Source organism: Polaromonas sp. P1_F9 (assembly GCF_056405615.1).
Genome location: NZ_JBFUBT010000001.1, coordinates 456,538 through 570,867 on the forward strand (window position 1 = coordinate 456,538; position 114,330 = coordinate 570,867).

Sequence of the window (114,330 nt, forward strand, 5' to 3'; positions counted from 1 at the left end):
TACAGAAAAATCCATGCAACGGTACTCCTGGCGACTTTTATTGTGAGCGGTATTCGTGAAAGGTCAGGCCCGCAAGCGGGCACCCAGCTGACCTTGCAGATTGTCGAGCACCGACTGAACGGCCGCCTCAATCTCCTCGTCTGTCAGTGTAGCGGCGCCGCTCGAAAGCACCAAGCGCACCGCCAGGCTTTTTTCGCCGAGCTGCATGTTCGCGCTTGCCTGCTGCGGCCGATAGACGTCAAACAGCGTCGCCCCCTTGAGCAAGCCTTTCGTATTGGCGCCATGGATGGCCGACATCAGCGCGGCATGGCTGACGCCCTCCGCCACGATGACGGCGATATCGCGCTCTACCGGCTGTAGCTTGCTGACCGGCTTGAACTCAGGCACCGGCCGTTGCAGCACGGCATCCAGTTCCAGCTCAAACAGGAGCGGCGCCTGGGCCAGGTCGTAGCCCTGGCGCCACTGCGGGTGCAGCTCGCCCACAAAGCCGATCGACTTGCCGCCTACAGACACGCTCGCGCAGCGGCCGGGGTGCATGGCGGGGTGCGCCGCAGGCGCAAAGACAGCCTGAAGCGGCGCGAGCAAAGCCTCCACGTCGCCCTTGATGTCGAAAAAATCCACACCCTTGTCAGGCTGGCTCCAGTTCAGTGCCGCCCGCGGGCCATAGGCCAAGCCAGCCACACGCATGGGCTGGTTGAAGCCGGCCACAGTGGTATCGGTGTTCTGGACATCTGCGTCACGCAGGAAAATGCGGCCCAGTTCAAACACGTTCACGCGGGGCGCCTTGCGGTCCAGGTTGAACTTGAGCACCTGCAGGAGCGACCCCACCAGCGAAGAGCGCATCACGCTCATCTGGCTGGCGATCGGGTTGAGCAGCTTGATGGGACTGGCGTTGCCAGCAAGCTCGTGCTCCCAACGCTCCTCCACAAAGCTGAAGTTGATGGTTTCCTGGTAGCCCAGCGAGGCCAGCGCGCGGCGCACGGCGAAGGGGCTGCGCTCTGCCTCGGCGCGCAACCTGGCCGTGATGGGAGCCAGCGGCGGTGTTTCAGGGAGCTGGTTGTAACCCACCATGCGCACCACTTCTTCAATCAGGTCTTCTTCGATCTGCAGATCAAAGCGATAGCTGGGCGGTGTCACGGTCAGCGTGCCCTCGCCTTGCATCACCGGCAGGCCCAGACGCTGGAGGGCGTCCAGGCATTGCGCCTGCGTGAGGGGCATGCCGATCACCTTGGCTGCACGCGCCACCCTCAAAGTGACTGGCACCGCTTTGGGCACGTTAACCTGCTGGTCGTCCATGGGGCCGCACACCGTTTCCGGTGTGCCGCAGATGTCGATGATCAGCTGGGTGATGCGCTCGATGTGCTCGACGGTCTGCCCGGGATCAACGCCTCGCTCAAAACGGTGGCCTGCGTCAGTCGAAAAGTTATAACGGCGCGAGCGGCCGGCGATGGCCTTGGGCCACCAGAAGGCGGCTTCGACATAGACATGTTTCGTGTCGTCCGAAACGGCGGTCGCGTCGCCGCCCATGATGCCGGCCAGCGACTCCACCTGTGCGTTGTCGGCAATCACGCCAACTTTTTCGTCAACCGTCACGGTATTGCCGTTAAGCAACTTGAGCGTCTCGCCGGGCTTGCCCCAGCGGACATCGAGCCCGCCATGGATTTTTTCGAGGTCAAAGATGTGCGAGGGACGGCCCAGCTCGAACATCACGTAGTTGGAGATGTCCACCAGCGCCGTCACGCTGCGCTGGCCGCAGCGCGCCAGGCGGTCGACCATCCATTGGGGTGTGATCGCTTTTGTATTGACGTTGCGCACCACGCGGCCGGAAAAGCGGCCGCACAAATCGGGCGCGCTGATATTGACCGGCAGCTTCGTGGTGTCGGTGGCGGCCACGGCAGGAATAACTGGCGTCTTCAGCGGTGCGCCCGTGAGCGCAGCAACTTCGCGCGCAACACCGTAGACGCTCAGGCAATGCGCCAGGTTGGGCGTGAGCTTGAGGGTGAACAGGGTGTCGTCGAGCTTCAAATGCTCACGGATGTCCTGGCCCAGCGGCGCATCGGCCGCCAGTTCGAGCAGGCCGCCGTGGTCTTCAGAGAGCTTGAGTTCGCGCGCCGAGCACAGCATGCCCTGGCTTTCCACGCCGCGCAGTTTGCCGACCTTGATCAGGAAGGGCTTGCCGTCTTCACCGGGAGGCAACTCGGCGCCGACCAGGGCACATGGCACCTTGATGCCGACGCGGGCGTTGGGCGCACCGCAAACGATGTTGAGCAGGCTGCCCTGCCCGACGTCGACCTGGCAGACGCGCAGGCGGTCGGCGTCCGGGTGCTGGACGGCTTCCTTGATTTCACCAACAACAATCCTGGTGAACGGGGGTGCCACCGGCTTGAGTTCTTCGACCTCCAGGCCGGCCATGGTGAGCGTGTCGGCGAGCTGCTGGGTCGTCAAAGGCGGGTTGCAGAATTCGCGCAACCAGGATTCTGGGAATTGCATGGTCTAACCTTGTTTTTTTTGTTCTTGTTATTTCAGAACTGAAACTGGGAGAGGAAGCGAATGTCGCCGTCGAAGAAGAGACGCAGGTCGTTGACGCCGTAGCGCAGCATGGTCAGGCGGTCAGGTCCCATGCCGAAGGCAAAGCCGATGTATTTCTCGGGGTCCAGCCCCATGTTGCTCACCACGTTCGGGTGCACCTGGCCGGAGCCGGCTACTTCAAGCCAACGGCCGGCGAGCGGGCCGGTCTGGAACTGGATGTCGATCTCGGCGCTGGGTTCCGTGAACGGGAAAAAGCTGGGCCTGAAACGCAGTACCAGGTCGTCGCTTTCAAAGAAAGTGCGACAGAAATCGGTGAAGACGAATTTGAGATCCTTGAAGCTCACGTTCTCGCCTATCCACAGGCCTTCGCATTGGTGGAACATGGGCGAGTGGGTCGCGTCGCTATCCACGCGGTAGGTACGGCCCGGTGCGATGACGCGAATTTCGGGCATGCGACCGCCGGCATCGATCAGCGCGCGATGCTTCTTGACATGCTGGACCGCATAGCGGATCTGCATGGGGCTGGTGTGGGTGCGCAGGAGATTGGGTGCGGCCTCGGTGCCGCCCTCGACATAAAACGTGTCATGCATCGAACGCGCTGGATGGTCTTCGGGCGTATTGAGCGCAGTGAAATTGAACCAGTCGGTCTCGATCTCGGGGCCTTGGGCCACGTCGAAACCCATGGAGCCAAAAATGCCTTCAATGCGTTCCAGCGTCAGCGAAACGGGATGCAGGCCGCCCTGCGTGCGCTGACGGCCAGACAGGCTCACGTCGAGCGCCTCGGCCTTGAGCTGCTTTTGCAATTCGGCGTCGGCCAGAGCCTGACGGCGCTCGGTCAACGCGGCTTCGATGGCCTGCTTGGCCAGGTTGATGGCGGCGCCACGGGACTTCTTCTCTTCGACGCTGAGCGCTGCCATGCCTTTCATCAACTCCGTGACGCGGCCGGTTTTTCCCAGGAACTGCGCCTTGGCGTTTTCCAGGTCTGCGGGCGTGTTCGCATGCGCAAAACTGGCCTGGGCGCTGCTGACCAGTTCTTGGAGGGCGTCGGGTTGAGTCATGTGTTCTCTTGTTCGAAATACAAAATAGCGAAGGCGCTCTTAGCAGCACTCTTGTTTTGGGCGTACTGCAAGAGGGGCCATGAAAAAGGGCCAGAGCCTTTTCAAGCTCCAGCCCTTTATTTTCGTGCGCAAGCAGCTATTGATTTAATAGCACCAACACTGCCCGGCTTGAAAATCAGGCAGCCAGCTTGGCTTTCACCTGTTCAACGATGGCGCCGAAAGCAGCGCTGTCATGAATGGCCATATCGGACAGAACCTTGCGGTCGATCTCAATGCCGGCTTTCTTCAGGCCGTTGGCAAACTGGCTGTAAGTCAGGCCGAAGGAACGGCTTGCAGCATTGATACGGGCGATCCACAACTGGCGGAACACGCGTTTCTTGGTACGGCGGTCACGGTAGGCATATTGCCCAGCCTTCATTACCGCTTCTTTGGCGATACGGAAGACATTGCCGCGGCGGCCGCGGAAACCTTTTGCAAGGGCTAAAACTTTTTTGTGGCGGGCGCGAGCCGTTACACCACGTTTGACGCGAGGCATGTGTGTACTCCTTGTTCGTCGTTAATTAAATGCCCTGGCCTGGGAGCATCTGTGCCATGTGACCCATATTGGTCTCATGGACAGTCACCGCACCACGCAGATGGCGTTTGTTTTTGGTGGTCTTCTTGGTCAGGATGTGACGTTTGAAGGCTTGGCCGCGCTTGACGGTACCACCCGGACGAACGCGGAAACGCTTTTTAGCGCCGCTCTTGGTCTTCATTTTGGGCATGTAAATGCTCCTTTTCATTTGTGCTCGTGAGGCGCTGCGAACCTTCCGCAGACTTGATGGCCCCGAGACACTTGTTAAGCGGGAAATCTTGCGACTTCTCACTGCTCGCAAAAGGTTTGACCCTTCTGCTTTTGGAAAGCCGGCTTGCACCTGCTTTCACCGGAACGCCGCAAAGCGCCCCTTATCTTTACCCTCTGCTCGCCAGCCTCAGGCTGCGGACGGTGCCGGAGCCGTCTCGGCTGCCGGTTTGGCAGCACCCGGCTTTTTACGGCCCGGCGCGATCATCATGACCATCTGCCTGCCTTCAAGCTTGGGGAACTGCTCCACCACAATCAAATCGGCCAACTCATCACGAATACGCGCCAGCAGGGCCAAGCCCAGTTCCTGGTGCGTGATTTCGCGACCACGAAAACGCAAAGTAATCTTGCATTTGTCGCCTTCTTCCAAGAAGCGCTTGATGTTGCGCAACTTGATGTTGTAGTCCCCATCGTCAGTGCCGGGCCGGAATTTGATTTCCTTGATCTCGATCACTTTTTGCTTGGACTTCGCTTCCGCCGCCTTCTTCTGCTCGGCGTACTTGAACTTGCCGTAATCCATCAACCGGCACACCGGTGGAACCGCTGTGGGGGAGATTTCGACGAGGTCCACATCCGCCTCACCCGCAAGGCGCAAAGCCTCGGCGATGCTGACAATGCCCAGCGGCTCATTGTCTGGCCCACTCAGACGTACTTCAGGGGCCATGATTTCACGGTTCAAGCGGTGCTTGCGTTCTTCACGGTGACGGCGGTCACGAAATTCAGTAGCGATGGTTCTATCCTTTAACTCTTGCTATAAAAGCTATAGCTGCTTGCGCCCGTCCTGTAAGGACGACAGGCCAAATTCATCAACAATTTTGTTAAAAATCAGGCTTTTTTCGCGATGTCGGAAGCGATCGTTTCAGCGAAGGCTTCGAGAGGCATCACTCCAAGGTCTTTGTTACCCCGGGCGCGCACTGCAACGGCACCTGCCGCTTTCTCCTTGTCGCCTACGACAAGGATATACGGCAGCTTTTTCATCGAGTGCTCCCGTATTTTATACGTAATTTTCTCGTTGCGCAGGTCCAGATTGACCCTAAGCCCTTGATTTTGCAGTGTTTTGGCAACTTCCCGGGCATATTCAGCCTGGGAATCGGTAATATTGAGCACCGAAACCTGCTCGGGAGCCAGCCAGGTCGGCAGCGCGCCGGCATGCTCTTCGATCAAAATCCCGATAAAACGCTCCAGGCTGCCCACAATCGCGCGATGCAGCATCACGGGGCGGTGACGGGCGCCGTCTTCACCCACATATTCGGCATCCAGACGCTCCGGCATCGAAAAATCGACCTGCATGGTGCCGCACTGCCATTGGCGGCCAATCGCGTCTTTCAGCGTGTATTCGATCTTGGGGCCGTAAAAAGCGCCGTCGCCGGGGGCAATCTCAAACTCGCAACCGGACGCGCGCAGGCTTTCCATCAGCGCGTTCTCAGCCTTGTCCCAGCTTTCGTCCGAGCCGATGCGGGCCTCGGGTCGCGTGGCGACCTTGTAGATGATGTTCTTGAAGCCGAAATCTGTGTACACCTTCTGCAGCAAGGTCGTGTAGTCCACGCATTCCTTCAGGATCTGATCTTCGGTGCAGAAAATGTGGCCGTCGTCCTGCGTGAAACCGCGCACACGCATGATGCCGTGCAGCCCACCCGAAGGCTCGTTGCGGTGGCATTGGCCGAACTCGCCGTAGCGCAACGGCAGGTCGCGGTAGCTTTTAATGCCCTGCTTGAAGATCAGGATATGGCCGGGGCAGTTCATGGGCTTGAGGGCGTATTCGCGCTTTTCGCTCTCGGTCGTGAACATGTTGTCACGGTACTTGTCCCAATGGCCGGTTTTTTCCCACAGCGTCTTGTCGATGATCTGGGGGCCCTTGACCTCCTGGTAGCCGTTGTCCTGGTAGACCTTGCGCATGTACTGCTCAACGCCCTGCCAGACCGTCCAGCCCTTGGGGTGCCAGAACACCAGGCCAGGTGCATGGTCGTCGATGTGAAAGAGGTCCAGTTCCTTGCCGAGCTTGCGGTGGTCGCGCTTTTCAGCCTCCTCGAGCATCGTCAGATACTGCTGCAGTTCATCCTTGGTGGCCCAGGCCGTGCCGTAAACGCGCTGAAGCATTTCATTGCGGTGATCGCCGCGCCAGTAGGCGCCGGCCACCTTCATGAGCTTGAAGAACTTCAGCTTGCCCGTGCTGGGAACGTGGGGGCCGCGGCACAGGTCTTCAAAAGCGCCTTCACGGTAGAGCGACACATCCTCATTGGCGGGAATGCTCGCAATGATTTCAGCCTTGTAATGCTCGCCTATGCTCTTGAAATGCGCCACGGCTTCATCGCGCGGCAGCACCCGGCGCGTCACTGGCTCATCCCTGGCCGCAAGTTCCGTCATGCGCTTTTCGATCGCCACCAGGTCTTCCGGCGTGAACGGACGCTTGTAGGAGAAATCGTAGAAAAACCCGTTTTCAATCACCGGGCCTATGGTGACCTGCGCATCCGGGAACAGTTCCTTGACGGCGTAGGCCAGCAAGTGGGCCGTGGAATGGCGGATCATGTCCAGCCCGTCGGCATCCTTGGCTGTGATGATGGAAACCGAGCTGTCCTTATCAATCAGATAGCTGGTATCGACCACCTTGCCGTCAACTTTCCCGCCCAAGGCCGCTTTGGCCAGGCCGGTACCGATTGAGGCGGCGACTTCGGCCACCGTGACGGCTTGGGGGTATTCGCGCTTGGAATCATCGGGGAGCGTGATTTGAATCATGGGAATAACTTTTATAAGCAGGCTGAAATCAGAAAAACAAAAAAGCGCGGAACCTGCCGCGCTTTGATGGGGGATATGGATTTAAGCTATGAAATCAGTAGCTAACAATCACCAAGGGGTGCGGACTAGCGCCCTGGATGACTCCAGAAAACGGACGAGGGCGTAGTTCGCGGTGTCATAACCCGAACGATCCTTCCTGTTTCCAGCTTGATTGATTGCATGCGGCTATTTTACGGCAGCTTGCAGATGGCTCGCCGGCCACCTGTTTGCCTCGCGCCGCAAAGCCCTATTGCGGCGAGGCCGGCGGCAAAAATCCCAGGCCAAGGCAACGCGGACATTCGGTGATCACCGTTTGTTTTTCGACTTCAAAATGCTCATTGATGTTTTCGCTTTCAATGCGCAGTTCGCCGGTGCCATTGCAATCGGGACAGGGAACACGCTTGAAACCCACGGTTAATTCCGACACGGCAACCTCCTCCGGTTAATGAAGCACATCTTGTGTTTTGTGTAACAAACTGCACTCTACGCTAAAAAACGCCCGTAAAAAAGCCCGGACAGGCCCTAGGTCCTGTCCGGGCTGAAAAGCTGCGCCTTAAGGGCGCGAGCGTCTGGGTAATCGTCGGTCAGGTGAGATCAGTGGAACTGCTCTTCTTCGGTAGAGCCGGTCAGCGCGGTCACGCTGGATTTGCCGCCCTGGATCGCGGTGGTCACTTCATCAAAGTAACCAGTGCCAACTTCCTGCTGGTGCGACACAAAGGTGTAGCCGCGGTCGCGTGCTGCGAATTCGGGCTCCTGCACCTTTTCGATGTAAGCCGTCATGCCGCGCTTGACGTAGTCTTGCGACAGGTCGTACATGTTGTACCACATGGAGTGAATACCGGCGAGCGTGATGAACTGGTACTTGTATCCCATGGCGCCGAGTTCGCGCTGGAACTTCGCGATGGTGGCATCGTCGAGGTTTTTCTTCCAGTTGAAAGACGGCGAGCAGTTGTAGGCCAGCATCTTGCCAGGGTGAACCTTGTGCACGGCGTCGGCAAATTTCTTCGCGAAGTCGAGGTCAGGCGTGCCGGTTTCACACCACACAAGGTCCGCGTAGTGGGCATAGGCGTTGGCACGGGCTACAGCCTGCTCCAGACCCTTGCGCGTCTTGTAGAAGCCTTCGGCCGTACGCTCGCCGGTCAGGAAAGGCTTGTCGATCTCGTCGTAGTCGGAAGTCAGCAAATCAGCGGCTTCGGCATCGGTGCGGGCAATCACCAGCGTGGGCACGCCGCAGACGTCGGCCGCCATACGCGCGGCGATCAGCTTCTGGCAGGACTCACGGGTGGGCAGCAATACCTTGCCGCCCATATGGCCGCACTTCTTGACGGAAGCCAATTGGTCTTCCCAGTGCACGCCACCTGCGCCAGACTTGATCATGGCCTTCATCAATTCGAAGGCATTCAAAACACCGCCGAAACCGGCTTCAGCATCCGCCACGATGGGTGCGAAGTAATCGATGTAGTCCTTGTCACCGGCATCAATGCCTTTGGAGTGCTGGATCTCGTCGGCACGGCGGAAGGTGTTGTTGATGGTTTCAACGACCTTTGGCACCGAGTCCACCGGGTACAGGGACTGGTCCGGGTACATGGCGGAGTAGCTGTTGTTGTCGGCAGCAACTTGCCAGCCCGACAGATAGATGGCTTTGACGCCGGCCTTGACCTGTTGCATGGCCTGGCCGCCGGTCAGGGCGCCGAGACAATTCACATAAGGCTCGTTGTGCAGGAGGTCCCACAATTTTTCAGCACCGCGGCGGGCCAGCGTGTGTTCGATCGGGAAGGATCCGCGCAGGCGCACCACGTCGGCGGCGCTATAGCCGCGCTTGATGCCTTTCCAGCGGGGGTTGGTGGCCCAGTCTTTTTCCAGAGCGGAAATTTGCTGGTCGCGGCTCAATTGTTCGGTCAGGGTTTGCGGCATGGTGGGCTCCGTAGGTTGAAATAAAGAAGTGGCGAATTCGATGGATCAACTTTAAGTCTTCTACAAGACCTTGTGAAGCTCTTATGTCTTATATAAGACAAAAATAAAATACAATAAAATCAACGATATTTATTAAATTTATCGTAATGCAAAAATCCGTCTCTCATATTGAGAAATAATTTTGCACCGCAGCATTTATTGATTCCACATTACGGAATCAATTTATTGAATGATGAAACGTGAAGGGCGACTTCCATCGGTGGTCGGACGCGCACATCAGCCCTGGCCTCCCTCCCAAGGGCCACAAGCCCTTTGCGAACGACTCAGCTGGCGCCGCCAGTTCGATGCAACACCCAATCGCCCAGCGTAATCACCGGTTTGCCGTGAATCCGTTCGGGAGCGATCTCATAGAGGAAACACACCAGTTCCCGCGCGCGCTCCGGTTGGCCAGGCCCGGATACCGGCTCAAGCTGCACCGCCACCTCGCGCTTGGTGTATTCACCGGTCTGCTGCGGCCAGACCTCCTCAATTTCATCCAGCACACGCTCCAGCTCGGGCGCCACGGCATACACCTCTCCCTGCACGGTGCCCGGGCCGGTTAGCGTCAGGCCAGGATAGCTGCCCAGGTGGTGCATCACGCCAGCCACGCTGGCACGCCCTATCCATCGAGGTGGCGGCTGCAAATGGTTGATGTCACGCTGCTCACCCTTGCGCAGGGTGCCGTAAACAAAAACATAACGGACAGGAGATTGAGGCATTGTTTGAGTGTCGTCGCCAGAGTCGTCACCGGATTGTGGGCTGTCCAGGCTGCGTGTAACCGGCAATGCCCCTCTGAAATTAAGGCATGATTTCAACCTCTGCCAGGCCGTTCCCGGCCGGTACAAACGCAGGCCCCCGCACTGGCCCGCACCACAGGAGCCTCCAGTTTAATGAACCGAATCGTGGCCTACGCCTGCCTGGCGCTCAGCATGTCGCTCGTTGGCAGCTACGTGGCGCTTTCCAAACCCCTCGTCATCGCCTTCCCCGTCTTTCTGCTGGCCTGGCTGCGCTTTGGCATCGGTGGCACCGCCATGCTGCATTGGCTGAAAAAACCGGCAGGCGAAGTCCCCATGAGCCGGCAAACCGGCCGACTGCTGTTCCTCGAATCCTTTCTGGGCAATTTCCTCTTTTCCATCTGCATGCTGTTCGGCGTGAGCATGACCAGCGCGGTTGCGGCCGGTGTGATCATGGCTTCCATTCCGGCAGCCGTTGCGCTGATGAGCTGGCTCTTCCTGCGGGAGCGCATCGGTGCGCGCGTATGGGGCGCTGTAGCCTGCGCGGTCATCGGCATTGGCCTTGTTTCGCTATCAAAAAATGAGCTGGTTGCGCCCGTCAGCATTGGCCCGGAGGCCGATTTGGCACACAGAAACGCCTGGTTGGGCAATTTGCTGCTGGTGGGTGCGGTTTTATGCGAGGCGGCCTACGCCGTGATCGGCAAGAAGCTGACCGGCGTACTCAGCCCCAAACGCATCACCGCACTGATCAACCTCTGGGGCTTTGCCCTCGTCACCCCTTTCGGCCTCTGGACGGCCTGGGGATTTGACTTTGGCAAGGTGGCGCCCTCCGCCTGGCTGCTGCTGCTGTTTTATTCGCTGGCAGCCAGCGTTTGGACGGTCTGGCTCTGGATGACCGGGCTCAGGAAAATTCCGGCGAATCAGGCTGGCGTTTTCACCGTATTGCTGCCGGTCAGCGCCGCAGCGGTCGGCGTCATTGTTTTGGGAGAAAAGCTCAATGGCACCCAGATCGGCGCTTTTGCCATCGCGCTGACCGGCGTCGTGCTGGCTACTTTGCCCGGGCGGGGTCCGGGAAAGCCTGTTCCGGTCGAGCCGCCGCACTGATTTCGCGGTCCAGCCGCTTTTGCCGGCGCATCACGGAGATGCTGTAGGCAATGATGCCCAACGACACCACCGTGATCAAAATCGTGGCCGCTGCGTAAATCGACGGGTTCACACCGCGGCGGGCATAACTGAAGATCACCTGCGGCAAGGTCGTCACGCCGGGCCCTGACAAAAATTCGGAGATCACCACGTCATCAAACGACAGCGTGAAGGTGAGCAGCCAGGCCGACACCAGCGCCGGTGCAATGCTGGGCAAGGTCACCAGAAAAAACACCTGCACGGGCCGGCAGCCCAGGTCCATGGCGGCCTCTTCAAGGGTACGGTCCATTTCACTGAGGCGTGACTGGATGACCACTGTGGCGTAGGCCATGCCCAGCAGCGTGTGCCCCGTCACGATGGTGATGAAGCCCCGGTCCGGCCAGCCGATGGTGCGTTGCACCGCCACCATCAGCAGCAGCAAGGCCAGGCCAATGATGACCTCGGGCATGACCAGGGGCGCGTTGACCAACCCATAGAACAGCGTACGCCCGGTAAAGCGCAAATAGCGCACCAGTACAAAGGCAGCAAAGCTGCCGAGCACCACCGACAGCGTGCCAGTGATCAGCGCCACCTTGAGCGACAGAAAAAAGCCTTCCACCAACCGCGAGTCCGACAACAGCGCCTCATACCAGCGCGTTGAAAAGCCGGTGAAAACACCGTCTTGCCGGGTGCTGTTGAATGAAAAGACGATGAGGAAAATCAGCGGGATATAGAGGAAAAGATACACCAGCCCCATCCAGATCCGGCCTACGTTGCCTTCTGCCAGGCGCAGGAAGGTTCTCATGGCTTCTTTCATCTCAGTGGCGTCCTTGCGCGTCACGGTCGCTGCTGGAGCGGTAATAAAAAGCCAGCGGTACCAGGATCAGAAGGATCATCACCACGGCCAGCGCGGATGCGCGCGGCCAGTTGTTGCTGCTGAACATCTCGTCCCACACGACGCGGCCGATCATGATATTTTCAGCGCCCCCCAGCAGCGACGGAATCACGAACTCGCCGACGCTGGGGATGAAAACCAGCATCGAACCGGCGATGATCCCGGACTTGCTGAGCGGAACAGTGATCAGCCAGAAAGCCTTCCAGGCGCTGGCGCCCAGATCGTGGGCAGCCTCCAGCAGACGAAAGTCCATCTTCACCAGGTTGGCGTAAAGCGGCAGGATCATGAAGGGGCAGTACACATAGGTCATACCCACCAGCATGGAAACGTCGGTGTAAAGCATCACCATCGGCTCCTGGATGATGCCCAGGGATAGCAGCAAGTTGTTAAGTACGCCCTGGTCGGCCAGGATGCCCTTCCACGCGTACACGCGCAGCAGGAAGGACGTCCAGAACGGCAGCATGACCAGCATCAGCAAGGCCGGCCGGATCGCCGGCCGCGACCGGGCAATGAAGTACGCAAACGGATAGCCAATCAACAGGCACGACAGCGTCGTCAGCACCGCGTACTTCAGCGAAGTCTTGTAGGCCTCCATGTAGATGGTGTTGCCGAAGCCGCCTGCGGAATCAGCCGCTTTGTCGATGAAGATGGACGCATAGTTGTTGTAGCGCAGCATGACGTGCCAGGAGCCCTGCACCGTCTCGATCAGCGGCGCAAAAGGATCCACGCCGTTGCCCATGTCCGTGACGCTGATCCGCAGCAGGATCATGAAAGGCAACACAAAGAACAGCAGCAGCCAGACATAAGGCACGCCGATCACGAAGCGCCGCCCCAGGTTGAGTTGAAGCCAGGAAGGGATTTTCATCGCGGTAGTGAGATAGGAGATAGCTTGGCGTCGCAGCAGCAGCTTATTGGGTCAGCACCACGGGCGCCGAATCGTCCCACCAGAAGAACACCGCGTCTTCCCAGGTGATCAGGGAGCTCTCGTGGCGCGTGGTGTTGGTCTCGGTGATCTTCACCCTGCGGCCGCCCGGCATTTCCACAATGAACGTGTTGTAGCTGCCGAAATAAGCAATCTCCCGCACCTTGCCAGTGAACAGGTTGACGTTCACTTCAGGGCGGGTCTTGGCAATGTGAATCTTCTCCGGCCGCACCGCGATGGCCACCGACATGCCTAGCGTTCCGCTAATGCCGTGGCCCACATTCACCACGCCCTGCTCCGTCGTGACTTCACAGCGGTCCGCCTCGTCCAGCGTGAGCTCACCTTCGAACATGTTGACGTTGCCGATGAAGTCGGCCACAAACCGGCAGTTGGGGTGCTCGTAAATTTCCTTCGGTGTGCCCACCTGCAGCACGCGCCCATGACTCATCACCGCGATGCGGGAGGCCATGGCCATGGCTTCCTCCTGGTCGTGCGTCACCATGACGCAGGTCACGCCCACGGATTCAAGAATGTTGACCAGCTCGAACTGCGTGCGTTCGCGCAGCTTTTTGTCGAGCGCGCCCAGCGGTTCATCCAGCAACAGCAGCTGCGGCCGCTTGGCCAGGCTGCGCGCCAGAGCCACGCGTTGCTGCTGTCCGCCCGAGAGCTGGTGTGGTTTGCGTTTGGCAAAGGTCTCCAGCTGGACCAGCTTGAGCATTTCCTGCACGCGAGCTTCGATTTCGCCCTTGGGCATGCCTTCGCGCTTGAGTCCGAAGGCAATGTTGTCCCACACCGTCAGATGGGGAAAGAGCGCGTACGACTGGAACATCATGTTGATGGGCCGTTCGTAGGGCGGAAATGACGCGATGTCCACACCGTCCAGGATCACCGAGCCTTCGGTCGGTTTTTCAAAACCCGCCAGCATGCGCAGCAAGGTCGACTTGCCGCAACCCGAGCTCCCGAGCAGCGCGAAGATTTCGCCCTTGTGAATCGACAGGGACACATCGTCCACCGCCGCCACGCCATCAAAGCGCTTGACCAGCTGCTCAGTCCGCAAAAATCCGTCACCGGCCGGGAGGGGTAGATTCATGAACAGGGGTTCTCACCAAGAAAAAAGCTGCGCACACAAAGCATTGCATGCGCAGCCGGGTTCACACTGAAATCAGCGCTTGCCAGAGATCAGTAAAACGTCACTTGCCTTTTTTGAAGGCAGTGAACACGTTGCTCATGGATTCACGCGCTTCGTTGCTGAAGCTGGCCGGAGACACCATTTTTTTCAGGTTGTCCGCATCGGGGAATACCGCCTTGTCCTTGGCGATCTCGGGCTTGACGTTGGCCAGGCTGGCCTTGTTGGCGGTGGCGTAACCCAGCTCGTTGGTCAAAGATGCAGATACCTCGGGACGCAGCGAATAGTTGATGAAAGCCAGCGCGTTGTTCGGGTGCTTGGCATCCTTCGGAATGGCCAGCGTGTCAAAGAAGATCAGGCCGCCGGTGCTCGGCAACAGGGCCTCGACGTCATTGCCGCTCTTGTTTTCAAGGGCGCGGGCACGGGCGATGTTGATGTCGCCGGCCCAGGCCAGTGCCACGCAGGCCTTGCCGCCGGCCAGGTCGTCAATCATGGTGCTGGAGAACATGCGGATGTGCGGACGCACCTTGGCAAGCATTGCGGCCGCAGCCTTGTGGTCGGCCGGGTCGTTCGAATAGGCGTTTTTGCCCAGGTAATGCATGGCTGGCGGCAGCACTTCGGTTGGCGAGTCGAGGTAGGCAATACCGCAGGACTTGAGCTTGGCGGTGTAGACCGGGTTGAACACCAGGTCCCAGGCGTTCTCAGGCATGGGGGTGGAGCCCAGAGCCTTGGTCACTTTGGCTTTGTTGATGCCGACCGTGGTGAAGCTCCAGGCCCAGGGGACGAGGTAGGCGTTGCCCGGGTCGATGGTGCCCAGCTTTTCCATGATGGCGGGGTCAAGGTTTCCGTAGTTGGCGACCTTGGACTTGTCGAGCTTGGCAAGCAGGCCGCCGTCGATTTGCGGCTTGGCGAATACGGCGCCGGGCACCACGATGTCGTAGCCGGTGTTGCCCGCGACCAGCTTGGCGTGCAGGGCTTCGTTGTTCTCAAAGGTCTGGTAATTGACCTTGATACCGGTTTCTTTCTCGAAGTTGGCGATCATGTCCTTGGCGACATAGTCGGGCCAGTTGTAGACATTGAGCACTTTTTCTTCGGCGGAGGCAGCGGCCGGTGCGCTTGCAGCGGGAGCCGGAGTGGCCGCGACGGGCGCCTCCTCTTTTTTGCCGCAACCGGCAAGCACTGCCAGCAGGATGGTTGAAAACGCCAGATACCCAAGATGCTTTTTCATAATGTCCGCAACTCCTCTTAAAACTTGGAAGTGAAACCAGGAAACTCAAGCAAAAATCAGACCGGAGCAATTGTATAAGAGGGCTAGAGCCGCGGGAACTTTTTCTCCCCGCGGGCTTGCCTCCACAGTAGCCCGGCATCTGGGCCAATTCGCCTACAGCCAGACACGCCCAGGGACGGCTGCCCAAATGGCCTGCGCTGCATACGCTAGGGGCAATTCCCTTACGTTCAGCTCAGGAGAAACCCATGGGACTTACCCAGTGGTTAGGCCAGACCGCCATGAAGCCCTTCGCCCGTGCACTGCCCGTCATGGGCGACACCGAGCGGGCAGCACTGGAGGCGGGCACGGTCGGGTTCGAAGGCCGGCTGTTTTCGGGAACGCCCCATTTTGATGCCCTGCTGGCTACCGGACCCAATGTACTGAGCGCCAAAGAGCAGGCCTTCCTGGACAACGAGGTCACGGCATTGTGCGCACTGCTGGACGATTTCGCCATCGACCAGGCCGGCGACCTGCCAGCCGAGGTGTGGGCTTTCATGCGCGGCAGGCGCTTCTTCGGAATGATCATCCCCGAGGAATGGGGTGGCCTCGGCTTCAGCCACTACGCCCATGCCACGGTAGTGGCGCGCATCGCCACGCTCAACATTTCAGCCGCGGTCACCGTCATGGTGCCCAACTCCCTGGGCCCGGCCGAGTTGCTGCTGCGCTACGGCACCACCGAGCAAAAGCAGCACTACCTGCCGCGCCTGGCCGACGGCCGCGACCTGCCCTGCTTCGGGCTGACCTCGCCCTATGCGGGCTCCGACGCCGCGTCCATCCCAGACCGCGGCGTTGTCACCGCGCGCAAGATCGACGGCGTGATGGTGCGCGGCTTCAGTGTGAATTTCTCCAAGCGTTACATCACGCTGGCGCCCGTCGCCACCGTGGTGGGCCTGGCCTTCAACGCGGTGGACGAAACCCTGCCCGAAGGCCAGCGCAACCTGGGTATCACCTGCGCGCTGATTCCGGTGCCGCAGCCCGGCATGCAAATCGGCAGGCGCCATCGGCCGATGGACGCCGCCTTCATGAATGGCCCCATCGAAGGCCGGGAAGTCTTCATCCCCATGGACTGGATCATCGGCGGCGAGCAGCAGGTCGGCCAGGGGTGGCGCATGCTGATGGAATGCCTGGCGGCGGGGCGAGCCATTTCCTTGCCGGCGCTTGGCTCGGCCATGCAGCAAACTGCGCTCTTCGTGGCCAACGGTTACGGCCAGGTGCGGGAGCAATTCGGGCTGCCTATTGGCCGCTTCGACGCGATCGCCGGCGTGATTGCGGAGATGGCCTGCGAGCTGTATGCAACCGACGCGGCACGCCGCTACACCGCTGCCGTGCTCGACAAAGGAGAGCAGCCCAGCGTGGCCAGCGCCATCCTGAAAGTGCACCTGACCGAGGCCGGCCGGCGCGCCGTCAACCGCGGCATGGACATCCTGGGCGGCAAGGGGATCATCCAGGGGCCATCCAACCTGCTGTCGGTGGCTTACCGCGGCGCACCTATTGCCATCACCGTGGAAGGCGCCAACATCCTGACCCGCTCGCTGATCATTTTTGGGCAAGGCGCGGTGCGCTGCCACCCCTACGTGATGAAGGAAATGCAGGCCGTGCAGGGCAACGATGCGCAGGCGCTGGGGAAAGCGCTGATCGGCCATGGCGGACACATGCTGCGTAACTTCTGGCACAGCATCGCCGGTGCACCCCTGCGAGGCTCGCCTCCCGCGGGTCTGGAAAAAGAAGCCCGACTGATCGCCCGCCTGAGCAGCCAGTACGCACTGACCTGCGATCTGGCCATGGGCCTCCTGGGCGGCAAACTCAAGCGCATGGAGCTGCTGTCGGCCCGGCTGGGCGATGTGCTGGCCCACCTCTACATGGCCAGCGCCTGCCTTTGGCGTTATGCCTTCGAAAAGGATGCGGACATGCTGCCGGTGGCGCGCGCCGCCATCCGCGTGCAGCTCGACGAAGCTGGCGATGCGCTGGAAGCGCTCTACGCCAACTTTCCTTCGCCCCTCAGGCGTGTAGTAGGTGCGATGGTGCTGAACCGCAGCACGCGCCTGGCACCGCTACGCGATGTTCAGTTGCTGGAGCTGGCCAAACTCCTGCGCACCAGCCCCGCTGTCGTCAAGCGCCTGTGCCCTGACCTGGCCACACCGACCAGCGGCGGGCTGCGCGACCTGATGGATGCGCTGGATCTGGCAACGCAGCTCGGCGAAGAAACCGTGGCGCTGAACAAGGCCGTGCGCAGCAATCAGTCCATGGAACGCGCCGCGAAAGCCTCAAGCCGCCCGGACCTGGCGTTGGCTTATTTGCGCGCCGCCGACAAGGTGATCCAGGTCGACGACTTTGCGCCTTAGAACCTGTTCTTAAGCCGCGGCCCGGGTAAACAACCCCTTGTACTGCTCACGCAGCAAATTCTTCTGTACCTTGCCCATGGTGTTGCGCGGCAATTCGCTGACCACAAAGCAGTGCTTGGGAATCTTGAAGTTGGCCAGCTTCGATTTCAGTTCGCCCACAATCCTGCTGCCCTCGAGCACGACGCCCGGCTTGGCGATCACGACGGCCACGCCGACCTCGCCAAAATCCGGGTGCGGCACACCGACCAGCGCGCTTTCAGCCACGCCAGGCATGTCGTTGATATAGCCTTCGATTTCGGCGGGATAGACGTTGTAGCCGCCGCTGATGATGAGGTCCTTGCTGCGGCCCACAATGACGATGTAGCCGCTCTCGTCGATCTTGCCCACGTCGCCGGTCTTGAAGTAGCCGTCTGCGGTGAACTCTTCTTTTGTCTTCTCCGGCATGCGCCAATAGCCCTTGAAAATATTCGGGCCCTTGACCTGGATGCCGCCGATCTCACCGGCCGGCAATGACTCGCCGCCCTCGTCCTGCACACGCAGGCTGACACCCGGCAGCGCAAAGCCCACCGTACCACCGCGCCGCTCGGCACCCTCGTAAGGGTTGGACGTGAGCATCACGGTTTCCGACATGCCGTAGCGCTCCAGAATGGTGTGGCCGGTGCGCTCTTTCCACTCGTTGAAGGTCTCGATCAGCAAAGGCGCCGACCCCGCCACAAAGAGCCGCATGTTCCGGCAGGCCTCGCGCGTCAGCCCGACCTCGGCCAGAAGGCGCACATACAGTGTGGGAACGCCCATGAACACCGTGGCTTCGGGCAGTTTTTTCACCACCAGCTTGGGGTCGAATTTGGCCAGCCAGATCATCTTGCTGCCGTTGATCAGTGCCCCATGAATGGCTACAAAAAGGCCGTGCACATGAAAAATCGGCAGGGCATGGATCAGCACATCGCCACGGCCTTCGGGCCCTCCGGTAGCCGTCCAGCCCCAGGCATCTTTGAGCACGAGCGCATTGCTCAGCATGTTTCCGTGGGAAAGCATGGCGCCCTTGCTGCGGCCCGTGGTACCGCTGGTGTAGAGGATGGCGGCCAGGTCGTCCGCCTGCCGCGCCACCACTTCATGCTGGTCGCTGCAATGCGCCGCGCGATCCAGCAGCGAGCCTGTGCGGTCATCGTCCAGTGTGAACACGTTCTGCGTGCCGGCCTTGAAGGCGATCTTGCTGACCCAGCCAAAATTCTTGCTGCTGCAAACCATGACGGAAGGTTCGGCGTTACCGACGAAGTATTCAATCTCAGCGCTTTGGTAGGCAGTATTGAGCGGCAAAAACACATAACCGGCGCGCAGCGTCGCCAGGTAAAGCATCATGGCTTCCACCGACTTCTCGACCTGCACCGCCACCCTGGCCCCTTCAGGTAACCCCAGCGAAGCCAGCAGGTTGGCCATCATCGCAGTGCTGCGTTCGAGGTCGCGCCACGAATAGCAAAGGCCGTTGTCGGTTTCGACGGCGACTTCATTGAGCGAAGAAGGAAACGCGGCTCGAAGCGCTGCAAACAGGTTATGGTTTTTCATGGGTCAGGCTGGCTATGGTTGGAATGTCGGCCGCCCGGCGATCAAACCGGGGCAGGCGTTTTTCAGTGAAAGCGGCAATACCTTCCCGGTGCTCGGCAGAAGGTGCATAACGGTAGGCTTTTGCTATCAAATCAGTAGCTGGTTGCGCTGATCCAGTGGGCGCCAGAGCCCTGAATGCCTGTTTATTCAGGCGCGCGGCGCCGGGGGCAAGGGCGCAGGTGCGATCCACACAAGCCACGACCAGGGCCTCGACGTCATGGCCTGGCGCAACCTGGTTGAGAAAGCCGCGCTGCTTCATCTCGGCGGCCCCCACAACGGCGGCCGAAAGCAGCATCTCCCTAGCGGTCAGCTCTCCGGCGGCGCGCATCACCAGCGCAGCCTCGCGCGGTGCCATCGGGAAGCCGAGCTTCGCGATGGGTGCACCAAACTTTGCCGTATCGCCGGCAATGCGGATATCGCAGCAGCTGGCGATCTCAACGCCGGCGCCCATACAGTTGCCTTCGATCTGCGCGACGATGGGGACGTCGCAGTCCAGCATCGCCTGCAAGCCGCCCCATACATCGTCTTCATGAAACTCGCGCAGACTGCTCTCGTCAAACCGGAAGCCCGCATACTCGGAAATATCGCCGCCCGCGCAGAAGTGACCGCCCTCACCCCGCACCCGCACGCAGCGCAAGGCCGCGGTCTGCTGGATGCTCTCAAACACCGCGCGCAGCTCGCGCCACATGGCGCGAGACATCGCATTGAGTTTGCCGGGATGGGACAGGGTCACGAAGGCAAGCGGGCCCTTCACCTCCAGTAAAACGGCACCGGTCATCAACGGATCATTCGAGTTTGGCGCCGGAGGCTTTCACCACGGCTGACCAGCGTTTGACCTCGCTACTCACGAACGCGCCGAATTGCTGCGGCGTGAGATTGCCGAAGTCCGCGCCGTTGTTGGCCCAGATGGCTTTGAGCTCGTCGGTGGTGGCGGCTTTGCGCAGATCTTCAACGATGCGCGCCTGCACGTCTGCCGGCGTGCCCTTGGGCGCCCACATGCCGTACCAGGTGGTCACGGTGTAGTTGGGCAGGCCGAGTTCGCCGGCACAAGGCACATCCGGGAAAGCCGGGTTGCGTTTCGCGCCCGACACCATGAGCGCCTTGATCCGGCCGCCCTTGATATGGTTGGCGGAAGAACCCAGGCCGTCAAACATCATGTCGACATTGCCGGAAATCAAATCCTGCAGGGCCGGGCCCGCGCCGCGGTAGGGAATGTGGGTGATGAAGGTCTTGGTCTGCTGCTTGAACAACTCCCCGGCCAGGTGGTGCGAAGTGCCCGCGCCGGCCGAGCCGTAGTTGTACTTGCCCGGCGCCTTGCGCACAGCTTCAAGGTAGGCCTTGAAGTCGGCGAACGGCAAGTTGCGGGGGTTGACCACCAGCACCTGCGGCACGTTGGCCATCAGGGCCAGTGGCACAAAATCTTTCTCGATGTCGTAGTCCAGCTTGGGATACATCGAGGGCGCGATGGTGTGGTGCACTGCGCCCATGAAGAGCGTATAGCCGTCGGGCTGGGCCCTGGCAGCGATACTGGCCCCCAGCGTGCCGCCGGCGCCGCCGCGGTTGTCGATGATGAGCTGCTTGCCGGTCAGCTTCGCGAACTGGGCGGACAGGGGGCGGGCGAACGCGTCGGTGCCGCCACCGGCTGGAAACGGCACGATCATCGTCACCGGCTTGGTAGGCCAGGCTGACTGGGCATAGCTGCCGAGGGAAATTGTTGCGGCGCCAGCCGCAGCAGCACGCAGGATACCGCGCCGGGAATAAGCGTGAAAGTTGAATGTCATGTGTGTCTCCTGTCGTTGTTGAAGTCTGAAAGTAAAGGCAAAGGAAGCCAGGGAAAGACGGATAGATTCAGGCTTTTCGGTCGGCACCACCGCCGGATGCAATGCTAAGTACGCGTTCAAATGTACAAATCTTCAATGCTGCCTGATACGGGGATTTTCCCCTGTGCAAGCAATGCACGGTGCCGGTCCAGGCGCTTGAGGTCATAGAGGTAATTCACCATCAGGCCGTAGGATTGCCTGAGCCCTTTGGGCGTCGGGTCGCCCGCCCAGTTGATGCGTTCCACGCGCGCCCCGTTGCCCAGATGAAAGCGTGCCACCGGGTCCAGCGGCTTGCCCTCTTCCAGGGCTCGGCCCAGGTAATGGGCGGCGCAGTACAGCAGCATCTTTCGCACCGGCGACTTTTCACCGAGGGCCAGTGGGTTTTCTGCGGCGGTCAGCAGGTGCCCCGCAGTGGGCGGCTCAAACCCCACCGCCCGGCCCAAGGCGGCAAGCTCCTTGTCTCCCAGCGTTTCCAGCATGGCAGCCGCGTTCCCGCCCAGCCAGCTGCGAAACCCCGGAATCGGCGAAAGAGTGGCAAAGGTCTTTAGCTTGGGAAACTCCTCTTTCAGGGTCTCCACCACGCGCTTGATCAGTGAATCGCCAAAGCTCACGCCGCGCAGGCCAGCCTGCGTATTGCTGATGGAATAAAAAATCGCAGTGGTCGCACGGCTCAGATCCGAGGGCGCAGCCAGCTCATCGAGCAAAGGCATGATGTCGCCTGCAATCGTCTCGACCATCGCGACCTCGACAAAAATCAACGGCACCTCTGGAAGACGCGGGTGGAAGAAGCCATAGCAGCGACGGTCACTGTCAAGCCGGTTTTTGACGTCGGCCCATCCCTTGATGTCATGGACCGCTTCGTACTTGATCAGCTTTTCGATCAGTGATGCCGGTGAATCCCACGTGATGCGGCGCAGGTCGAGGAAACCGACATCGAACCATGTCGAGAACATGTATTCCATTTCGACATCCAGGGCCAGCAAGCGCTTGTCGGCCTTGAGGCTGGGCTGCATGTCGGCACGCATCTCGACCAGGAACTGGATGCCGCCCGGATAGACGCTGAAGCGTTGCAGCAGACGCCGGCGCGGCGAGACTGTGGCACGGCGGTAACGCACCTCGGCCACGGCCTCTTCGGGTGTGCCCACGGCAGCCGCAAACTGCGCCTGCGCAGCCTTGACCTTCTGCGGATTGGCGACGAACTGCTCACTCATCAGCATCCACAGGTCGCGGCGGCGAGCCGGGGTGGCGCCCTGGTACCAGGCCGCAATGGCCATGGCACGCCGGCCGCCTTCCACCTCACTCACACGTGGGTCGATGATGGCCTGCAGCTCCTGTAAGGTGCGGCGAAGTACGCGCGGCGACAGCGCTTCATCTTTGTGGCTCAAAGTTGCCTGAAGCCTCTCGTGCGTGCTTCGCGCAGGCAGCTCGACGCTCGTTGCTATCTTTTTTGTAGCTGCTTGCGCACGGTCTGCTTGCCCTGCGGCCGTTTTTTCTGTAAGCCCTTTCTCGCCTGCCGTGAGCCGCGAAACATTGCGGCTGAGCCAGTCTGCGGCGCTCATGAGGCCACCCTGGAGCGCTGGCTGCGGGAAAGGTCACGCAGCGCTTCGCGCTGGCGCGTCAGGTGGGTGCGCATGGCGGCTTCGGCACCTTCGCTGTCACGGCTTTTGAGGGCCGCAAACACCGTCATGTGCTCGGACAGGCTTTGCGCCAGCCGGCCCGGCGCGTGCAACTGCTGGAGCCGGGCAAGCTTCAATATTTTTCGCAGGTCCGCAATCGCCTGCGCGAGCCAGCGGTTATTGGCCAGCAGGATGATGGCCTCGTGAATGGCGAAATTGGTCGCGTAATAGTCATTGATCCGGCCGGCTTTGGCGTGGCTGTTAAGCCGCTCATGCAGGGTAGTGAGCGCAGCCAGATCGGCGTCAGTGGCATTGCGTGCCGCTTCGTAGGCGCAGCGCCCCTCCAGCAAGGCGATGACCGGGAAGATGTCGTCCAGGTCTTGCTCTGTCACCTCGTTGACAAAGCAACCCCGTCGGGGTTCGTGGCGCAGCAGCCCTTCCGAGGTCAGTACCTTGAGCGCCTCGCGCAGCGGCGTGCGGGAGATTTCCAGCCGTTCGCACAGCGCCACCTCGTCCAGGAAACTCCCGGGCGCCAGCTGGCCCGCAAAAATCTGCTCGCGCAGGGTATTGGCGACCTCCTGATGCAATGAACTCTGGACCAGACGCATGACAGACCCCTTTTGACCGGCTGAAGCAACGAACCCAATACCCGAGACATCCACCGAACCCGGCAACTGCGATGGCCCGGTACGTCCCGAAAAATCCACCTGTTTCCATACAACTACCCCAGCAGTGCCTGGAGTTTTCGGAATTTCGGCGGTAATTTCAAGTAATTACACATAATTATGAAAGCTAAAAAGCAGTCAGGCAAGTGACCTGTGCCCGAAAACGACAGGGAAAAACCCCTAGCGTCCCGAAGCGAGAGGATCAGGACGTCAAGTAGTCTTGACACCCCGAGCCATCGCCACTCAATAGCTGCCTGCGATGGATTTTCGGGGTTGCCCCTGCCGGGAAGCCCACACCCAGAGCCCTACACCCGCTGCGATCATGGGCACGCAAAGCCATTGGCCCATGCTCATGCCCAGGGCGAGGATGCCCAGGAAGTCGTCGGGCTCACGGAAAAACTCGGCGATGAAACGAAATACGCCGTAGCCGAGCAGGAAGGCCCCTGAGACCTGCCCCACCTTACGCGGCTTGCGCGCGTACAGCCAGAGCAGCACGAACAGCAACAAGCCCTCCATCAGGAATTGATAGATTTGTGAGGGGTGACGCGGCTGCATGGCGCCGCTGCCCGGAAATACCATGCCCCAGGGCAAAGCAGGATCGCTGAAGCGCCCCCAGAGTTCGCCGTTAATGAAGTTGCCGACACGCCCCGCCGCCAACCCTGTTGGAACACAAGGCGCCACAAAATCCATCACCTGCAGCCACGGCCGCTGGCGCGAGCGCGCAAACCACCACTGCGAGGCCAAGACACCCAGCATCCCGCCGTGAAAGCTCATGCCGCCCTGCCACACAAAAAAGATCTCAAGCGGATGCGACAGGTAGTAACCGGGTTTGTAAAAAAGGCAGTAGCCGAGCCGCCCCCCGATCACCACCCCCATGACGCCCAGGAACAGGATGTCTTCAATGTCCCTGCGCGACCAGGCGCCGGGGCCAGTGATGGACGCATAGGGCTCGTGGCGAAGGCGCCGCGTGGCCAGGAAGAAGAAGAGGCCAAAAGCCGCCAGATATGTCAGGCCATACCAATGGATGGCCAAGGGGCCCAACTGCAGGGCAACCGGGTTGATTTGCGGATGAATAAGCATGGGCCGTATTTTTGCATGCGGGGCTCGTAGGAGGGGGCTTACAGCGAGTCCGCCCGATTAAACTGGGAGCACCGCCGTACGTGGATCACACCATGCGTCATTTATCCCGTTTTACCGTTGCTTCAGGCTTGGGTTTGTTGTGCATACAACCCGCTGCGGCACACGTCTACCAATGCCTTGATTCAGCCGGCAAAAAGGTGTTTTCACCAACGCCCTGTGCGACCAGCGGCGGTGGCAATGAAAAGCTCATTGTCCGCGCACCGCCCCTGCCGCGGCACCAGCATCAATTGACGGCACGCCTATAACAGGCGTGCCCGGCGTGCTTTATGGCAATGGAAGAGCCGCCGCGGCACCCAAGGATTGGGCGGCGGAAAACGCTGCGGCGAATGCGCGGACAGCTGCTGCTGACCGATCCAGCGGCGGATCGCGCGAGGCCACGCCCTCGGCACTGGGCGGCCTGCGCAAAGGCGGTACCCAAACCCAGGCGCAGGCCTCCGACAAACAGATCATTGCCAATTGCGAAGCCAACCACGGCGCCCGCTGCAGCAGTGCCGGCGAAATAGCCCGACGAAGAATGGAGCAGCGCGAACTCACCGCAGCGGAAAAGCAGCAGCAGCAAAACGCGGTGGCGGCGCGCCGGCAACGCGAACGGGAAGAAGCCCTTGAGCGGTCTATGCGCCGATAAAGGCGATAAAGCGGGCAAGCGCCGGGTTGGCGCTGGCCCGCGGCCAGACCAGACTGGTCTCACAACCAGGCACCACGGCCGAAGCGCCCCGCACACCGCTACGCCTGGACGGTCTGCCAGCAGGCAGGCTGCGATACACCACGCCAGGGCGCTGAAACTGCCGCACGCTCTCGGGAACCCAGGCCACGCCGAGCCCGGCGGATACCAGGTTCACGATGGTCTGCATCTGGATGGCTTCCTGGGCAACCTGCGGCAATTGCCCTGCGGCGTGATACATCGCAAAAATCGCGTCATAGAGTGACGGAACGATTCGCCGCGGAAAGATCACTAAAGGCTCGCCCAGCAGATCAGCGAGCGCAAGCGTAGCCTTGCTTGCCAGCAAGTGCTGCCCGGGTAGCGCCACCACCAACGGGTCCTGGCTGATGCGCCGGCAGGCCAGGCCTGGCGGCGCGAAACCGGGGGAGTGCAGCATGAAGCCCGCGTCGATCTCTCCGCGCTCAAAAGCCTGCAGCTGCACGTCGCCGGTCGCCTCTATCAATTCCAGCTGCACCTTGGGGTATTGTTCGCGAAAGGCCAGCACCCAACGCGGCAACAACTCAAAACCGACCGTAGACACAAAAGCCAGCCGCAAGCGCCCGGCCTCGCCGTCCGCGCTGGCGCGCGCATATGCTGGAAGAGCCAGCGCACGTGTCAACAGGTCACGCGCTTCGGGCACCAGGGCAGCACCTGCCGTGGTGAGCTGCACGCTGCGCTTGGTGCGGTCGAACAATCTGAGGCCCAAATGCGCCTCCAGCTGCGCAATGGCCTGCGTGAGCGGCGGCTGGGTCATGTTGAGGCTTTTGGCAGCGTGGCCGAAGTGAAGCTCCTCGGCCACTGCCAGAAACTGACGCCACAGGCGAAGCTCGATCAAGGGCGGTTTATGGGAAGCGATGCGCGCGGTGCCGAGAATATCTTTCATATGCCATACATATTAATAGATGATTAATAATGGATTGGAAAGAATCAGTCAAAGCACGCATACTCTGTTTCTCCCGATGCATGCCCAAGGTCAAACGCGGGCAAGCCACAGTAGCCAACACCACGAGACACCCCATGGAAACCAAAACCGTCAACATCGTTGCCAACCCACGCAGCAGGAACATCACCGAGGGTAAATCGCGCGCGCCCAACCGCTCCATGTACTACGCCATGGGCTACGAGGCCGACGATTTCAAGAAACCCATGATCGGCGTGGCCAATGGGCACAGCACGATCACGCCCTGCAACAGCGGCCTGCAAAAACTGGCCGACGCGGCAATTGCCGGCATCGAGGAAGCTGGCGGCAATGCGCAGGTATTCGGCACACCCACGATTTCCGACGGCATGGCCATGGGCACCGAGGGCATGAAGTACTCCCTCGTGAGCCGCGAAGTGATCTCCGACTGCATCGAGACCTGCGTGCAGGGCCAGTGGATGGACGGCGTGCTGGTGGTTGGTGGCTGCGACAAGAACATGCCCGGTGGTCTGATGGGCATGCTCCGCGCCAACGTGCCGGCGATCTACGTCTATGGCGGCACCATCCTGCCGGGCACCTACAAGGGCAAAGACCTCAACATCGTCAGCGTCTTTGAAGCCGTGGGCGAAAACGCCGCCGGGCGCATGAGCGACGAAGACCTGCTGCAAATCGAGCGCCGCGCCATTCCGGGCACCGGCAGCTGCGGCGGCATGTACACGGCCAACACCATGTCCAGCGCTTTCGAGGCCCTGGGCATCTCACTGCCCTACTCCAGCACCATGGCCAATCCGCACGACGAGAAAATGAACTCGGCCAAAGAGTCGGCCAAGGTTCTGGTTGAAGCGATCAAGAAAGACATCAAGCCGCGCGACATCGTCACCAAGAAGGCGATTGAAAACGCGGTCGCCGTGATCATGGCAACCGGCGGCTCCACCAACGCTGTGCTGCACTTCCTGGCCATCGCCCACACGGCCGGCGTCGAGTGGTCGATTGATGATTTCGAGCGCGTGCGCCAGCGTACGCCAGTACTGTGCGATTTGAAGCCCTCCGGCAAATACCTCGCCGTGGATCTGCACCGCGCCGGCGGTATTCCACAGGTCATGAAAACACTGCTGGCCGCCGGCCTGCTGCATGGCGATTGCCTGACGATCTCCGGTGAGACCATCGCCGAGACGCTCAAGGATGTGCCTGAAGTTCCGCGCGCAGACCAGGACGTGATCCGCCCCATCGACAAACCCATGTACGCCCAGGGCCATCTGGCTATCCTGAAGGGCAATCTCTCACCCGAAGGCTGCGTGGCCAAGATCACCGGCCTGAAAAATCCCGTTATGACCGGCCCGGCCAGGGTGTTTGATGACGAACAATCGGCGCTTGCCGCCATCCTGGCCGGCAAGATCAAGGCCGGCGACGTGATGGTGCTGCGTTACCTCGGCCCCAAGGGAGGCCCCGGCATGCCTGAAATGCTGGCCCCCACCGGCGCGCTGATCGGTGCCGGCCTGGGTGAGAGTGTGGGCCTGATCACCGACGGCCGCTTCTCAGGCGGCACCTGGGGCATGGTGGTGGGCCACGTGGCGCCTGAAGCTGCGGCAGGCGGCAATATCGCCTTCATTAACGAAGGCGATTCGATCACCATCGATTCGAAGCAACTCCTGTTGCAGCTTAATATCAGTGACGTCGAATTGGGTAAACGCAAGGTCGGCTGGAAAGCCCCCGCGCCACGCTATACCCGCGGCGTCCAAGCCAAGTTCGCTTTCAATGCATCAAGTGCCAGCAAGGGTGCAGTGCTGGACGACTATTGATTTGATCCACTGACACGCAAAGAGCCCGTGAAGTTACAGATTTCACGGGCTCTTTGCTTTGAGACCAGCTGCCAGTTGCAAAAACCGGGTAAATTGACTGGCGTATCAGCAGGTTGTGCGGTATCGGGCTATTTCTTTTTCTTCGCCGAAAGCATACCCATGGCGTCGCGCTGTTTGTCAATGCGGTCTTGCTTGCGTTTATCCATCTTGTCCACTTCCCTGCGCTTGGTATAGCCGGTTGCATCCGCCCACCACCACCAGAGGGCTGCAAGCACGAATGGAGAAAGCACAATCCACCAGCTTAATGTGGCAACGGGCCCGATTTCGAGATACTTCAGTGCCAAAGCAACAATTCCAACCAATAGAAAAAACATCTGTAACTCCTCTGAATGTGTGGTGGTCTGGCCGGGTCAACCCTTGAAACCCGGTCAACCGGCACCACTACAATGACGTTAATTGACTGTAACCGAATCCACAACTCCCCACGAGGACAATCCATGAAACGCATTCTTTCGGTCATCGCTTCCATGGCTGCAGTTTTTGCAGTATCAACCCCTGCACTGGCGGATCTGCAACTGGCAACCGCGAAAAACTGCATGGCGTGTCATGCAGTTGACAAGAAACTGGTTGGCCCCTCCTACAAGGATGTCGCAGCCAAATATGCAGGGCAAAAAGACGCAGCCGACAAGCTGGCCGCCAAAGTCATCAAGGGCGGTTCAGGCGTCTGGGGCCCGGTGCCTATGCCAGCCAACGCCCAGGTAAGCCCAGACGAAGCCAAAAAGCTGGTTGCCTGGATCCTGACCCAGAAATAACCGAGGGCTTCTGGCCCATAAAAAAGCCCGTCAATGACGGGCTTTTTTTATGCGGCTTCAAAATCACGGCTTTTCAGACAACTGATCGAGAATGGCAGGGTTTTGTGGCCACGTCACATCGCTTCGCGATATGAATGTCCCCCAACCCTGCCCCAGCTTCGCTGACGCGGCTACGCCACGTTCTCGATCACTGCTTTTCAGACAGCTGATCGAGAATGGCAGGGTTTTCAAGCGTCGATGTGTCCTGGGTGATGGTCTCGCCCTTGGCGATGCCGCGCAGCAGGCGGCGCATGATCTTGCCGCTTCGGGTCTTGGGCAGGTTGTCGCCAAATCGGATGTCCTTGGGCTTGGCGATCGGGCCGATTTCTTTGCCCACCCAGTCGCGCAGCTCCTTGGCAATCGCCTTGGCTTCTTCACCCGTCGGGCGTGAACGCTTGAGCACCACAAAGGCCACAATGGCCTCGCCCGTCAAGTCATCGGGCCGCCCCACCACGGCGGCCTCGGCCACCAGCGTAGAGTGCGCTACCAGCGCCGATTCGATTTCCATGGTGCCCATGCGATGGCCCGACACATTCAGCACGTCATCGATGCGGCCGGTGATGCGAAAATAGCCGTTATCGACATTGCGCACTGCCCCGTCGCCGGCCAGGTAAATCGTGCCGCCCATTTCTTCGGGGAAGTAGCTTTTCTTGAAGCGGTCCGGATCGTTCCAGATCGTGCGGATCATGGAGGGCCAGGGCCGCTTGACGACCAGCATGCCGCCCGCGCCATTGGGGAGATCTTTGCCGGTTTCATCGACTATGGCGGTCATGATGCCGGGCAGTGGCAGCGTGCAGCTGCCGGGCACCAGCGGCGTGGCGCCGGGCAGCGGCGTGATCATGTGGCCACCGGTTTCGGTTTGCCAGAAGGTGTCGACGATGGGGCAGCGCTCGCCACCCACGTTCTTGTAGTACCACATCCAGGCCTCCGGGTTGATCGGCTCGCCAACAGAGCCCAGGATGCGCAGGCTGCTCAAGTCGGAGCGGGCCGGATGCACCTTCTCGTCAGCCTCGGCGGCCTTGATCAATGAACGGATGGCCGTAGGTGCCGTGTAGAAAATCGTGACCTTGTGTTTTTCGATCATCTGCCAGAAGCGGCCCGCATTCGGGAAGGTCGGTATTCCTTCAAAGATGATCTGCGTTGCGCCGGCAGCCAGCGGGCCGTAGGCCACGTAGGTGTGGCCGGTGATCCAGCCGATGTCGGCGGTGCACCAGAACACGTCGGCGGGCTGGATGTCGAAGGTCCAGTCCATGGTGAGTTTGGCCCAGAGCAGGTAGCCACCGGTGCTGTGCTGCACGCCCTTGGGCTTGCCGGTCGAGCCCGAGGTGTAAAGGATGAAAAGCGGGTGCTCTGCGCCGACGAACTCGGGCTCACACACCGGTGCCGCCTTGGCGGTGATCTCGTGCATCAGACTGTCGCGGCCAGCCACCATGTTGCAGGCGGTGGCCGTACGTTGGTAGACGATCACGTTTTTGATCGACTCGCAGCCGCCCATGGCGATGCCTTCATCGACGATGGCCTTGAGTGGCAACTCCTTGCCGCCGCGCAACTGGTAGTTGGCGGTGATGACGGCCACGGCGCCGGCGTCCTGAATGCGCTCCTGGAGGCTCTTGGCCGAAAAGCCGCCGAAAACCACCGAATGCGTGGCGCCTATGCGCGCGCAGGCCTGCATGGCCACCACACCTTCGACCGTCATTGGCATGTAGATGATGACGCGGTCGCCTTTTTTGATGCCGGCGCCTTTCAGCGCGCTCGCAAACTGACTGACCCTGGCATGCAATTCTTTGTAAGTGACGTTGGTGACTTTGCCGTCGTCGCTTTCAAAGATGATGGCTTTTTTGTTTTCGACCGGTGTGCCCAGATGGCGGTCCAGACAGTTGTAGGAAGCGTTAAGTTCACCATCGGCAAACCACTTGTAGAACGGAGCATTGGACTCATCCAGTGTCTGGGTGAATGGCTTCTTCCAGCTCAGGTTTTCGCGCGCCAGGCGAGCCCAAAACCCTTCAAAGTCCTTCTCGGCTTCTGTGCACAGCGCCTGGTAAGCCGGCATACCCGAAATACGCGCGGCCTTTACAGTGGCCGGTGTCGGCGGAAAGATGCGATTTTCAACCAGGGTGGATTCGATCGCGGATGAAGGGGCGCTCATTGGTTTTGTCTCCTGTTTGTCACTGAATGCGTGGTACTGTCTTCTGCCGCACTTACAAGCCACTGACTGGCTTGAACCTTACAACTTCTGCAATTGAAGGGGTATCTACCCTCCCCCTACAATGCCGCAAACCCCCAGCTTACGCCATCATGACTGAACCCACTCAATCCCCTGCCCCTGCCAAAATCTCACCCCTGCGCCCGCTGCCCAACCTGATTTTCGCCAGCCGCTGGCTGCAACTGCCGCTTTACCTCGGCCTCATCGCCGCGCAGGCCGTCTACGTGGTGCACTTTCTAGTGGAACTGTGGCACCTGATTGAAGCCGCATTCGGGAGCCAGACCGCGTTGCAGGCACTAATCACCAGCATAGGCTACAAGACCGCCATACCCGTCGTGTCGCTCAACGAAACGGTCATCATGCTGGTGGTGTTGGCGCTGATCGACGTGGTGATGATCTCCAACCTCTTGATCATGGTGATCGTGGGTGGCTACGAAACCTTTGTGAGCCGCATGAACCTGGAAGGCCACCGCGACCAGCCCGAATGGCTGAGCCACGTGAACGCCTCGGTATTGAAGGTCAAGCTGGCCACGGCCATCATCGGTATCAGCTCCATCCACCTGCTGAAGACATTCATCAACGCCGACAACTACACCGACAAGGTCCTGATCGCGCAAACGGTGATCCACATCACCTTCCTGCTGTCGGCCATTGCGATCGCCTACACCGACAAGATCATGTCGGGCATCGCCGCGCAAAAGCACTGACCGCGTCACGCCAGGCGGTCTTAGCCCGGTGCTTTTTCGGCGGCGCTGGTGCGCAGCAGCATCAGTGCACCCAGCACCCCAGACAGCAGTGAGCCGCACAGCACACCCAGCTTGAGCTGTGTCTCGTACGCCGCATCCTGGCCGGCAAACGCGAGCGCACCGATGAAAAGGCTCATGGTGAACCCCACGCCGCAGAGCAGGCAAACGCCAAAAAACTGACTCCAGCCGGCCCCGGCAGGCAGGCGCGCGCCGGCAAAACGGATCAGCAGCCAGGAAGCGCCAAACACACCGATCGCCTTGCCAAACAGCAGGCCCGCGGTGATGCCCAAGGGAACACTCTGAAGAAGTGTTGCTGGCGTCACACCCTGTAGCGATACACCCGCATTCGCGAAAGCAAACATCGGCAACACCGCAAATGCCACCCAGGGGTGCAGCGCATGCTCTGCTGCCTTCAAAGGCGAGCCGCCCTTCCCGTCTGACAGCGGGATCGCCAGCGCGGTCACGACGCCTGCGAGCGTCGCATGGATGCCGGACTTGTAAACGAAGAGCCAGATCACCAACCCCACCGCCACATAGGGTCCTATGGCCATCACTCGCATACGGTTAAATGCCAGCAAGACCAAACCGCCAATGCCGGCGGCCATCAATGCCGTTACCGACAAGCCCTCTGTATAGAAAAACGCAATGATCAGGATGGCGCCGAGGTCGTCAATGATGGCGACAGCCGTCAAAAACACCTTGAGCGATGCCGGCACACGGCTGCCCAGCAGCGCCAGGATGCCCAGCGCAAAGGCGATGTCGGTGGCCGCCGGAATCGCCCAGCCGCGCATGGCGACAGGGTCGCCTGCATTGATCGCCATGTAGATGAGCGTCGGCGCCACCATGCCCCCCAGCGCGGCGCCTGCCGGCAAAAGCGCCTGGGCACGCGAAGCCAGCTCGCCTTCGATCAGCTCGCGCTTGATTTCCAGCCCCACCAGAAAGAAGAACACCGCCATCCACAGGTCATTGACCCAGTGCAGCAGCGACTTCGAAAGCACCAGCAAATCACCACCGACACGCAATTCGCCGGGCAGTTGCACAAACCGGTTGTAAGCCTCACCCCATGGCGAATTGCTCAACACCAGCGCAGCCACAGCGGCCAGCGCCAGCACCACGCCCGAAAGCGATTGCGAATTGATGAACTGGTTGAGGGTGCGGTGGACAAACTTCAGCATGCCCTATTGTCCCAGACCCGCAGGATGGCGGCCCATCGCACTGCAGGCTCCAGGCCGCAATCCTGCTCTCTATTGCGCGGACTGAGGAAGAGGACCGAAGCTGGCAGCCTTGTCGGAAGCAGCTGCAGGCAGCACGGCCTTTTCCATCTCGGCACGCCGCATCGGGCGCAGCACATACCAAGCCATCAGCGCCGCAATCGCATTCATGACGCTGCCAACGATAAAGACGGCGTGCCAGTTGCCGGTCATTGCGGTCAGCACGCTGGACAGCGGAACCAGCAGCGACGCAGTGCCCTTGGCGGTGTACAGCAGGCCGGCGTTGGAGGCCGCGTACTTGGAGCCAAACGTATCGGCGCAGGTCGAAGGAAAGAGGCTGTAGATCTCGCCCCAAGCGAAGAACACCATGCCCGTGAGTACCACGAAGGCAACCGGGTTATGGCCAAACTGGTAGAGAGCCAGGATGCCCACCGACTCGATGCCAAAGGCGATCAGCATCGTCTTTTCACGACCGATCTGGTCCGACACCCAACCAAAGAACGGACGGGTGAGCCCGTTGAGCACGCGGTCAATGGCCAGGGCAAATGTGAGCGCCGGCAGTGCCAGGCCCATGATGCTGACGGGCACTTCGCCGACGTTGAAATCCTTGGCGATAGGTCCGAGCTGGGCCGTTGCCATCAGCCCGCCGGCCGCCACCATCACGAACATGACGTACATCACCCAGAACACCGGTGAACGCAGGACCTCGGACGGTGTGTAGTCGCGCCGGCTCTGCTGCACATTGATCGTGGAGATCGAGCCGCTCCTGGCCAGGTTCGCCGGTGCCCGCGTCAGCAGGAACGACACGACAAATACGATCACGCCCTGAATGATTCCGAAATACAGGAAGGCAGACTGATAGCCACTGCCCTTGATCATGGCCGAGATCGGAAGAATGGTGAGCGCGGAGCCCGCACCGAAGCCCGCGGCTGTCAGGCCCGCAGCCAGGCCGCGGCGATCCGGAAACCACTTTAAGGCGTTGCCGACGCAAGTGCCGTACACCGCGCCCGCGCCAATGCCGCTGATCGCAGCAGCGATGTAGAGCAACATCAGCGAATCGGCGAAAGAGTTGATCACCCAACCGATGCCGCAAAGAATGCCGCCGACCATGACCACCGGACGTGGCCCGAAGCGGTCAACCAGGTAGCCTTCAATCGGCACGAGCCATGTTTCAGTCAACACAAAAATCGTGAAGGCCACCTGAATGGCGGCTTTGCTCCAGCCGTACTTGTCGGCAATGGGATTCACAAAAAGGGTCCAACCATATTGCAGGTTGGCAATCATCGCCATGCAGACGATGCCCAAGAGAAGTTGTATCCAGCGATGGGCGCTGGATGGCGCGCGGGTTGCCGTATTGGCGTATGTCATTGATGTCTCCTGTCGCTTTTATGCCGTGGAAATTGCAATTGCAATCGTTGATGCTGTTGTTGTGAGCGGATTGTGAGAGCGGACATTTATGAGCCCATTGACCGCGATCAAGTTTGAAAAAAACTTTACACATCGCTCAAAAAAACGAAAGCGGATTGAAAGAATCGCGCTATGCCAAACCCCGGCCACTGCGATGGATTTGATTTACAGGATGGGGAGTGCGTGTGTTAGCGGCGCTGAGCATGAGCGCGCAATGCGATCAGCAAGTGCCCGGCATTGCACCGGGCCCAGAAGGCACTGAAAGGGAAACAAGAGAAAACGAGCAGCCGCGTTACGCGGCCTATTGCTGGTGGCGCAAACCACCCGGCAAAAATTAGCGGGCCCGCAGCGCGCTGATAAAAATAGACAGCGGCGTAGCAGCAATCAACTCACGCAGCACAAAGCGTACGCGCGCTTTGGTTGCGGGCTGGGCAATCGTCAAGTACAAGGCGAAGGCAGTCATGAATTTCCTTTGTGGCGTGAACATCTATGGACACAATCATAGGGTAAACCCTTAACCCACTCAATCCATCTGCTAACCGCCCCGAACCGGGTGTGGTCAGCGTGAGCCCACCATGTTTTCAGGCCGCACCCAGGCATCAAACTGCTCGCCCGTGACATGGCCGGAGGCCAGCGCCGCATCGCGCAGGCTGCTGCCTTCCTTGTGCGCCTTTTTGGCGATGAAGGCGGCCTTGTCATAGCCGATGTGCGTATTGAGCGCCGTCACCAGCATCAGCGAGCGGTCAACCAGCTCGGCGATGCGTTCGCGATTCGGCTCAATGCCGACGGCGCAGTGGTCGTTAAAGCTCACCATGCCATCGGCCAGCAGACGCACGCTTTGCAAAAAGTTGTGCGCCACCATGGGCCGGAACACATTGAGCTCGAAGTTGCCCGAGGCACCGCCGAAGTTGATGGCCACGTCGTTGCCGAACACCTGCGCCGCCAGCATGGTGACGGCTTCGCTCTGCGTGGGGTTGACCTTGCCCGGCATGATGGACGAGCCGGGCTCATTTTCGGGAATGCTGAGTTCACCAATGCCGCTGCGCGGGCCACTGGCCAGCCAGCGCACGTCGTTGGCGATTTTCATCATGCTGGCGGCCAATGTCTTGAGCGCGCCGTGCGCATGCACCAGGCCGTCGACCGAGGCCAGCGCCTCGAACTTGTTGGGTGCAGTCACAAAAGGCAGGCCTGTCAGCGTGGCCAATTCGGCCGCCACCTGCTCCGCATACCCCTTCGGTGCATTGAGCCCCGTACCAACGGCGGTGCCTCCGAGTGCAAGCTCATACAAATGCGGCAAGGCCGCGCGGACATGCTTTTCACCGTGGTCCAGTTGCGCGACATAACCCGAGAACTCCTGGCCCAGAGTGAGTGGCGTCGCATCCTGCAGATGGGTACGTCCAATCTTCACGATGCTGTCGAAGTCTTTGGCTTTTTGCGCCAGCGTCTCGCGCAACTTCGCAATCGCCGGCAGGAGCTTGTGCGTCATGGCCTCCACAGCGGCCACATGCATGGCGGTGGGAAAAACATCATTGGACGACTGGCTGCGGTTGACGTCGTCGTTAGGGTGCACCAGCCGGCCTTCGCCGCGCTCGCCGCCCAGGATTTCACTGGCGCGGTTGGCCAGCACCTCGTTGACGTTCATATTGGTCTGCGTGCCCGAGCCGGTTTGCCAGACCACCAGGGGGAATTCGTCCGCATGCCCGCCCGCGATCACCTCGTCGGCTGCGGCCACGATGGCCTTTGTTTTTTTCTCGTCCTGAAGGCCCAACGCATGGTTGACCCTGGCCGATGAGCGCTTGACCTGCGCCAGCGCCTTGATGATTTCGCGTGGCTGCTGCTCGCCCGAGATGTCGAAATTCTGCAGCGAGCGCTGCGTCTGCGCACCCCAGAGTTTGTTGGCCGGTACCTCGATAGGACCAAAGGTATCGCGCTCGGTGCGCGTGCTGTTTGTCGTCATGGAAATATCCTGCGCGTCAAAAAAAGATGGTGAAGAGTCCTAGTATGACCGCAGACGAGAAAGATTCTCATTTGAAGGGTTTTGAATCCTCTCGCCCGACATGCCCGAGTCGCCCACCCTAGGGCGGATAATTGCGGGGTTTGCCCGAAATTTACCCGAAACGCCCCTCATAACGACGACCCACCATGACCACGATCAAGCAAGCCGACCTCATCGAATCCGTAGCCGCTGCCCTGCAGTACATCAGCTACTACCACCCCACCGACTACATCGCCCACCTGGCGCGCGCCTATGAGCGCGAGCAAAGTCCGGCCGCCAGGGATGCGATTGCACAGATCCTCACCAACAGCAAGATGAGCGCGACAGGCCAGCGCCCGATCTGCCAGGACACCGGCATCGTCAACGTGTTTCTCAAGGTCGGCATGGACGTGCGCTGGGAAGGCTTCACCGGCAGCATTGACGACGCGATCAACGAAGGCGTGCGCCGCGGCTACAACCACCCCGACAACACCTTGCGCGCCTCTGTGGTGGCCGATCCTCAGTTCGACCGCAAAAACACCAAAGACAACACACCGGCCGTGATCTTTACCGAGCTGGTGCCCGGCAACAAGATCGACGTGACCGTGGCAGCCAAGGGCGGCGGCAGCGAAAACAAAAGCAAGATGGTCATGCTCAACCCAGGCGACTCGGTGGTCGACTGGGTGCTCAAGACCGTGCCCGCCATGGGCGCCGGCTGGTGCCCACCCGGCATGTTGGGCATAGGCATTGGCGGCACCGCCGAAAAAGCCATGCTGATGGCCAAGGAAAGCCTGATGGACGACCTCGACATGTACGAGTTGCAGGCCAAGTCGACCTCGGGCGCCAAACTGAGCAAGACCGAAGAGCTTCGCCTCGAGCTGTTCGAGAAGGTCAACGCGCTGGGCATAGGCGCGCAAGGCCTGGGGGGCCTCACCACCGTGCTCGACATCAAGATCAAGATGTACCCGACGCATGCCGCCAGCAAGCCCGTCGCGATGATCCCCAACTGCGCCGCCACGCGCCACGCGCATTTCGTGATGGACGGCAGTGGCCCGGTCTACCTCGACCCGCCTTCGCTGGATCTCTGGCCCAACGTGAACTGGACGCCCGACTACAAGAAGAGCAAAAAAGTCGATCTCAATACGCTCACGAAAGAAGAGGTCGCCAGCTGGAAGCCAGGCCAGACCTTGCTGCTCAACGGCAAGATGCTGACAGGCCGCGACGCCGCACACAAGCGCATTCAGGACATGCTGGGCAAGGGCGAAAAGCTGCCGGTGGATTTCACCAACCGCGTCATCTACTACGTCGGCCCGGTCGATCCCGTGCGTGATGAAGCCGTAGGACCTGCCGGCCCGACCACTGCCACCCGCATGGACGGCTTCACTGAAATGATGCTGGCCGAGACCGGCCTGATCTCGATGATCGGCAAATCGGAACGCGGCCCCGTCGCCATCGAAGCCATCAAGAAGCACAAGAGCGCCTACCTGATGGCTGTCGGTGGCGCTGCCTACCTGGTCAGCAAGGCCATCAAGACCGCCAAGGTCGTGGGCTTTGCCGATCTCGGCATGGAAGCGATCTACGAATTCGACGTGGTCGACATGCCGGTGACCGTGGCGGTGGATGCGGGCGGCACCAGTGCGCACATCACCGGCCCGGCCGAGTGGCAAAAGAAAATCGCCACCGGCGAGTTCAAAAACATTCCCGTCGCAGCCGCGTGAGCGAAGGCCATGCAGACGCCGACCGGCCGGTCGGCGTGTTCGACAGCGGCGTGGGCGGCCTTAGCGTCTTCAAGGCATTGCGGGCCCAATTGCCCGCGGAGTCCTTCGTCTACCTGGCCGATGCGGGCTTCGCGCCTTATGGCGAGCGCGGCGACGCATTTGTCATTGAACGCACGCGCGCCGTCGTGCGCAAATTGCGCGAAGAGCATGCGATCAAGGCACTGGTGATCGCGTGCAATACCGCGACGGCGGCCGCCGTTCACCTCGTACGAACCGAGCACCCAGACCTGCCGCTGGTCGGAGTCGAACCGGCGCTCAAGCCGGCCGTCGTGTTGAGCAAGACACGCCGCATAGGCGTGATGGCGACGCGCGGCACGGTGGCAAGCGCCAAGCTGCGCGCGCTGCACGATTCGTTGAAAGGCCAGGCCGAGTTCATCCTGCAGCCGTGCGACGGGCTGGCCGATGCGATCCAGAACCATGATGTGACGCAGATCAGTGCTTTATGCCGTGAATACACGCAAGCGATCGGACCCTTCGGCGGCCAGGCCGGGCAGGTCGATACCCTGGTGCTGGGCTGCACGCATTACGCCTTCGCGTGGGACACATTGCAGGAAATGGCGGGCAGCGATGTCCGCCTGATCGAAACCGGCGAGCCGGTCGCACGGCAGACCCGCCGTTTGCTCGAAGCCACCGGGCAGTTGCAGCAAGGCGACACGCCCGGCCGCATCACGCTCCTGACAACGGGTCGGCAAGAGGCGCTGAACGCAGCCGCGCAACGCTGGCTGGGCCTGCAGCTATAGCACCGCAGTGCCGGCAGGACTCGCCGGTGCCGGGCGCAGCTCTGCTTTTCCGGTAACGCGCCCGGGGCGTCAACCGGTATTCGCTATTGTTTTAATAGCTGCTCGCGCACGCTCTTATTGGGCTGCAGCCCTAAAACCCTTCAAACCAGCAGGCAAGCCGCTTCGGTCTGGTCGTCCAGGCGGCGAAGCTCGGGCACCTCTTCGGCGCAACGTGCAATGGCCTGCGGGCAGCGCGTGCGGAACACGCAGCCCGAAGGCGGGGACATGGGCGACGGCAAATCGCCCTGCAGCAGCTGGATCACCTTCTTTCTCTCCAGCGCCGGGTCGGGAATCGGGATGGCCGACAGCAACGCCTGCGTGTAGGGGTGGCGCGGCGCGGCATACAACGCTTTCTTTTTCGCCACTTCCATTTCATGCCCCAGGTACATCACCAGGATGCGGTCGCTGATGTGTTTGACGACGGCCAGGTCATGCGCGATGAAGATCAGCGCCAGGCCCATGGACTTTTGCAGGGCCTTGAGCAGGTTGATGATCTGTGCCTGGATCGAGACATCCAGAGCCGACACCGGCTCGTCGCAGATGATGAGCTTGGGCTCCAGGATCAAGGCGCGCGCGATGCCAATGCGCTGGCACTGGCCGCCTGAAAATTCATGCGGGTAGCGATTGATCTGCTGCGCCATCAGGCCGACGCGGCCCATCATGGCCTTGACGCGCTGCATCACTTCGGCCTCGGGCATGTGCGGGCGATGCGTGCGCAAAGGCTCGGCAATGATTTGCGCGATGGTCATGCGCGGGTCCAGCGAAGCCAGCGGGTCCTGGAAGATCATCTGGATGTCTGACCTGACGCCCAGCCAGGCTTGAGATGAAGCGCCCGTCATCTCCTGGCCCATCCAGACAATGCTGCCGGCGGTAGCGGGAATCAGGTTCAGCACCGCACGCGCCAAGGTGGATTTTCCGCAGCCCGACTCACCCACCACGCCCAGCGTTTCTCCCGCATGAATGTCGAAGGAAATGCCGTCCACGGCTTTCAGGATTCGCGCCGGCGACCAGGGCCAGGCGCCGCTTTTGATCCTGAAGTGCACTTTCAGGTCGCGCACCGACAAAATAGGTTGAGAGGCATCACGCATGGACCGCTCCCCTGGCCGCAAGTTCAGACACAGCTTCACTTGACTTGTGGCAGGCCCTCAGCACCGCCGGGTTGTGCGAGGCCGGCAGCAACGCGGGCATCACGTCCCGGCACTGCTCGCTGGCCAGCGTACAGCGTTCGCTGAACGGGCAGCCCTTGGGAAGTCGCGCCATGTTGGGCGGTGCACCGGGGATGGCCACAAGCGCTTCATCGTCGGCGTCCAGCCGCGGTATCGCGCCCAGCAGTCCTACGGTATACGGATGGGAAGCGCCATAAAAAATGCTGTCGGCGCTGCCCTGCTCCATCACACGCCCGCCGTATAGCACCATCACCTCGTCGCACAGACCGGCTACCACGCCCAGGTCGTGCGTGATCATGACAATCGCGGTGCCGAAGTCGCGCTGCAGGTCGCGCAGCAAGGCGATGATCTGCGCCTGCACCGTCACGTCCAGCGCCGTGGTGGGTTCATCGGCGATCAGCACTTCGGGCTCGCAGAGCAAGGCCATGGCGATCATCACGCGCTGGCGCATGCCGCCCGAAAACTCGTGCGGATACATGGTGATACGCCGCGCAGCTTCCGGGATCTTGACCGCATCGAGCAGTTGCACCGACCTGGTGCGGGCGGACTTGCGGTCAAAGCCCTTGTGGAACTGCAGCACCTCGGTCATCTGCCGCTCTACCGTCAGGTAGGGATTCAGCGAAGTCATCGGGTCCTGGAAGATCATGGCCACGCGGTTGCCGCGTATCTTGTTGAGCTCGGCCGGCTTCATGGCCAGCAGATCCTGGCCCTTGTACAAGGCTTGGCCGGTGGCTTTGCCATTGCCCGCGAGCAGCCCCATCATGGCCAGCACGCTCTGACTCTTGCCGGAGCCACTCTCGCCGACGATGCCCAGGGTCTGGCCGCGCTCCAGTGAAAAGTTGATGCCGTTGACGGCGTAGACCAGTCCGTCCTGGGTCTGGAACTGGACGCCTAGGTTGTTGACTTCAATCAGGCTCATGGTGCGGCTCAGCGGTCTTTGGGATCGAGCGCATCGCGCAGGCCGTCCCCGATGTAGTTGAAGCAATAAAGGGTCAACGAGAGCATGCCCGCCGGAAACAGTAGCATCCAGGGCGAGACTTCCATGACGGATGCACCGTCGTGGATCAGGACGCCCCAACTCGTCATGGGCTCCTGGATGCCCAGCCCAAGGAACGACAGCACGGACTCGACCAGGATCACGGCCGGCACGGTGACCGTGGTGTAGATCGCGACGATGCCCAGAAGATTGGGAACAACGTGCTGGAAAATGATGCGCCGCGTGGGCACACCCAGTGCGCGGGCTGCTTCGATGAACTCCTTGGAACGCAGCGACAGCGTCTGGCCCCGCACCACGCGTGCCATGTTCATCCAGGAAAATACCGTGATGGTGATCACCACCAGGTAAAAGGCCCGCCCCAATATGGTCACCATCAGGATGGCGATCAGCAGGTAAGGCACGGCATACATCATGTCGACGACGCGCATCATGAAGGCGTCTACCCTGCCGCCGATGAAGCCGGCTGTCGCACCCCAGACAATGCCCAGCGTGACGGCCGACATCGTCGCGAGGAACCCCACCAGCAGCGACACGCGGCCGCCCACCAGGCTGCGCACCAGCAGGTCACGGCCGGACTCGTCGGTGCCAAAAAAATGGACATTCTTGAGCGTGGGTGGCAGGCTCATCGCGTCCCAGTCGGCCGCATCGAAGGCATGCGGCAGCAACCAGGGCCCGACGATGCAGCACAGCGTGATGAATGCCAGCAGGTACAGGCTGAACACCGCGGCCTTGTTGCGCATGAAGCGTACGCGCGCATCCGCCCAGGGGCTGCGGCCGTGGATATCGGCGTCGGCCAGCGTCTGGCCAACAGCCGCGGCGAGCTGGTCTTGTCTGGTTTTTTGTTCAAACAACATGCAGGCCTCTGTTCAGTACCGAATCTTCGGGTCGAGCAAGGCGTAGGCCAGGTCCACCAGCAGGTTCAGCGTGACGGCAATCACGGTCACCAGTACAACGAGGCCCAGTACCAGCGTGTAGTCGCGGTTGGCAGCGCCGTTGACGATCAGCTTGCCGATGCCCGGCAGGGAGAACACCGACTCGGTCACGATAGCCGACGTGATCGATGAGATCGCCAGGGGGCCCATGACGGACACCACCGGCAGCAGCGCGGGCTTGAGGGCGTGGCGCAGGATGACGGTGCGCATGGGAAGGCCCTTGGCGCGCGCGGTGCGGATGAAATTGCTGTGCAGCACCTCAATCAGGCTGCCGCGCATGACGCGCGCGATGGTGGCCACGTTGATGAAGATCAGCAGCAGCATGGGCAGGATCATGAAACGCGGGGCGAAATTGCTCCAGCCCCCGGCCGGCGCCCACTTGAGCCAGACGGCGAACACCAGAATCAGGACAGGGCCGATCACAAACGAGGGAAACACATGCCCGGCGTTGCCGAGCAGCATCACCCCGTAGTCGACCGCACTGTTCTGGCGCACGGCGGCCACCGTGCCAAGGAACACACCGAGAAAGAAGGAGATGACGATGGCGCCCCCACCTATCGCGGCGGAAACCGGCAGCGCATTGGCGACCAGTTCATTGACAGACCAGTCGGCATAACGAAACGAAGCGCCCAGGTCGCCGTGCAGGAGGCTGTTGAGGTAGTACAGGTACTGCTGCCACAGTGGCAGATCGAGGTGGTACTTGGCCTGCAGGTTGGCCAGCACTGCCGCGGACACCTTGCGTTCGTCGTCAAAAGGCCCGCCCGGCGTGCCGTGCAACAGGAGATAGCAGACAGTAACGACGGCCAGCAAGGTGGGAATCGTCGCCAGGATGCGCCTGAAGGTGTAGGACCACATGGGGAATATCTCCGGGCTAGGTCAATGTCAGTGTGAGCGCCTGAACGCGTGGGCCAGACACAGCTTAGCCCTGAAAAGCCTGCGAGGCATCAGAAAAAAACATTGAAAGGCGGTGGAAAGCAGATCAAGGACAGGCAGGCGCACGGCGGCGCCCGCCATTCGGACATCAATGCTTGATGATGTACAGGTCCTTGCCGCGGTAGCGGTCCAGCGCGTTGGTGGTCGAATAACCCCCCACATAAGGCTTGACCAGCCGCGGCACGGTGTATTGCAGCAAAGGGATGATGGGATAGTCTTCCATGATCATCTTTGCGGCTTGCGTCAGCAGCACCTTGCGCTTGGCCGGGTCCATCGACTGGTTGCCTTCGTCGATCAGCGCCGAGGCCTTGCGGTTGCAGCTGTTGTGGTAGTTCTGGTCGGAATCGCACTGCACCAGCGTGAGCCAGGTGGTGGCGTCGTTGTAGTCGGCGATCCAGCCGTTGCGGGCGATCTGGTAGTCCTTGTCGGTGCGCTTCTTGATGAGCACCTTGAACTCCATCGCTTCGAGTTCAACGTCCAGGCCCAGCTTGGTCTTCCACTCAGAGGCCGCGAAGATGGCCATTTTCTTGTGGTAATCGCTGGTGTTGTAGGAGAACTTGAGCTTGGTGCCGGGTGGAAGATTCGCTTCCTTCAGGAGCTTTTTGGCTTCGGCGATCCGCTTGTCGGCGGGCCACTTGGCCCAGTCGTAGGAAGTAACGTCAGCGCCCGAGGTGCCTTTGACGATCACACCGTAAGCAGGCGTCTGGCCGTCGGCCGTCACGCGCTGCGCGAGGATGTCGCGGTCCAGCGCCATCGACAGCGCCTTGCGCACACGGATGTCCTTGAGTGCCGGGTCCGCGTTGTTGAGGGAGTAATAGCGCAGGCCCAGCATGTCGGTGTTGCGGATTTCCTTGGGGTACTGTGCCTTGTACTTGTCAAAGGTGCCGGGCGGCAACTGGTACACCCAGTCGTTCTCACCCGACTCATATAGCTTCACGTCAGCATTGCCGTCTTCGACCGAGAGGTAGGTGAGCTTGGTGAGCTGGACGTTCTTCGCATCCCAATACGCCGGGTTTTTGACCAGGATGATCTTGCTGTTGACCTGCCAGTCTTTCAGCGAGAACGCGCCGTTGTTCACCATGTTGGCGGGCCGGGTCCAGTCTTTACCGAATTTCTCGATGGTGGCTTTATGCAAGGGTGCGAGCTGCGGATTGGAAACGACCTCGGGCAGGAAGCCGACCGGGAAAGGTGTCCTGATTTCCAGGGTGTAGGGGTCGATGGCCTTGACGCCGAGTTCGGTGACGGGTTTCTTGCCTTCAATGATCTCTTTGGCGTTGAGCAGGAAGACGCCGTAGGTGGAAGCGTATTTGGAGGCGGTCGCCGGATCGACGAAGCGGCGCATGCTGTAGATGAAGTCTTCGGCAGTCACCGGGTCGCCGTTGGACCATTTGGCGTTCTTGCGCAGCTTGAAGACCCAGGTCAGGGGGTCCATCTGCTTCCAGCTCTCTGCCACGGCGGGGACGATCTTGCCGTTTTGGTCGGCAGCAGCCAGCCCTTCGAACATGTCGCGGATCACGTTGTTGGCCGGAACGCCGGTCGCCAATGCGGCGTCCAGGGTTTCAGGCTCGGAGCCATTGTTGCGGACCAGTTCCTGCGTCTCGTGCAGCTTCACGCCCGCGGGCACCGTGGCCGCAACCGCCAGGCCAGCCAGGCCGGCCAAGGCCAGCAGCACGGCACTTGTCAGCGCCTTCGTCGTCCAGTTTGAGTTCATGCCTGTTGCACTCCCGAATAGAAAATTGGCGGGCTTTTGGCCCGCCATGGTTGATGGAACGGGGAGCCTCCCGTGAGAGGAGCCCCGTTTGCCTGTCAGTCGGCGCGAATATACCGCCGCGCCAGACGCGGCCCCGTAGGGAGTAACCCTTCAGCAATTACCGTGCCTTCACGAAGCCATTGGTGGCGCGGAAGTCAGGGAGATACATAGGGAACACTTGCTCACAATTGAACGAGCGAGGCGCACAGGAGGCGGCAGCCACCGGGCATGGACAGATACCGCGACTCAAGCCGGGCATCGCGGCACGGCTTGAGCCAGGCACTGACTCAAGCCTTCACACAATTCCGGGGGGCGAAGCGGCGGCGTCTTCCAACGCCATGGCGAGTGTCAGCAGCATTGCTATTGTTTTGATAGCGGCTTGCGCCCACGATAATTGGCTTGCAGGCACAAATCACATAAATTTTGAGTACCGGAAGAAAACCGGTTGTCCTGCTTTTTTTGTGAGAATTCATACGAAAATAGCTGCCAGCCCAATAACCATGTGCGCAAGCAGCTATCAATCTTGTAGCACAGGTGTCTGGTCCCTGCGGACGCCCTCAGGCGCCGCGCACCCGCTTAGCGGCTGAGTTGGGTAGACGCCTTCAGGCTCAAGGCTTCCTCGGGCGGCTCTTTCCAGCCGCCACCCAGGGTCTTATACAGCGTGACCTGGCTTTGCAGCTGCGCCAGCCGGGTTTGCACCACCGCCTGACGTGCGGCGAACAGCGAGCGCTGCGCATCGAGCTGGTCCAGGTAACTGGCCACACCGTTCTGGTAGCGCAGATCAGCCAGCTTGAAACGTGTCGCCTCGGCATTGGCCTGCGCCTGCTGGGCACGCAGCTGCTCGCCCAGGGTGTCGCGGCCCGCCAGCGCATCGGCCACTTCACGGAAAGCCGTCTGGATGGACTTTTCGTACTGGGCGATGGCAATGTCACGCCCGGCGTTGGCCGAATCCAGCCCGGCACGGTTACGGCCCGCATCAAAAAGCGGAAGGATCAGCTGCGGCGCCAGCGTCCAGCCGTAGGACCCGCTCTTGAACAGGCCCGACAGGTGCGAGCTGGCGCTGCCGGCAGAAGCCGTGAGTGAGATGCGCGGGAAAAAAGCCGCACGGGCAGCGCCGATGTCGGCGTTGGCAGACAGCAGCTGTTGCTCGGCCTGGCGGATGTCTGGGCGGCGTTCCAGCAAATCAGACGGCAACCCAGCTGGCACGTCCACCATCATGGGTGCGTCGGCCAGGCCTTTGCCGGCAGGCAGGGCCACCGCCAGGTCACCGCTCAATGGCTGGCCGATCAGCAGGGTCAGGGCGTTCTGGTCCAGCGCACGCTGGCGCACCAGTTGGGCCAGCGATGCGCGGGCGGCTTCGGTCAACGACTCGGCCTGGCGGAAATCCAGCTCGGAAGCTACGCCGTTATCAAAGCGCAGCTTGCTGAGCTTGAAGGATTCTTCCCGCGTGGTCAGTGTTTGCTGCGTGATGGCCAGCAGTTCTTCGTCGGCCAGCAAGCTGAGGTAGGTGTTGGCCACCGACGCAATCAGGCTGATCTGTGCCGTCTTGCGCCCTTCTTCCGTAGCCAGGTACTGCGCCAATGCCGCTTCTTTCAGGCTGGAGACCCGGCCGAAAAAGTCGAGCTCATAGGACGGCATCAACAAACCGCCGGTGTAGGAGCTGGTGATGCTGCCGTTACCGTTGGCATTGGGCTGGCGCGAACCGGTGATGCCGGCATTGATCGTGGGGAACTGGTCGGCACGCCGGATCCCGTACTGGGCCCTGGCTTGTTCGATATTGAGCACGGCAATGCGCAGGTCGCGGTTGTTGCGCAGCGCGGCCCCAATCAGCTGCCGCAGTTTGGGGTCGCTGAAAAAAGCCTGCCACTCGATGTCGGCTGCCGCGACGGCCTGTGCGGTAGCAGCAGGCTGCGCTTGCGCGGAACCGGTGGTGAAACCGGAAACAGCCGGCCACTGGTCTGCGATGGGGGCTGCCGGGCGCTCGTACTTCGGAATCATCGAGCAGCCGGCCAGCAGTGCCGCAGCACCAACCGCCAAAAGCTGCGGGAACCTGGGTTTCATGCTGGATTTACTCATGAGCTTTACCTTCACTTCCTTCTTCTCCGGTGATGCCTGCCGCTTTGGCATGCTCCGAATACATCCTGTTTTGCCGCTCGCTGCCCTTGAAGAGGCCGCGCACCACAACAAAGAACACCGGAACGAAAATCACCGCCAGGGCCGTGCCGGTGATCATGCCGCCGATCACGCCGGTACCGATGGCACGCTGGCTCGCGGAGCCGGCGCCGGAAGCCAGTACCAGCGGCAGCACGCCCAGGCCGAAGGCCAGCGACGTCATGACGATGGGACGGAACCGCAGGTGGGCGGCAGCCAGCGCCGACTCGATCACGCCCTTGCCCTGCGCCTGCAGGTCCTTGGCGAACTCGATGATCAGAATCGCGTTCTTCGCCGACAGGCCGATGATGGTGATCAGCCCCACCTGGAAGTACACGTCATTCGAATAACTGCGCAGCAGCGTTGCCAGCAACACACCGATCACGCCTAGCGGCACCACCAGGATCACCGCGAGCGGAATGCTCCAGCTTTCGTACAGGGCGGCAAGGCACAGGAACACCGCGAGGATGGCAAAGCCGTAGAGCAGCATGGCTTGCGAGCCCGCGAGTTTTTCCTCGCGCGACTGGCCCGTCCATTCGAAACCGAAGCCCTGCGGCAGTTGCGCTGCGAGTTTTTCCATCTCGGCCATCGCTGCGCCCGAGCTGTAGCCTGGCGCAGCGCTGCCGCTGATACGCACGGCGGGGTAGCCGTTGTAACGCACCGTTTGCATGGCCCCCTTGATCCACCGCGTGCTGGCAAACGACGACAACGGAACCGGCAGGCCGCGGCTGTTGATGGCGTTGAGCCGGAGCAGGTCGTCGGGCTGCATGCGCGAAGGCGCGTCGGCCTGGACCACCACGCGCTGCAGGCGTCCCTGGTTGGGGAAGTCGTTCACATAGCTGGAACCCAGCGAGGTGGACAGGACCGCGTTGATCGCGTCAAACGGCACGCCCAGCGCATTGGCTTTGTCGCGGTCAATGTCGAGCTGCAGCTGCGGCGCATCTTCCAGGCCATCGGGCCGTACTTGTGTGAGCACCGGACTCTTGGCAACCATGCCCAAAAGCTGGTTGCGTGCGTTGATAAGCGCATCATGTCCCGCACCGCCGCGGTCCTGCAGGCGGAAGCTGAAGCCCGAGGCCGTGCCCAGTTCGGGAATGGGTGGGGGGCTGAGCGGAAAGATGAAGGCATCACGCACACCCATGAGGGCGCCGAAAGCCCGTCCTGCTATCGCTGAGGCCGAATGCGCTTCGCCGTCGCGCTCGTTCCAGTCCTTGAGCGTCACGAACGCCAGCGCGGCATTCTGGCCCTGGCCGGAAAAGCTGAAGCCAAGCACGCCGACCATGCTTTCGACTTCCGGCTGCTTGAGCATGAAACCCTCGACTTTTTCCATCACCGAAAGCGTGCGCTCGTAAGTTGCGCCCGGCGGCAACTGCACGTTCACCAGCAGGTTGCCCTGGTCTTCATTGGGCAGGAAGGATGTGGGCAAACGCAGGTATACCACCGCCACAGCGGCAATGATGGCCACATAGATCACCAGGTAACGTGCGGCGCGTTTGAGAATACGCGCGACCATGCTTTCATAGCTTTTTGCGGTGCGCGAGAACCCCCGGTTGAACCAGCCGAAAAAACCCTTTTTCTCGTGATGGTGCCCAGCCTCAACCGGCTTGAGCAGCGTGGCGCAAAGTGCCGGCGTGAGGGACAGGGCCAGGAAGGCGGAAAAGCCGATGGACGAAACCATCACGGCGGAGAACTGGCGGTAGATGTTGCCGGTCGAGCCCGCGAAGAATGCCAAAGGCACAAACACGGAAATCAGCACCACGGTCACGCCGATGATGGCGCCCGAAATCTGGCCCATCGCCTTGCGGGTGGCCTCCAGCGGCGGCAAGCCCTCTTCGGTCATGATGCGTTCGACGTTTTCGACGACCACGATCGCATCGTCAACGACGATACCGATCACCAGCACCATGCCGAACATGGTCAGCACGTTGATGGAGAAACCGAGCGCCAGCAAGGTGGCAAAAGTACCCAGCAGTGCAATCGGCACCACGATGGTCGGGATGATGGTGTAGCGCCAGTTCTGCAGGAACAGGAACATGACCAGGAACACCAGGGCTACGGCCTCGAACAATGTTTCAGCAACCTGGGAAATCGAAATCTTGACGAAGCGCGAGCTGTCGTAGGGGATGCTCCACTTCATGCCTTGCGGAAAGTAGCGCTCGAGTTCGGTCATCTTGGTTCGAACGGCCTTGGCAGCGGCAAGCGCGTTGCCGCTGGGTGCCAGCTGAACACCGATACCGATCGCCGTCTTGCCGTTCAGGCGAGCCGACGTGGCATACGTCTGGCCACCCAGTTCTATGCGGGCCACGTCTTTGAGGCGCACGGATGAACCGTCGGTGTTGGCGCGAAGGACAATGTTGCCGAACTGCTCGACATTGGCAAGCTGACCGGTGACTACCACGGTGGCAGCAATGCCTTGTCCCGCTACATTGGGACGGTCGCCGATGCTGCCGGCCGACACCTGGGCATTTTGCGCGCGGATGGCGTTGTTAACGTCATTTGCCGACAGGCTGAAACCCGTGAGCTTGGCCGGATCCAGCCAGATGCGCATGGCGCGCTCACTGCCGAAGAGCTGGGCCTGGCCAATTCCTTTGACACGCTGGATCTCGGGCACGATGTTGCGCGAAGCGTAATCACCGAGCGCGACGGGGTCGTGCGCGGGATTGTCGGACGACAGCATGATGAACAGCAGGAAGTTGGAGCGTGATTTGTCGACACGAACGCCTTGCTGCGTGACGGCGGCGGGCAGCCGCGGTGAGGCGCGCGACAGGCGGTTCTGCACATCCACCTGCGCGAGATCGGGATTGGTGCCGGGCTCGAAGCTCAGCGTGATGCTGCCGGAGCCGTCAGCCTGCGCCACCGACTCCATGTAGATCAGCCCGGGTGAACCGTTCATTTCGCGCTCGATCACCGACAACACGCTGTCTTCGAGCGTCTGGGCAGAGGCGCCCGGATAGGCGGTGTTGACGACAATCGAGGGCGGCGCGACGGGCGGGTACTGTGCAATCGGCAACTGCGTGATAGCCACGCCGCCAACCACCAGAATGAACAGTGCGATCACCCAGGCAAAGATCGGCCGATCAATGAAAAACTTGGCCATGTATTTGGCTCCTTACTTCGCTGCTGCAGAAGCAGCGGAGGCAGCAGGCGCAGCAGCTTGCGCGCCGGAGGCGGCGGATGCGGGGGCGGAAGCCGCATCGGCCGGCTTCGCACCCGCCGGTTGCCATGGCACGGGCTTCACGGTTGCACCTGGCTGCAGTTTCTGGAACCCATCCACCATGACTTTTTCACCGGTCTTCAGGCCGTCGAGCACCACCCACTGGTTGCCCTTGGCGGAGCCGATCTTGATGGGACGCGGGCTGACTTTTCCATCGTCACCCACCACCATGACAGTGTCGCCCTGCGCGGTGCGCGTGACAGCTTGCTGCGGCAAGGTGATGGCGTTGCTGGCCTGCGCCTGCTCCAGGCGTACGCGCACGTAAAGGCCGGGGAGCAGCTGGCCACCGGGATTGGGCACCTCAGCCCTCAGGGTCACCTGCCCCGTCGTGGAGTCGACCGTCAGGTCGGAAAACAGCAGGCGGCCGGGGCGAGCGTATTCAGTGCCATCTTCGAGCACGATGCGCACGCTGGCCGCTTCGGCACCGGTGGCACGTTTGAACTGGCCACTGTCCATGGCTGCACGCAGCTTCATGATTTCAGGAGCGGATTGCGTGAAGTTCACATACATGGGGTTGATTTGCTGGACCACAGCCAGCTGGGTGGCCTCACCCTGGCCAACCAGCGCACCTTCGGTGACCAATGCGCGGCCAATGCGGCCCGAGATCGGGGCTGTCACTGCGGCGTAGCCCAGGTTGATGCTGGCTGTCTGCACATTCGCCTTGCCCACGGCAACGTCGGCCTCCGCCTGCTTTTGTGCCGCGACAGCGTTGGCATATTCCTGTTTGCTGATGGCGTTGGCTTCTACCAGCGGCTTGTAACGCTCGGCCAATGCGGCGGCCTGCGCCAGGTTAGCCTCGGCGCGCGCCTGGCCGGCTTTCGCGCTGGCAGCGGCGGCGGCATACGGTGCGGAATCAATCGTGAACAGCGCCTGTCCTTCTTTCACGTCGCTGCCTTCACGGAAAAGCCGTTTTTGCAAGATACCGGCTGCGCGAGCCCTGACCTGTGCCACGCGTGAAGCCTCAAGGCGGCCCGGCAGCTCGGTCACCAGACCGACGTCACCCTGGGTGACTGTCACCACGCCCACTTCCGCAGGAGGCGGTGCTCCGCCGGGAGCGCCGGCGCCCTTGCCGCATCCGGCCAGGAACAATGTGAGTGCAGCAACCAGGACGAGAGGCTGGTATGGCGCAAACTGAAACAAAGGCGAATGGACAATGCGGGACTTGGGCATGCTGATCCTCAAAATTTGGGAAAAAAGCGGAATATGTGAGCGGCGTTTGATGCAAGTCATCTTTTTGCCGAAAACAAAAAGAATAAGGGTTTTTACGAGTGATATAGTTTACATACATTTGTGAATGTATAACGACAACCCTCTAAATTGGCTTGCAGGAGAGATGGATTGGCCCGTCGGACAAAAGAAGAAGCCATGGCAACCCGGCACAAGCTGCTGGATGCCGCTGAACATCTGTTTCAGGCGCAAGGTGTCTCACGCACAAGCCTGCAGGACATTGCACGCCGCGCGGGGGCCACACGCGGTGCTGTCTACTGGCATTTCAAGGACAAGGCAGACCTGTTCAATGCCATGATGGAACGGGTCACCCTGCCCATGGAAAACGCGTTCAACCAGGAAATTGACCCACAGCAACATCCCGGCGAGGACCTTCTCAATCCGATGGACAGGATACGACGTTCCACTGCCAACGCGCTGCGACAAATTGTGACTGACGCGCAAACGCGGCGCGTCTTTGAAGTGGCGACCCAGAAGGTCGAGTATGTGGAGGAACTCCAGGCGGTTCGCCTGCGTCACCTGGCAGTGCGCGGTGGTTTTTTATCCGGCATCCAGCAAAGCATGGAGGCGGCAGCTGCACAGATGCGCCTCCAGCTGCCTGCGCCGGCTTCAGCGGCGGCGCAGGGGCTGCATGCGCTGATTGATGGCCTGATACAGAACTGGCTGCTGGATCCGGGGGCTTTTGACCTGCTGGAGGTCGGCCAGCATGCGATTGATGTTTACCTGCGGGGACTCGGCTTTCCCGGCTCGCCTGCAGCCTCAGGCTCGCCCAAGCCGGCTTAGTGCAAATGCCGGGGCTTGCGGCCACCGCCGCCGTGGCCCGAACCGCCCTGCGGTCCGCCCAGGCCGCGCGGCGGTTTACCGAGTTGCATGGAGTTCACCAGTGCATCAAAGCGCTGCTCGAACAGCTTGTCGACGGCCGCAACGACCTCACCGAGCTCAGATCCGTCAAAGTGGCGCTCCATCAGGCCGATCATGTCCTGGACAAGGAGATCGCGCTGCACCTGCATGATGGCTGCCGGCGTGGGGCCCACAAAATACATCGCGAAGTCATCACGGGCTTCCTCTTCGTCCGCGCCTTCATCTTCGTCAAAGTCGGAGTCGTAGAAGGTCACTTCGATGGGAGCACCCACTTCAGCGAGGTCGTTCAGGCCCATGCACATTTCGTCGAGCGCCTGGCGAAAGTCTTCGTCGCCAGGGACTGTCCAGCACATTTGCAGCAAATGTTTTTGTGCGTCAAACCGGATGCCCGGCTCTTCCTCATAAGCGCTGGCTGCACCGGCCGCCAGGGACTTGGAGCCGGTGTACTTCCACAGCGGCTTGAGGGCCTCCTGCAGCTGCTCAAAATTGACGTCCGCGCGCAATGGCACTTCGCCGTGGACGTGGATCTCAAAAGGTGTGTTGTAGCGGGACATGATGGAATTTATCTTACCCAGTTTTCAAAAGCGCGCCCGGCGCGTGGGTGAGCCGCCCAATCGTGGTGCCTGAGACCGGAATCGAACCGGTACGCCCGTTATTCACGAAGCGGCGGATTTTAAGTCCGCTGTGTCTACCTATTTCACCACTCAGGCTCAAACGCCGTATTCAAACGTCCGGCAGCGTATTGTCAAACAAAAAAGCCCCATAACTGGGGCTGGTTGCAGGGAGCTGTGATGGAGGCGCGGGCCGGAGTCGAACCGACCTACTCGGATTTGCAATCCGGTACATAACCGCTTTGTTACCGCGCCGTATTCTGTCTGCCTGATAAAGCCCAACGGCTTTACCGAATAATCCAACGAAACCCCCAATGAAAAAGGACAGCATTTTTAAAGTGCTGCCCTTTGAATTGGAGCGGGAGAAGAGTCTCGAACTCTCGACCTCAACCTTGGCAAGGTTGCGCTCTACCAACTGAGCTACTCCCGCGATTACAGCCTCAAATTATAGCGTAGTTTTTTGGGCTTTTCCAAAAGCCGCAAAAAACTTTGCGAAAGGCCTTATTAATGTTTCACCGTCCCTGCTGCTTCCGCAGGCGGAACCGCAGCAACCGGCGCAACAACAGCGGCTTCTTCGTCGGTCAGCGGAACAGGCTGGCGCTCGAGCGCGACCTGCAACACCTGGTCTATCCATTTCACCGGCACGATCTCCAGGCCGCTTTTAACGTTGTCTGGAATCTCCTGCAGGTCCTTGGCATTTTCCTCGGGGATCAGCACCGTCTTGATGCCGCCCCTCAAGGCAGCGAGCAGCTTTTCCTTGAGCCCACCGATGGCCGTGACCTCGCCGCGCAAAGTAATCTCGCCCGTCATGGCCACATCACCGCGCACAGGTATACCCGTCATCGCGGAGACAAAAGCGGTGGTCATCGCGGCGCCCGCGCTCGGACCGTCCTTGGGTGTTGCACCGTCCGGTACGTGGATATGGATATCGCGCTTTTCGAACATCTCGTCCTTGATGCCGAGAACCTTGGAACGGCTGCGCACCACCGTACGTGCGGCCTCAACGGATTCCTTCATGACATCGCCCAGCGATCCCGTACGCGTGATCACGCCCTTGCCGGGCATCATGGCAGCCTCAATCGTCAGCAAGTCGCCACCGACTTCCGTCCACGCCAGCCCCACCACCTGGCCGACCTGGTTTTGTTGTTCGGCGCGGCCATAGTTGAACTTGCGCACGCCCAGAAAATCGTTGAGATTATCGGGCGTCACGACGACCTTGGGCGTCATCTTTTTGAGCTGGATACCCTTGACCACCTTGCGGCAGATCTTGGAGAGTTCACGCTCAAGCGAACGCACGCCAGCTTCACGTGTGTAGTAACGCACGATGTCGCGCACGGCCTGCTCCTGCACTTCGAGCTCTTCATCCTTCACGCCATTGTTCTTGACCTGCTTGGGCAACAGATAACGCATCGCGATGCTGGTCTTTTCGTCTTCGGTGTAACCGGACAGGCGAATAACCTCCATGCGGTCCAGCAAGGCCGGCGGAATGTTCATCGAGTTCGAGGTAGCCACGAACATCACGTCGCTCAGGTCGAAATCAACCTCGACATAGTGGTCACCGAAGGTGTGATTCTGCTCAGGGTCGAGCACCTCCAGCAGCGCGCTGGACGGGTCGCCACGGAAGTCAGTGCCCAGCTTGTCGATCTCATCCAGCAGGAACAACGGATTGCGCGTGCCAGCCTTGGTCAGGCTCTGCAGAACCTTGCCCGGCAAGGCACCAATATAGGTACGGCGATGGCCGCGGATTTCGGCTTCATCGCGCATGCCACCTAAGGCCATACGCACGTACTTGCGGCCCGTAGCTTTGGCGATCGACTGGCCCAAGGAGGTTTTACCAACCCCCGGAGGCCCAACCAGGCACAGGATAGGAGCTTTGAGCTTGTCCACGCGCTGCTGCACGGCAAGATACTCAACAATGCGGTCTTTGACTTTTTCAAGACCATAGTGGTCTTCATTGAGAACGTTCTCGGCGTTGCCCAGGTCGTGTTTGATCTTGGTCTTTTTGCTCCACGGCAGGCCGGTCAGCACGTCGATATAGGTGCGTACCACGGTTGCCTCGGCCGACATGGGCGACATGAGCTTGAGCTTCTTGAGCTCGCTCTCGGCCTTTTTACGCGCTTCCTGCGGCATCTTGGCGGTCTTGATCTTTTTCTCGATCTCTTCGATGTCCGCCCCCTCTTCGCCTTCGCCCAGTTCCTTCTGGATGGCCTTGACCTGCTCGTTGAGGTAGAAGTCGCGCTGATTCTTTTCCATCTGGCGCTTGACGCGTCCACGAATTTTTTTGTCGACATTGAGGATGTCGACCTCACGCTCAAGCTGTTCGTACAGGTTCTCAAGCCGGGCCTTGACATTGTCAAGATCCAGAATCACCTGCTTTGCATCCAGCTTGAGGGGAAGGTGCGCGGCGATCGTGTCGGCCAGGCGTCCTGCATCGTCGATGCTGGAGATCGAGGTCAGGATTTCAGGCGGGATTTTCTTGTTCAGTTTGACGTAGTGGTCAAACTGCTGCATCACGGCACGGCGCAATGCTTCGATCTCACTGGTTTTGTCACCGGCGATCACAACCACGGGCTCTACAGGTGTGACATTGGCCGTGAAATGCTGCTCGCCCTCTTCGATCTTGTTCACGCTGGCGCGCTGCTGCCCTTCCACCAAGACCTTGACGGTACCGTCGGGCAGTTTGAGCAACTGCAAGATAGTGGCAACACAGCCCACCTGGAACATATCTTCCACCGAAGGCTCATCCTTGGCAGCGGCCTTTTGCGCCACCAGCATGATGCGGCGCTCGGCCTCCATGGCCGACTCCAGCGCCTTGATGCTCTTGGGGCGACCCACGAACAGCGGGATCACCATATGAGGAAAAACCACCACGTCCCGCAATGGCAGGAGGGGTAGGTCGATGGGGGTAGAAGGCAATGAAGTTTGTCCGGACATATAAACCTTAAACGTTGGCCGTGGCAGCCAGTTGCATGGCCCGGCGAAACACAATCAACCCAGACATGGGGCGCAGGAGGCGCTTTTCAAGCATTCCGGCCAGCCTTTGTGGTCCTCAGGCTTTCTTGGCCGCTTCGCGGTATACCAGCAAGGGAGCCTTGTTTTCTTCGATTGTGGACTCGTCCACCACCACTTTATCCACATTGCTGGCATTCGGCAGGTCGAACATGGTGTCGATCAGCGACTGCTCCAGGATGGAACGCAAGCCGCGCGCACCGGTTTTACGGGCCAGCGCCCTGCGGGCAATGGCTTTGAGTGCGGAGGGCCGGATTTCCAGATCAACCCCTTCCATGGCCAGCAACTTGCTGAATTGCTTGACCACGGCATTTTTGGGTTCTGTCAGGATCTGCACGAGTGCGTCTTCCGTGAGTTCGGCCAGCGTCGCCACGACCGGCATCCGGCCGACCAGTTCAGGAATCAGACCGAACTTGATCAGGTCCTCAGGCTCGACATCCTTGAAGGCTTCGGTCAGGCTGCGGGCCTTCTTGCTTTTGACGGCCGCGCCAAAACCGATCCCGGAAGCTTCGGTGCGGTTCTCGATGACCTTTTCCAGACCCGAGAATGCACCACCGCAGATAAACAGGATATTCGTGGTGTCCACCTGCAGAAAGTCCTGGTTAGGGTGCTTACGGCCGCCCTGTGGCGGCACTGACGCCATCGTTCCTTCAATCAACTTGAGCAGCGCCTGCTGCACACCCTCGCCTGACACGTCACGCGTGATGGAAGGATTGTCGGACTTGCGCGAAATCTTGTCGATTTCGTCGATGTAGACAATCCCCTGCTGGGCACGTTCAACTTCGTAGTTGCAGCTCTGCAGCAGCTTCTGGATGATGTTTTCGACATCCTCGCCGACATAACCTGCTTCGGTCAGCGTAGTAGCGTCGGCCATCACAAAGGGAACGTTCAGCGTACGCGCCAGTGTTTGGGCCAGCAAGGTCTTGCCGGAACCGGTGGGGCCGATCAGCAAAATATTGCTTTTGGTCAGCTCCACATCGTCTTTTTTGGCTTTTTCCTTGTGGCGCAGCCGCTTGTAGTGGTTGTACACCGCCACTGCCAGGGTGCGCTTGGCCGGTTCCTGGCCAATCACATAGCCGTCCAGTGTTCCCTTGATCTCTGAGGGCGTGGGCAGGTCGGTGCGCGTCTCACGAACGTCGTCACCGGCTGGAAGTTCGTCGCGAATGATCTCATTGCAAAGATCGATGCACTCGTCGCAGATAAAAACCGAAGGGCCAGCGATCAGTTTTTTGACTTCGTGCTGACTTTTACCGCAAAAAGAGCAGTGCAAAGTCTTTTCGCTGGAGGAGCCTTTTTTCTCGGCCATTGGGGGGATGCCTTTAAGGAGCCTGGAGGGGAACTGTTACCTAATGATAACCAATAAAAAAACGGCGTTTCTGTTACAGAAAACGCCGTTGTTGCAGTGCAACTGATGAGCTTTGGACGACTAGGGCCGCTTGGAAATGACCTGGTCAACCAAGCCGTATTCCTTCGCCTCGTCCGCAAACATGAAATAGTCCCGTTCCGTATCGCGTTCGATCTTTTCAACCGGCTGACCGCAGTTGGCCGCCATGATCCGGTTGAGCTGGTCGCGCGTCTTGAGGATGTCGCGGGCATGGATTTCGATATCAGTGGCCTGGCCTTGCGCGCCGCCCGAAGGCTGGTGAATCATCACGCGCGAATTGGGCAGCGAAAAGCGCTTGCCTTTGGTGCCGGCCGACAGCAGGAAAGCGCCCATGCTGGCCGCCATGCCCACGCAGAGCGTAGAGACATCCGGCTTGATGAATTGCATGGTGTCGTAAATCGCCATGCCGGCCGTCACGGAACCGCCGGGGGAGTTGATGTAGAAGGAAATGTCCTTGTCCGGGTTTTCGCTTTCCAGGAACAGAAGCTGTGCAACCACCAGATTGGCCGTCTGGTCGTTTACCGGCCCCACCAGGAAAATCACGCGCTCCTTGAGCAGGCGCGAGTAAATGTCGTATGAGCGCTCGCCGCGGCCGGACTGCTCGATGACCATGGGCACCATGCCCAGACCTTGCGCATCCTGGGCGCCTGCTTGCGGGCCGGTATAGCTGCCGCCGTAAATACTGTTTCGGACCATCATGTTTTCTCCAGAGATGTTTGTACTGTACCCAAAAACTCCCTCAGGGAGTTTCGGCGATGGCTGACAACAGACTCGCGAGCCGTTGTGCCGTAGCTCAAAGAAATTGGGGCCTGTGCCGCAAAGCACAAGCCCCAATGTCAGCAATAGCGCTGAAGAATCAGTTCTGGCCCATCAGCTCGTCGAAGGAGATGGTTTTTTCGCTGACTTTGGCCTTGCCCAGCACGAAGTCGGTCACGTTGTTTTCAATCACAACAGCCTCGACTTCGGCCATGCGGCGGTTGTCGCTCAGGTACCAGCGCACCACGTCCTGCGGCTTCTCGTAGCTGGCGGCCAGCTCTTCGATATGGGCCTTGAGCTGCTCAGGCTTGGCCTGCAGGTCATTGCTGCGCACCAACTCAGCCACCACCAGGCCCAAGCGCACGCGCTTTTCGGCTTGCGGGCGGAAGATTTCTTCGGGAATCGGCGCCTTGTCGGCGTCCTTGATGCCGCGCTGCTTCAAGTCGGCGCGGGCGCCTTCGATCATGCGGTCCAGCTCGGCCTGGACGCTGGACTTGGGCAGGTCGAGTTCGGCGTTGGCCACCAGCGCGTCCATCACCGCGTTCTTGTTACGGGCCAGCAGGCGGAACTTGACTTCGCGCTCGAGGTTTTTCTTGATGTCGGTGCGCAGGCCTTCGACCGTGGCGTCAGCGATGCCCAGCGATTTGGCCAGTGCCTCATTGACTTCGGGCAGGTGAGCGGCTTCAATTTTCTTGACCGTCACGAGGAAATCGGCCTGCTTGCCGGCCACGTCTTTACCATGGTAGTCGGCGGGGAAGTTCAGGGGAAAGGTCTTGCTTTCGCCGCTTTTCATGCCGCGCACGGCGTCTTCGAATTCCTTGAGCATCTGCCCGTCGCCGATCAGGAACTGGTAGTCCTCGGCCTTGCCGCCTGCGAAAGGCTCACCATCGATCTTGCCTTCGAAGTCGATGGTGGCGCGGTCGCCGTCTTGCGCAGGTGCATCGGCTGCGCGCTGGGCGAAGGTGCGGCGCTGCTTGCGCAGGATGTCCAGGGTCTTGTCGATGGCAGCGTCGCTGACTTCAGCACTGACCTTTTCGACTTCGGCGCCCGACAGGTCGGCGATCTTGACTTCAGGGTAGACCTCGAACACCGCGTCAAACACCAGTTCGCCCTCAGGCGCGCCCTCTTTTTCGCTGATGCGGGGCTGGCCGGCAACACGCAGCTTGGCTTCATTGGCGGCCACCGCAAAAGCTTCACCGACCTTGTCGTTCATGACTTCGTAGTGCACCGAATAGCCGTAACGCTGGGCCACCACGTTCATGGGGACTTTGCCCGGACGGAAGCCGTCCATCTTGACCGTACGGGCCAGCTTCTTCAGACGGGTGTCAACTTCCGACTGAATGGTGTTGACGGGCAGCGAAAGCGTCATTTTGCGCTCGAGCTTTTCAAGGGTTTCAACAGTCACGGCCATGATGGTTCCTAAGATCAAAAATAGTCAAAACAGGTTTTCACCTGGCATGTTGCGGGATTTCCGCAACGGCTGAGCGCACGGGGCAACAGGTGCCCACGGGTCTCAGGGTGGTGCGCGGGGGGGGACTCGAACCCCCACACCATTGCTGGCGTCAGGACCTAAACCTGGTGCGTCTACCAATTTCGCCACCCGCGCGCCGGAAACAAAAACGGGAATCCGAAAAACCTCCGAATCCCCGCTTGAAATCGGTCAACTCTCTATTTTAGCCGTTATCGGGCCCGGTTTTTCGTCCGGAACCGACGGCTGGAGAGAATCAGGCCGGCTGTGGCTTTTCGCCCATGCGTGGCTTAACTTCCAGCTTGTCTTCCCGTTTGACACGGAACCACGCTGCATACATGGCAGGCAGAGCCAGCAAGGTCAGCACCGTTGCCACAACCAATCCACCCATGATTGCGACGGCCATAGGCCCCCAGAACACGCTGCGCGACAGCGGGATCATGGCCAGAACCGCCGCGGCGGCGGTCAACACGATGGGCCGAAGCCTGCGTACGGCGGATTCGACAATTGCGTCCCAGGCCGGCACGCCACGGGCGCGATCCTGTTCAATCTGGTCAATCAGGATCACGGAATTGCGCTGAATCATGCCCATCAGCGCGATCACACCCAGCAGGGCAACGAAACCAAACGGCCGTCCCAGCAGCAGCAACGCAGCGGCCACACCGGCAATGCCCAATGGACCCGTCACGAAGACCAGCATGGTCCGGCTGAAGCTTTGCAGTTGAAGCATCAACAGGGTCAGTATCAGGAAACCCGCGATGGGCAAGCCGGCAACGATCGACGACGAACCCTTGCTGCTTTCCTCCACCGCGCCGGCCACCTGGATGCGGTAGCCCGCCATGCCCTTGTCCAGCCATTTGGCTTCCAGCGCCTTGAGCTTGGGCATCAACTCCTGCGTTACCGTGGCGCCCTGCAGGCCTTCAACAATATCACTCTGCACCGTGATGGCGTAGTCGCGGTTTTCACGCCACATCACGCCCGGCTCCCAGGTGAACACCGGCTTGGCAATCTGCGTCAGCGGAATCGACTTGCCTGAAGCCGTGGGCAGGTAGGCGTTGCCGATGTCGGTGATTGCGTTGCGCTCGTCCAGCGGCTGGCGCAACACGATGTCGATCAGCTTGTCACCTTCACGGAACTGGCCGACTGCCGTGCCCGCCAGGATGGTGCGTGAAGCCTGTGCAATCGACTGGCTGGTCACGCCCAGCGCGCGCGCCTTGGCCTGGTCCACCTCCAGCCGCAGCACTTTCACCGACTCATTCCAGTTGTCGTTCACACCGCGGGTGTTGCCGCTCTCGCGCATCACCGCCTTGACCTCGTCAGCGCGGTCACGCAGCACCAGCGGGTCAATGCCAACCACACGGAACTGCACCGGGTAAGGCACGGGCGGCCCGTTGGGCAGCAGCTTGACCCGGCCGCGCACTTCGGGGAATTCGGTGGCCAGCAGGGCCGGGAGCTTGATGCGCAACGACTCGCGCACCTTCAGGTCCTTGGGCAGCACAATCATTTGCGAGACGTTGGTTTGCGGAAAGACCTGGTCCAGCGGCAAATAAAAACGCGGCACGCCCGAGCCCAGCCAGGTACTGACCGAGCTGACGCCCTCTTCCTTCATCAGGCGCTGCTCCACCCGCCTGGCGGTGGCCTCATTGGCGGCAAAGGAAGTGCCTTCAGGGAACCAGATATCGACCATGATCTCGGGCCGGCTCGAATCAGGGAAGAACTGCTGCTGCACCTTGCCCATGCCGACGATGCCCAGCGCAAAAATCAGCACCGTCGAGCCGATGGTGATCCAGCGGTGCTCCACGCACCAGTTCACCGTTTTGCGAAAGGTGTTGTAGAACGGGCTGTCGAACATCTCGTGCGGGCTGTCCTGGCCGGCGGCCACTTCCTGCACATGCGGCGGCACCTTGAGCAGCAACGTGCCCAGGTAAGGCACGAAATACACCGAGACAATCCAGCTGAGCACCAGCGCGATCACGGTCACGGCAAAAATCGCGAAGGTGTATTCACCGGTGGTGGACTTGGCCAGGCCGATGGGCAAAAAACCCGCGGCGGTAATCAAGGTACCCGTCAGCATGGGCATGGCGGTGATCTCATAGGCGAAGGTGGCGGCGCGCACCTTGTCGTAGCCCTCCTCCATCTTGCGCACCATCATCTCGACGGCAATGATGGCGTCGTCCACCAGCAGGCCCAGCGCGATGATCAGGGAGCCCAGCGAAATCTTGTGCAGCCCGATACCGTAGTACCACATGGCCAGAAAGGTCAGGCTCAGCACCAGGGGAATGGTGATGCCCACCACCAGGCCGGGCCGCATGTCGATGTAATAGCGCTTCCACAACGGCAACTGGCCGGGGCCGCTATGCGGACGCTTGTGGAAACCGAGGCTGATGAAGCTCACCGCCAGCACAATCACCACGGCTTCGATCAGCACGCGGACAAACTCGTTCACCGAGGTCGACACGGCTTTTGGCTGGTTCTGCACATTCACCAGCTTGATGCCGGCCGGCAAGGTTTTCTCGATGCGGTCCGAGAGGGTCGTGAGCGACTTGCCCAGCGCGATGATGTCGCCGCCCTTGGCCATCGAAACGCCGAGCGCAATCACCTCCTTGCCCTGGTAGTGCACCTTGACGGATGGCGGGTCCACATAGCCACGCTTGATCTCGGCGATGTCGCCCAGCTGCAGCTGGTTGCCGGAGCTGCCGCGGATCGGCATGATGCGCAATTGTTCAATCGCCTCGAACTGGCCCGCCACCCGCACCTGCACCACATCCAGCGGCGTCTGCACCGCACCGGCAGATTCCACCGCGTTTTGCTGGCCCAGTTGCGCCAGCACCTGGTTCAGGTCCAGCCCCAGTTGCGCCAGGCGTTTTTGCGAAATCTCAATGTAGACTTTTTCGTCCTGTACGCCAAACAGCTCCACCTTGCTCACGTCGGGTACACGCAGCAGCTGCTGGCGCACATCGTCGGCAAAGGTCTTGAGTTCGGCGTAATTAAAACCGTCAGCTTCCAGCGCGTAGATCACGCCATACACATCGCCGAATTCGTCGTTGAAGAACGGGCCCTGGATGCCGCCCGGCAGTGTGCCGCGCATGTCGCCGATTTTCTTGCGCACCGAATACCAGACGTTGGCAACATCACCGGGTTTGGACGAGTCCTTGATCTGGAAAATGATCTGCGACTCGCCGGGCTTGGAGTAGCTGCGAATCCTGTCGGCATAAGGCGCTTCCTGCAGCGTGCGCTCCAGCTTGTCGGTCACCTGCTCGGCCACCTGCTGCGCCGTGGCGCCCGGCCAGTAGGTGCGCACGACCATGGCGCGGAAGGTAAAAGGCGGGTCTTCGTCCTGCCCGAGCTGGAAGTAGGCGGCAAAGCCCAGGATCATCAGCACCAGCAGGAGGTAACGCGTGAGCGCCGGATGATCCAGCGCCCATTTGGAAAGGTTAAAACGGGTCGAGGGCGAAGCCAGTTCGCCGGGAGCATCGCTGCTGTCTGGGTGGGGTTGCGTCATGCCGTCCTCACTTCGCGGCAGAAGCAGCGGAAGCGGCAGCCGGCGCCGCCACGGGTGTTGCTACAGAATTGATAGCCGTTTGCGCCGGACTGGCGCCGGCTACAGCCACACTTGGCTGATAAATACTGACTTTCTGGCCCGGCGAGAGCACATGCACGCCGGCGCTCACCACCAGCATCCCGGGCTGCAACCCGGAAGCCACCACCACATCATTACCGTCTGCCGTGGCAACCTGAATGAGTTGCGGCTTGACAGTCATGGTGGCCTTGTCAACCACCCATACCGCCGTGGCCTTGCCTTCCTGGCGCAGCGCTGTTGTCGGCAGCTTGATGACCGGCGCACCCACCACGCTGCCGGCCTGCGGCACCACATACACCGTGGCGCCCAGCGGCGGCGGCTCTTTCGCGTCAACGGAAACCTTGACGGTGTAGGTCCGCGTGACGGGGTCGTTGCTGGCCGCCACTTCGCGCACTTTTCCGGTCAATTCGGCGGTCTGGGACCACACGCGAATACTGACCGGCGAGCCAACCTTGATCGCCGCTACCTTGTCCTCGGGCACAGAGAACACCACATCACGCACACCATCCGCTGCAATCCGCACCACCGGTGCGCCGGCCGTCACGACCTGGCCCGGCTCGGCCTCGATCGCGGTGACAACCCCTGACACATCCGCAACCAGCGCCGCGTAGTTGGCCTGGTTGCCCTGCACGGCCAGCTGGGATTGGGCCTGTTCCAGTTGCGCCTGGGCCGCCTTCAGCGTGGTTTCGCGGCGCTCAAGCTCGGCACCACTGATGAAGTTCTGCTCTTTCAGCTCCCTGTAGCGCTTGAAATCGGCGGCAGCAAGATCGCGGTTGGTGGCGGCGGCGGCGACCTGCGCTCGGGCCGCATCGGCCGCGAGCTTGTAATCCTGGGGATCGAGGTTGGCAAGCACCTGCCCGGCCTTGACGCGCTGGCCAAGTTCGGCCTGCCGCTTGATGATCTTGCCCGCAACCCGGAAGCCGAGCCTTGACTCCACTTGGGCGCGGACCTCGCCCGCATACTCATGGCTGGAGGAAAAGGCGTTGGTCCCGACAGTGATCACCTTGACGGCGCGAACCGGCTCTTCTGGCGGGGCGGGTTTGGAACAGGCTGCCAGCAGGACGGCGGCGCCCACCAGGGAGAAAACGGTTTTGTTCATGATCTGATCGGGATGAAACCCGCTTGGAGAGCAGGGTAAAAAATGAGCCTGGAAAAGGGTCAGGAAGCTGCTACTGACTGACCGGTTAGTAATCTAGGGTAATTGCCCAGGCTTGTCAAGCGACAATCGCCCGCATGACCCCAGGCTCACCATCGCCGGCCACCCTGACGCCTTCTCTCCAGGGCGTGGCCCATTATGAAAACTTCCCGGTAGCGTCGCTGCTGTGCCCACCGCGCCTGCGCCGGCCCATCGCGGCGATTTACTGGTTTGCCCGCACGGCGGATGACATCGCCGATGAAGGCAATGCCCCACCGGCGGCACGCCTGGCCGACCTCGCCGCCTACCGCGCCGACCTGGTGGCGGCCTCCACAGGCCTGGCGCCCTCGCCTCGCTGGGCGCCGGTGTTTGCACAGCTGGCGCCCATGATGGCGGAATTCCAGCTGCCGGTAAACCTGCTGGCCGATTTACTCAGCGCTTTTGAGCAGGATGTGATCAAGCAGCGTTATGCCGATGAAGCCGAACTGCTCCATTACTGCAACCGCTCGGCCAATCCCGTGGGCCGGCTGCTGCTGCATCTGTACGGCATCCATGACGCCGCCTCGCTGCAGATGAGCGACTGCATCTGCACCGCCCTGCAGCTCATCAACTTCTGGCAAGACCTCAGCGTGGACATTCCGCGCGGGCGTATTTACCTGCCGGCCGATGCCTGGACCCGCCACGGCGTTGACGAAGCGCAGCTGCTGGCGCTGGATGCCAACCCCTCTACTATCAATTTGATAGCTGCTTGCGCACGCTCTGCAAGGGCTACGATGCTAAAAGGCTTGCCACTCACGAAAAGAATACCGGGCCGCGGCGGCTGGGAGTTGCGCCTGGTGGTGCAAGGCGGCTTGCGCATCCTTGAGAAGATCGAGGCCCAGGGATTCAATACCCTGCAGCGGCGCCCCAAGCTGGGCCCCCGGGATGTGCTGGTGATGGGCTGGCGTGCGCTGTTCATGTAGGCAAACAACCGGATCTCACCGGGGACGGACAGATCTATCAACAAACCCACAGAAAGCCACATGGCAACGCCACCGGCAAAACTGCCTCCTTCGGGACTCCATCGCGCGCTGGTGTGGGGCCTCTTTCTCTTTTGCATCAGCTTCGCGCTGATCGGCGGCGTCATTGCAGAGCAGGCCCTGGCCGCCCTCAATTGCCAATTCCATGCAGACCCGCGAGCCGGAACGTGTTCCTTCCTCCAGAACGCGTTGGCCTCAAGGCTCACACCCTTTTTGTCTGCAGAGACGCCGCTGGACTACCCCTTCATGCTGCTGCGCAGTTTCTGGGGGCTCATCCTGGCCTGGCTGGTTGCCATCGGCTGGAGCCGCCATGCCGCCCAGAACCCCCGCAAGCCCGTGACCACTTCGCGTGCGCCTGTCCCGGCAGCAATTTCCTTCCGGCGGGCCTTGCACCGTTTTCTGCAATCCAGCTTCTGGATTCTGCTGCTGGGGTTGATTGCGTTTTGCATCGCCTTCGGCACGCCCTTCCTGAGCACGTATGTATCGCGCGAAATACTGCAGGCCCTCGGATGCAATCCGGGCAGCTTCGATCCCCTGGTATCGGCCTGCATGTCCAGGCCTGGTTTCTGGACACCGCGGCTGCAGCCGTTCCTGCTGCCCTTGCTGGGTCAATTAGGCTCTCCGCTCTGGCTCTTCTGGCAATTCGGCGATGTATTGATCGTCTGGGTCGTCCTGATTGCCTTGGTGCTTGCGCTGAAGCTTTACGTCGCCGAACGCACTGCCCCCAAAGCATCCTGATACCCATCCGGCCAACAAGTCCCATGTGACAATTACCGTATGACGCCTGAGCAATATGTCCAGCAAAAAGCCGCCGCATCCGGCAGCAGTTTCTATTACGCCTTCCTGTTTTTACCCAAGGAACGGCGCGCCGCCATCACCGCGTTCTACGCCTTTTGCCGCGAGATCGACGATGTCGTCGACGAAATCACCGACCCCGGTGTAGCGCGCACCAAGCTCGCCTGGTGGCAAGGCGAAGTGCTAAACGCCTATGCCGGCACCCCGACGCATCCGGTGATGAAAGCGCTGATGCCGCACGCCCCAACTTACCGCATCGAAGCGCGCCACCTGCAGGCTGTCATCGACGGCTGCCAGATGGACCTGGAGCAGAACCGCTACCTGGATTTTCCCGGCCTGCGGCAGTATTGCCACCTGGTGGCCGGCATCGTGGGCGAAGTGGCGGCGCGCATCTTCGGCCAGACCGACGAAGCCACCACCGCCTACGCGCACAAACTCGGCCTGGCGTTCCAGCTCACCAATATCATCCGGGACGTCGGCGAAGACGCGATGCGCGGCCGCATCTACCTGCCCGTCAACGAGCTGCAGCAATTTGACGTGAAGGCGCATGAGGTCCTCAAGCGCCAGTACTCCGACCGCTTCAGCGCGCTGATGAAATTCCAGACCGACCGCGCGCTGGCACTTTACGACGAAGCGCTGGCCATGCTGCCCGAAGCCGACCGCCGCGCCCAGAAACCCGGCCTCATGATGGCCAGCATCTACCGCACCCTGCTGCGCGAAATCGCCGCCGACGGCTACCAGGTGCTGCACCAGCGCGTCAGCCTCACACCGCTGCGCAAATTCTGGTTAGCGTGGAAGACCCAGGCCTTCGGCAAAATCCAATGAGCCCCCACGCTCCCCACTTCGTGTGGTTCGCAGCCCCCCGCGGGGGCGCTGCGCCTGCGGTCTGGCAAAGCCAGTCCCGCGGCCCCGGCTGGTATGGAACTCGCGCAACCCCCGGCCTGCAAGCGTGCCCGTCATGAGAGTCGCCGTGATCGGCGCCGGCTGGGCCGGCTGCACTGCGGCTGTCGAGGCCACGCGCCTGGGTTATCAGGTCACGTTGTTTGAGGCCACCCGCATCGCCGGCGGGCGGGCGCGCCGCGTTGGCGGCACTGTGGCAGGCAAGCCGGTCGTGCTCGACAACGGCCAGCACATCCTGATTGGCGCTTATGCCGAAACGCTGCGCCTGATGAAGGACCTGGGTGTCGACGCAGAAACTTCCTTGCTGCGGCTGCCGCTGACGCTGCGGTTTCCGGACGGCAGCGGCCTGAAGCTTCCGCAACTGCCGGCCCCCCTCGATGCGCTGGCCGGCATCCTCCTGGCGCGCGGCTGGTCCTGGGCCGACAAACTTTCGATGCTCAAGGTCGCCGTTGGCTGGCAGCTCGCGAAATTCAAGTGCGACCCCGGCGTGTCGGTGGCCGACCTGTGCCGCAGCCTGTCACCCGGTGCCATGGCCTCATTGATCGAGCCCCTCTGCGTCTCGGCGCTGAACACCCCTGCAGAGCGGGCCAGCGGCCAGGTTTTCCTGCGCGTTATGCACGACTCGCTGTTTTCGGAAAGCGGCGGTTCCAACCTCTTGCTGCCGCGCGCCGACCTCAGCGCGCTGCTGCCCGACGCCGCCCTGCGCTGGCTGGCGGCCCAGGGCAGCACCGTGCGGCTGGGCGCCCGCGTGCAATCCATTGCGCCCCTCGGTTCCAGCTGGGTGGTCAACACCGACATCAGCGCAGCCTTCGACTGCGTGGTGCTGGCCTGCCCGCCCCATGAAGCGGCGCGGCTTGCGGAAGACAGCGGCCTGCAACCCGGCGACTGGCTGGCGCAGGTGAAAGGCCTTCAACACGAAGCGCTGACCACGGTCTACGCCTGGGCAGCAGGCGTGCGCCTTCAGCAGCCCATGCTGGCCTTACCCGCCAATGAGACGGCTCCTGCGCAATTTGTGTTCGACCGTGGGCAACTGGGCGGGCCCACCGGCTTGCTGGCTTTTGTGATCAGCGCCAGCACGGGCGATGGCGCAACGCTGGCTGCACAGGTGCTGGCGCAGGCGGCACAGCAGCTGAGCCTGGACACCCTGCAGGTGGTGCAAACCATCGTGGAAAAGCGCGCCACTTTTGCCTGCACGCCGGGCCTGCTGCGCCCGCCAATCGACGTAGCACCAGGTCTTTATGCCTGTGGCGACTATATCGCCGGGCCTTATCCGGCCACGCTCGAAGGCGCCGTGCGCTCGGGGCTGGAAGCAGCGCAGCGCCTGCATTGATCTACCCCGGCACATCCGCGGTTAGCGGTCATTGCAGTCACACCACCCGTATTGCTATCAATTAAATAGCTGCTTTCGCACAGCCACAATGGGTTTCAGGCACTTTTCGCCATCAATCTCACCGCACGGTAGGCTGGCCGCGCAAGACAGCGCTTGAGCCACTCGTCCACTGCCGGGCATTGCGCCGTTAGATTGGCAGCACCCTGAATCCACGCCAGCACGGAAGCCACGCAGATATCGGCCGCCGTAAAGCGTTCACCCGCCAGGTAGCTGCGCGACTGCAAATGCTGTTCGAGCACCCGCAGCGGGCCCAGCAGATGCCGCTCGGCATCCTCGGCCAACTGGGGCTTGCGGCGCTCTGCCGGCATCATGATGCGGTGCATCAGGAACGCCAGGGCGTCTTTTTCGCATTCCGTCACCACCCAGAAACTCCAGCGCAGGATGTCTGCCTGCTCCGCGGAACTCTGCGCGGCAAGGCCGGGTGCATCAGCGCTTTTGAATCGCTCGGCCAGGTAAAGCACACAGGCCATGGACTCCCAGACCAGGACCCCATCGTCATCCACTACCGGGATGCGGCCGTTCGGGTTGATGGCGAGAAACTCCGGCGTGCGCGTAGCGCCGCCCACATACGGCAACGCAATATGCTCATAGGACAAGCCCATTTCCTGTGCCGTCCACAGGGGACGCGCTGCGCGCGAAGCGGCTGTGCCGTAGATTTTGAGTGTCATCGCAAGCGCCCTCTTGAAGTCAACCGTTCACTGCGGGAACAAATCGCACAGCTCGGTCAGTGTGGTCACCGTTTCGTGTGGCACCACGGGGTGTGCCCACATCTGGTCGGAGCGATTCACCCACACCGTCTGCATGCCGCAATTAAGCGCGCCCAGCACGTCCAGCGTGGCGTCGTCACCCACATGCAATACTTCTTGGGGTAGTACCTCCACGGCCCCAGCTGCCGCATGAAAAATGCGCGGGTCGGGCTTGCCCACACCGAACTGCTGGGCGCTGATGGCCGCCCTGAAATACCGGCCTATACCGATTCGTTCGACGTCCGCGTTGCCGTTGGAAACCGCCACCAGCGGGTAACGCCCGGACAGGAATTCCAGCGCCAGCACCGCGTCTTCAAACAAGGTGACCCGGTTGCGCTCTTCAAAGAAGACGTTGAACGCGGCTTCCGCCAGCAACGGGTCTTCGCCGGAGCGGTACAGCGCCACCCGTATCGCCTCCCGGCGTATCGCACTCAGGTTGTATTTGAGCTCCGGGCGCGAGCGTGTGACGTGCTCCCGGATCTCATGGCGCGCCGCCGGATTGGAAAACAGCGCCGCGGTCATCGGTGCATGCTGGCTGAGCCAGTCGTCCAGTGCTTTCTCGGCCCTTTCAATGGCAGGCCAGATGGGCCACAGGGTGTCATCGAGGTCAAGTGTGATGGCTTTTATGGTGGACAGGTCAAGCATAGGCAGCGTCAATGGGATAGGCGAGAATAACCCATGTCTTTTCGCTCGCAAATCATCACGCCGTTCAACCCCGAGCCCCCCTTCACGCACGGTGCAGCGCCGGCCACGCCCACGGCCTGCGGCACGGCCGTCCTGCTCTGCAACCTGGGTACGCCCGATGAAGCGACGGCACCGGCATTGCGCCGCTACCTCGCGGAGTTTTTAAGCGACCCGCGCGTGGTTGAAATCCCCAGAGTGCTCTGGTGGCTGATCCTGCACGGAATCATCCTGCGCGTGCGGCCCAAAAAGTCCGCAGCCAAATACGCCAGCATCTGGATGAAAGAAGGCTCGCCGCTGCGGGTGTGGACGCAAAAGCAGGCCGTCATGCTGCGCGGTTACCTGGCAGTGCGCGGACTGCCCGTCGAGGTGCGTTACGCCATGCGTTACGGCCATCCATCCATCGCCTCGCAGCTTGACCAGCTCAAGGCTGACGGCGTCACGCGCGTTCTCATCCTGCCGGCCTATCCGCAATACAGCGGCACCACCACGGCCAGCGTTTTTGATGCGGTCTACGCCTGGGCGGCGCACATACGCCGCATCCCCGAGTTCCGCTTTGTCAACCACTACCACGATCATCCCGGCTATATCAGCGCGCTGGCGGCACGCGTGCGCGAACACTGGCGCACCGCCGGCCGCGGCGAGCAGCTGGTCATGAGCTTTCACGGGGTGCCCGAGCGCACGTTGAAGCTGGGCGACCCGTATCACTGTGAATGCCATAAAACCGCCCGGCTGCTGGCCACCCAGCTGGGGTTACAGCCCACGCAGTACAAGGTCACCTTCCAGTCGCGCTTTGGCAAGGCCAAATGGCTTGAGCCGTACACCGAGCCCACACTGGTGGCCCTGGCAAAGGCAGGTGTCGGGCGGGTCGATGTGATTTGCCCCGGTTTTACCGGCGACTGCCTCGAAACGCTGGAGGAAATCAACATGGAAGCCCGCGAGGCTTTCCTGCATGCGGGCGGCAAGGAGTTCAGCTACATCCCCTGCCTGAACGACAGCCATGAATGGCTTGCGGGGCTTGCCGAGCTGGCGCAGCAGCATCTTTCAGGCTGGCCGGTAGCCGGTGCAGACACCGCGGAATTGGCCAGCACACGCCAGCGCGCGCGGGCCCTGGGCGCCAACCAATAAGCCATATCCCTTGCGGTGGCTATCAAGCCTTGAGCTTGAGCAGCTGCATCATCAGCTGCGTGGTCTTGGTATCAAAGTCGATAAAGTTGGTGAGGTCAGCCCCGGACAGCCAGGACTGCTCCCAATAACTTTCCTTGAGCGTTTTTTTCCACAGCTCATAGGCCAGCGACGCCTTGATGCCTTCAACCATCTCCGACTGGCGCGCGGGCGTGACGCCCTGGCCGGTGAAGACGGCCCGCCAGTTCGCCATGTCCAGGTCCAGCCCCTGCTCCCGCACGGACCGCACACCGTAGCTGGTCTTCTTGGATGACACACCCACGGCGCGCAGTTTGCCGCTCGCCAGTTCTGCGCTGAAAGTGCCGTATCCGGAAACGCCGGCCACCGCCTTGCCGGTCAATACCGCATCCACCAATTCAAAATTGCGGGCAAAGGGCAGGTACACCGGGTCTTCAGGGCGGCTACCGGCCGACTTGGCCAGCAGGCCGGCGAACACGTGGTCCGCCCCCCCAACAGAACCAATCGCCATGGGCGTCAGCCTGGGGCTGGTGCGCAGGCGCTCTGCCAGTTCGTTGACGGTCTTGATGGGCGAGTTGCCGGCGACCACCACCACCAGGTAGTCGCTGGTCAGGCGGGCCACCGGGCGGAGCCGGGTCAGGTCCACGGCTGGTTTTTGCAAAGCCACTGCGCCGACCAGGTTGCTGTCGCCCATGAAAAGCGCATTGGGATCGGAGCCGTACTTGCCCGCATACCAGGCCAGCCCTGTGGTGCCGCCGTGCCCCTCCTTGTTTTCGTATTCGATCTCGTCGCTCAGGCCCAGGCCGACCAGGGCATCGCCGAGGGCACGGCCCGCTTCGTCCAGCGTGCTGCGCGAGGCGGCTGGTATGACGATGCGCAATCTCGGCGCAAGCTTGCCCTTCACGGCAGCCTGTGCCCACAAGGGTGCAGGGACAACGCCGGCGGCAGCTGCGCCCAGACAAGTGAGCCCACCGAGAAAAATACGTCGTCGGACAGTCGGCATGAGATTCTCCAGCGGTGGTGGCATGTATCAGGCAGCAGGCCGGCATGCGCCTGTTTCTCCAACAGGCACAGCACTTTCCATGCCATCCATCAGATGGACGCCGGAGAAAAAAGGGGTGACCCACGCGGCCGCCCCTTCCGAAAACCCTGCCGCAGAGCGTCAGGCTTTGAGCTTGAGCAGGTGCACCATGACGCGCGAGGTCGTCAGGTCAAAGTCAATGAAGCTGGCAAAACCGGGCCCAGAAAGCAGCGAAGAGTCCCAGTGGTTCTGCTTCAGTGTTTTTTGCCAGGACTCATACCCCGCGGCGGCTTTCACCGCTTCGACCATTTCGGCCTGCCGGGCGGGTGCCACGTTTTGGCCGGTAAACACTCCACGCCAGTTGGCCATGTCCACATCGAGACCCTGTTCGCGAATCGAGGGAATGCCAAAAACCATGCGCTTGGACGACACGCCAATGGCACGCAGTTTCCCGCTGGCGAGTTCATCGCTGAACTCGCTGTAGCCCGATATGCCGGCCACTGCCTTGCCACCCACCACGGCCTGCACCACCTCGGCACCGCCGGCGAAAGGCAGATACACCAGTTCTTCCGGTTTGCTTTGGGAGGCTCGGGTCAGCACCCCTGCAAACACATGGTCCACACCACCGGCCGACCCGCCGGCGATCGGCACGTCTTTGGGGTTGGTGCGTAGCCGGCTGGCAAGATCGGCAACGGTACGGATCGGCGAGCTGGCAGCCACCACCACCACGAGGTAGTCACTGGTCAGGCGGGCTATCGGCTGGATGCGAGTCATGTCGACCGCGGGTTTTTGCAAGGCAACCGCGCCCACCATGACCATACCGCCCATCAACAGGGTGTTGGGATCGTTTCCGTACTTTTCGGCGTAATAAGCCAGGCCGATGGTGCCGCCCTTGCCGCCCTTGTTTTCGTATTCGATCTCGTCAGCGGCGCCGACACCCAGCAAGGCCGTACCCAGCGCACGGCCGGTCTGGTCCCAGCCCCCGCCGGCGTTGGCCGGTATCACAATGCGCAGTTTCGAAGTTAGTTTGGCGGCTTTGCCTTTTGGAGAAGCGACAGCTGCCGGTGCCTTGGCAGATTGCGCCAATGCGGGGAATGTACTGCCCAACGTGGTCAGGCCCAACCCGGCGAGCCCACCCAATGCGGTGCGTCGTTTGATGTTCAGCATGTCATCTCCTTTTAGTAATAAAACTCAACTTGCAGGTTTTTTCGCCTTCCAGTATTTAGCCATACGCGGAAGCACCAGCACCGCAACCACAATCACGACCAGCGTGATCGACATGGGGCGCTGGAAAAACACGGCGGGGCTGCCTTCGCCAATCGACATGGCATTGCGCAATTGAGCCTCGGCCAGCGGGCCAAGGATCATGCCCACCACCACAGGGGCCGTCGGGAAGTCAAAGCGGCGCATCAGCACACCGAGCAAGCCGATGGCGTACAGCAAAAAGAGGTCGAACGCACTTTGCCGCATGCCGTATGCGCCCACCGTCGCAAAAATCAGGATGCCCGCGTACAGCTGCGGTTTGGGAATTTTCAGCAGCTTGACCCACAGGCCCACCATGGGCAGGTTCAGCACCAGCAGCATCACGTTGCCGATGTACAGCGAAGCAATCAGTGCCCACACCAGGGCAGCCGAGGTGGTAAACAGCTGCGGGCCGGGCTGGATGCCGTAGTTCTGGAACGCGCCCAGCAAGATCGCCGTGGTGTTGGAGGTCGGGATGCCCAATGTGAGCAGCGGGATCAGCGCAGCCGTCACCGTCGCATTATTGGCAGCCTCCGGACCGGCAACACCCTCGATAGCGCCTTTGGTGCCGAACTCCGCACTGTGGGGCTGGTTTTGCGCCAGCTTCTTTTCCATTGCATAGCTCAGGAAAGTCGGGATCTCGGTGCCGCCCGCCGGAATACACCCGAAGGGCGTGCCGATGGCCGTGCCACGCAACCAGGCGGGGATCGACCGTTTCCAGTCCGCCTTGGTCATGTGCACGCGGCTGAGCCTGTTCTGCTCTTCCACCATGCGGCCTTCATACAGCACTGCATAGAGCACTTCGGCAACCGCAAAGAGGCCCACGGCCACCAGCACGATTTCAATGCCGTCCAGCAGCTCCGGGATGCCACCGGTATAGCGGCCCTGGCCGGAGATCTGGTCCAGCCCCACGCAGCCGGCGGCCAAGCCGATCAGCAGCGCCGTCATGCCGCGCAGCGTGCTTTTGCCGAGCACCGCACTCACCGTGGTGAAAGCCAGAAGCATCAAGAGGAAGTATTCCGGCGGACCCAGCTTGACTGCGAACTCGGCCACAAAAGGCGCAAACAGCGTGACGATGACGGTGGCAATGGTGCCAGCCACAAACGAGCCGATAGCAGCCGTGGCCAGTGCGGCGCCCGCGCGCCCGCTCTTGGCCATCTTGTTGCCCTCCATGGCGGTGACCATGCTGGCGGTTTCGCCCGGCGTGTTCAGCAGGATGGAGGTGGTCGAGCCACCGTACATCGCACCGTAGTAAATCCCCGAGAAAAAAATCATTGAAGCGGTGATGTCGACCTTGGCGGTGATGGGCAGTAGCATGGCCACTGCTACCGCAGGGCCGATGCCGGGGAGCACACCTACCGCTGTGCCGAGGGCGCAACCCACCAGGCACCAGAGCAAATTCACCGGCGTGATCGCTGTCGCGAAACCCGCCATCAGGGCATTAAAAATGTCCATATCAGATCCACCCCGTTGATGTCAGGCCCGGCAGATTGATCGCCAGGAATTTCGTGAACATCCAGAACACCGGCGCGGAAATCGCGAAACCCACCCCAAAATCGGTGACCCAGGTCAGCGGCGCATTGACGCTTGTCTGGCCACCCGCACGGCGCAGGCCTTGCACAGCCAGCAAGTAACACAGCGTGCAGCTCAGGATAAAACCGATGGTGGTAATGAGGGCGGCATTGAGCAACAAGCCCGCAGAGACCCATATAAAACCCGGCCAGTAGGCTTGCGATGCACCGGAAGGCAGGTCCAGGTCCCGGAAGCCGCCGCTCTGCGCTTCCCAGATGATGAAGGCGCCGCAAATCGCGAGGCCCACAGACACCACCCAGGGCAGGAAGTTGGGGCCTACACCGCCATAACCGGCCTCGGACGAAATGCTGATCGCGCCAAAGGCCAGCGCCAGGCCGGTCAGCAGCACACCGGCCCCGACCAGAGTTTGCGGCCAGACGGCCGAGGGATCTGAAGTTGTCATCGTTATAGTTCCCGAAAGGCGGGGAAGGTTGGGCCAGACATAAGCAGTCTGGGGGCACGCGGGCCTTTCGTCAAATTTTCATCAAATTTGACGGAACCGCGTGCAGCTGATACGCGAAAGCGCGGGTGGCGTAAAAACGCGGAAGATCAGACCATGCCGGACTTGACCATCGTGGCGCGCAGCGCCGCAAAGTCGTCGTCCACAAACTTGGCAAATGCCTCGCCCGTCAGGACTGCGGGAGTCCAGTCGTTCTTCTTGACCGCCTCGGCCCAGGCCGGCGCCTTGAGCGCGGCCAGCACCATGTCGGTCAGGGCCTTGCGCTGTGCGTCCGTGATCCCGGGGGCACCGTAGACTCCGCGCCAGTTGCCGATTTCGACGTCAATGCCCTGCTCCTTGAGTGTCGGCACATCCACACCGGGCAGGCGCTTGCCCGAGGTCACGGCAATGGCCTTCATCTTGCCGGCCTTGATGTACTCGGCAAATTCGCTGTAGCCGCTGCCGCCCACTGTGACGTTGCCGCCCAGGATGGCTGCCGTGGCTTCACCGCCGCCACGGAAAGCCACATAGTTGATCTTCGAGGGGTCGGCGCCGACCTTCTGCGCGATCATCGCAGCCGCGATGTGCTCGGTGGAGCCGCGCGAACCACCGCCCCACTTCACACTGCCGGGGTCTTTCTTGAGTTGCTCGACCACGTCCTTCATGGACTTGAATGGCGAGTTGGCAGGCAGCACAAACACGTTGTATTCGCTGGACAGACGTGCAATCGGGGTGGCTTGCGACAGGCTGACCGGCGGCTTGCCGGTGATCAATCCGCCCAGCATGACAGCGCCCATCACCATCAGTGCGTTGGGGTCGCCCTTGGAGCCGTTGACGAACTGGGCCAGGCCCAATGCGCCGGCGGCGCCGCCCTTGTTGTCATAGGTCACGGTATCGGCGGCCTTGGAGTCCGTCAGGGCTTTGCCCAGGGCACGGCCCGTGGTGTCCCATCCGCCGCCGGGATTGGCGGGAATCATCATCTTGACATTGGCGGCGGCAAAAGCCGGCAGGGGCAAGGCGCCTGCAGCCGCCATGGCTGCCAGGGATTTAAGAAAGGTATCGCGACGCATGAATGTCTCCTTGAAAATAGGATTGTGAAATTGTTGAGCTTGCCGGGCTGGCGAAGGCATCCAGCCGATCACGGGCTTATCATGCGCTTCGTTTCTGTCAAACGGCTGTCCGGAAGCATTGGGGAAAGTGCTAATGTCTAGGGCCTGTTAACACCCTGTTTCAGGCCCTAGCCCATTCTGCCCCCATGAAATTGTTACTGATCGAAGACGATGCGTCGATGCAGGCCGCGCTGCAGCGGGCACTGGGCCGCCGCGGCATGGAGGTTTTCAGTTGCACCGACGGGCGCCTGGCGCTGGCGCAATGGACGGACACACAGCCCGATGTGGTGGTGCTGGACCTCAGCCTTCCCGGCATGGACGGCTTGCAGGTGCTCGAGCAGGCGCGTCTCAAGGGTCTTGCCGCGCCGGTGCTGATCCTGACCGCTCGCGGTACGGTAGGCGACCGCATCATGGGCCTGAATACCGGGGCCGACGACTACCTGCCCAAACCCTTTGACCTGGACGAACTGGAAGCACGTCTGCGCGCCCTGAGCCGGCGGCGTCCGGCAACCGCCCTTCCCCCGGAAAATGATGCTGGCGCACAGATCGTGGGCGAGTTGCGCTATGAAAAAGACAGCGGGGCCATCTACCACCGCGACCAGGTGCTGGAGCTGACTCCCCGTGAACTGGCGCTGTTGCAGGCCCTGATCGCCAAACCCGGCCATGCAGTGTCGAAAGAGCGCTTGTTCGAGCTGGTGTTTCCCGGCGAGGCGGACGTGCAATACGAGGCGGTGGAAGTGGTGGTGTACCGCCTGCGCAAGAAACTGGCGCAAACCGGTGTCACCTTGGTCACGCTGCGCGGCCTGGGCTATTTGCTGAAAGTGGATGCATGAGCTCCCCGCAGCCGCGACAGGACATTCAGGCAGTTCCCCCCGCAGCACCCGAAACAACACCCGGCGCGGGCGCCATCTCCCTGCGCAGATACCTGCTCATCGGCATCCTTTTGCCGGTGGGCCTGCTGGTAGTGGCCAACACCTTCAGCCTGTACCAGCAGGCATTGGGCGCGGTGAACACGGCTTATGACCGTACGCTGCTGGCGTCTGCCAAATCGATCGGCGAGCAGCTCGATGTAACGGGCTACGACGAGCAATCCGAGCTGCGCGTCACGGTGCCCTATGCGGCGCTGGAAGCTTTTGAGGCTGACAACCAGAGCCGGCTTTTCTACCGGGTGTCCAGCCTCGGCGGCAGCATGGTGTCCGGTTTTTCGGAGTTGCCGTTCTGGCACGGGCGCATTCCGGCACGGCCGCCCTATTCGGCGCTGGTGGATTTTTATGACGACGTCTTCATGGGCGACGATGTGCGGGTCGCGGTTCTGCTGCAGCCCGTGGCCAGCGCAAAAGGCCGCGCCATGGCGGTAATTCAGGTTGCCGAAACCCTGGAACTGCGCAAAACACTGGCCCGCAAAATCCTGTTCGACACACTATGGCGTCAGGCCCTGCTGCTGGCGGTGATCGCCCTGGTGGCGGTCGTCGTGGTGCAGCGCGCCACCCGGCCCGTACGGCGCCTCAGCGCCGAACTGCAGGCCCGTCCCGAAGGCGACCTGACGGCGATTACCGCGCCCGATGCACCCCGCGAACTGCTGCCGCTGGTGGAGGCCACCAACGAGGTCATGGGCCGGCTGCAGCATCTGCTGGACAACCAGAAGCGCTTTGTGCGCGATGCCGCCCACCAGCTGCGCACACCGCTGGCCGTGCTCAAGGTGCAGGTGCAGTCCGCGCTGCGCGGCGACATGGACGCCCGTGAGGCGCTGGCGGAAATCAACCAGACGGTGGACCGCGCCACCGTCCTGGCCAACCAGATGCTGGCGCTGGCCAAGGTGGAGCAATTGCGCCAGCAGGCCGACCTGCAGGCCATCGACCTGGCGCAGGTGGTGCGCTCTGTGGCGCTGGACCTGTCACCCCTGATCGCCGAGAAAGACATTGATTTCGAGATTGAAACCGTGCCTGCGCGCGTCACCTCGCATGAGTGGATGCTGGGCGAACTCACGCGCAACCTGCTGCACAACGCCATCAAGCACACGCCGGCCGGCGGCACGCTGGCGGTGCGCATTGTGCGGGACGCAAGCGTTGTCGCCATGACCATCAGCGACAGCGGGCCGGGGGTTTCGGCAGAGTTGTCGGCTCGGCTCTACCAGCCCTTTTCCGCAGGCAACGTGCGCCACGGCTCCGGCCTGGGCCTGGCCATTTGCCGCGAGATCACCGAAACCATGCATGGCAGCATTTCGCTGGAAAACCGCGTCGTGCACGGCCGCGTGACCGGCCTGGACGCCACGGTACGCCTGCCCACGACGTGAGAACCTGTTCACGACCCAAACGCGGCGCCCTCCTACACGGCGTCACATGCCTTGGTACAGAATAGCGCCCAATGGACAAATTGCGAATCGACAAGTGGTTGTGGGCTGCCCGCTTCTACAAGACCCGTGCCCTGGCTGTGGAAGAAATCGACAAGGGCCGCGTACGCGTCAACGGCATCGAAGCCAAGCCCGCGCGTGAAGTCAAACCAGGCGACACCGTGACGCTGCGGCAAGGCCCCTACACCCGTACCCTGATGGTGCGCGGCATCAGCAAGCAGCGGGGCGCGGCGCCGGTGGCCCAGCAGCTCTACGAAGAAACCGAAGAAAGCCAGCGCCTCAAAGCCGAGGCCGCCGAGCAGCGCCGGGTAGCCGCCGATCCGGCCGGCAGCCTGGAGCATGGGCGCCCCACCAAACGCGACCGCCGCACACTCGACAAGGCCTGGGACAACCGCTGGAGCGCGTCGGCCGATTGAGGGACTGGGAAGTCGCCCCGTTTTTGCTATCATTTTTATAGCTTCTCGCGCACATTCCCATTGGGCTAGAGGCTTATTTTATTAAAAATTCGGCTGTTTTGAGCCATACAGGACCGTGCTGAACGCTCAGGCATATGCCCGCTGCGCCAGCGCCCGCGCCAGCAGGGCCGCCGGGTCCACCAGCTCAAGTGAATCCCTTCCAGGCACCGCGCTGAGTGCCAGCGGAATCTCGGTACAGCCCAGAACCAGCACTGAAAGGCCGTGCCGCCCGGCAAGCGCGCTGGCCACGCCCGCAAAACACTCACGCGCCAAAGCCATGTTGCCGGCTTTCACGCCCTCATAGATGCCTCGCATCAGGCGCTCACGCTCTTCCACGGAAGGAATGTGGCATTGCAGCCCCGCCTGGCGCAAGGCCTGGTCGTAGAGGCCCGCCCGGTACGTACCCTCGGTCGCCAGCAAACCTACTTGCCCTACCCCACGGCCAGCCAGGTTTTGCGCGACCTCACGCGCCACGTGCAGCACTTCAAGCTGGGGAAAGCGCTCCTGCAGCTCGGCGTGCCACGCATGTGCCGTGTTGCACGCCACCGCGACGGTGGTGGCACCTAACGCGGCGAGTTTCCCCATCGCTTGCAACATGGGATCCAGGGGCTGATGGCCGCCGGGCCCGGGTGAACCTAGCGCGTTGCTGCGGTCCGGCACCGGCACCTGTGCCAGCCAATGCTCGGGAAATGCCTGGTCAGACACGGAAATCTGCAGCGACCGCATGTGATCCGCGCACGCCTGGACAAACAGCCGCGCAAAGTCCGCGCCGGCCGCCGGACCCATGCCGCCCAGGATACCGACCACACGGGCTCTGTGCAGGGCCTGTCTTTCAGTGCTGCTCATGGCTCAAGCTCCAAAACAAAATTCAAGGCGCGCATCCACCCACTGGCGCCAAAAGGCTCCGGGTTGGGGATTTCTGGGGGAGGAGAAGCTGCGGACCCGATCGGGTGCGGCAGCTGTGAAAGCAGGACGGGGGAGCGGCGCGCAGGCGCACCCCCTCTGGTGCTTACATGGCCGGCTTGTCGCTCAGAGCCTTGAGGTTGGCCTTCAGCTCTTCGCTCATCGGCAGGTTCAGGTTCACACCCTTTGGCGGGATGGGTGAGGTGAACCACTTGGCGTACATCTTGGCAAAGTCGCCGGACTTGATCAGGCGGATGATCGTGCCGTCCACCAGCTTCTTGAACTCAGGGTCGTCCTTGCGCAACATGCAGGCATAGGGCTCCACCTGCAGCGAATCGCCCACGACTTCCAGGGAAGCAGGATTCTTGGAGTTGGCCATCAGACCGAACAGCAGGATGTCGTCCATAGCGAAGGCCAGGGCGCGGTCATTTTCAACCAGCAGCAGCGAATCGTCATGGTCTTTGCCCAGGATGAGCTGCATGTCGAGCTTTTTGTCGGCGCTGTACTTGCGGATCACCTGCGCGTTGGTGGTGCCGGTCGTGCTGGCCACCGTCTTTTTGGCCAGGTCGGCGTAGTTCTTGATACCGGATGACTTTTTGACCAGCAGGCGGGTGCCGGTATAGAAGTGATTGATGGCAAATGCCACATCCTTGCCGCGCGCGGTGTTGTTGGTGGTCGAGCCGCACTCGAGGTCGTAGGTGCCGTTGACCAGCAAGGGGATGCGGTTTTGCGAGGTCACGGGCATGTAGGCGACTTCGAGATTGGGTTTTTTCACCTTCTTGCGAATGTCGTCAATGATGGCTTCTGTCAGTTCTGCCGAAAAACCCACCGAGGTTTTGGACCCGATCAGGTAGCTGAAAGGCACCGAAGCTTCGCGATAGGACACGGTGATCTTGTTGCTGTCGGCAATCTTTTTCAGCGTCGGCACCGTTTGCGCGCCGGCGGTGGTGGCCAGGCCGGCTGTCAGCAGCACGGCGGTCATGAGGATAGTGAATTTCATGCTTGTCCTTTCGGGGGGCGGTGGGTTGGTAGTTTCGGGAAACTGGCATCGCTAGTGTAGGAACAGCAGCGTGTGGCGTGTCATTCATTTTCGCGGCAAACCCATGACCAAAACTCATGGTTTACCCAGAATCCCTTCTGCCACCCTTCGCAGGAGGGCATAACCACAGGTCATGACCCTCGCGCATTCAGCATTGTTCAAACCTGTACCCACTGCGTAAAGTGGCGCTCTTTCAGGGAACAAAGAGGCTTCTATGCATGTGTGTGTGCTCGGTGCAGGAATCGTGGGACTGGCAACCGCCTACAGCTTGCGGCGGGCCGGCCACGAGGTGACAGTGGTAGACCGCGCCAGCCCCGGCAGCGGCGCCAGCGGCGGCAACGGCGCACAACTGAGCTACTCCTACGTGCAGCCGCTGGCAGATCCCGCCATCTGGCGGCAGCTTCCCAAGCTGCTGCTGTCGCCCTCTTCCCCGTTGAAGCTGCGGCCTCGCCTGGATGTGCGCCAGTGGTTGTGGGGCGCGCAGTTTCTGGCGGCCTGCAACGGCAAGACCTCACGCAACACCACCAGCCATTTGCTGTCGCTGGCGGCGCTCAGCCGCCAGTCTTTCGACGCGATGATGGCCGAAGAAAAACTGGATTGCGACTTCTCGGCCACGGGCAAGCTGGTGCTGTACGCCAGCGATGCTGCGTTCGCCGCAGCGCGCCGGCAGATGTTGCTGCAACGTGAACTGGGCAGTACCCAGGAGGCTGTCAGCGCCGACCGCTGCGTGGAGATCGAACCCGCGCTGAAAAACCGCCACGGGCACATCGCCGGCGCCATCTACACACCAGGCGAGTGTGCTGCCGACTGCCAGAAAACCTGCGATGGTCTGTTCACCGTGCTGCGCCGCGAGGGCGTGCGCTTCCTGCTGGACACACCCGTCGAGCAACTGGTTGTGCGCGGCAACCTGGTTGCAGCTGTCGCGACGCCGCAAGGCCATCTCGAAGCCGACCGTTATGTGATGGCGATGGGCGCCGGGTCTGCGCGCATGGCGCACACGCTGGGTGTGCACCTTCCGGTGTACCCGCTGAAGGGTTACAGCATCACGGTGGACGTCGCACCTGGCGACGGCGCAGCACCGCAGGTGAGCGTCACCGACAGCGCCCGCAAGGTGGTGTTCGCGCGCATCGGGTCGCGCCTGCGCGTGGCGGGCATAGCCGAACTCTCGGGTTACGACACCGCCATCGACCCGGCGCAGATTGCTTCGCTGAAAGCGTCGACGAAGACAGTGTTTCCGGATTGCAGCAACTTTGAAACGCTGAGCCCCTGGGCCGGCATGCGCCCCGCTACCCCCACAGGCCTGCCAGTCATTGGCACGCATGCCAAAGGCCCGGCCAACCTGTTGTTCAACACCGGCCATGGCGCCCTGGGCTTCACCCTGGCGTTCGGCTCTGCGCAGCGCATCAGCCGCATGCTGGAGCGCTGACCTTCAGGCCTTGCGCAGCGCAAGCGGTTCAGGCGCGCTGCGTCAGGGCTTGCTGAAAGCACCGCACAAAAGACCGCACGATGACCGAGCCAGGCTTGCCTGCGGGCAATAGCGCATTGATGGGCACCGGGATCAAGGGTTCCAGCTCCAGCAGGTCCACACGCGTCAGGTCGGCGGACGCCGCTGTGCACGTGTCAATCACCGCAATGCCCAGCCCGTGGTGAGCCAGCGCCAGCGCCGAATGGTAGGTCTGCACGGTGATATGGAATTCGAGGCCCACCCCTGCCTCGCGGCAGGCCTGGTTGAGGCTGCGGCCCACCGGGTCCATCACATCAAGCCCGACGACCGGTACCTTGGTGAGGTCCTCAAGCGTGACGCTGCCACGCTTGACCAGGCGCGCAGGCAGCATGCCCTTGGGTGCAACGCACACCATGCGGCCGTCGGCCAGGTGTTCCTGTGCCAGCGCCGAATGCGCCGCCGGGCTGAAAAGGAAACCGACATCCCCCTCCTGCAACGCCAGTGCCGAAATAATTTGCGGTGAATGCAACGCCCGCACGGTAATGGCCACATCAGCATGCTTGACCCGAAAGAGCTTGATCGCGTGGGGCAGGATTTCGTAGCTGAGCGCCAGCACCGTCAGGATGCGGAGTTCCCTGGCGCTTTCGCCGGTCTTCAAGTTGGCCGCCAGGCGCTGCACTTCATCGAGCTGGGCAAACAGCCGCTCGATGTGCGGGTACAGCGTCAACGCTTCGGAGGTCGGCGTCAGCCGGCCCTTGCTGCGCTGGAAGAGGGCAAAACCCAGCTGCAGTTCGGCATGCTGCAGGATGCGGCTGACGGCGGGCTGGGTGACATTGATCAGGCGGGCCGCCCCGCTGACGCTGCCGGTGAGCATGACCGCGTTGAAGACTTCGATGTGGCGCAGGCGCATGGGTGGTTCCGTGGTGCGTGTTCAGGCGGGGTGGTGCAGGCTCAGCACAGCAATTATCGTGCGCAGCATGTGCGGGTGATCCAGTCACGGAAAACGCCCATGGCCCCCGTCACGCGCCGGGATTTGAGCCGGGTCAGCCAGTAACTGCCGTTTTCAATTTCCAGCGGAAACGGCCTTGCCAGGCGCCCTTCCTGCAACTCCCGCACAAACAGGTTCACAGGGAGCAAGGCAACGCCGGCGCCCTGCGCGGCAGCTTCCGCCATGGTCAGGGACGAATCAAACACCGCCCCCCTGACCACCGGGCAGTCCACACCGGCCAGGGCAAACCAGCTCACCCATTCATCGGACCGGTAAGAGCGCAGCAACACCTCGCCGGCCAGGTCCGCAGGTTCGCGCAGACGGGAAGCCGTTGCAGGTGAGCAGACGGGTGACAGCGGCGAGGGAAAAAGCAGGTCGGCTTCGGTGCCGTGCCATGCGCCGTCGCCAAAGCGTATGGCGTAGTCCAGGCCCTCGCCGGCCAGGTCCACGCGGTTGTTGTTGGTGAACAACCTGAAATCAACAAAAGGGTGCGCCCGCTGGAACTCCGCCAGGCGCGGGATCAACCAGCCCACTGCAAAAGTGCCCACAGCCCCGACGCTCAGCACCTCCCGGAACCGGCCATCCCGGAATTGCTCCAGCAATGCGCCGATGCGGCCGAACGATTCCGACAGGGCCGGCAGCAATGCCAGGCCTTCATCCGTCAGGGCCAGGCCGCGCGGGAGCCGGCGAAACAGCGGAACGCCCATGCGTTCCTCCAGGTTTTTAACGTGCTGGCTGATCGCGGTTTGCGTGACGTTCAACTCGTCGGCCGCCCGCGTAAAGCTCAGATGACGCGCGGACACCTCAAAGGCACGCAAGGCATTCAGGGGAAGGTGCATGGTTCAAGCCCAAGTTTTGCTTATGAGTTCCCTTGATTATTGCCGTTTGCCCGATGGGCGGAGTTTCCATATCGTTGCGGTTCGTCATCCGTTACTTTTACCCGTCACAGAGGAAAATCAATGCAAAGAAGGCAATTTACATTCGGAATCGGGACACTCATCGCGGGCTCCGGGGGTTCAGCCTATGCCCAGAAATTGCTGGGGTCGACAGACATCTCCCGAGCGATGTCTGCTCGCTTGAAGGCCATTGAACGGGAAAGCGCTGGCAGACTGGGCGTCAGCATTCTCGACACCGGCAACGGCGCCCGCTTCGGCTACCGGGCCGGCGAACGTTTTCCACTGTGCAGCACCTTCAAGTTGCTGGCGGCCGCGCACATACTGCATCGCGTGGACGCGGGCCAGGAACAGCTTGAGCGCAAGGTCATCGTCACGGCCGCCGACATCGTCACCCATTCACCCACCACCAGCCAGTACGTCGGCACACAGGGAATTTCGCTCGCGCAGCTGTGTGAAGCCACGGTCACGCTCAGCGACAACGCGGCGGGCAACCTTCTGCTGGCCAGCTTTGGCGGCCCCCCGGGCCTGACGGCGTATGCCCGTTCGCTGGGGGACAACATCACCCGGCTTGACCGTATTGAGACCGCCTTGAACGAAGCAACGCCCGGCGACAAACGGGACACCACGACGCCGGACGCCATGGTGTCCAACATCCAGAAGCTCGTGCTGGGAAACGCCTTGTCGGAAGCGTCACGCGAACAGATGACCCAATGGCTGCTGGGCAACAAGACCGGCGACAAGCGCCTGCGTGCCTTGCTGCCAGCGGGCTGGCGTGTGGGCGACAAGACCGGGGGAGGCGGTTACGGTTCCACCAACGACGTCGGCGTCTTCTGGCCACCCGGCCGGGCGCCCATCGTGGTGGCGGCCTATCTCACTGAAACCAGCCGCCCGGCCGCGCAACGCGATGCCGCCTTGGCGAAGGTAGGTGAGCTGGCAGCCTCTTTGGGCGCTTGACCTGAATCAGGCCTTGTTGCTGGCCCTGGCTGGAGCCACTTCGGAATCAGTCCACGACAGTCCGCACCCCGCGGGATTTTGATTTCTGACGAATTTCACCGTTGCATCGCCAGATTCATTGAAAACAAAGTACCGCAATACTACGAGAATAGTTACACGAAACTTGCACAATGTAAGACTAAAGGCCGAAAATAGGAACTTCCCGAAGCCCTCACATACAACATGAAAATAAACCCGCAGGTAGTGATCGATGAACTGATCGACCACCTCACTGCCCTCGTTCTTCACACGCCTGAGATTGAAAAATTACGGCAGCGAGGAAAAGAGGACAGGTTTAGCCGGGCTGGTTATCAACTCCTTGGGGCGCTTCCCGACGGCCCCGAAAAGCTCGACTTCATCTGCGAAATCACACTTCAGGCGGAGAAGCAGCGCAGCTCATTCCTTGTAAAAGTACTCGGCCAGGCAAGCCATGACGGTTCGCACTGGAAAATCACCGAAATCTATGACGTGGAAGTCGAGCCGGCGGGCAGCGGTCCTGCCATGCCATAGCAAAGAAAAATGGACGGCCATATTTGCGCGGTCCTTGGTTGATTTTCATGCGCTGCCAGCATCGGACGCAACATGCGTACCGCAAACGTCTCGAGAGCGGGTCTCGGCACCAGGAATAAATAGCGAATAGACGAACGCAGATAGTTTCCTGCGAGACAACCACGGGGCTTTCCGCGCCGAATCAGGGGACCGCATGGATCCTTGAGAAAAACACGTGCATGAGGTCCGTGAACGCGTCTTTCGGTATGGCGTCTTTTCGATGGGCATCCAGCTCGGCGATGTGCTCAAGCTCCAGGGGAAGCGCTTCGAGCGCTGCCATGGAAATGTCTTTGAAAATGCGTTCCTTCGTCGTCGTGATGTAGACGATCCGGCAATTGTGGTGCCGTCTGTCGGTCGCGATGCTCACATATTTCTGAAGGACCGTCTGCTCGGGGCCTTCGAGTATTTGGGCAAACACCCCGCCGCCATAAACCAGCAGGCCCGTAATACCCAGGGGCGGGTTGTTTTTTCCCGCGCTCTTCAAAACGCCATTGACCGCATCCTCGTTGATGCCGTCCGCAGCATCGCTGATGTAGAACAGTCTGATCATGAGGCAATGTCCTTGAGTTGAACTTCATCATGCTGAACCGCGCTCCACCGTACGAAGAAGCTGGGGCGTTTCAGCATACGACGAAGCCCTGCCCAAAGTAAAGAAAAAGACGCCTTGAGCAGGTTCGGTCATCATCCGGCAGGTGCAGCCTCAGCCAGACGCAAAAAAGCCGCCCGAAGGCGGCTTTTTATACTGGCGGAAACGAAGGGATTCGAACCCTTGATGAGGCTCTACACCCCATACTCCCTTAGCAGGGGAGCACCTTCGGCCACTCGGTCACGTTTCCAATAAATCGATTATCTCACGACTTCCCGGCCATTTTCAGGCGGAAGGCTGGTCCAGGTCAAAAGCCTTGTGCAGGGCGCGCACGGCGAGTTCCATGTACTTTTCGTCGATGACGACCGAGGTCTTGATTTCGCTGGTGGAAATCATCTGGATGTTGATACCCTCTTCGCTCAACACGCGGAACATCTTGCTGGCGATGCCCACGTGGCTGCGCATGCCGATGCCGACGATGCTGACCTTGCAGATCTTGGCGTCGCCAGTGACTTCCTGCGCGCCCAGCTTGGGCACCACCTGGGTTTTCAGCAGGTCGATGGCTTTGGAGTAATCGTTGCGGTGAACCGTGAAACTGAAGTCGGTCTTGCCGTCCTTGCTGACGTTCTGGATGATCACGTCGACTTCGATGTTGGCATCGGCCACGGCGCCCAGGATCTGGTACGCGATACCCGGGGTGTCGGGCACGCCGAGCACGGAAATTTTGGCTTCATCGCGGTTGAAAGCGATGCCCGATACGATGGCTTGTTCCATGTTTTCGTCTTCCTCAAAGCTGATCAAAGTGCCTGACTTGGCTTCTTCGTTGATGTCGATGTCCCATTCGGTGAAGCTGGACAGCACGCGCAGCGGCACCTTGTATTTGCCGGCAAATTCCACCGAGCGAATCTGCAGCACCTTGGAGCCCATAGAGGCCATCTCCAGCATCTCTTCAAAGCTCACGGTGTGCAGGCGGCGCGCCTCGGGCACCACGCGCGGGTCGGTGGTGTAAACGCCGTCGACGTCGGTGTAGATCAGGCACTCGTGTGCCTTGAGCGCCGCGGCAATGGCCACGGCCGATGTGTCGGAGCCGCCGCGGCCCAGTGTGGTGACGTTGCCGGCCTCGTCCACGCCCTGGAAGCCGGTGATGATGACGACCTTGCCGGCGTCCAGGTCTGCACGCACACGTTCGTCGTCGATCGACTCGATGCGGGCCTTGGTGTAGGCGTTGTTGGTCTTGATGGTGACCTGCCAGCCGGCGTAGCTCACAGCCTGCATGCCTTCGGCCTGCAGCGCAATGGCCAGCAGTGCGCTGGAAGCCTGCTCGCCGGTAGCGGCCAGCGCATCAAGCTCGCGGCCATAAGCATCGCTTGTCCTGGCCGGCGCCAGTTCTTTGGCCAGGCCGAGCAAACGGTTGGTTTCGCCGCTCATGGCACTGGGAACGACCACCATCTGGTGGCCGGCCCGCGCCCATTTGGCCACGCGTTTGGCGACATTGCGGATGCGCTCGGTAGAGCCCATCGACGTGCCGCCGTATTTATGAACGATCAATGCCATTTTCGGGGTCAATCAGAGGAGTTTGGTTTCAGGCCCGGGCGTTTATAAATCCATTTTTCGGGCGAATTGCGTCGTTGCGCGGTGCTCGCAATCCTCATGTACCGAAGTACATTCCGGTTGCTGCGCTCCGGGCGCCTCGCACTTCATCCCGAAAAGCTGGATTTCTAGAACGCCCTACGCACACCAAAGAGGCTCGAAAAGGTGCGCTCCGCCAGCAAAGCCTTCAATTATACCTAGGGACTACTACCCGGTTAGCTCGCCTTATCGCCTGCAGCCGCATAGTTCAGCGCCGGGCCAGCGCGCGTGACATGCCCCGTCGCCACCTTGAGGTGGATCTGGTGCCCGCGTGTGGTGCAGGCGGCGATTTGCAGGAGCAGTTGGTCGAGCTGTGCTGCGCTGGGAGTAGCTTGCTGCAGCGTCAGCCAATAGCGCAGCACATTGGCCTGCCGCGCCTGTGACAGGGATTGCAGGGATTTGATCACCGGGGGGATTCCCACGGCAGCCAGGTCTTGCTGTGCCACCTCGACCAGCAACCCGTGCGCCTGGGCCGCGTGCCGCGCGCTGCGTGCAAAGGTCTCACGAAACTGCGGAAAGGTTTGCACCAACGCAGGCAGCAGGCGGGCCCGGATGCGGTTGCGCGTGAACTGCTCGTCGGTGTTGGTCGGGTCTTCCACCCAGGTGATGCCGCGCGTCACCAGCCAATCGCGCAGCAATGCCCCGGGCACCGTCAGCAGCGGACGGTAATAGGTAATGCCGTCGCGCTCCCAGCACGCCGGCATGGCGGCCAAGCCCGGCAGCCCCGCGCCACGCGACAACGCCAGCAGCATGGTTTCCACCTGGTCGTCGGCATGCTGGGCAATTGCTATGCTTTTAATAGCTGGTTGCGCAGACCCTTCCTGGGCTGCAGCCCTAAACGCTGCATAACGCGCCTTGCGTGCTGCATCTTCGGGGCTCTCGCCGGGGGCGTGGCGGGCATCCACACGCTGGACGATTAGCGGCACATTGAGCTGCGCGCAGAGGGCAACGCAGTGCTGCTCAAAGTCGTCGGCCGCCGCCTGCAAGCCGTGATGAATATGAATGGCGCTTACCTGCCCCGGCCACCTGTGCGCGCAGGCCACCAGCAGCGCAGTGGAGTCGGCGCCGCCGCTCAGCGCAACGGCCAGCGGCAGGCCCGGGGAAAAGGAAGCGATCGCATCAAGAACACCGTGCGAAGACCCGTTCACAGGCCCACTATGCGCCACGGTGGCCTGCCGTGAAATCATTGCGGCCCGTCTTGTCCTCCCCGCGCAACAGCCACAGCGGCCGTGTGGCAAAACTCACAGCCACGCCGGTCTTGCCCTCAGCCGGGCGCAGGCTGCGGTCAAACAGCGAGGTGCCGGGCATATAGCGCAAGGCCACGCCGGTACGGCGGATGCCGGATGTGTTGGCCCTGGCGCCGTGGATCATGTAAATGTCGTGCAGCGACATCTGCCCGGGCTCCAGTTCCAGATCCACCGCATCGTTCTCGTCGAAGCTGCCGTCGGCCATGCGCTGATTCAGCGTCAGGTCGGTGCGGTCTTCGTACAGGTGGAGATGGAGTTGTTTGCCGGCGTGCGAACCGGGAATCACGCGCAAGCAGCCGTTTTCGCGCGTGCTCGGTTCCAGTGCAACCCAGACGGTGCAGTTAGCCAGCGGACGAATGGGCCAGTAGTGGCCGTCCTGATGCCAGGGCGTTTCATAACCTTCGCTGGCGGGTTTGCAAAACACGTGGCACCCCCAGAGGATGACGTCAGGTCCGATGACCTGCGCCACCAGGTCAACGATGTCGGGGTTCATGGCCAGGTCGAAGAAATCGCGGCTGCCGCGCACGCCCTCGTCGTTCTGACCTTCAATGTGGGCACTGACGAGTTTTTCGGGCCGCACGCCAGGGTTGTCGCGGATCAGGTTGTTGAGCGCATCCTCCATGCGCCGCACCCACGCGTCGTTGAGCCGGAACTCCGGGACGACATATCCCTGCTCCCTGTAATGCCTGAGTTCCTGATCGGACAAGCTGGCCATGGTCTTGTCGCTCCGGTATGTGACCGGGGCGCCTTACTTGCCGGCGTCTGCCTTGGTGTCGGTGAATCGGCCGTAGCTTTGCAGGCGTTCGTAGCGGCGGTCCAGCAGTTCCTTGACCTTCAGGTCGCTGACCTGGCGGAAGGCGTCGTTGAGAGCGCGCTTCAGAAATGCAGCCATCTGCTTGTGGTCGCGGTGGGCGCCGCCCACGGGCTCATTCACGATCTTGTCGATCACGCCCAGGGCCTTGAGTCGGTGCGCGGTGATGCCCAAAGCTTCTGCGGCTTCCTGGGCCTTGTCGGAGGTTTTCCAGAGGATGGACGCGCAGCCTTCGGGGCTGATGACGGAGTAAATCGAATACTGCAGCATGACCACCTGGTCGGCCACCGAAATGGCAAGTGCGCCGCCGGAGCCGCCTTCGCCGATGATGGTGGTGATGATGGGCACTTCGAGCTGCGCCATCTCGAAAATGTTGCGACCGATGGCTTCAGACTGGCCGCGCTCTTCAGCGTCGATGCCGGGGTAAGCGCCCGGCGTGTCGACAAAGGTGAACACCGGCAGCTTGAACTTCTCGGCGGTTTTCATCAGGCGCAGTGCCTTGCGGTAGCCCTCGGGCTTGCTCATGCCGAAGTTGCGCAGGCCGCGTTCCTTGGTATCGCGGCCTTTCTGGTGGCCCAGCACCATGCAGGCGGTACCGTTGAAGCGGGCCAGGCCGCCGACGATGGACAGGTCGTCGGCAAAATGCCGGTCGCCATGCAACTCCACAAAATCCGTGAAGATTTCGTTGACGTAGTCCAGGGTGTAGGGACGTTCCGCGTGGCGGGCGATCTTGGTGATCTGCCAGGGCGTCAGGTCGCTGTAGATGTCTTTGGTGAGCTGCTGGCTCTTTTTGGCCAGCTGGTCGATTTCTTCGGAGATATCGACAGCCGACTCGGTCTGTACGTAGCGCAGTTCTTCAATTTTTCCTTCAAGCTCCGCAATCGGTTGCTCGAAATCGAGGAAGGTCTTCTTCGCCATGTGCTGCTCCTCAGGGCTTCATGAAACTTAAATTTGCTCGGTACCCGTGGGGGTACCCAGAACCGGTAATGGGTCCAGAGAGCGCCAAATATACCAAGTTGCCACACTGCAATAGGGCGACCAGGCGGCGGCCACCTCGCGCGCGTCGCTTCGGCTGACGGATTCGCCCGAAAAATAGTTCTGGCTGATGCCGGTGATCAGCCCCACATCGTCCAGCGGCAGCACATTGGGACGCATCAGATAAAAAATCAGGAACATCTCGGCCGTCCAGCGGCCGATGCCGCGAATGGCCACCAGTTCTTCAATAATGGCCTCATCGTCCATCGCCGCCCAGTCCTTGACGTGGACGGTGCCGGCGTCGAAGTGAATTGCCAGGTCAACCAGGTATTCGACCTTGCGGGTGCTCAGCCCGGCCGCGCGCATGTCGTCGACCTTCAGGCGCAGCACGTTGGCGGGCGTCACCTTTTTAGGGAGGGCCGAAAATTTGGCCCAGACGCTTTGCGCCGCCTTGACCGAAATTTGCTGGCCCACGATGCTACGCGCCAAGGTACCAAAAGCATCGCCGCGGGTTTGCAGGCAGGCGTCGCCAAACTGGGGAATCAGCCGCTTCATCACGCGGTCTTTTTTTACCAGGTGCTTGCAGGCTTCGGCCCAATACTCGGGCACCGTGGTGGCCGGCTCGGGAACGTCGGCCAGCTCAGCGCTGCCCGGGCCGCTTTTCACTATCTTTTTCATAGCTGCTTGCGCAAGCCCTTATTGGGCTGGGAACCTGAATAGCATGAAAAACAGGGCGAAAAAATAGTCCGGAAACTCACGATTGCACCTCCCAGGTGGTGCCGCTGGGGGAATCCTTCAAAACGATGCCTTTGGCCAACAGGTCCTTGCGGATACGGTCGGCTTCGGCGAAATCTTTTGCCAGTTTGGCGGTTGCGCGCTGCGCGATCAGCAGTTGAATGTTGGCGTCGTCAAGGCCCGCGCCTGCCTGAAGGTAGGCGCCAGGAGCGCCCTGCAGCAGGCCCAGGCAGCCGCCCAGGTTTTTCAGCAGGCCTGCGAGTTCGGCAGAGCCTGTCCGGTTGACTTCACCGGCCAGCTCGAACAGCACGGCCACGGCCTCCGGCGTTCCGAAGTCTTCGTCCATGGCCGCCTTGAAGCGCTGCGCAAACGGGTGCGCCCAGTCGGTCGGCAGCGCTGCCGGCTTGACGAGATCGAGCGACGTGTAAAGCCGCTTGAGCGAGTTGCGCGCATCGTCCAGATGGGCATCGCTGTAATTCAGCGCGCTGCGGTAGTGGGCGCGAACGATGAAGAACCGCACGGTTTCGGCATCGTATTTGGCCAGCACTTCGCGGATTGTGAAGAAGTTGCCCAGCGATTTGGACATCTTCTCGTTGTCAACGCGCACAAAACCGTTGTGTACCCAGAATCGGGCCAGCGGCTTGCCATTGGCCGCCTCGCTCTGGGCGATCTCGTTTTCGTGGTGCGGGAACTGCAGGTCCGCGCCGCCGCCGTGGATGTCGAAGGTCTCGCCCAGGGTGCCGCGGCACATGGCCGAGCACTCGATATGCCAGCCCGGCCGGCCGGGGCCATAGGCGCTGTCCCACCTGGCGTCGTCGGGTTCGGTGGGCTTGGCGCTTTTCCAGAGCACAAAGTCCAGCGGGTCTTCCTTGCCGTCGAGCACTGCGACACGCTCGCCGGCGCGCAGCTCGTCGAGCGACTTGCCCGAGAGCTTGCCGTAACCCGGAAACTTGCGCACCGCGTAATTCATGTCACCGGTGGAGCCCTTGTAGGCCAGGCCTTTTTCCTCCAGCGTGGCGATCATGCCTAGCATCTGCGGCACGTACTCAGTCGCACGGGGTTCCAGCGATGGAGGCTCTATACCCAGCGCACCGATATCCTGGTGCATGGCCGCGATCATTTCGTCGGTCAGCTGGCGGATGGTGATGCCGCGCTCCACCGCTCGCTTGATGATCTTGTCGTCGATGTCGGTGATGTTGCGCACATAGGTAACCTTCAGGCCGCTTGCCTTGAGCCAGCGTTGCACCACGTCGAACGCCATCATCATGCGCGCATGGCCGATGTGGCAGAGGTCGTAAATCGTCATTCCGCACACATACATGCGCACATGGCCGGGATCAAGCGGGGAAAATTCTTCCACGGCACGCGACAGCGTGTTGTAAATGCGAAGGCTCATGAAAATTATGCTGCGGGGGCCTGGCATCGGCAGGAAGCAGCCGGTGGTCAGGCAAAGGAAAGAAGCTTTATCTCACGGACGCCGCAGGCGGGCAAGGGCCATTCGGCGTACACGCGAAAACGTGCGATAAAAACGGAAAGTACGCAATTCTGGGGGCCATGAACTATACCCCCCCTCAGTTACAATCGCCCAGTATATCCAGCCCGTCCGACACCGTTCAGCGGCTCCCGGAGCGCCCTGAAAAGCCTGGCTGTTTATGTTGACTTTCCGCCCAACGGCTGCCAAAACAGCACCGGGGGCTTTAAAACAAATCGCGAGAGTGCCATGCCCACGCCAAACTTCCTTACACGCAATCCGCTGTCCGCCGCCCTGCGCATGCTGGCCGTGGCGGTCACCCTGTCGGTGTCCGTTGCCCATGCCGACGACTACGCCGACGTCAGCCGCCTGATGCGTGCCGGCCAGTATGCCGAGGCGCAGGCCAAGGTTGACCAGTACCTCGCCAGCAAGCCGCGCGACCCGCAAATGCGTTTCTTCAAGGGCGTGATCCAGACAGAGACCGGCAAGACCAACGACGCGATCGCGACCTTCACCAAAATCACCGAAGACTACCCCGAGCTGCCTGAGCCCTACAACAACATGGCCGTGCTGTATGCTGGCCAGAGCCAGTTCGACAAGGCCCGGGCGGCGCTTGAAATGGCGATCCGGACCAACCCCAGCTACGCCACCGCGCACGAAAACCTGGGCGACGTCTACGCCAGGCTCGCCAGCCAGGCCTACAGCAAGGCCTTGCAACTCGACGGCGGCAACGCTGCCGTTCCGCCCAAGCTGGCACTGATCCGCACACTGTTCTCCGCCGAATCCAAAAGCCCGACCAAGCCGGCTGCCGGCGCGCCAACGCCCGGCCCGGCTACAACGCTCCCTGCGCCCCCCGCGGCGGCTGTCAAGCCAGCGCCCGCAGCCCCGGTGGCCGCAGCGCCCGCCCCTGCCGCGCCGGCAACACCCGTAGCACCGGCTGCCACCGCAGGCGCCGAAAAAGAAGTCGAAGCAGCGGTGCGCAGCTGGGCCCAGGCTTGGTCCGAGAAGGACATGAACGGCTACCTGAGCAGCTACGGCCAGAACTTTGCGCCTCCCGGCAAACAGGCACGCAAGGCCTGGGAAGAAGACCGCCGCGCGCGCATCGTCGGCAAGTCGCGCATCAGCGTCAAGCTCTCCGACCTGGCCATCGCAGTACAGGGCGCCAAGGCCACGGCCAGGTTCAAGCAGGACTACAGCGCCGACTCCATCAATATTTCCAGCCGCAAGACGCTGGAGATGGCCAAGGCCGGTGATCGCTGGGTCATCGTCAAGGAATCCACAGGCGGCTGATCGCTGGCGGCCGGCCTGACCCAAGTGCGTTGTTCAGCCTGTTCATGTCCGTCTGTGTTGGCCGGCAAACTTTCGTGGAAGCCCGCATGAAAAAAGCGGCCGCAATGCTTCTCTTTATGGCACCGTGCCTGGTGCTGGCCTTTTCGCCGGCGCGGGCCGAAACCCGCGCGCACACAACCAAGCGGCCCGCCCCGGCAAAAGCCTCCGCCCCGCAGGAGGCGCACGGTGGCGAAGCGGAAGCCCGGTTGATTGAAATCTACAAACTGATCGGCCAGGCGAATTCGCGCGAAGCCCTGCGCAAGGCCGAAGGCCTCGTGAAGGATCACCCCAACTTCCAGCTGGCGCAACTGGTTTACGGCGACTTGCTGGCCGGCTTTACACGCCCTGTGCGCACGCCCGGCGACGTTCCGGATGCCGCTGCCAAGACTGCTGCAGCCCTGCTGGCCGAGTTGCGGCAGGAGTCGCTGCTGCGCCTGCGCGCGCTGCGCGAGCGGCCCGCCCCCGGCCTGGTGCCGTCGCAATTCCTGGTGCTGTCATCGCGTAACAAACACGCCATTGCCGTCGATGCGTCCAGGTCACGCCTTTACCTGTTTGAAAACACCAGCGCGGGCCTCAAACTCGTGGCGGACTATTACATCTCGGTTGGAAAATCCGGCATTGAAAAATCCGTCGAAGGCGACCTGCGCACGCCGGTCGGCGTCTACTACATCACCAGCAACCTGAACCCCAAATCGCTGCGCGACTTTTACGGCTCGGGCGCACTGCCCATCAATTACCCCAACCAGCTCGACGTCAAGCGCGGCAAGACCGGCGGTGGCATCTGGCTGCACGGCACGCCACCGGCGCAGTTTTCCCGGGCACCGCTGTCCACCGACGGATGCGTCGTGCTGGCCAACCCCGACCTGGAGCGCATCATCCGCACCGTCGAGGTGCGCAGCACGCCCGTCGTGATTGCCCATAGCCTCAAATGGGTAGCGCCGCAATCGCTGGCGGCCGACACCCGGTCGTTCGAAACCGCGCTGCAAAGCTGGCACCATGCCAAGTCCAGCGGCGACATGGCCAGACTTACAAGCTGGTACACACCCGATTTCACAAGTTACGGCAAGACGCTGGCCGAATGGACGCCGCTGCTGCAAAGTGAGCTCAAGCAACTCGGTGGGCGCGACATCCTGCTCAAGGACGTGTCTTACCTGCGCTGGACCGACAGCACCGATACGATGGTGGTAACCTTTGGCGAACTGGTCAAGGGCGCCAAAACCGGCCGCACCAAGCGCCAGTACTGGATCCGCCAAGGGACCCAGTGGAAGATTTTTTTCGAAGGAACCATTTGATGGCAGTTCACAGGACGTTTGCCGCGCTCGCGGTGTTTTCTCCCTTGCGCCGCGCCACACTCGCGGCAGTGGCGGCGGCGGGCGTGGCCCTCCTGGCCGGCCCGGCGCTCGCGCAAAGCGCGCCGAAGGTCAAGTTCGTCACCAGCGAAGGCGACTTCGTGGTCGAGGTCTATCCCGACAAGGCGCCCAAGACCGTTGAAAATTTCCTGCAGTACGTCAAGGACAAACACTATGACGGCACGATTTTCCACCGCGTGATCAGCAACTTCATGGTGCAGGGCGGCGGCTACGACGCAACCTACGCTGAAAAGAAAACGCGCCCGCCGGTGCCCCATGAAGGCCGCGAGGCGCTCGCCAAGGGTGGGCCCAAAAACGTGGTCGGTACGCTCGCCATGGCGCGCACCAACGATCCCAATTCCGCGTCGTCGCAGTTCTTCATCAACGTGAAGGACAACGACTTCCTGAACCCCACGGTGATTCCCCCCGGAGACCCGGTTCCGAAGTTTGAATACCAGGGCCGCGTTTACGAAAACACCCCGCGCGCCCAGCTCGTCAACGCACCCCAGCTCTTTGGCTACACGGTGTTCGGCAAGGTGGTCAGCGGCATGGACGTCGTGAACAAGATCAAGGCCGTGCCCACCGGCGCCGGCGGCCCCTTCCCGACGGACGTTCCCAAGACGCCCGTCCTCATCAAATCAGCAACCCTCGTCAATTAATTGACACAGCCCTACAGGACACCATCATGAGCAATCCCAAAGTAGACCTCCACATTGCCGAATACGGCGTCATCACGCTGGAACTGGACGCCGCCAAGGCACCCAAGACCGTTGCCAACTTCCTGAACTACGTCAACAAGGGCCATTACGCCAACACGGTGTTTCACCGCGTGATCCCGGGCTTCATGGTGCAGGGCGGCGGCTTTGAGCCGGGCATGAAACAAAAGCCAACCGATGGCGAAATCGAGAACGAAGCCAACAACGGCCTGAAGAACGACAACTACACCGTGGCCATGGCGCGTACCAACGCACCGCACTCGGCCAGCTCGCAATTCTTCATCAACGTGGCCGACAACGGTTTCCTGAACCACACCGCACCGAACGCATCGGGCTGGGGTTATGCCGTGTTCGGCAAGGTTGTGGCCGGCGCCGATGTCGTCGACAAGATCAAGGCCGTCAAGACCGGCCGCAAGGGCTTTCATGACGATGTTCCGATGGAAGACGTGATCATCCAAAAAGCCGTTGCAGTGGCCTGAGTACCCTTTCGGGCCGCGCATGCCGAAATCCAGCCGGTGAACACCCCCCAGGCCGTGCCCCCCATGGCGGAGCTGCCTGCTCCCCCCATGTGGCGCACGGTCGATTTCATTTCCGACCTGCACTTGCAGGTCTCGGAGCCCGCTACCTTCGCGGCCTGGCAGCACTACCTTGAAACCACGCCGGCCGACGCGGTCTTCATCCTGGGCGACCTGTTTGAAGTCTGGGTCGGCGATGACGCCGTGGAAGGCGACCTGCTGGACCCCGCCGCCGGCTTTGACGCGCGTTGCGTGCAGGCCATGGGCAATGCCGCCAGCCGGCTGGCCCTGTTTTTCATGCACGGCAACCGTGACTTCCTGGTGGGCCAGGCCTTGATGGACCTGTGCAACGCCACTCTGCTGGCAGACCCGACCGTACTGGTTTTTCCCGCCGGCACCGGGCGACGCTGGCTGCTGTCGCATGGTGACGCCTTGTGCCTGGACGATGTCGACTACATGAACTTTCGCAGCCAGGTCCGCAGCCCCGAATGGCAGCGCACCTTCCTGGCCAGGCCGCTGGCCGAACGCCAGGCGATTGCGCGCGGGCTGCGCGAGCAAAGCGAAGCACGCAAGAAGTCGGGCGCACAATATGCCGACATTGACATCCAGGCCGCGCGCCAGTGGCTGCAGGCGGCCAATTCCCGCACGCTGATTCATGGCCATACGCACAAGCCTGCCGTGCATGACCTGGGCGGCGGCCTGTCGCGCGTGGTGCTCAGCGACTGGGACTTGGGCGCCCCGGCGCCGCGCGCGGAAGTGCTGCGCCTGACCGCAGACGGGCTGCAAAGGATTGCATTGTGCTGACCCTTGTTTCATTTCGCTTAACCACAACCTTCATCTCATGCTGAACTGGTTACGAACACTTGGCGGCTCCAAAGCCCCTGCCAAAACCATCCCCGAAACACTGTGGGTAGACACCCTGCTGCGGTTTCCTTTCCTGGGCCGGCGGCCGGTTGCGGAGCTGCAGGAGCTGAACGCCCTGACCGACAAATTCCTGAAGCAAAAGGAATTCACCGGCGCGCACGGTCTCAAAGTCACCGATGAAATGGCCGTCGCGATTGCAGCACAGGCCTGCCTGCCGGTGTTGCACCTGGGCCTGCGCTGGTATGACGATTTCAAGGGCATCGTGGTTCACCCCGGCGCCATGCTGGCACGCCGCCAGGTCACCGACCAGGCCGGCGTGGTGCACCACTACAGCGAAGAACTGCTGGGCGAAGCCATGCAGGGCGGCCCCGTCACCCTGAGCTGGCAGGACGTGGCCGGCGCGGGCGAATCGGCAGAGCACGGCCACAACGTGGTGATTCACGAATTCATCCACAAGATCGACATGCGTGACGGCGCCGCCGACGGCTGCCCACCCCTGCCCACGCGCAGTGCCCTCACCTCCTGGCATGCAGTCATGCAGCCGGCTTACGACGGGTTTTGCGAAAAAGTGGCCATGGCCACACGCTTCGGCGCCGAGCCGCCATGGCTGGACAGCTATGGCGCCAGGTCACCGGCCGAATTTTTTGCCGTGACGTGCGAAGCCTATTTTGTGAACCGCACACGCTTCACCCAGGACTTCGCGCCCCTGACCGTGCTGTTCGACAAGTTTTTCATGCCGAAATAAGCCCCCGGCGGCTTTCCGGCCGCCTGGCGCGCCGGGTTGACAATTTCCACAAGGGAAATCACCCCTCAGCCCAATCTGGCCAAGCGCGAGCAGCTATCAAATACATAGCAACCGGCCGGCCCGGCTTTGGCTCTTTTTGGGCCGGCTTAACCCCATTTCCCTCGCCCCTTCGTTTCAATGGGCTCCACCACTTTCTGGAGCTCACGTGAAAACCCCTCTTCTTGCCTCTTCGATCCTGCTGGCCATCCTCACCATGGCCGCCCTGCCCGCGCAGGCCGTCGGCCGGCTGGCCGATGTGACCGTGATTGATCGCAACACCGGCGCCACGCTGCCGCTGTACCACCACCGCGGCGAATACTGGGTCGCCGGCCAGTACGGCGCCAAATACGCCGTCGCCGTGCGCAACAAGCTCGGTGAACGGGTACTGGCCGTGACCGCCGTAGACGGCGTGAACGTGTTGAGCGGCGAAACCGCCGCCTGGGACCAGACCGGTTATGTGTTTTCGCCATGGCAGCAGTACCAGGTCACCGGCTGGCGCAAAAGCAGCAGCGAAGTCGCCGCATTCGAATTTTCGGCACTTGGCGATTCTTACGCCGGCCGCACCGGCAGGCCTGGCAACGTCGGGGTGATCGGTGTGGCGCTCTTCAGGGAGCAGGCTCCCGAGCCGGTCGCCCAGGCACCCGCCTATTCCAGCCGCAAGGAACGCGAAGCCGATGCGTCGCTGGGCTTTCGAAACGCCCCTTCGCCTTCGTCAGCCTCACCGGCACCTTTGGCGGAATCATCCACCGCCGGAAAATCCGCGCTGGCCGACCGGGCCAGCGGCGGCGCGGAAGCTTCTGCCTCGGCCGAAGACCGGGTTAGAAGGCTGCCATCTACCTCCCTGCCTGCCGCCAGGCTCGGCACGGGCCACGGCGCGCGCGAAAACTCGCTGGTGTCGCAGACCACCTTCGCGCGCCAGCAAACACAGCCCAACGAGGTCATCCGCATCCGCTACGACAGCCGCGAGAACCTGATCGCCAGCGGCGTGATTCGTGAGCTCGTGCCCATGATTCCGAGGCCCAACCCGTTCCCGGAATCCCGTAGCTACTCCTATGTGCCTGACCCCTACTGACGGCAGCAGAAGCTTCACACTGCGGGTGATCGTGACGGCCCTTCTTCACCAGCATGAGCCGCGGAACCGGCTTTGCCGGGCCGCATGGCGGGCGGCCCCCTCGGGGGGCAGGGAGCTACACGCAGTGAGCGACCGTGGGGGTCATAATCTGGCGCATGCTCAGCGCCACGCCGACCAACGATGCAGCCGAAGACAGCGACGAATCGCTGATGCTGCGTTATGCGGCCGGCGACATGGCGGCTTTTGATGCGCTGTATGCGCGGCATGAACTGGGCGTGTGGCGCTATGTGTTTCGCAGCGTACGGGTGCAGGCGGTGGCCGACGACCTGCTGCAGGATGTCTGGTTTGCCGTGGCCCGCAGTGCCGCCACCTATACGGTGACGGCGAAATTCAAAACGTGGCTGTTCACCATGGCGCACAACCGGATGGTCGATTACTTCCGCACCGCAAAGCAGCATGTCAGCATCGATGGACGCGGTGACGATGAAGAAGGCCTGGGCCTTGGCGATACGCTGGCGGCCGACTCGGGCTTTGGCCCCGTGCGCCGATTGGAGTCCAGCGAGCAGGCCGAGGCCCTGATCGCCGCGGTGGAGCGGTTACCGCTGGAGCAGCGCGAAGCCTTCCTGCTGCAAGCCGAAGCCGGCATGAGCGTGGAAGACATCGCCACCGCAACCGGCGTGAATTTTGAAACCGCCAAGAGCCGCCTGCGCTATGCCCGGAACAGCCTGCGCCAGCAGCTACAGGAGTTTGCATGACAGAGCCTGAACACAGCCCGCACAGCGACGAGCTGCTGCAGCGCTACCGGGAGGCCAGCGCAGACGACGCACGCCGCCCCGGCGCCCATGTGCGCGACGCCGTGCGCGCCCACGCGCAGATGGTGATCGAAGCCGGCAAGCAGGCCGGTGCGCCGCAAGCTGTCGCCAACACCGATGCAGCGCAGCGCCCGGCAGCCAACCAGTCGCGCTGGAAAATCTCCGCGCTGGCAGGCCTTGCGTTGGCCGGCCTGACCGGGTTGCTGGTGCTGCAATTTGACCGCGGCACCGACGAGGAAAAAGAACTGGCGTTTGGCCAGCCCAGCGCCACAACACCTTCATCGTCATCGTCATCGTCGCCAGCGTCACCGCCGGCAGCTTCGCCATCGATGGCTCCCGTTCCCGCTCCGGTGGCACCGCAAGTACCCGCCACCGAGGCCGACGCCAAAAAGCGATCTGCCGACATTGCGAAGCCGGCCTCGAAATCACCGGCTCCTGCGGCGCAGGACAAAGCAGTGGCCTCGCCCCCGGTGACTGAACCCGTTGCGCGGCAAAGAGAATCTGAAGCCGCGCCAGCACCGGCTGCCGCAGCCCCTCCAGCCGCGCCGCCTCCCGCACCAGCGCCCGTTGCCGCGCCCGCGCCTGCGCCTGCCGCCGCCGTTCAGGAAAATGCGCAGTCCTCTCAAGCGCCACGCATGGCCGGTACCGCGGCCGGATCGCTGTCGGCGCCACCAGCGCAGGCTGATATGGCCGCAGCCGCGCCGGCTGCACGCCCCGCTGCGGCGCCTGCCGTTGCAGCGCCCGCCGCGCCTGCAGCACGCGCCGTAGCGCCCCTACAAAAGCAGGAAAGCGCCCTGCAATACCGCGCACCGCGTGCAGAAGTGGGTGCCGGGCCCAACCGTCTGGCAGGTGCCTTGCAGGACGCTGCCCGTGCAGGACGCCTGGAGCTGCTGGAACGCCTGCTCCAGCAAGGCGCACCCGTCAACGCAGCCGATACGGCTGGCCGCACACCGCTGATCCTGGCCGTCATGCAAGGCCACACCGCCGTGGTTCAACGCCTGCTGACGGCCGGCGCCAACCCTGCGCTGGTGGATCAGGAAGGACTCAACGCCCTGCAGCACGCGCGGCGGCTTGGCTTTGACGGGATTGCCCGCCTGATTGAAGCGGCTTCCTGACCGCCGGAGCGGCACTGCGCCGCTGACTTACAAAGCAAATCGGCTTCCAACCCAGTTCTGGCGGGCGCAAGCAGCTATGTATTCAATAGCAGCTGCAGGCTGGAAATTTCAGCCGGCGTAATACAGCACCGCCACAAAATGGCAAGTGGTACCGGCCGCGACAAACAGGTGCCACACGAAGTGGCCGTAGCGCAGCCGTGAATCGGTGGCAAAGAAGCCGACGCCGAGCGTGTAAAAAAGCCCGCCCGCCACCAGCCAGAAAAGCCCCCAGCCTGGAATCAGCTCCAGCATCGGCTTGATGGCGATCACGGCGATCCATCCCATGGCGAGGTAGAGGATGGTGGACAGCCGTGGCCAGCGCACGCCCGCGAAGGCTTTGACGGCCACACCGGCCAGCGCCATGGCCCAGACCAGGCCGAACAGCGTCCAGCCCCAGGGCCCGCGCAACACGCCGAGCGTGAACGGCGTGTAGGTGCCGGCAATCAGCAGGTAGATGGCGCCGTGGTCCAGGACCTGGAACACCCGCTTGGCACGCATCGCCCGGATGGCGGGCAAGGCGTGGTACAGCATCGAGGTGAAATACAGCACCACCATGGTGGCGGCAAAAACACAGACCGCCGCCACGTCGAGCGCATCGCCGTCGCGCGCACTGGCGATGACGAGGAAAGGCGCCGACACCAGCGCGGCGAGCAGCGCAACACCGTGGCTCACGCTGTTGGCGATTTCCTCGCCCAGCGTTTGCGGCCGGTCTTCCTGGCCCCCACGCTTTTCACTTCGTGTAATGCGCTGCCCCCCGAGGGGGCTGGACTTGCTTGGGGCGGCCCTGCGCTGCGTCCGCAATACTGCGTCAGCTACGTCAGGGCCTGCCGAGTCGGTCATCGCTTGAGCAATGCCTTCAGCACGTTCTGCACACGCCTGGCGTTGCCGGCGTCAAAGTCGGCGGCCAGCACCTGGGCGGTGTCTTCACCCCAGGTTTCAGCCGGCGCGGGGGCATTGCGTTTGGTCAGCAGCTGCAGCTGCAGCATGCGGCGCGCGCTGATGTGCTCGGCAGGCGTGGGCAGCTCGGCGGCAATCTCCAGTCGCAGCAGCGCTTCGGAAGCGTCCTTGCCCGAGGGCGTGCTGACGGCCTGCACCCAGCGGTTGCGCACGGCCGGCGCCACGGCTTTGCCCAGGTCCTGCGCGCTCGGCAGTTGTGCCGGGTCGCGCTTTTCCCAGGCGGTCAACAAGTGCGTCAGCACTTCACCGTGCGCCTGCATCGCGAGTTTCTTGAGCGCCTGGTTGGCGGCCTCAAAGGCTTCGCGCTGGGCACGGAAGGCGGCATCGCCCAGGCGTGGGCCGCGCTCTTCGAAGGCGGGGCGTGCACTGCGGTCGCCACGGTCCGCGCCGCGCGGGCCGCGGTCGTCACGGCCTTCCCGGTAAGGCTCAAACTTGTTGTCGGTGCTTTGGCGCGGGCCGCCGGGCTTGCTGCCCGGGCGCGAATCCTTGCGGTCGCCGAACTTGCCGCCGCGTCCGGCCGCTGCGGGCTCGGGTTTCTTCATGCCCGGGCGGTCGTCGCCGCGCCGTGCGATCACGGGCTTGGGTGCGGGTTTCGCTGCGGGTGCGGGCTCAGCGGGTGCACTGGCCGGCTCGCCTGCTTCGGCAAATTCGGTGGCCGCCGCTTCGCTGGCAGCTTCCGTGGCAACGGGCGCATATGCTACGTTTTCTGTAGCTGCCTGCACAGGTTCTGCTTGGGCTGCAGCCTCATTGCCCTTTGCAACGGGAGTGGCATTGATGTCGGCCAGTGCAGCCTCAACCGATGGCGCTGCCGGGGCGGCAACAGGTGCCGATGCCGGTGCGGGCACTTGCCCGCGCACGATGGCTTCCAGCGCCTTGGCGGCCGCGTGGATTTTCTGCACATCACCGCTGGCGGTGGCGGCTTCAACGGCCTTGGAGGCATCCAGCACCATGCGGTCGTATTCGCCCAGCGCCGCGGCGGCTTTTTCGCGCTCGGCGGTCTTGCGCTGGAAGGCGTCGTCGATGGGTTTGCGGAAAGCGTCCCACATCTTCTGCTCTTGCTTGCGCTCGATGGGCACGCCTTGCGCTTCATGCTGCCAGCGCTGTTGCAGCGACTTGACGGCGTCGATACGCAGCATCGGCTCGGCGCCCAGCACATTGGCTTCTTCAATCATGGCCTTGCGGCGTGCAATGCTGTCGTGGCGCGCAGCGGTCAGCGGAGCGTCTGCGGCATCCATCGCGGCTTTCCACTGCGGCTGGATTTCGGCAAACGCCTTTTCACCCAGGTGGCCGGCTTCACGCCATTTTTCGACAAAGCCATTGAGGCTGCGAATGTGGTGCTTCCAGTCGGTGTTGCCCTTGTTGGCTTCAGCCCATGCCAGCACTTCATCGATCAGCAGCTTGCGCTCGGCCTTGACGGTTTCGCTTTGCTCTTTCACTTTTTCAAGCCAGGCTTCAACAACCTTGTGCGCTTCATTGCAGGCGTCGTCAAAACGCTTCCACAGCGCGTGGTTGGGCGTGCCGCCCTGGTCACTGGTCTTCCACTGCTCGCGCATGGCACGCAGGGCTTCCTGCTGCTTGCGCCCGCCCAGCGGCTTGGCCACCAGGGCCTCGGCTTTCACGACGAGTTCTTCGCGGATCTGGTCGGCGCGCCAGCGCTGCCAGCCTTCGAGTTCACCTGCCGCAGTGAGTGCGGCGTGCGCAGCGGCTTCGAGCTTGCTGTCGATGTTGCGAATATGTTCCTTGAGCGCATGACGCAGGTCGGCCGCTACCTTGGGGGTGGACTTGCCATGGCCTTCGGTGACTTCGTGCTCAAGCCGTGCCAGCGCTTCCTGCACGATGGCGGAAGATTTTTCGCGCATGTCTTTGAGCACGGCCGGATCGATCTTGGCCTTGGGCGCACGTGCAGGCTGCTCACCCGCTGCAGGCGGGAGGCCGCGCGCGGCGCGCAGCTCGTCGGCCCACACCGGCACGGCGGGCAGCGGCGCTGCCGTATCTTCAGCAGCCTTCTGGGCCTGCGTGAGCGCACCTTGAAAGGCCTCCCACACGGCCAGCAACTGCGCGCGAGATGCGTCGAGCAGCGGAGGGAACTTGGCGTCCACGCTGGCCCAGTTGGTGTCGTGCGTGATGTCATCGGCCTGCGACTGCCAATGCGTGACGTCGCCGCGCAGGGATTCGAGGGCGGTTTCGGCATCACGCCAGGGCTTGAGCGACAGCACTTCGGTGCGCTGGGCCAGCAGCACGGCGGCTTCGCGCTGCACCTGGGTGCGGTGCTGCAGGTCTTCAATGGTCTTGACGCGGTCGGCCAGCTGGACCTTCAGGCCCGCCAAAGGTTCTTTGGACAGCGGCGCACCGGCCTTCGCAGCATCGCGCTGCCAGGCCAGGGCGTCGGCCAGGTTGAGCTTGGGCACGGCCAGCAGCGCCTGGGCTTTTTCGGCCCACTCGGCGGCCACGGCCTCCTGGCCCTTGCTGCGCTTGAGCTCGTCGAGCTTTTCTTTCAGCGGTTTGGCAGCGCCCTTGTCGCGGTTGGCCAGGTCTTTATAGACCTCGGCCATCTGCTCGGCGCTGGGTTCGGTGGCCAGCCAGGTGCGGATGCGCGCCGTGCGTTCACCGGATGTGGGCGCAGAGAAAGCGCCGCCGGTCAGGCCGTCCAGCGGATGGGCTTCAGCCTGCTTGGTGGTGGGCGTTTTCACGGCGGGGGTTTCAGGTTTGGAAGATTTAAACATGGGAACGCAAGGTCAAAAAAAAGGTGCCGCCAAGCACAAGGTGCCCTCGGGAATGGAGGGCTTTGCAGGGTGACGGCAGGTGTTGGAGTGGATGGGGGGCCGCGCCGCGCAACCCCTGTTGCGCGCGTGAGCCCTAAAGCCCCATAAAAGCTTTATCAATAAAGCACTGACGCTATTTTCGCTGTTTTTACGGCATCGCCAAATTCAGCTCCGCGCGCGGTGTCCATTTGGCCTCAGGCGGCACGGCTTTGGCGGCCCCCAGAAAGAGCCTTTCAGGCGGTAAATCGCGCGAAGCCAGGTAGTCTTTCACCGCCACGCCGCGCTGCACGGCCAGCTCGCGCATGGCGTCGTCGTTCACTTTAATGTCGGCCAGCAGCAGCTTTTCCATCTCGGGCACGGGCAGGTCTTTGGCCAGGCCGACAAGGTTGCGCGGCTTGGGCATGTCGGCGCGTTTATAGACTTCCTTGAGCAGGGCCGGGTATTCGGCCGGGCTGATGCTGACTGCCGCCGTCGCGGTGCCGCCCTCTTTGGCCGTGACGCGGCGCTTTTCGGCGCGCACCAGGGCGTCGAGCCGCTCGCGTTTGAAACCGTCGCGCTCGGCATCGACGCTGCTGGTGCCCACCACGGTGAGCCGCAGCGATGGCCGGTCGGCCAGCGCCTTGGCCACTTTGTCGAGGCCGGCTTTGGCCTCGGGGCCCAGTTCAGCGCTGCCGGCCTGGAACCCCACGGTGCTGAGTTCTTCCCCGCCGCCGCCCAGCGCATTGGCCAGCAAGCTGAAGGGTGCGGTGATGGCTTTCACAATCACGTTGAGAATGACCTTGACAATGATGGGCCCCAGGCTGAACTGCGGGTCATTGAGCGAACCGCTGATGGGCAGGTCAATGTCGATCACGCCGTTGCGGTCGGCCAGCAATGCCACCGCCAGCTTGACCGGCAGGCTGGCGGTGGAGCCCTCCACCTTGTCGCCAAAGCTGAGCTGGTTCAGGATGACCTTGTTGGTGGCGGTGAGCCGACCATCGGGTTGCACCACATAGCCCACGTCCACACTGAGCTTGCCGCGGTTGATGCCGTAGCCCGAGTACTTGACCGAATACGGCGACAGCGGCGGCAGTTCGAGGTCGCGCACCTTGCCCTTGATGTCGAGCGCCAGCGGCTTGGCCAGCGGGTTGAGCTTGCCCAGGATTTCCAGCGAAGCCGTGCCCTCGGCGCGCCCGCGCAGCTCGAGGTCGGCCATGTTGGGCACGGTGGCCGTGGTACCCGGCACGGTGGGCGCCACCGATGAAAAAGCGCTGAGCTTGCCGGTCAGGTCGCTCAGGTCGGCCGAGTAATTGGGTTTGACGAAGCGGTCGGAGAAGAGCACCTTGCCGTTGATCAGGCTGATCGGGCCGAAGTTGACGATAGGCGGCGGCGAGCCAGCCGCGGCTGCAGGCGCCACGGGGCTGACCGGTGCTGCCGACACGAATTTTGAGCCTTTTGAGCTGCTGGAGCTCAATGGCTGTGCGCCAGCAGCTATCGTTTCAGTAGCAGATGAAGCTTGCGGTGAAGATGGCGCCGATGATGGCGAAAGGGCCAGGGTGGCCGTTCCGCCTGCTGCACTTGCGCTGGCGGCCACGGCGTCCTTGCCCGGCTTCACCAGGTTCTGCAAATTGATGCGGCCATCGGGCAGGATGATCACGCGTGCAAAGAAATCGGTGAGCACGGTTTCCCGCACATCCACCCGGGTCGCCTTGGCCGGGTCCAGCGCCACATTCAGGCCGCGCAGGTTCAGGGCCTTCCACGCCAGCAGGTCTTCGCTGGGCGCCAGCGTGTTGGCGCGGAACTCTTCCAGCGACACATCACCGGCCACCTGCGCCTGCGGGCCGGCCGCTGTCTGCCGGTAAGCCACGCGGCCCTTGAAGCTGGCATCTGCGCGCAGCAGTTCGATGTTGAGCACATCGGCAAGGTAGGGCTCGAAGGCCTGCACCGGCAGCCTGTCGACCACCAGCCGGCCCTGTGCCTGCACCGGGCTCAAGCCGAGATTGCCGTTGAAGTCGACCTTGCCGGGTTCAAACCGGCCGGTGGCCAGGCGCAGCGAAGCGGTCAGCGGCATGGGTTTGGCAGCTTGCGCTTTGGCGTCCGGCCTGTCGTCCAGCAGCAGCCCGCCCAGCTGTGCTTTGGCCGCGGTCACTTCAAACACCACCGGCTTGCTGCCCGACTGGTCGGAAAACGACATGGCGCCGCCGTCCAGCTGCACATCGGCAATGGCGACGGCCCATGAAGGCGCCGCCGCGCGTGTTGCCGCGTCGGTGGGAGGCGGCGCCGGCGTTGCGGTGCCAGGGCTCACCATCCAGCGCTGGTACATCCAGCGTTTGTCGGTGTCGCGGTCGACCTTGGCCTTGGGCTGGTCCAGCTGCATTCTGGCGGCCTTGAAGGACTGGCCTGTCACGTCGATGTCGACCTGCGCGAGTTCGACACGCTTGACGGACACCAGCGACACCTTGCCCTGTGCCAGCAGGATGTCGCTGAGGGCCAGTTGCGGGGCGGTGACCTGCAACTGCTGCGGCTTGTCACCGCTGGGCGCCTGCCAGTTCACGCCGAGCTGGGCATCCAGTTGCCCGTTCAATGCCGGCAGCAGGAACTGGCCGACGTATTTGGCGGCCATGCCCAGCGGCCAGGCCGCCACAGTGGCCGTGGCCTGGGCGGCCTGGTCGGTGGCTGTGCCGCTGAAAGTCAATAACGCCGGCGTTGCCAGCGCCTGGGCCACGGGCTGGGCCGGTGCTTTGGCGGTCGGCTTCGCACCGGGTTTGGCCGGTACAGGCACTGAAGCTGCGGGGGGCGGCTCCAGCCCCAGCGAACCGTTGAACTGCAAGGGCGCGCTGGCCACAAAGGGCATGGCGATCCCGGAGGCATTGAGCGTGAGCCCGGCGAGGTGAATGTCGGCGGGTGAAGCCAGCGTTTCATCCAGCCAGTTCACACGCCCGGCGCGCACCGCCACGCGGGCGATCTGCACTTTCCAGGGGGCGGATGAAGGCGTATTTTTAACTGAAGGTGCAGACGCCGGGGCGCCGGCCGAGGCCGCACCGGCAGGTGCCTGGGCTTGAATATCGGAAGATTTTTGGCCTGCAGCCCTTTCTGGCTGTGCGCCGGCAGCTCCTTTTTTGGTAGCATCCGCCGCGCCGGGCGGCAGCAGGTTCAACCGCCCTGCCCGGTCCCGGGCGAGGGACAACGTGGGGGCCGTGAGCTCCACCGCAGACAGTTTGACGAACTGCTCCAGCGGGCGCACGTCGTCCATCGTGATCTGCAGGCGCTCAAAGGCCAGCAAGTCGGCGCGGGCCGGTGGCTGGGCTTCGCCGCCTGCAGCGCGCTTGCCGGATGCACCGGGTTTTGCAGCCCGCGCCGGCGCCACAGCCGGCGACTGCCCGACCGTTTGCGCAGCCAGCACACGAACCTTTTCCGCCGTCACGGTTCCGGAAATCCGCACCACCGTGGCGGGTGTCTGCTCAAACGCGACTTTGGCGTCGGCATGCAGCACCGCGCTTTGCAGCCTGACGGGCAGGCTCGCCGGCCAGTACGCCAGGTAAGGGTTCAGGTCAAAACCGCGCAGCGTGAAGGTGGCGTCGGTTTTGTGGGTCTGGGCAAAGGGCGTGCCTTCGGCTGCGGTGTCAAAGCTGCTGCCATTGAGCTTGAAGGCCAGGTGCGGCGAGGTTTTGACCTCTCGCTGGGATTTGAGGTTGCTCAGGAAAGGCACCGACAGGCCCAGCTCCCGCAGTTCATGGGTCTTGCCGACGGACTGGTCGGTGAAGTCCATGCGCCCGCCGCTGACGACGATGTTGTAGACCGCGAACTTCGGCGGGTCGCCGGCAGGGGCATCTGCGGGTGTTTTGAAGCGCTCCAGGATGTCGTCGATGTCGTAACGGCCCTCACCTTGATGGGTAAGAAACGCGATGGGTTCGTCCACCTGAACAGCGTCGGCCACTGGGGCGAGGCGAAGCAGGGACTCCAGCTCTGCATCTATATATAGGCGCTTGACGGAAAACTGGGGCGTTGCCTGGGGAGAAGCTGCCGAAGCGCCACCCACAGGGCCAGCACGGGCGATGGCCAGGTCGCGAAGAGTCAGTTCGAGCGACCAGGGCTTGAAGTCGACCTCGCCCACAGTGACCTGCCGGCCCAGCTTTTCAGAGGCGATCTTCTCCAGTTGCGTTTTGAGGATGGGCGGCACGGCCGCATAGGCCACCACCCACAACACCACCAAGCTGCCCACCGCCCAGGCCGCGCGACGCTGCCAGAGCGGCGACCGGCCGACGGCGGCCGCCCTGGCCGGCAGTGTTTTGCCGATTTCCCGCCAATTGGTCTCGCGCCAGTTGAATTCCTGCCATTTTTTCTTCAAATCTTTGATTGCCATAGGCGTCGAGTTTTTAGCGCCGGGGCCGCCAGGTCAATGATTTATTTGAAAAAGACGGTCAACCGAAGGGCATTGAAGCCTGTGAAAAGCGCGCCCCCAAAAGAAAAACCCCGGGCAGTTGGACCGACCGGGGTTGACGGCGGGCGTTTATGCTCATGCCGTCGGGGTTCCGCAAAGAAGAGAGTTATCGTCTCCAGTGCGATGAAAGCAAGTGATTGCTTCCAGATTTTCCGGGGTTGGTTACCCGGTTGATGCGTGAGTGAACACGCAATTGCAGGTTAAACCCCTGCCGTCCCGCAAGCAAGACCATCTTTTCAATCACAGCGCAGGATGTGATTGCCGCTGCCTTTTTGTGTGCTCCCAGGCAACCCAGGCCGGCCGCAGGCGCCGATCCGGCGACTACATGCAACATGGAAAACGGCCTACAACCGCAGCCGCGAAAGGCTGATCGCGCTTTTTAGAGGCAAAACTTAACTTAGAGCTCCATCTCAAATAAAGCCCGTAAACACCTTGATTCAGGCCGGTTTTGCCGGAAATCAAGGTTTTTATTTGACTTTTTGATATAAAGAATTGATTTGTTATTATTGACAGGTTATTAACCAACCCCATAGAATCCCGCCAGTCCCACGAATCCTAGGGACAACCCGAACCCGCTGCCCTATTCCTCAAAGAAGCCGGCAACGTCAAACAAGGGTCAACACCCACAAGGCTTGCCTTGGTTTGATGGCGACCCAATCAAAGCCTGCCTGGCCCCCAAAGGGCCTGCAAGCGTAGAAAGGAGTGCTATGACAGCGCTAGGACAATTCGGCCTTAACCTGAATGTCAACGCACACATCAAGAATGTGCGAAGCAGTGTTTCAAACATTGTTGATGACATCTCCCAAGGCTTTTTCGAGATTACCCACAACAGCTTCGCCCTTCTGGGCCTGGCGGTCGTGTTTGCGGTGATCACCCTGACAGCCCGGCCCGACTTGCGTCAGGCCGGTGAATTCAAGCTCATGACCTGGCTGCAGCAGCGCCAGGAGGCTGCCATCGGTTTTACCGAGCCGGCCGCCATTGAGCGCGCCACGGCGTCCAACCCGAAAGACCTGCCCGCCCAACAGGCGGCAGTGGCCTATTGGCTGAGCAAGAAGTACGGCGTCGCGCCCGAGCCGCTGAGCGTGCTGGTGGCCGAGGCCTTCGAGATCGGCCAGAAAGCCAAGCTCGACCCCACCCTGATCCTGGCCATCATGGCGATCGAGTCCGGTTTCAACCCGTTTGCGCAAAGCCCGGTCGGCGCCCAGGGCCTGATGCAGGTCATGACCAAGGTGCACCACGACAAGTACGACAACTTCGGCGGCAAGCTGGCGGCGTTTGACCCGGTGACCAACCTGCGCGTAGGCGTCAAGGTGCTGCAGGAATGCATCGCCCGTGCCGGCTCTGTCGAGGGCGGCCTCAAATACTATGTGGGCGCAGCCAACATGGACGACGACGGCGGGTACGCCGGCAAGGTGATGGGCGAACATGCCCGCCTGCTGGCCGTGGTGGCGTCTGCCTCCAAGCGCGGTGCGCCCTCGCCTTTCTTCACCACACCCGGTGGCACGTCGCGCCCGGTACCGGCCTCCCTGCCGGCCACACCCGACGCTGAAGGCAAGACGCCTGACAAGGTGGCGCTGCTGAACCAGTCCTGATTCGGCCGCTTTGTGGGGGCCTTTTCACCCCATGCACTGCCAAAAAGCCGGGCCGCTGCCAGCGCCCCGGCTTTTTGCTTTTCGGGCTGCAGGTGAGGAACCCCGGAGGCGGCAGGTTTTGGGCGCGCTCAGTTACACTAGCGAGGTGCGCGACTGGCGATAGGCTCAAGGTTTTCGCAACCATTGGAGCTGACGTGGGACACCACTGGGAAGCGCACCGCTGAAAGCCGTTGGGCCGAAGCGTTCAGCCGTTCGCCTGGGCAGCCCTTGTTTCAATAGCAGGGACCACGTCTTTAAGGACTGCCATGTACCACCGCAACATCCTGGTCGAACAAACCGATCCCGAAATCTTCGCCGCCATCCAGGCTGAAAATGCCCGGCAAGAACACCACATCGAGCTGATTGCCAGCGAAAACTACGCCTCGCCCGCCGTCATGGCCGCGCAGGGCTCGCAGCTCACCAACAAATACGCCGAAGGCTACCCCGGCCGCCGCTACTACGGCGGCTGCGAGCACGTTGACGTGGCGGAGCAGCTGGCCATCGACCGCATCAAAACCATCTTCGGCGCCGAGGCCGCCAACGTGCAGCCGCATTGCGGTGCTTCAGCGAATGAGGCCGTGTTCCTGGCTTTCCTCAAGCCCGGCGACACCATCATGGGCATGAGCCTGGCCGAAGGCGGCCACCTGACGCACGGCATGGCCCTGAATATGAGCGGCAAGTGGTTCAACGTCGTCTCTTACGGCCTCAACGACAAGGAAGAGATCGACTACGACGCAATGGAGCGCAAGGCTCACGAGACCAAGCCCAAGCTGATCATCGCGGGCGCGTCGGCTTACAGCCTGCGCATCGACTTCGAGCGCTTCGCCAAGGTGGCCAAGGCCGTGGGCGCGATCTTCATGGTCGACATCGCCCACTACGCCGGCCTGGTGGCCGCAGGCGTGTACCCCAACCCGGTGCCGCACGCAGACATCGTGACGTCGACCACGCACAAGAGCCTGCGCGGCCCGCGCGGCGGCATCATCCTGATGAAGGCCGAGCACGAAAAAGCCATCAACAGCGCGATCTTCCCCGGCCTGCAGGGCGGCCCGCTGATGCACGTGATCGCGGCCAAGGCCGTGGCCTTCAAGGAAGCCATGGCACCCGAGTTCAAGGCTTACCAGCAGCAGGTCGTGAAAAACGCGCAGATCGTGGCCGACACCCTGACCCAGCGCGGCCTGCGCATCGTCAGCGGCCGCACTGAAAGCCACGTCATGCTGGTCGACCTGCGCGCCAAGGGCATCACCGGCAAGGAAGCCGAAGCCGTGCTGGGCAGCGCCCACATGACGATCAACAAGAACGCCATCCCGAACGACCCGGAAAAGCCGATGGTCACGAGCGGCGTGCGCATCGGCACCCCGGCCATGACGACCCGCGGCTTCAAGGACGAAGAAGCCCGCGCCACTGCCAACCTGATCGCCGACGTGCTGGACAACCCGCGCGACGCGGCCAACATTGAAGCGGTGCGAGCCAAGGTCCACGCCCTGACCAGCCGCTTCCCGGTATACAAATGACCCCCACGGTCGCGCACTTCGTGTCACTTCCTGCCCCCCGGGGGGGCCGCTGCGCCTACGGCCCGGCAAAGCCGGTTCCGCGGCCCCTGCTTGCAAGCAGATCTGCCTCGCTTTGCTGCATGGATGCTGCATGAAATGCCCGTTCTGCGGCCACCTTGAAACCCAGGTCGTGGAAACGCGGGTGGGCGAAGACGCCGAATTCATACGCCGCCGCCGCCAGTGCGGCGCATGTGAAAAGCGCTTCACAACCTATGAGCGGCCCGATGTCACCTTCCCGTCCATCGTCAAGAAGGACGGCAGGCGCATCGAATACAAGCGCAGCAAAGTCCTGGCATCCCTGAACCTGGCGCTGCGCAAGCGGCCTGTCAGCACCGAGCAGGTCGACTCGGCGGTTGAACGCATCGAGGAAAAGCTGCTGAGCCTGGGGTTGCGGGAAGTGCCGTCCAACCGCATCGGCGAGCTCGTCATGCGTGAGCTCCGCAAGCTCGACAAGGTCGCCTATGTCCGCTTTGCGAGCGTTTACCGCAGCTTTGAGGATATTGACGAGTTCAAGACGCTGGTGGACGAGGTCCGGCGGTAAAGCAGCCCAAGCCGCGGCCTATCCGGCTAAACGGTTAAACGATAGCGATAAGCGGTTGGGACAGGGATTTCTTTCCCGGCCCCACGCTCCTATCATTAACGAATGAAAAGTCCGGTTACACAAAAGCCCTCAATTCGCACCTTTTCGGCCCTGCGCCCAGATCGCCAGCGGGGATTTTCCCTGCTCGAGGTGTTGATTTCCATCGTGGTCCTGTCTTTCGGCCTGCTCGGCATGGTGGGCTTGCAGGCGGCGGCATTGCAATCCAATCGCGAAGCGCGATTGCAGTCAACCGCGAGTTTGCTGGCGCGCGAGCTGGCTGAAATGATGCGCGGAAACAAAGATATTGCCTTGCTGGCCACCAACCCTTACCTGGGTAACTTCACCGCCCACCCCCTTACAGCAGTGGCCCCGTCCTACTGCCTGAATGTCGCCACTGCCACAACGCCTTGCGCGGACGCAACCGCCATCGCCAATGCGCAAATGACGGAATGGCTGAGCCGGGTTGAAAGCGAACTGCCGGGCGCCAGGGTAACAGTGTGTCTGGACAGCGCGCCATTTGACTCCAGCGGCCTTCCACAGTGGACATGCACCGCCGGCACTGGCGCTACCGGCATGATCAAAATAGGGTGGACCCGCGGAAGCACAGACCGGTCGCAGTCCGGTTCCCAAGCCCTGGAACAGGCGGTCCGTCCTTCAGTGAACTTCCCCATCACCGCCGGGAACACCGTATGACGCATCTATCAATGGTCTTCGGCAAGGCCAAAGCCGGCCGCAACCGCGCAAGCCAACGCGGTCTCACG

General features: G+C 61.7%; 98 protein-coding genes, 5 tRNA genes and 1 riboswitch (2 of these 104 cut by a window edge). Of the genes, 35 read left to right on the forward strand and 68 right to left on the reverse strand.

Going from position 1 to position 114,330, the window contains the following annotated elements; translation table 11 throughout:
- The 10 genes from AC1DYR_RS02100 to AC1DYR_RS02145 form a co-directional block, all read right to left on the reverse strand.
- Positions 1–15, reverse strand: the beginning of a protein-coding gene (locus AC1DYR_RS02100) for an integration host factor subunit alpha (protein WP_457280348.1). The gene continues 312 nt to the left of window position 1, outside the view; only the first 15 of its 327 coding nucleotides appear in the window; its start codon is at positions 13–15; its stop codon lies beyond the left edge, outside the window.
- Positions 16–63: 48 nt separating this feature from the next.
- Positions 64–2,490 carry a phenylalanine--tRNA ligase subunit beta gene (gene pheT / locus AC1DYR_RS02105; protein ID WP_477703630.1) on the reverse strand — a complete coding sequence of 809 codons (2,427 nt, stop codon included), beginning with the start codon at positions 2,488–2,490 and terminating at the stop codon, positions 64–66.
- 32 nt (positions 2,491–2,522) lie between these two features.
- The gene (gene pheS, locus AC1DYR_RS02110; protein ID WP_477703631.1) at positions 2,523–3,587 is read right to left on the reverse strand and encodes a phenylalanine--tRNA ligase subunit alpha; all 1,065 of its coding nucleotides are present in this window, start codon (positions 3,585–3,587) and stop codon (positions 2,523–2,525) included.
- 175 nt (positions 3,588–3,762) lie between these two features.
- On the reverse strand, positions 3,763–4,122 hold the full coding sequence (rplT, locus tag AC1DYR_RS02115) for a 50S ribosomal protein L20 (protein ID WP_348046678.1): 360 nt from the start codon (positions 4,120–4,122) through the stop codon (positions 3,763–3,765).
- 25 nt (positions 4,123–4,147) lie between these two features.
- Positions 4,148–4,351 (reverse strand): 50S ribosomal protein L35, encoded by a 204-nt coding sequence (gene rpmI, locus AC1DYR_RS02120; protein ID WP_007870723.1) that lies wholly within the window; start codon positions 4,349–4,351, stop codon positions 4,148–4,150.
- 207 nt (positions 4,352–4,558) lie between these two features.
- Complete coding sequence (infC, locus tag AC1DYR_RS02125) at positions 4,559–5,158, reverse strand: translation initiation factor IF-3 (RefSeq protein WP_477704118.1); 600 nt, start codon at positions 5,156–5,158, stop codon at positions 4,559–4,561.
- 95 nt (positions 5,159–5,253) lie between these two features.
- Positions 5,254–7,161 (reverse strand): threonine--tRNA ligase, encoded by a 1,908-nt coding sequence (gene thrS / locus AC1DYR_RS02130; protein WP_477703632.1) that lies wholly within the window; start codon positions 7,159–7,161, stop codon positions 5,254–5,256.
- Between the two features lie 286 nt (positions 7,162–7,447).
- Positions 7,448–7,627 carry a hypothetical protein gene (locus AC1DYR_RS02135; RefSeq protein WP_431095808.1) on the reverse strand — a complete coding sequence of 60 codons (180 nt, stop codon included), beginning with the start codon at positions 7,625–7,627 and terminating at the stop codon, positions 7,448–7,450.
- Between the two features lie 167 nt (positions 7,628–7,794).
- Positions 7,795–9,114 (reverse strand): isocitrate lyase, encoded by a 1,320-nt coding sequence (gene aceA / locus AC1DYR_RS02140; protein ID WP_457280344.1) that lies wholly within the window; start codon positions 9,112–9,114, stop codon positions 7,795–7,797.
- Positions 9,115–9,437: 323 nt separating this feature from the next.
- On the reverse strand, positions 9,438–9,872 hold the full coding sequence (locus AC1DYR_RS02145; RefSeq protein WP_477669068.1) for a gamma-glutamylcyclotransferase family protein: 435 nt from the start codon (positions 9,870–9,872) through the stop codon (positions 9,438–9,440).
- A gap of 171 nt (positions 9,873–10,043) precedes the next feature.
- On the opposite strand from AC1DYR_RS02145, the gene AC1DYR_RS02150 reads away from it, so the two are divergent.
- Entirely contained in the window at positions 10,044–10,991 is a 948-nt protein-coding gene (locus AC1DYR_RS02150; protein ID WP_477703633.1) for a DMT family transporter, read from the forward strand.
- Here the strand turns inward: AC1DYR_RS02150 and AC1DYR_RS02155 are convergent.
- The 4 genes from AC1DYR_RS02155 to AC1DYR_RS02170 all read right to left on the reverse strand — a co-directional run bounded on the left by AC1DYR_RS02155 (position 10,936) and on the right by AC1DYR_RS02170 (position 15,180).
- Entirely contained in the window at positions 10,936–11,814 is an 879-nt protein-coding gene (locus tag AC1DYR_RS02155) for an ABC transporter permease (protein ID WP_477704119.1), read from the reverse strand. The two genes, AC1DYR_RS02150 and AC1DYR_RS02155, sit on opposite strands and share 56 nt — an antisense overlap.
- A gap of 13 nt (positions 11,815–11,827) precedes the next feature.
- Positions 11,828–12,769: an ABC transporter permease gene (locus AC1DYR_RS02160; protein ID WP_477703634.1), complete on the reverse strand. Its 942-nt coding sequence runs from the start codon at positions 12,767–12,769 to the stop codon at positions 11,828–11,830.
- A 43-nt stretch (positions 12,770–12,812) separates the two neighbouring features.
- Positions 12,813–13,916 (reverse strand): ABC transporter ATP-binding protein, encoded by a 1,104-nt coding sequence (locus AC1DYR_RS02165; protein ID WP_457280340.1) that lies wholly within the window; start codon positions 13,914–13,916, stop codon positions 12,813–12,815.
- 100 nt (positions 13,917–14,016) lie between these two features.
- Positions 14,017–15,180 (reverse strand): extracellular solute-binding protein, encoded by a 1,164-nt coding sequence (locus AC1DYR_RS02170; RefSeq protein WP_477703635.1) that lies wholly within the window; start codon positions 15,178–15,180, stop codon positions 14,017–14,019.
- Between the two features lie 245 nt (positions 15,181–15,425).
- Here AC1DYR_RS02170 and AC1DYR_RS02175 point away from each other — a divergent pair, with 245 nt between their 5' ends.
- Positions 15,426–17,561, forward strand: a complete 2,136-nt coding sequence (locus AC1DYR_RS02175) for an acyl-CoA dehydrogenase (RefSeq protein WP_477703636.1) — start codon at positions 15,426–15,428, stop codon at positions 17,559–17,561.
- A gap of 9 nt (positions 17,562–17,570) precedes the next feature.
- Here the strand turns inward: AC1DYR_RS02175 and AC1DYR_RS02180 are convergent, their stop codons facing one another.
- The 6 genes from AC1DYR_RS02180 to lgt all read right to left on the reverse strand — a co-directional run bounded on the left by AC1DYR_RS02180 (position 17,571) and on the right by lgt (position 24,344).
- Entirely contained in the window at positions 17,571–19,124 is a 1,554-nt protein-coding gene (locus AC1DYR_RS02180; RefSeq protein WP_477703637.1) for a malonate--CoA ligase, read from the reverse strand.
- Positions 19,111–19,941, reverse strand: coding sequence for an enoyl-CoA hydratase/isomerase family protein (locus AC1DYR_RS02185; RefSeq protein ID WP_477703638.1), 831 nt, complete (start codon positions 19,939–19,941; stop codon positions 19,111–19,113). Before AC1DYR_RS02185 ends, AC1DYR_RS02180 begins: the two co-directional genes overlap by 14 nt.
- Positions 19,942–19,948: 7 nt before the next feature.
- Complete coding sequence (locus tag AC1DYR_RS02190; protein WP_477703639.1) at positions 19,949–20,944, reverse strand: Bug family tripartite tricarboxylate transporter substrate binding protein; 996 nt, start codon at positions 20,942–20,944, stop codon at positions 19,949–19,951.
- 116 nt (positions 20,945–21,060) lie between these two features.
- Positions 21,061–22,542: a malonyl-CoA decarboxylase domain-containing protein gene (locus AC1DYR_RS02195; RefSeq protein ID WP_477703640.1), complete on the reverse strand. Its 1,482-nt coding sequence runs from the start codon at positions 22,540–22,542 to the stop codon at positions 21,061–21,063.
- Positions 22,539–23,207 carry a GntR family transcriptional regulator gene (locus tag AC1DYR_RS02200; protein WP_477703641.1) on the reverse strand — a complete coding sequence of 223 codons (669 nt, stop codon included), beginning with the start codon at positions 23,205–23,207 and terminating at the stop codon, positions 22,539–22,541. The genes AC1DYR_RS02195 and AC1DYR_RS02200 overlap by 4 nt, the downstream gene beginning before the upstream one ends.
- Before the next feature lie 300 nt (positions 23,208–23,507).
- Positions 23,508–24,344, reverse strand: coding sequence for a prolipoprotein diacylglyceryl transferase (gene lgt, locus AC1DYR_RS02205; protein ID WP_477703642.1), 837 nt, complete (start codon positions 24,342–24,344; stop codon positions 23,508–23,510).
- Positions 24,345–24,436: 92 nt separating this feature from the next.
- On the opposite strand from lgt, the gene AC1DYR_RS02210 reads away from it, so the two are divergent.
- Both AC1DYR_RS02210 and AC1DYR_RS02215 read left to right on the forward strand, forming a co-directional pair.
- Positions 24,437–24,649, forward strand: a complete 213-nt coding sequence (locus AC1DYR_RS02210) for a DUF4124 domain-containing protein (RefSeq protein WP_477703643.1) — start codon at positions 24,437–24,439, stop codon at positions 24,647–24,649.
- A 14-nt stretch (positions 24,650–24,663) separates the two neighbouring features.
- Positions 24,664–25,029 (forward strand): hypothetical protein, encoded by a 366-nt coding sequence (locus AC1DYR_RS02215; protein WP_477703644.1) that lies wholly within the window; start codon positions 24,664–24,666, stop codon positions 25,027–25,029.
- Here AC1DYR_RS02215 and AC1DYR_RS02220 read toward each other — a convergent pair.
- Positions 25,016–25,987, reverse strand: a complete 972-nt coding sequence (locus AC1DYR_RS02220; protein WP_477703645.1) for a LysR family transcriptional regulator — start codon at positions 25,985–25,987, stop codon at positions 25,016–25,018. The two genes, AC1DYR_RS02215 and AC1DYR_RS02220, sit on opposite strands and share 14 nt — an antisense overlap.
- A gap of 134 nt (positions 25,988–26,121) precedes the next feature.
- Here AC1DYR_RS02220 and ilvD point away from each other — a divergent pair, with 134 nt between their 5' ends.
- Positions 26,122–27,822: a dihydroxy-acid dehydratase gene (ilvD, locus tag AC1DYR_RS02225; RefSeq protein WP_477703646.1), complete on the forward strand. Its 1,701-nt coding sequence runs from the start codon at positions 26,122–26,124 to the stop codon at positions 27,820–27,822.
- 128 nt (positions 27,823–27,950) lie between these two features.
- Here ilvD and AC1DYR_RS02230 read toward each other — a convergent pair whose 3' ends face one another.
- Complete coding sequence (locus tag AC1DYR_RS02230; RefSeq protein WP_477703647.1) at positions 27,951–28,196, reverse strand: TIGR04438 family Trp-rich protein; 246 nt, start codon at positions 28,194–28,196, stop codon at positions 27,951–27,953.
- 123 nt (positions 28,197–28,319) lie between these two features.
- Here AC1DYR_RS02230 and AC1DYR_RS02235 point away from each other — a divergent pair, with 123 nt between their 5' ends.
- Positions 28,320–28,634: a c-type cytochrome gene (locus tag AC1DYR_RS02235; protein WP_457280326.1), complete on the forward strand. Its 315-nt coding sequence runs from the start codon at positions 28,320–28,322 to the stop codon at positions 28,632–28,634.
- A gap of 187 nt (positions 28,635–28,821) precedes the next feature.
- Here AC1DYR_RS02235 and acs read toward each other — a convergent pair whose 3' ends face one another.
- On the reverse strand, positions 28,822–30,819 hold the full coding sequence (gene acs, locus AC1DYR_RS02240) for an acetate--CoA ligase (protein WP_457280325.1): 1,998 nt from the start codon (positions 30,817–30,819) through the stop codon (positions 28,822–28,824).
- A gap of 149 nt (positions 30,820–30,968) precedes the next feature.
- On the opposite strand from acs, the gene AC1DYR_RS02245 reads away from it, so the two are divergent.
- Positions 30,969–31,583, forward strand: coding sequence for a YqhA family protein (locus AC1DYR_RS02245; RefSeq protein WP_477703648.1), 615 nt, complete (start codon positions 30,969–30,971; stop codon positions 31,581–31,583).
- A 20-nt stretch (positions 31,584–31,603) separates the two neighbouring features.
- Here the strand turns inward: AC1DYR_RS02245 and nhaA are convergent, their stop codons facing one another.
- From nhaA to fumC, 4 genes are all read right to left on the reverse strand, one after another.
- Positions 31,604–32,797 carry a Na+/H+ antiporter NhaA gene (gene nhaA, locus AC1DYR_RS02250; RefSeq protein ID WP_477703649.1) on the reverse strand — a complete coding sequence of 398 codons (1,194 nt, stop codon included), beginning with the start codon at positions 32,795–32,797 and terminating at the stop codon, positions 31,604–31,606.
- A 69-nt stretch (positions 32,798–32,866) separates the two neighbouring features.
- On the reverse strand, positions 32,867–34,201 hold the full coding sequence (gene oxlT, locus AC1DYR_RS02255; RefSeq protein WP_477703650.1) for an oxalate/formate MFS antiporter: 1,335 nt from the start codon (positions 34,199–34,201) through the stop codon (positions 32,867–32,869).
- A 373-nt stretch (positions 34,202–34,574) separates the two neighbouring features.
- Positions 34,575–34,703 (reverse strand): hypothetical protein, encoded by a 129-nt coding sequence (locus AC1DYR_RS02260; RefSeq protein WP_477703651.1) that lies wholly within the window; start codon positions 34,701–34,703, stop codon positions 34,575–34,577.
- Positions 34,704–34,799: 96 nt separating this feature from the next.
- Positions 34,800–36,197, reverse strand: a complete 1,398-nt coding sequence (gene fumC, locus AC1DYR_RS02265) for a class II fumarate hydratase (protein ID WP_477703652.1) — start codon at positions 36,195–36,197, stop codon at positions 34,800–34,802.
- Between the two features lie 185 nt (positions 36,198–36,382).
- On the opposite strand from fumC, the gene AC1DYR_RS02270 reads away from it, so the two are divergent.
- Both AC1DYR_RS02270 and murI read left to right on the forward strand, forming a co-directional pair.
- Complete coding sequence (locus tag AC1DYR_RS02270) at positions 36,383–37,933, forward strand: fumarate hydratase (protein ID WP_477703653.1); 1,551 nt, start codon at positions 36,383–36,385, stop codon at positions 37,931–37,933.
- Positions 37,930–38,733 carry a glutamate racemase gene (gene murI, locus AC1DYR_RS02275; protein ID WP_477703654.1) on the forward strand — a complete coding sequence of 268 codons (804 nt, stop codon included), beginning with the start codon at positions 37,930–37,932 and terminating at the stop codon, positions 38,731–38,733. The genes AC1DYR_RS02270 and murI overlap by 4 nt, the downstream gene beginning before the upstream one ends.
- A gap of 140 nt (positions 38,734–38,873) precedes the next feature.
- On the opposite strand, the gene oppF is transcribed toward murI, so the two are convergent.
- The 8 genes from oppF to AC1DYR_RS02315 form a co-directional block, all read right to left on the reverse strand.
- Complete coding sequence (oppF, locus tag AC1DYR_RS02280; RefSeq protein WP_477703655.1) at positions 38,874–39,860, reverse strand: murein tripeptide/oligopeptide ABC transporter ATP binding protein OppF; 987 nt, start codon at positions 39,858–39,860, stop codon at positions 38,874–38,876.
- Positions 39,853–40,857 carry an oligopeptide/dipeptide ABC transporter ATP-binding protein gene (locus tag AC1DYR_RS02285; protein ID WP_477703656.1) on the reverse strand — a complete coding sequence of 335 codons (1,005 nt, stop codon included), beginning with the start codon at positions 40,855–40,857 and terminating at the stop codon, positions 39,853–39,855. Before AC1DYR_RS02285 ends, oppF begins: the two co-directional genes overlap by 8 nt.
- Before the next feature lie 8 nt (positions 40,858–40,865).
- Complete coding sequence (locus AC1DYR_RS02290; RefSeq protein ID WP_477703657.1) at positions 40,866–41,789, reverse strand: ABC transporter permease subunit; 924 nt, start codon at positions 41,787–41,789, stop codon at positions 40,866–40,868.
- 12 nt (positions 41,790–41,801) lie between these two features.
- On the reverse strand, positions 41,802–42,722 hold the full coding sequence (gene oppB, locus AC1DYR_RS02295; RefSeq protein WP_477703658.1) for an oligopeptide ABC transporter permease OppB: 921 nt from the start codon (positions 42,720–42,722) through the stop codon (positions 41,802–41,804).
- A 166-nt stretch (positions 42,723–42,888) separates the two neighbouring features.
- The gene (locus tag AC1DYR_RS02300; protein WP_477703659.1) at positions 42,889–44,511 is read right to left on the reverse strand and encodes a peptide ABC transporter substrate-binding protein; all 1,623 of its coding nucleotides are present in this window, start codon (positions 44,509–44,511) and stop codon (positions 42,889–42,891) included.
- A 615-nt stretch (positions 44,512–45,126) separates the two neighbouring features.
- Positions 45,127–46,626, reverse strand: coding sequence for an efflux transporter outer membrane subunit (locus tag AC1DYR_RS02305; RefSeq protein ID WP_477703660.1), 1,500 nt, complete (start codon positions 46,624–46,626; stop codon positions 45,127–45,129).
- Positions 46,619–49,798, reverse strand: coding sequence for an efflux RND transporter permease subunit (locus AC1DYR_RS02310; RefSeq protein WP_477703661.1), 3,180 nt, complete (start codon positions 49,796–49,798; stop codon positions 46,619–46,621). The genes AC1DYR_RS02305 and AC1DYR_RS02310 overlap by 8 nt, the downstream gene beginning before the upstream one ends.
- Positions 49,799–49,810: 12 nt before the next feature.
- Positions 49,811–51,085, reverse strand: a complete 1,275-nt coding sequence (locus AC1DYR_RS02315; protein WP_477703662.1) for an efflux RND transporter periplasmic adaptor subunit — start codon at positions 51,083–51,085, stop codon at positions 49,811–49,813.
- Positions 51,086–51,253: 168 nt separating this feature from the next.
- Between AC1DYR_RS02315 and AC1DYR_RS02320 the strand changes: the two genes are divergently transcribed.
- Positions 51,254–51,925 carry a TetR family transcriptional regulator gene (locus tag AC1DYR_RS02320; protein WP_477649567.1) on the forward strand — a complete coding sequence of 224 codons (672 nt, stop codon included), beginning with the start codon at positions 51,254–51,256 and terminating at the stop codon, positions 51,923–51,925.
- On the opposite strand, the gene AC1DYR_RS02325 is transcribed toward AC1DYR_RS02320, so the two are convergent.
- From AC1DYR_RS02325 to AC1DYR_RS02375, 11 genes are all read right to left on the reverse strand, one after another.
- A complete protein-coding gene (locus AC1DYR_RS02325) occupies positions 51,922–52,557 on the reverse strand; it encodes a DUF6806 family protein (RefSeq protein WP_477703663.1) in 636 nt (211 codons plus the stop codon). The two genes, AC1DYR_RS02320 and AC1DYR_RS02325, sit on opposite strands and share 4 nt — an antisense overlap.
- Before the next feature lie 63 nt (positions 52,558–52,620).
- Positions 52,621–52,713 (reverse strand) — tRNA-Leu (locus tag AC1DYR_RS02330).
- 82 nt (positions 52,714–52,795) lie between these two features.
- Positions 52,796–52,869, reverse strand: a tRNA-Cys gene (locus tag AC1DYR_RS02335).
- 99 nt (positions 52,870–52,968) lie between these two features.
- Positions 52,969–53,044 (reverse strand) — tRNA-Gly (locus AC1DYR_RS02340).
- A 74-nt stretch (positions 53,045–53,118) separates the two neighbouring features.
- Positions 53,119–55,548 carry an endopeptidase La gene (lon, locus tag AC1DYR_RS02345; protein ID WP_477703664.1) on the reverse strand — a complete coding sequence of 810 codons (2,430 nt, stop codon included), beginning with the start codon at positions 55,546–55,548 and terminating at the stop codon, positions 53,119–53,121.
- A 115-nt stretch (positions 55,549–55,663) separates the two neighbouring features.
- Positions 55,664–56,929, reverse strand: a complete 1,266-nt coding sequence (clpX, locus tag AC1DYR_RS02350) for an ATP-dependent Clp protease ATP-binding subunit ClpX (protein ID WP_457280299.1) — start codon at positions 56,927–56,929, stop codon at positions 55,664–55,666.
- Between the two features lie 120 nt (positions 56,930–57,049).
- Entirely contained in the window at positions 57,050–57,706 is a 657-nt protein-coding gene (gene clpP, locus AC1DYR_RS02355; protein WP_477703665.1) for an ATP-dependent Clp endopeptidase proteolytic subunit ClpP, read from the reverse strand.
- 157 nt (positions 57,707–57,863) lie between these two features.
- Positions 57,864–59,174, reverse strand: a complete 1,311-nt coding sequence (gene tig / locus AC1DYR_RS02360; RefSeq protein ID WP_477703666.1) for a trigger factor — start codon at positions 59,172–59,174, stop codon at positions 57,864–57,866.
- A 108-nt stretch (positions 59,175–59,282) separates the two neighbouring features.
- Positions 59,283–59,369, reverse strand: a tRNA-Leu gene (locus AC1DYR_RS02365).
- 118 nt (positions 59,370–59,487) lie between these two features.
- Positions 59,488–62,733 carry an efflux RND transporter permease subunit gene (locus AC1DYR_RS02370; RefSeq protein WP_477703667.1) on the reverse strand — a complete coding sequence of 1,082 codons (3,246 nt, stop codon included), beginning with the start codon at positions 62,731–62,733 and terminating at the stop codon, positions 59,488–59,490.
- A 7-nt stretch (positions 62,734–62,740) separates the two neighbouring features.
- Positions 62,741–63,910: an efflux RND transporter periplasmic adaptor subunit gene (locus AC1DYR_RS02375; protein ID WP_477647656.1), complete on the reverse strand. Its 1,170-nt coding sequence runs from the start codon at positions 63,908–63,910 to the stop codon at positions 62,741–62,743.
- A gap of 134 nt (positions 63,911–64,044) precedes the next feature.
- Here AC1DYR_RS02375 and hpnC point away from each other — a divergent pair, with 134 nt between their 5' ends.
- From hpnC to hpnE, 4 genes are all read left to right on the forward strand, one after another.
- Entirely contained in the window at positions 64,045–64,908 is an 864-nt protein-coding gene (gene hpnC / locus AC1DYR_RS02380; RefSeq protein WP_477703668.1) for a squalene synthase HpnC, read from the forward strand.
- Between the two features lie 60 nt (positions 64,909–64,968).
- Positions 64,969–65,703 (forward strand): hypothetical protein, encoded by a 735-nt coding sequence (locus AC1DYR_RS02385; RefSeq protein ID WP_477665733.1) that lies wholly within the window; start codon positions 64,969–64,971, stop codon positions 65,701–65,703.
- A 39-nt stretch (positions 65,704–65,742) separates the two neighbouring features.
- Positions 65,743–66,585, forward strand: coding sequence for a presqualene diphosphate synthase HpnD (gene hpnD / locus AC1DYR_RS02390; protein ID WP_477665732.1), 843 nt, complete (start codon positions 65,743–65,745; stop codon positions 66,583–66,585).
- 133 nt (positions 66,586–66,718) lie between these two features.
- A complete protein-coding gene (gene hpnE, locus AC1DYR_RS02395; RefSeq protein WP_477703669.1) occupies positions 66,719–67,990 on the forward strand; it encodes a hydroxysqualene dehydroxylase HpnE in 1,272 nt (423 codons plus the stop codon).
- Between the two features lie 95 nt (positions 67,991–68,085).
- On the opposite strand, the gene AC1DYR_RS02400 is transcribed toward hpnE, so the two are convergent.
- Together AC1DYR_RS02400 and AC1DYR_RS02405 are read right to left on the reverse strand one after the other, a co-directional pair.
- Positions 68,086–68,718 carry a glutathione S-transferase family protein gene (locus AC1DYR_RS02400; protein WP_477703670.1) on the reverse strand — a complete coding sequence of 211 codons (633 nt, stop codon included), beginning with the start codon at positions 68,716–68,718 and terminating at the stop codon, positions 68,086–68,088.
- Between the two features lie 27 nt (positions 68,719–68,745).
- Complete coding sequence (locus AC1DYR_RS02405) at positions 68,746–69,441, reverse strand: HAD family hydrolase (protein ID WP_477703671.1); 696 nt, start codon at positions 69,439–69,441, stop codon at positions 68,746–68,748.
- Between the two features lie 33 nt (positions 69,442–69,474).
- On the opposite strand from AC1DYR_RS02405, the gene hemH reads away from it, so the two are divergent.
- On the forward strand, positions 69,475–70,605 hold the full coding sequence (gene hemH, locus AC1DYR_RS02410) for a ferrochelatase (RefSeq protein WP_477703672.1): 1,131 nt from the start codon (positions 69,475–69,477) through the stop codon (positions 70,603–70,605).
- Positions 70,606–70,627: 22 nt separating this feature from the next.
- Here the strand turns inward: hemH and AC1DYR_RS02415 are convergent, their stop codons facing one another.
- The 5 genes from AC1DYR_RS02415 to AC1DYR_RS02435 all read right to left on the reverse strand — a co-directional run bounded on the left by AC1DYR_RS02415 (position 70,628) and on the right by AC1DYR_RS02435 (position 75,964).
- The gene (locus tag AC1DYR_RS02415) at positions 70,628–71,623 is read right to left on the reverse strand and encodes a tripartite tricarboxylate transporter substrate-binding protein (RefSeq protein ID WP_477703673.1); all 996 of its coding nucleotides are present in this window, start codon (positions 71,621–71,623) and stop codon (positions 70,628–70,630) included.
- A gap of 159 nt (positions 71,624–71,782) precedes the next feature.
- A complete protein-coding gene (locus tag AC1DYR_RS02420) occupies positions 71,783–72,808 on the reverse strand; it encodes a Bug family tripartite tricarboxylate transporter substrate binding protein (RefSeq protein ID WP_477703674.1) in 1,026 nt (341 codons plus the stop codon).
- A gap of 24 nt (positions 72,809–72,832) precedes the next feature.
- Positions 72,833–74,338, reverse strand: coding sequence for a tripartite tricarboxylate transporter permease (locus tag AC1DYR_RS02425; protein WP_477703675.1), 1,506 nt, complete (start codon positions 74,336–74,338; stop codon positions 72,833–72,835).
- 1 nt (position 74,339) lies between these two features.
- Positions 74,340–74,858: a tripartite tricarboxylate transporter TctB family protein gene (locus AC1DYR_RS02430; RefSeq protein ID WP_477660425.1), complete on the reverse strand. Its 519-nt coding sequence runs from the start codon at positions 74,856–74,858 to the stop codon at positions 74,340–74,342.
- A 146-nt stretch (positions 74,859–75,004) separates the two neighbouring features.
- Positions 75,005–75,964 carry a Bug family tripartite tricarboxylate transporter substrate binding protein gene (locus AC1DYR_RS02435; protein ID WP_477669014.1) on the reverse strand — a complete coding sequence of 320 codons (960 nt, stop codon included), beginning with the start codon at positions 75,962–75,964 and terminating at the stop codon, positions 75,005–75,007.
- Between the two features lie 185 nt (positions 75,965–76,149).
- Here AC1DYR_RS02435 and AC1DYR_RS02440 point away from each other — a divergent pair, with 185 nt between their 5' ends.
- From AC1DYR_RS02440 to AC1DYR_RS02450, 3 genes are all read left to right on the forward strand, one after another.
- On the forward strand, positions 76,150–76,836 hold the full coding sequence (locus tag AC1DYR_RS02440) for a response regulator (RefSeq protein WP_477703676.1): 687 nt from the start codon (positions 76,150–76,152) through the stop codon (positions 76,834–76,836).
- A complete protein-coding gene (locus AC1DYR_RS02445; protein WP_477703677.1) occupies positions 76,833–78,296 on the forward strand; it encodes a sensor histidine kinase in 1,464 nt (487 codons plus the stop codon). The genes AC1DYR_RS02440 and AC1DYR_RS02445 overlap by 4 nt, the downstream gene beginning before the upstream one ends.
- Before the next feature lie 71 nt (positions 78,297–78,367).
- On the forward strand, positions 78,368–78,769 hold the full coding sequence (locus AC1DYR_RS02450) for an RNA-binding S4 domain-containing protein (RefSeq protein ID WP_477703678.1): 402 nt from the start codon (positions 78,368–78,370) through the stop codon (positions 78,767–78,769).
- Between the two features lie 126 nt (positions 78,770–78,895).
- Here the strand turns inward: AC1DYR_RS02450 and AC1DYR_RS02455 are convergent, their stop codons facing one another.
- Both AC1DYR_RS02455 and AC1DYR_RS02460 read right to left on the reverse strand, forming a co-directional pair.
- A complete protein-coding gene (locus tag AC1DYR_RS02455; protein WP_477703679.1) occupies positions 78,896–79,654 on the reverse strand; it encodes an aspartate/glutamate racemase family protein in 759 nt (252 codons plus the stop codon).
- A 163-nt stretch (positions 79,655–79,817) separates the two neighbouring features.
- Entirely contained in the window at positions 79,818–80,711 is an 894-nt protein-coding gene (locus tag AC1DYR_RS02460; protein WP_477685363.1) for a transporter substrate-binding domain-containing protein, read from the reverse strand.
- Positions 80,712–80,964: 253 nt separating this feature from the next.
- Between AC1DYR_RS02460 and AC1DYR_RS02465 the strand changes: the two genes are divergently transcribed.
- Positions 80,965–82,176 carry a D-amino acid dehydrogenase gene (locus AC1DYR_RS02465; protein ID WP_477703680.1) on the forward strand — a complete coding sequence of 404 codons (1,212 nt, stop codon included), beginning with the start codon at positions 80,965–80,967 and terminating at the stop codon, positions 82,174–82,176.
- Positions 82,177–82,204: 28 nt separating this feature from the next.
- Here AC1DYR_RS02465 and AC1DYR_RS02470 read toward each other — a convergent pair whose 3' ends face one another.
- Entirely contained in the window at positions 82,205–83,104 is a 900-nt protein-coding gene (locus AC1DYR_RS02470; RefSeq protein WP_477703681.1) for a LysR family transcriptional regulator, read from the reverse strand.
- A 53-nt stretch (positions 83,105–83,157) separates the two neighbouring features.
- Positions 83,158–84,021 carry a LysR substrate-binding domain-containing protein gene (locus AC1DYR_RS02475; protein WP_477703682.1) on the reverse strand — a complete coding sequence of 288 codons (864 nt, stop codon included), beginning with the start codon at positions 84,019–84,021 and terminating at the stop codon, positions 83,158–83,160.
- Positions 84,022–84,141: 120 nt separating this feature from the next.
- On the opposite strand from AC1DYR_RS02475, the gene bla reads away from it, so the two are divergent.
- A complete protein-coding gene (gene bla, locus AC1DYR_RS02480; RefSeq protein ID WP_477703683.1) occupies positions 84,142–85,032 on the forward strand; it encodes a class A beta-lactamase in 891 nt (296 codons plus the stop codon).
- Between the two features lie 222 nt (positions 85,033–85,254).
- A complete protein-coding gene (locus AC1DYR_RS02485; RefSeq protein WP_477703684.1) occupies positions 85,255–85,581 on the forward strand; it encodes a hypothetical protein in 327 nt (108 codons plus the stop codon).
- Positions 85,582–85,762: 181 nt separating this feature from the next.
- Here the strand turns inward: AC1DYR_RS02485 and AC1DYR_RS02490 are convergent, their stop codons facing one another.
- The 8 genes from AC1DYR_RS02490 to cysS all read right to left on the reverse strand — a co-directional run bounded on the left by AC1DYR_RS02490 (position 85,763) and on the right by cysS (position 92,999).
- Positions 85,763–86,170: a BLUF domain-containing protein gene (locus tag AC1DYR_RS02490; RefSeq protein WP_477703685.1), complete on the reverse strand. Its 408-nt coding sequence runs from the start codon at positions 86,168–86,170 to the stop codon at positions 85,763–85,765.
- A gap of 193 nt (positions 86,171–86,363) precedes the next feature.
- A tRNA-Ser gene (locus tag AC1DYR_RS02495) sits at positions 86,364–86,456 on the reverse strand.
- A gap of 35 nt (positions 86,457–86,491) precedes the next feature.
- A complete protein-coding gene (locus AC1DYR_RS02500) occupies positions 86,492–87,760 on the reverse strand; it encodes an aspartate kinase (RefSeq protein WP_477703686.1) in 1,269 nt (422 codons plus the stop codon).
- Between the two features lie 251 nt (positions 87,761–88,011).
- On the reverse strand, positions 88,012–89,022 hold the full coding sequence (gene tilS, locus AC1DYR_RS02505; RefSeq protein ID WP_477703687.1) for a tRNA lysidine(34) synthetase TilS: 1,011 nt from the start codon (positions 89,020–89,022) through the stop codon (positions 88,012–88,014).
- Positions 88,991–89,797 (reverse strand): phytanoyl-CoA dioxygenase family protein, encoded by an 807-nt coding sequence (locus AC1DYR_RS02510; RefSeq protein ID WP_477703688.1) that lies wholly within the window; start codon positions 89,795–89,797, stop codon positions 88,991–88,993. Before AC1DYR_RS02510 ends, tilS begins: the two co-directional genes overlap by 32 nt.
- Positions 89,798–89,830: 33 nt before the next feature.
- Positions 89,831–90,811, reverse strand: a complete 981-nt coding sequence (locus AC1DYR_RS02515; RefSeq protein WP_092131429.1) for an acetyl-CoA carboxylase carboxyltransferase subunit alpha — start codon at positions 90,809–90,811, stop codon at positions 89,831–89,833.
- Between the two features lie 27 nt (positions 90,812–90,838).
- On the reverse strand, positions 90,839–91,546 hold the full coding sequence (locus AC1DYR_RS02520) for a DNA-3-methyladenine glycosylase family protein (RefSeq protein ID WP_477703689.1): 708 nt from the start codon (positions 91,544–91,546) through the stop codon (positions 90,839–90,841).
- A 76-nt stretch (positions 91,547–91,622) separates the two neighbouring features.
- Positions 91,623–92,999 (reverse strand): cysteine--tRNA ligase, encoded by a 1,377-nt coding sequence (gene cysS / locus AC1DYR_RS02525; protein WP_477703690.1) that lies wholly within the window; start codon positions 92,997–92,999, stop codon positions 91,623–91,625.
- Positions 93,000–93,323: 324 nt separating this feature from the next.
- Between cysS and AC1DYR_RS02530 the strand changes: the two genes are divergently transcribed.
- From AC1DYR_RS02530 to AC1DYR_RS02570, 9 genes are all read left to right on the forward strand, one after another.
- Complete coding sequence (locus tag AC1DYR_RS02530) at positions 93,324–94,364, forward strand: L,D-transpeptidase Cds6 family protein (RefSeq protein ID WP_477703691.1); 1,041 nt, start codon at positions 93,324–93,326, stop codon at positions 94,362–94,364.
- Between the two features lie 86 nt (positions 94,365–94,450).
- Complete coding sequence (locus AC1DYR_RS02535; RefSeq protein ID WP_477703692.1) at positions 94,451–95,695, forward strand: L,D-transpeptidase family protein; 1,245 nt, start codon at positions 94,451–94,453, stop codon at positions 95,693–95,695.
- The gene (locus AC1DYR_RS02540; RefSeq protein WP_477665724.1) at positions 95,695–96,411 is read left to right on the forward strand and encodes a peptidylprolyl isomerase; all 717 of its coding nucleotides are present in this window, start codon (positions 95,695–95,697) and stop codon (positions 96,409–96,411) included. Before AC1DYR_RS02535 ends, AC1DYR_RS02540 begins: the two co-directional genes overlap by 1 nt.
- A gap of 26 nt (positions 96,412–96,437) precedes the next feature.
- Entirely contained in the window at positions 96,438–96,947 is a 510-nt protein-coding gene (locus AC1DYR_RS02545; RefSeq protein ID WP_477668984.1) for a peptidylprolyl isomerase, read from the forward strand.
- A gap of 63 nt (positions 96,948–97,010) precedes the next feature.
- The gene (locus tag AC1DYR_RS02550) at positions 97,011–97,787 is read left to right on the forward strand and encodes a UDP-2,3-diacylglucosamine diphosphatase (protein ID WP_477704120.1); all 777 of its coding nucleotides are present in this window, start codon (positions 97,011–97,013) and stop codon (positions 97,785–97,787) included.
- A 37-nt stretch (positions 97,788–97,824) separates the two neighbouring features.
- A complete protein-coding gene (locus tag AC1DYR_RS02555) occupies positions 97,825–98,592 on the forward strand; it encodes a M90 family metallopeptidase (protein ID WP_477703693.1) in 768 nt (255 codons plus the stop codon).
- Between the two features lie 205 nt (positions 98,593–98,797).
- Positions 98,798–99,703, forward strand: coding sequence for a hypothetical protein (locus AC1DYR_RS02560; RefSeq protein WP_477703694.1), 906 nt, complete (start codon positions 98,798–98,800; stop codon positions 99,701–99,703).
- Positions 99,704–99,912: 209 nt separating this feature from the next.
- Entirely contained in the window at positions 99,913–100,458 is a 546-nt protein-coding gene (locus AC1DYR_RS02565; protein WP_477704121.1) for a sigma-70 family RNA polymerase sigma factor, read from the forward strand.
- Complete coding sequence (locus AC1DYR_RS02570) at positions 100,455–101,630, forward strand: ankyrin repeat domain-containing protein (RefSeq protein WP_477703695.1); 1,176 nt, start codon at positions 100,455–100,457, stop codon at positions 101,628–101,630. The genes AC1DYR_RS02565 and AC1DYR_RS02570 overlap by 4 nt, the downstream gene beginning before the upstream one ends.
- A gap of 108 nt (positions 101,631–101,738) precedes the next feature.
- Here the strand turns inward: AC1DYR_RS02570 and trhA are convergent, their stop codons facing one another.
- The 3 genes from trhA to AC1DYR_RS02585 form a co-directional block, all read right to left on the reverse strand.
- On the reverse strand, positions 101,739–102,509 hold the full coding sequence (gene trhA / locus AC1DYR_RS02575; RefSeq protein WP_477703696.1) for a PAQR family membrane homeostasis protein TrhA: 771 nt from the start codon (positions 102,507–102,509) through the stop codon (positions 101,739–101,741).
- Positions 102,506–105,349, reverse strand: coding sequence for a DUF349 domain-containing protein (locus tag AC1DYR_RS02580; protein WP_477703697.1), 2,844 nt, complete (start codon positions 105,347–105,349; stop codon positions 102,506–102,508). The genes trhA and AC1DYR_RS02580 overlap by 4 nt, the downstream gene beginning before the upstream one ends.
- Before the next feature lie 187 nt (positions 105,350–105,536).
- Positions 105,537–109,730, reverse strand: coding sequence for a DUF748 domain-containing protein (locus AC1DYR_RS02585; RefSeq protein ID WP_477703698.1), 4,194 nt, complete (start codon positions 109,728–109,730; stop codon positions 105,537–105,539).
- A gap of 785 nt (positions 109,731–110,515) precedes the next feature.
- Between AC1DYR_RS02585 and AC1DYR_RS02590 the strand changes: the two genes are divergently transcribed.
- The 5 genes from AC1DYR_RS02590 to AC1DYR_RS02610 form a co-directional block, all read left to right on the forward strand.
- Positions 110,516–111,400 carry a lytic transglycosylase domain-containing protein gene (locus tag AC1DYR_RS02590; RefSeq protein WP_457280255.1) on the forward strand — a complete coding sequence of 295 codons (885 nt, stop codon included), beginning with the start codon at positions 110,516–110,518 and terminating at the stop codon, positions 111,398–111,400.
- A gap of 139 nt (positions 111,401–111,539) precedes the next feature.
- A riboswitch (ZMP/ZTP riboswitch) is annotated at positions 111,540–111,669 on the forward strand.
- 36 nt (positions 111,670–111,705) lie between these two features.
- On the forward strand, positions 111,706–112,950 hold the full coding sequence (gene glyA, locus AC1DYR_RS02595) for a serine hydroxymethyltransferase (protein WP_477703699.1): 1,245 nt from the start codon (positions 111,706–111,708) through the stop codon (positions 112,948–112,950).
- Between the two features lie 130 nt (positions 112,951–113,080).
- Entirely contained in the window at positions 113,081–113,530 is a 450-nt protein-coding gene (gene nrdR, locus AC1DYR_RS02600) for a transcriptional regulator NrdR (protein WP_457280253.1), read from the forward strand.
- Between the two features lie 102 nt (positions 113,531–113,632).
- Complete coding sequence (pilV, locus tag AC1DYR_RS02605; RefSeq protein WP_477703700.1) at positions 113,633–114,262, forward strand: type IV pilus modification protein PilV; 630 nt, start codon at positions 113,633–113,635, stop codon at positions 114,260–114,262.
- Positions 114,259–114,330: the start of a PilW family protein gene (locus AC1DYR_RS02610; protein ID WP_477703701.1), read on the forward strand. The gene runs 927 nt beyond the window's last position; only the first 72 of its 999 coding nucleotides appear in the window; its start codon is at positions 114,259–114,261; its stop codon lies beyond the right edge, outside the window. The genes pilV and AC1DYR_RS02610 overlap by 4 nt, the downstream gene beginning before the upstream one ends.

Bases quoted from the DNA above. Each gene is read 5' to 3' on its own strand.
- pheT (WP_477703630.1), bottom strand. From the start codon at position 2,490: ATGCAATTCCCAGAATCCTGGTTGCGCGAATTCTGCAACCCGCCTTTG.
- pheS (WP_477703631.1), bottom strand. From the start codon at position 3,587: ATGACTCAACCCGACGCCCTCCAAGAACTGGTCAGCAGCGCCCAGGCC.
- rplT (WP_348046678.1), bottom strand. From the start codon at position 4,122: ATGCCTCGCGTCAAACGTGGTGTAACGGCTCGCGCCCGCCACAAAAAA.
- rpmI (WP_007870723.1), bottom strand. From the start codon at position 4,351: ATGCCCAAAATGAAGACCAAGAGCGGCGCTAAAAAGCGTTTCCGCGTT.
- thrS (WP_477703632.1), bottom strand. From the start codon at position 7,161: ATGATTCAAATCACGCTCCCCGATGATTCCAAGCGCGAATACCCCCAA.
- aceA (WP_457280344.1), bottom strand. From the start codon at position 9,114: ATGCCGCAAACCCTGACCGAACAATTGAGCCGCGACCAGCAAATTTCC.
- AC1DYR_RS02145 (WP_477669068.1), bottom strand. From the start codon at position 9,872: ATGCCTCAATCTCCTGTCCGTTATGTTTTTGTTTACGGCACCCTGCGC.
- AC1DYR_RS02150 (WP_477703633.1), top strand. From the start codon at position 10,044: ATGAACCGAATCGTGGCCTACGCCTGCCTGGCGCTCAGCATGTCGCTC.
- AC1DYR_RS02155 (WP_477704119.1), bottom strand. From the start codon at position 11,814: ATGAGAACCTTCCTGCGCCTGGCAGAAGGCAACGTAGGCCGGATCTGG.
- AC1DYR_RS02160 (WP_477703634.1), bottom strand. From the start codon at position 12,769: ATGAAAATCCCTTCCTGGCTTCAACTCAACCTGGGGCGGCGCTTCGTG.
- AC1DYR_RS02165 (WP_457280340.1), bottom strand. From the start codon at position 13,916: ATGAATCTACCCCTCCCGGCCGGTGACGGATTTTTGCGGACTGAGCAG.
- AC1DYR_RS02170 (WP_477703635.1), bottom strand. From the start codon at position 15,180: ATGAAAAAGCATCTTGGGTATCTGGCGTTTTCAACCATCCTGCTGGCA.
- AC1DYR_RS02175 (WP_477703636.1), top strand. From the start codon at position 15,426: ATGGGACTTACCCAGTGGTTAGGCCAGACCGCCATGAAGCCCTTCGCC.
- AC1DYR_RS02180 (WP_477703637.1), bottom strand. From the start codon at position 19,124: ATGAAAAACCATAACCTGTTTGCAGCGCTTCGAGCCGCGTTTCCTTCT.
- AC1DYR_RS02185 (WP_477703638.1), bottom strand. From the start codon at position 19,941: ATGACCGGTGCCGTTTTACTGGAGGTGAAGGGCCCGCTTGCCTTCGTG.
- AC1DYR_RS02190 (WP_477703639.1), bottom strand. From the start codon at position 20,944: ATGACATTCAACTTTCACGCTTATTCCCGGCGCGGTATCCTGCGTGCT.
- AC1DYR_RS02195 (WP_477703640.1), bottom strand. From the start codon at position 22,542: ATGAGCGCCGCAGACTGGCTCAGCCGCAATGTTTCGCGGCTCACGGCA.
- AC1DYR_RS02200 (WP_477703641.1), bottom strand. From the start codon at position 23,207: ATGCGTCTGGTCCAGAGTTCATTGCATCAGGAGGTCGCCAATACCCTG.
- lgt (WP_477703642.1), bottom strand. From the start codon at position 24,344: ATGCTTATTCATCCGCAAATCAACCCGGTTGCCCTGCAGTTGGGCCCC.
- AC1DYR_RS02210 (WP_477703643.1), top strand. From the start codon at position 24,437: ATGCGTCATTTATCCCGTTTTACCGTTGCTTCAGGCTTGGGTTTGTTG.
- AC1DYR_RS02220 (WP_477703645.1), bottom strand. From the start codon at position 25,987: ATGAAAGATATTCTCGGCACCGCGCGCATCGCTTCCCATAAACCGCCC.
- ilvD (WP_477703646.1), top strand. From the start codon at position 26,122: ATGGAAACCAAAACCGTCAACATCGTTGCCAACCCACGCAGCAGGAAC.
- AC1DYR_RS02230 (WP_477703647.1), bottom strand. From the start codon at position 28,196: ATGTTTTTTCTATTGGTTGGAATTGTTGCTTTGGCACTGAAGTATCTC.
- AC1DYR_RS02235 (WP_457280326.1), top strand. From the start codon at position 28,320: ATGAAACGCATTCTTTCGGTCATCGCTTCCATGGCTGCAGTTTTTGCA.
- acs (WP_457280325.1), bottom strand. From the start codon at position 30,819: ATGAGCGCCCCTTCATCCGCGATCGAATCCACCCTGGTTGAAAATCGC.
- AC1DYR_RS02245 (WP_477703648.1), top strand. From the start codon at position 30,969: ATGACTGAACCCACTCAATCCCCTGCCCCTGCCAAAATCTCACCCCTG.
- nhaA (WP_477703649.1), bottom strand. From the start codon at position 32,797: ATGCTGAAGTTTGTCCACCGCACCCTCAACCAGTTCATCAATTCGCAA.
- oxlT (WP_477703650.1), bottom strand. From the start codon at position 34,201: ATGACATACGCCAATACGGCAACCCGCGCGCCATCCAGCGCCCATCGC.
- AC1DYR_RS02260 (WP_477703651.1), bottom strand. From the start codon at position 34,703: ATGACTGCCTTCGCCTTGTACTTGACGATTGCCCAGCCCGCAACCAAA.
- fumC (WP_477703652.1), bottom strand. From the start codon at position 36,197: ATGACGACAAACAGCACGCGCACCGAGCGCGATACCTTTGGTCCTATC.
- AC1DYR_RS02270 (WP_477703653.1), top strand. From the start codon at position 36,383: ATGACCACGATCAAGCAAGCCGACCTCATCGAATCCGTAGCCGCTGCC.
- oppF (WP_477703655.1), bottom strand. From the start codon at position 39,860: ATGCGTGATGCCTCTCAACCTATTTTGTCGGTGCGCGACCTGAAAGTG.
- AC1DYR_RS02285 (WP_477703656.1), bottom strand. From the start codon at position 40,857: ATGAGCCTGATTGAAGTCAACAACCTAGGCGTCCAGTTCCAGACCCAG.
- AC1DYR_RS02290 (WP_477703657.1), bottom strand. From the start codon at position 41,789: ATGTTGTTTGAACAAAAAACCAGACAAGACCAGCTCGCCGCGGCTGTT.
- oppB (WP_477703658.1), bottom strand. From the start codon at position 42,722: ATGTGGTCCTACACCTTCAGGCGCATCCTGGCGACGATTCCCACCTTG.
- AC1DYR_RS02300 (WP_477703659.1), bottom strand. From the start codon at position 44,511: ATGAACTCAAACTGGACGACGAAGGCGCTGACAAGTGCCGTGCTGCTG.
- AC1DYR_RS02305 (WP_477703660.1), bottom strand. From the start codon at position 46,626: ATGAGTAAATCCAGCATGAAACCCAGGTTCCCGCAGCTTTTGGCGGTT.
- AC1DYR_RS02310 (WP_477703661.1), bottom strand. From the start codon at position 49,798: ATGGCCAAGTTTTTCATTGATCGGCCGATCTTTGCCTGGGTGATCGCA.
- AC1DYR_RS02315 (WP_477703662.1), bottom strand. From the start codon at position 51,085: ATGCCCAAGTCCCGCATTGTCCATTCGCCTTTGTTTCAGTTTGCGCCA.
- AC1DYR_RS02325 (WP_477703663.1), bottom strand. From the start codon at position 52,557: ATGTCCCGCTACAACACACCTTTTGAGATCCACGTCCACGGCGAAGTG.
- lon (WP_477703664.1), bottom strand. From the start codon at position 55,548: ATGTCCGGACAAACTTCATTGCCTTCTACCCCCATCGACCTACCCCTC.
- clpX (WP_457280299.1), bottom strand. From the start codon at position 56,929: ATGGCCGAGAAAAAAGGCTCCTCCAGCGAAAAGACTTTGCACTGCTCT.
- clpP (WP_477703665.1), bottom strand. From the start codon at position 57,706: ATGATGGTCCGAAACAGTATTTACGGCGGCAGCTATACCGGCCCGCAA.
- tig (WP_477703666.1), bottom strand. From the start codon at position 59,174: ATGGCCGTGACTGTTGAAACCCTTGAAAAGCTCGAGCGCAAAATGACG.
- AC1DYR_RS02370 (WP_477703667.1), bottom strand. From the start codon at position 62,733: ATGACGCAACCCCACCCAGACAGCAGCGATGCTCCCGGCGAACTGGCT.
- AC1DYR_RS02375 (WP_477647656.1), bottom strand. From the start codon at position 63,910: ATGAACAAAACCGTTTTCTCCCTGGTGGGCGCCGCCGTCCTGCTGGCA.
- hpnC (WP_477703668.1), top strand. From the start codon at position 64,045: ATGACCCCAGGCTCACCATCGCCGGCCACCCTGACGCCTTCTCTCCAG.
- AC1DYR_RS02385 (WP_477665733.1), top strand. From the start codon at position 64,969: ATGGCAACGCCACCGGCAAAACTGCCTCCTTCGGGACTCCATCGCGCG.
- hpnD (WP_477665732.1), top strand. From the start codon at position 65,743: ATGACGCCTGAGCAATATGTCCAGCAAAAAGCCGCCGCATCCGGCAGC.
- hpnE (WP_477703669.1), top strand. From the start codon at position 66,719: ATGAGAGTCGCCGTGATCGGCGCCGGCTGGGCCGGCTGCACTGCGGCT.
- AC1DYR_RS02400 (WP_477703670.1), bottom strand. From the start codon at position 68,718: ATGACACTCAAAATCTACGGCACAGCCGCTTCGCGCGCAGCGCGTCCC.
- AC1DYR_RS02405 (WP_477703671.1), bottom strand. From the start codon at position 69,441: ATGCTTGACCTGTCCACCATAAAAGCCATCACACTTGACCTCGATGAC.
- hemH (WP_477703672.1), top strand. From the start codon at position 69,475: ATGTCTTTTCGCTCGCAAATCATCACGCCGTTCAACCCCGAGCCCCCC.
- AC1DYR_RS02415 (WP_477703673.1), bottom strand. From the start codon at position 71,623: ATGCCGACTGTCCGACGACGTATTTTTCTCGGTGGGCTCACTTGTCTG.
- AC1DYR_RS02420 (WP_477703674.1), bottom strand. From the start codon at position 72,808: ATGCTGAACATCAAACGACGCACCGCATTGGGTGGGCTCGCCGGGTTG.
- AC1DYR_RS02425 (WP_477703675.1), bottom strand. From the start codon at position 74,338: ATGGACATTTTTAATGCCCTGATGGCGGGTTTCGCGACAGCGATCACG.
- AC1DYR_RS02430 (WP_477660425.1), bottom strand. From the start codon at position 74,858: ATGACAACTTCAGATCCCTCGGCCGTCTGGCCGCAAACTCTGGTCGGG.
- AC1DYR_RS02435 (WP_477669014.1), bottom strand. From the start codon at position 75,964: ATGCGTCGCGATACCTTTCTTAAATCCCTGGCAGCCATGGCGGCTGCA.
- AC1DYR_RS02440 (WP_477703676.1), top strand. From the start codon at position 76,150: ATGAAATTGTTACTGATCGAAGACGATGCGTCGATGCAGGCCGCGCTG.
- AC1DYR_RS02445 (WP_477703677.1), top strand. From the start codon at position 76,833: ATGAGCTCCCCGCAGCCGCGACAGGACATTCAGGCAGTTCCCCCCGCA.
- AC1DYR_RS02450 (WP_477703678.1), top strand. From the start codon at position 78,368: ATGGACAAATTGCGAATCGACAAGTGGTTGTGGGCTGCCCGCTTCTAC.
- AC1DYR_RS02455 (WP_477703679.1), bottom strand. From the start codon at position 79,654: ATGAGCAGCACTGAAAGACAGGCCCTGCACAGAGCCCGTGTGGTCGGT.
- AC1DYR_RS02460 (WP_477685363.1), bottom strand. From the start codon at position 80,711: ATGAAATTCACTATCCTCATGACCGCCGTGCTGCTGACAGCCGGCCTG.
- AC1DYR_RS02465 (WP_477703680.1), top strand. From the start codon at position 80,965: ATGCATGTGTGTGTGCTCGGTGCAGGAATCGTGGGACTGGCAACCGCC.
- AC1DYR_RS02470 (WP_477703681.1), bottom strand. From the start codon at position 83,104: ATGCGCCTGCGCCACATCGAAGTCTTCAACGCGGTCATGCTCACCGGC.
- AC1DYR_RS02475 (WP_477703682.1), bottom strand. From the start codon at position 84,021: ATGCACCTTCCCCTGAATGCCTTGCGTGCCTTTGAGGTGTCCGCGCGT.
- bla (WP_477703683.1), top strand. From the start codon at position 84,142: ATGCAAAGAAGGCAATTTACATTCGGAATCGGGACACTCATCGCGGGC.
- AC1DYR_RS02485 (WP_477703684.1), top strand. From the start codon at position 85,255: ATGAAAATAAACCCGCAGGTAGTGATCGATGAACTGATCGACCACCTC.
- AC1DYR_RS02490 (WP_477703685.1), bottom strand. From the start codon at position 86,170: ATGATCAGACTGTTCTACATCAGCGATGCTGCGGACGGCATCAACGAG.
- AC1DYR_RS02500 (WP_477703686.1), bottom strand. From the start codon at position 87,760: ATGGCATTGATCGTTCATAAATACGGCGGCACGTCGATGGGCTCTACC.
- tilS (WP_477703687.1), bottom strand. From the start codon at position 89,022: ATGATTTCACGGCAGGCCACCGTGGCGCATAGTGGGCCTGTGAACGGG.
- AC1DYR_RS02510 (WP_477703688.1), bottom strand. From the start codon at position 89,797: ATGGCCAGCTTGTCCGATCAGGAACTCAGGCATTACAGGGAGCAGGGA.
- AC1DYR_RS02515 (WP_092131429.1), bottom strand. From the start codon at position 90,811: ATGGCGAAGAAGACCTTCCTCGATTTCGAGCAACCGATTGCGGAGCTT.
- AC1DYR_RS02520 (WP_477703689.1), bottom strand. From the start codon at position 91,546: ATGAAAAAGATAGTGAAAAGCGGCCCGGGCAGCGCTGAGCTGGCCGAC.
- cysS (WP_477703690.1), bottom strand. From the start codon at position 92,999: ATGAGCCTTCGCATTTACAACACGCTGTCGCGTGCCGTGGAAGAATTT.
- AC1DYR_RS02530 (WP_477703691.1), top strand. From the start codon at position 93,324: ATGCCCACGCCAAACTTCCTTACACGCAATCCGCTGTCCGCCGCCCTG.
- AC1DYR_RS02535 (WP_477703692.1), top strand. From the start codon at position 94,451: ATGAAAAAAGCGGCCGCAATGCTTCTCTTTATGGCACCGTGCCTGGTG.
- AC1DYR_RS02540 (WP_477665724.1), top strand. From the start codon at position 95,695: ATGGCAGTTCACAGGACGTTTGCCGCGCTCGCGGTGTTTTCTCCCTTG.
- AC1DYR_RS02545 (WP_477668984.1), top strand. From the start codon at position 96,438: ATGAGCAATCCCAAAGTAGACCTCCACATTGCCGAATACGGCGTCATC.
- AC1DYR_RS02550 (WP_477704120.1), top strand. From the start codon at position 97,011: ATGGCGGAGCTGCCTGCTCCCCCCATGTGGCGCACGGTCGATTTCATT.
- AC1DYR_RS02555 (WP_477703693.1), top strand. From the start codon at position 97,825: ATGCTGAACTGGTTACGAACACTTGGCGGCTCCAAAGCCCCTGCCAAA.
- AC1DYR_RS02565 (WP_477704121.1), top strand. From the start codon at position 99,913: ATGCTGCGTTATGCGGCCGGCGACATGGCGGCTTTTGATGCGCTGTAT.
- AC1DYR_RS02570 (WP_477703695.1), top strand. From the start codon at position 100,455: ATGACAGAGCCTGAACACAGCCCGCACAGCGACGAGCTGCTGCAGCGC.
- trhA (WP_477703696.1), bottom strand. From the start codon at position 102,509: ATGACCGACTCGGCAGGCCCTGACGTAGCTGACGCAGTATTGCGGACG.
- AC1DYR_RS02580 (WP_477703697.1), bottom strand. From the start codon at position 105,349: ATGTTTAAATCTTCCAAACCTGAAACCCCCGCCGTGAAAACGCCCACC.
- AC1DYR_RS02585 (WP_477703698.1), bottom strand. From the start codon at position 109,730: ATGGCAATCAAAGATTTGAAGAAAAAATGGCAGGAATTCAACTGGCGC.
- AC1DYR_RS02590 (WP_457280255.1), top strand. From the start codon at position 110,516: ATGACAGCGCTAGGACAATTCGGCCTTAACCTGAATGTCAACGCACAC.
- glyA (WP_477703699.1), top strand. From the start codon at position 111,706: ATGTACCACCGCAACATCCTGGTCGAACAAACCGATCCCGAAATCTTC.
- nrdR (WP_457280253.1), top strand. From the start codon at position 113,081: ATGAAATGCCCGTTCTGCGGCCACCTTGAAACCCAGGTCGTGGAAACG.
- pilV (WP_477703700.1), top strand. From the start codon at position 113,633: ATGAAAAGTCCGGTTACACAAAAGCCCTCAATTCGCACCTTTTCGGCC.